The sequence below is a fragment of the Hymenobacter sp. YIM 151500-1 genome (genome assembly GCF_025979885.1).
Lineage (GTDB): Bacteria > Bacteroidota > Bacteroidia > Cytophagales > Hymenobacteraceae > Hymenobacter.
On sequence record NZ_CP110139.1, the window covers coordinates 2708312 to 2821708 of the forward strand.

A 113397-nucleotide genomic window follows, 5' to 3' on the forward strand; every position below is an offset into this window, starting at 1 on the left:
GTATCATCGGCCGCAAAAAAGACAAGAAGAAAGACCGGGCCCGCTACGACCAGTATACCCGCAAAGACTAAGGTTGTAGAAGTGAGATATGAGAAGGTCGAGGTAAGACCTTTCTTCTCTTGCTTACTTCACAGAAAAGCCCTGAACCATGCGGTTCAGGGCTTTTTCGTTTTAAAGCTGTCCGAAACCGTCGCCAGCCCGTCCTGCTTCATCTGGCGTCCGCGCAGCCGAAGCATCTCTCCCGCTTCGTTGTAATAGTAATCAATTAGCCAGCGGTAGAGATGCTTCGGCTGCGCGGACGCCAGATGAAGCAGGACAGGTAGCCTCAAACATCAGCACACAGGATGCTTCGCCAAGCGGACATCAGATGGAGCATAACAGTCTTCCGATTGCTTAGAACTAGAATCTGTGCAATCAGCTTAATCTGCACAATCTGTGATTATTGCTTTAAAATGCGGCGATACTGAGGCTGGCCAGCTACTTCAGCCCGCAGCCAGTACACGCCCGGCGCCCAGCCGGTGGTTTGCACCTCGACGGCGCCGCTACCTAGCTGGCGCACGGCGGCGCGCACGGAGCGGCCGGCGGCATCGGTAATGTGCACGGCGGCGGGAGCCACCTGGCCGCCCTGGGTGCCCAGCTGCACGGTGAGGCGGCCCGTGGTCGGGTTAGGATATACGAGCAGCGCGGTTTCCTTCGTCTCGGTTCCAGACGTGGTAACCACCGAGAGCCGGCTCAGGCGGTAGGGCCGCAGAAACCGCCAGATTTCGCGGCTGGCGTTGATGTCGCGGTTCGTGACGCCGATGGCAACCGGGGCATCCGGCCAAGTGTGCCCGCCCCCGATGATGCGGTAGTGCTCCACAACGCTGCCGTTGCGGCCCCCACCAAACACCTGCCGCTCGGCGGTGCTGCCGTCGGTGGTGTTGCTATTGGGGACTTGGGTGATGGTGGGCGTGAGGCTGGCGCCGTTGCGCCGGGCCCAGGCCACGAGCAGGTCGGGCACGGGCACAAATAGGGCATTGCCGGTGTAGGGCACAGTGGCATCGGCGGTGCCGTGGATGTGCAGCACGGGCACCGGCCGCGGGGGCGCGCAGGCCGCCAGGCGACTCTGCACCATGCTGCCCGTGACGGAGGCAATGGCTGCCACGCGGTTGCTGAGCTGGCAGGCCAGCTCGTAGCTCATAAAGCCGCCGTTGCTCATGCCAGTGCTGTACACCCGGTCCGGGTCAATCTGGTAGCGCAGGCGCAGCGAGTCAAGCAGGGCCGATAGGAAGCTGACGTCGTCGGGCCCGCCGGAGCCGGGCGCCAGAAACACGTTCCAGTGCCGGTTGCCGAGGGCGTCGCGAGTGCCATTGGGGTGCACTACCAGGAAGTTGGCCGTATCGGCAATGGGCCGGAAGTCGCCGTACAGCTCCTGCTCTTGGTTGCTGGAGCCGTAGCCGTGCAGGTTGAACAGCAGGGGCACGGCACGGCTGCCGGTGTAGGCGCGGGGCACGTAGAGGCGGTACTCGCGCGCCACCCCGCCGTGCCGGATGGTGCCTTGCACGGTGGTTTGCGCCCGGATCAGCACTGGCAGCAACACGAGCAGTACACAGAAAAGAAGTTGTTTCATAGCGTGAAAAAGGTCGGTGAAGTGAAGCTCAGTCTATGCAATAACTCATTCGCTGCTTTTGGGTTAATAAAGCCACCCAGAATACCTGCTACTCTCCCGTTGGTGGCAGCCGCCGCTTTTGCCGCAGCCATGTTTCCACGGCCGGGGTGCGGCGCAGGTGGTTGGCTTGCAGCAGGTCCCAGTACTCGGTAGCCAGCTGGCCGGTCGTAGTAGCGGGATGCTGGGTGCTGAGGTAGACGTAAGCTTGCTGAAACGCGGGTTCCAGCGTTTCGGTGTCGTAAGTAAATGCGGGGGTGTTGTCGATGCCGGCAAACAGCACTTCCCGGTAGAACTGCACGACATTGCCGACTTGCTCGCGGAAAGGCAGCGCGGGGTAGTTGCTCAGCAGCTTTTCCCACTGCACCGTGCGGCGGGCCAGCTCCTGGGGCGGAATCAGCAGCGCCGCATCCGAAAAGACCACCTGCCGCGCTTCCTCATCAACCAACTGCAAGTAGGTTCGCGCCCCGGCTGAGAGCAACTGCGTGAGCGGCCGGGCCACCACGGCAAAGTTGCCTTCAATGGTGGTCATGCCTTCGGGCTGGCGCACAAGCAAGCCGTACCGGCTCAGCTCCGCTTGCCGTGCCTGCAAGGCCGGGGAAATGTTTCTCACCTGGCCTTGCTCCGGCAGCTCCAGCAGCGCCTCATACTCCCGCTGGAGTTTCTCGTTCTTCTCCAACTGCTGATTGAGCTGCTCAACTACCCGCTCATGTAATGCCAGCAGCGGCACCAAGCCGGCATCGGCGGAGGCCGGGCTAGCTCCCCGAAAGTGAGTCAGAAACCGTCGCTGCGCCTGCCCCAACGAGGCCGTGGAGGCGACCGGCAGCGTGTTTACGTACTGCTGATACGCGGCCACCAGGTTGGCATCTGTGCCCGATGCAGCAGTTGGGGCCGGGGCAGTTGGGGCCGGCGAGTTTGCCGGGCGGGTTGCGGGCGTAGGTTTCTCAGCTGGTTGCTGCGGAGAGCAGGCCAGGACCAGGCCTAGCAGAGGCAGAAAGTGAATGCGCATAAAGTAGTCTTCGGAGAAAAAGCTCTTTACAGCCAAAAGTAGTGGGCGCGGTACGGTGTTATCCTCGTGCGGCTCTTCTATCCATTTGCTCGTCGGGCTGGGTCTGGTGCATGGTGGGCTACTGCTGGAGGGCCAGCTACCGGCGCCGCGCCAGCGCGTGGGGCGCTGCGGGCCGAGGGGGGCGGCGTGGATTGGACCAGGCCCCGCAACGGCAGCATAAATTTCCACGACCACCCGTTGCAACCAGCAGGCGCCGCTACCGCACTTCTCGTACAAACCCTGATTCAGCCCACCAACTCCTGCAAGCGGCGGGCGTTGCCGATGGCTGAGGCGTCGATGTCGTTGTTGAAGTACACGAAGGCCTGGGCGGCGCCGGCCGCGCGGGTTTCGGCAGTCAGCCGGGCCAGAAACTCCTCGTCGTAGGGCGACTGGTACAGGTTGGGCACGCCGTGCAGGCGGTAGTAGAGCAGGGGCGCCGTGGCTACCACGGCATCGGGCAAGGCGGGGTGGCTCTGCCCGCAGAAGCTTACGCCGCGCCCGGCCAGGGCCTCGTACACGGCTGGCTGCCACCAGCTCGGGTGCCGAAATTCCAGCACGTTCTGAAAGGCCGGGTTCAGGTACTCCAGGATGCGGGCCAGCCGCTCGGGGGTGTAGGCGGCGCGGGGCGGCAGCTGAAACAGCACCGGCCCCAGCTTTTCCTGCAAGCCCGCCTGTACAATGTCATAAAAATCGGTGAGCAGCCCGCCCACCTGGTTGAACTGATTGTAGTGGGTAATGAGGCGGGGCGCCTTCACGGCAAACACAAAGCCCGGCCGGCTGGCCTGGTACCAGTTGTCGAGCATGGCTTGCTGCGGAAACCGGTAAAAGGTCACGTTCAGCTCCAGGGTGTCGAAGTGCTGGCTGTAAAACTCGAACCAGCGCCGCACGGGTAGCTTTTCGGGGTAGAAGCGGCCCCGCCAGTGCCGGTAGTGGTAGCCCGAGCAGCCAATATGATACGCCGGAGTCTGCTGCATACGTGGTACGGCCCCGGCACCGGCCCGCCCCACGCGGACCCGCCCAAGCCAAGGCGCTATACCCCCAAGCGCAGCGCGAAGTTGCCCCCGCAACTCCCGCCTAGCTCTTCACCAACGCCCTATTTTTACCGATTTATCTTCTCACCTCTCACCTCTCACCTCTCACCTCTCACCTCTCACCTCTCACCTCTCACCTCTCACCTCTCACCTCTCACCTCTCACCTCTCACCTCTCACCTCTCACCTCTCACCTCTCACCTCTCACCTCTCACCTCTCACCTCTCACCTCTCACCCATGATAGACAAAATAGCCTGGCTACATCTGCACGAAGGCCGCGTGCTCAGCACCCGCAGCCGCGGCAAAGACCGGTATTACCTGCCCGGCGGCAAGCGCGAAGCCGGCGAAACCGACGCCCAAACCCTGGTGCGCGAAATCCGTGAGGAGCTGACCGTAACGCTCGACGCCGACAGCCTCGTGCACGTGGGCACCTTCACGGCCCCGGCCCACGGCCACCCGGCCGGAGTACTCGTGCAGATGACCTGCTACGCCGCCCGTTACACCGGCCACCTTCAGCCCGCCGCCGAAATCGAGGAAGTCGTGTGGCTCACCTACCAGCACCGCCCCCTGGTGTCGGCCGTCGACCAGCTCATTTTCGACTGGCTTCGGAAGCAAGGCCAGCTGGCTGAGTAGCACGGTATCGTGGCGGTGGACAGGCAGCTTTTCACTCAGCAGCCTATGGCATTGATTCGCAGGCTGCACAAGGCTCAGCAAGCGGGCTTTTCTGCTGACTGTTTACACGCCCTTGGCCCGCCAAAAAAATTTGGTGTACATGCAACGGCGCCGCGGCGCGCTGGCTCCTCCTAGCAGCGTATCGTCTTCTCATCTTTTCACCTATCTACTTATGCGTCATCTGTACTCCTGGCTGCTGGGCGGCGGCTTATTGCTGGGCCTGAGCGCCTGCCCCATGACTGGCCCCGAGCCCCTACTCCAGCCCCAGTATCGGCCTTTGCTCATGGCCCGTGCCCAGCTGGAGCAGGCCGTGGCCGCGCTGCCCCCGCAAGCCCTGCACAACACCGGCAAAATCTACCTGCGCGGGTCCTACGTGCTAGTGAATGAGCGGTACGAGGGAGTGCACATCATTGATAACCACGACCCTGCCCACCCCAAGCCGGTTGCCTTTGTGCGCATTCCCGGCAACGTGGACCTGGCCATGAAAGGCAACCTGCTTTACGCCGACAGCGGCCCCGACCTGCTCACGTTCGACGTAAGCGACCCGCGCCAGGCCCGCCTGCTGCACCGCGTCCGTGATGCCGTGCCCGAGCTGCCCATGCCCGAGTTTGGCCCCCTGGAAGCTGAGTATCAACCGCAAAACCGCCCCGCCGACGCTGTAGTGGTGGGCTGGCGCAAACTATAACCCCCGCCCATTCCCATGACTTATACTGCTACGCTTCTCTCCTGGGCCCGCGGGCTGATGCTGCTTGCCCTGCTGACTGCCCTGGCCTCCTGCTCTACTAACGATGCCAGTCCGGCCAGTGCTGAGGCCGCGGCCGATGGCAAAGGCGGCTCCCTAGCCCGCTTCACCGTGCTCGACAACACGCTTTACGTGGTAGACAACAGCAGCCTGCGGGTGTTCAGCCTAACCGACCCCACGGCCCCGGCACGCGGGGCCGTGGTGCCACTGACGTTTGGCGTGGAAACCATCTACCCACGCCCGCCCTACCTGTTTCTGGGTACGCAGCGGGGCATGTACATCTTCGATGCCAGCACGCCGGCCGCCCCCCAGCAACTGGCCTTCTACCAGCACGTGGTGAGCTGCGACCCGGTGGTGGTGGACGACCAGTATGCCTACGTAACCCTGCGCGCCGGCCGCACCTGCGGCGGGGGACCCAATCAGTTGCAAGTCATAGACCTCACCAATCTGCGCGCCCCGCGCCTGGCCCGCACCTACGCCATGGAGCGCCCGCTGGGCCTGGGCATCGACAGCAACCTGCTATTCGTGTGCGACAACAACCAGCTCAAAGTATTTGATGCCGGCGCCACACCCCAGCTCACGCTGCGCCAGACCTTCTCCGTCACGCTGGCCGACGTCATTCCGCACCGTGGCCTACTGCTCGGCACAGGGCCCGGCGGGCTCTACCAGTACCGCTACCAAGGCGGCCAGCTTACGCCCCTGAGCCGGCTACCCATTACGCCCACGCCCTGATGCGCCGCACCCTGCTTCTTGGCCTGGCGCCGGGCCTGGTTCTGTTGCTCGGCGGCCCGGTTGCCGCCCAGCAGACGCCTCCTGACGCCACGCCGGTGCCGGCCACCTGGGCCTTCAAGGCTAATTTTACGCCCCTGCTGGCCAAGGGCTACCACCTCACGGCCGAAAAAGCCCTGGGCAGTTCCCGCCACTCCCTCAACCTGACGCCGCAGTGGTACCGGGGCCGCCTCACAGAGTATACCTCCAAGCTCAGCCCCGCCCCGGACGGCGACCGGGTGCGCGGCTACGGCCTGGAGGTGCTTCACCGCATCTATCTGAATCCCCGTTCCGGGCCGCTCGAAGGCTCCTACCTGGCCTACGGTCCGCACTACCAGTACTTCGATGTCGGGTTTCAGGCCCGCAGCTGGCAGCAGTACACTGCCCCCAACGGCCTGCTCTACTACGAGTACCGCCTGGGCCCGCAAACGGAATCCATTCGGCGCTTTGGAGCCGTGGTCGTGTTTGGCCGCCAACTCCGGCTGCAACGCCTGCCGCTAGTGCTGGACCTGGGCGTGGGGCTGGGGTGGCGCGCCGTGCACAGCCGCACCACCGCTCCGCCCACCGGCCGTTACAACTCCAGCCTTAACGACTACGGGCATGAGGGCGTGTTCTTGCCTGTGAGCGTGCGGCTCGGCTGGATACCGCGCGGCTAGCCATAGTCCTTCCAGCTCTTCCCGCGCCCGACCACAGCCGCCTTTGCTGGTGCCTGTTTGCGCCGCCGGTTCCCCTGAACCCTTGGGTACAGGTGGGGCCGGCGGCTGGTATTTTAAACAGCTTGGCAAGAGCGTACACAAATTACTAGCAGTATTGTTTATAGGCTATTATCTTCCAGTAAGATCCGCTAGAACTGACTGCCGCTGGCACGCGTTAGTGCCTTCATTGTACTGCTCTCATTCCGCATTGCACTGCCCCACTCCCCCTTACGCACACACCTGATGGCCACTACCTCACTCCAAGAAGTTGAAATGCTTACGCGCAAAGAAATCGAAACCCGCGCCCAAGAAGCTCTGCAACTAGTTAATACGTCAAGCTTGCCCATTGACCCGGTGAGTTTGGCCAACGCCGCGGGAATTAAAGTGCACACGGCGGAGTTTTCTAATAACAATCTGTCGGGCATGATTTCGAAGCGCGGCCCCGAAACGGTTATTCTCGTCAAGCAAACCGACCCCGATAGCCGCAAGCGTTTCACCATTGCCCACGAACTCGGGCACCACTTTCTTCACCTCACCGACCAGGAGGACGGCGCGTTTGTCGACGATACCATCAATCTATTCCGCGAACAATTTCAAGATTCTGTTCCCCAGGCCCACCGCAAGCAGGAAACTGAAGCCAACCGCTTTGCCGCGGCCTTGCTGATGCCCGAGCCGCTTATTCGCCGGGAATTTGCGCAAAACCCTGATATCGACTACCTAGCCTGGCGGTTTGGTGTATCTGAACAAGCCATGGGCTACCGCATTGCAGAATTAGGCTTACGCTAAATGCAAGACCTGCTGAATGCCATTCCCCCGGAACTGCGCGACCAAGTAGAAGCCGTGGGCCCTCCCGTAGGGCCGGGAGAATTGGAATCCTTTGAGCGCGTGACCCGGGCCCGCGACCAAAGCTATAAACTTCAAACCCTTGTTACTGCCTGGAAACTTCAGAATGAAGCCGAGCGCCAACTGCGCCAAAAAGTGGCCTGGTACATCTTAGGTGCCCTCGCCTTTCAATTGTTGCTCGTCAACACCTGTTATTTCCTCATCGGCTTCGGCGTGCTCCGCGTCGATGCCGACTTGTCCAAAATCTTCGTGCTGGCCGTGTTTGCCGAAGTAGTGGCCATGGTTCTCATCGTACTGCGCTATCTGTTTCCGCAGATTGGCAACGAGTTTTTGCAGCTCATCAAGGAATTGTAGTTGTGTGCTTTGTGCACTTGAACCAGCAGCGCCAGGTGTTTACCTGGCGCTGCTGGTTTTTACCCAGAATACAAAAGTCCATTCGCTGACCGGCTACCTCTGCCGTCATAGGCTTTTCCTTCGAATGTATGATTATACATACCTGCTGACGTTCTCCAATAAGTGTAGCCGCTTGCACTAAAAATAGAACATAGGCTTACTGGTAGATGCAATGGGCAGGCGCTATGCCGATTTCCTTTATGGCCGGGCCTCGATGGCCGTGCCGGGAAAGTCCGTGAATACGCCGTCAATGCCCAGGTCGTAGAAGTTTTTGTACTCGGCTTTCGGGTCGCCCTGGTAAGCAGGCAGCAGCGTGCTGGGCTCGTTGCGGAAGGTGTAGGCGTGCACCACTAGGCCCTTTTTGTGGGCCCGTTCGATGAGGTCGGTGGCGGGCAGCTTGGTCGTGGGCGTATAGGGCTGAATGTAGGGTTTCCAGGGCCCGATGCCAACGGCGTACGTTTTTACGAAGTCCAAGCCGGCGTCGGTGGTGAGGTCGTAGAACGTGCGCGGGTCGCCGGCCACCACAAAGTCGTAAGGCTGGGCGTACGGGGCTTTCATCACCAGCTTGCCGGTGGCGTCCACGTCGTCGGCGTCGAGCAGCTGCACCAGCTTCACCGTGGACTTGCTGTGGATGTAGCGCAGGTTGGCTGTCTCGAATGACTGCACATACACTGGCGCGTCTTTGCTGTTCCAGCCGGCCTGATCGAGAGCAGCCAGAAGCCGGTCAGTCAGGGGCAGCTTCAGGTCCCGCTCATGAAACGTGGGGTGCTTGGTTTCGGGGTACACCCCAATGGTGCGTCCCCTGGCCGCGCTTTGCTGCTTCACCAGCGCCACCAGTTCCTGAAACGTCGGAATCAGAAACTGTCCGTTGTACTCCTGGGGGCGGCTGGCCCGCGGCTGCACGGCCCGCAGCGTCTTGATTTCAGCCAACGTGAAGTCACTGGCAAACCAGTCGGTGTAGGCCACGCCGTCTACCAGCTTGGTGGTTTTGCGGTCGGCAAACTGCGGCAGGCTGGCCACGTTGGTCGTGCCCGACAGCATGGGCTCGTGCCGGCACACCAGCACCCCGTCCTGGGTCAGCACCAAGTCGGGCTCCACAAAGTCGGCCCCTTGCTCGATGGCCAGCGTGTACGCCTCCAGCGTGTGCTCGGGCCGCAGCCCCGAAGCCCTGCGGTGCCCAATCACCAGCGGCGCCTGCCCGCTGAGCGTGCGGTATTTCGGCGAGGCATTGTTGTCGTCGGAATCGTTGCAGGCCCCCAGGCCCAGCAGTAAAGCGGCCGTAAAGAGTAGGTTTCGTTTCATAGCGCAGAAAGTGAATAGGAACGCGGCAAAAGTGGCCGGCCAATATCACTTCCAAATTGCCGTTGGGTTATGAAATTGCAACGCTTGCAAACTCCTACTTGCCCAGCTTATCACGCTCGCTCCGACCCCAGCCTCCGCAAATACGCCCGCTCCGCCCCCGACTTCCACCAGCGCCTCACCCAAGCCCGCCAGGTGATTGATAGGCCAAGGAGTAGGAAGGGTGGTGGAGAGAGAAACGCGTAGCAACAGAAGGCCTAGAGCATTGTCCCGAACTCCTCAGATTGTATCTTCGTTACCAACCTGTCACCTCACGCTGAAGTATATGGCACGTAAGAAACCAGTAGAACTTACTCCAACCGGCTTGAAGCGTGTGCTAAAGAATGCTTCGGGCCGGGTAGTTACTGAAAACCTACACCGCGGTGTACCCATCACCGTGCTCGAACAGGGCCAGATAATTCAGATCCGTCCTGATAATACTCGCCGCGTCGTGCGTAAGCAAGTGGCGAGTCAGCCTGTTCACATCACCGAAACAGAGCTGTATCTTGACTGATTACATTCCGCGTCTTCGCATGCTTGCCGGGCCCAATGGGTCCGGCAAGTCTTTTTTAGTGGACTCTCTCAAGCAGGAGGTTAATCTTGGCGTTATTGTGAATGCCGACGAGATTGAGGCGAAGCTCAAGGCCCAACATCGTCGGCGCACCCGAGTGCTGAATCTGCATGATTGGAGCCTGAGCTTAACTCAGCAAGACCTGGAAGCATTCGTGGTAGTAGAAAATGCTGCGTCTCAACTGCAACCGGCCTACCAGCAGCTTCAGAAACTCCGCATCGAGGAAAATGTGCTCCTGTTCACCGGCGTCAAAGTAGACTCCTACCTCGCTTCTCGCGTAGCAGAGTTCCTACGGTATGCCCTGCTAACGGCCCGGCAGTCATTCACCTTTGAAACGGTGATGTCCCATCCTTCCAAGCTCGCCTTCCTGCGCGACGCGCAAACGGCCGGATTCCGCACCTACCTTTATTTCGTTGCTACCGAGGATCCCGAAATTAACGTGGGTCGGGTGCGGGCCCGCGTTCAGAAGAAAGGCCACGACGTAGCCCGCGACAAAATTATCTCCCGCTACGCCCGCACCCTCGATTCCCTATTTGATGCCGTCCGCCTCGTGAACCGGGCCTTTATCTTCGACAACTCCTATGCGGCACCCCAGCTCATAGCTGAAATAGAGGAAGGCAAGCGCGTGGACTTCAAAACGACTTCCATCCCCGCCTGGGTGGACACGTACTTCCGTCAAAAGGCGTTGCGCAAAGCTTGATTATATTGTTCTGCAAACAACGCCAATAAAGACGCATTGACTACTTACCCCAACTTGCCGCAACAGGCCCAGCAGTTGTTTCAGATGCACTACCCTGCTTTCTCCAATGCCCTCAGCGACACGCTGCGGCCCGTGGTTCCGCAGATTCGAATTGGGTAAGTGTAGGTCATTCACTCTGCTTGTAGCAACTATTGCTACGCTTACTGTGGCCGCAACTGAGAAAATGGGCGTTTCTGCTTAGCTTGCATTAGGCATAATACCATGCTCTATAATATTTGTTAGAAATGGACAAAGGCGCACATTTTCATAACTGTGATTTTCAAGTACATACTCCTCGTGATATAAACTGGAATGGTGATAGGGCTATAACTGATGATCAGCGCAAAGCCTATTCTAATGAATTTATTCAGGCATGTAGAGATAAAAAACTAGATGCTGTTGCAATTACTGACCACCACGATTTCGCTTTCTTTAAGTATATCAAAGAAGCGTCTATTAATGAAGTCGATTCCGACGGAAACTTGATAGCTTCGGACGAAAGAATAACAGTATTCCCCGGAATTGAGCTAAGCTTATCCGTGCCTCCTTGTCAGGCATTACTTATACTTGATTCCGATTTCCCAGTAGATGCGCTTCATCGCATCTTGACTAAGCTTAGCTTGACGCCATCACCGGAGGAAGAACACAGAACAGCTAACACGGAGAGAATATCTGGTTCTATCGTAATGGGTTTGCAACATCTTTACGATATGCTTGATTCTATGGCAGAAGTAAAGGGAAGGTATATAGTTCTTCCTAATGTAAGTGAAGGAGGCAATCATACACTATTAAGAAGTGGACACGCCGATTACTACAAAAGTATGCCTTGTGTAGGTGGGTATTTAGATGGCTCAATTGAGCAATTAGGCATAGGAAGAAAAGATATTATAGATGGTAAGAATCGTGAATATGGCAATAAACCTGTTGGAATATTTCAAACGTCAGATAATAGAAGACGTGATTTCGCTAATTTAGGTTTACATACTACTTGGGCGAAATGGGCAGAACCTACTGCCGAAGCAATTAGACAAGCATGTTTAGCTAAAGAGTCAAGATTAGAGCAGCAAACTCCAGAACTACCGAGTATATTTATAGCTGAAATAATTATAACTAATTCCAAGTTTTTAGGTCCTGTTGGCATCCAATTTAATAAGCAATATAATGCTCTAATAGGAGGACGTGGCACAGGAAAATCCACCGTTTTGGAATATCTACGTTGGGGGTTATGTGATCAAGGAGTAGAATCTATGGATGAAGATGATATGGTTCCATTTCAGGTTAGAAGAAAAAGCTTAGTTGAAAAGACCCTTAAAAAATTCGATGGAGAGGTTATCATTACTCTAGAATTAAATGACATTCTGCACGTTATTAAACGTAGTTCTAAAGACCACTCTATACAGCTAAAAATAGGCAATGGCGTTTTTAATTTTGTGGATGAGTCTACCATTAGAACATTATTACCTATCCAAGCATATAGCCAAAAACAACTCAGTAGCGTTGGGGTTAGAGTAGAGGAGTTAAGAAGAATTATCGAATCACCAGTTCGAAAGGAATTACATGATATTAGCGTAAAAATTGAGGCTATTTCAGACCAGATTAAAAGCACGTATAACGAGCTTTCCAGTAAAAAGAGAGCAGAGTTAGAGAAGAGTAGATACGGATATGAAATAAGCTCCTTAACTAAGCAGATTGAAGAAATTCGCGGAGCAATATCATCTTCTGATGGTTCTGCTTACAGTAAGTTATCAGAGTTGAAATCAGGCATGGACGCTGATGCCCTCCTTATTTCCAAATGGGAAAGCCAGTTCTTAATAGTCCAGCGCTTGATGGATGATTTAAAATATCAATTATCAATATTCCCAATCGCCAAAACTGACAATCAGATGCATGGCAACGAGAAGATATTTGAAGCCTATAGTATACTTGGCAACTTAAGCCGTGTAGCCCAACATAAAATAGACGAAATGAGGTCATTATTTTCTATTGACAATATAGGCACCTATAACACTATTTTGGCCGAATGGAGAGCTACAAAACAGAAAATAGAAGGTGAGTATGAAGAGCTATCTTCTCAAGTTTCTGGAAATGTTGAGCGCATTGAGTCTTTAAAGAAAATAGAGAACCGCACTCTAGAAGTAAAGAAAATGATTGACGATACAGAAAAAGTGTTAACCAAGGTATCAAAAGCACACCAGCTGTATACTGAGTTAAAAGCTGAATGGATTAAGCTTCATCGAGATAAAATTAGCTTTTTAGCTGAGCAATGTAGTATATTTTCAGCCTTATCAAACGGAGTTATCAAAGCAGATATGGCCAAAAGTCTTGATTACCACTGCATAAAGGAAAGGCTTAAGAATTATTTTGCTGGAATGAATATTAGGGAAGCAAAGGTTAATGATATGGCTAAGGCCATATCTGATTCCACCGAGCCAATAGATTCTTGGCTAGAGTTTATGGCTGATCTTGAGAAGTTGGCAGATATATCTTCCGATGACATAAGCGATTCTCCATTACCTACAACTCCGCTTTTATCGGAAATATATGGATTTGGCGATAATGAAAGGACGCGAATCATAAAAAGTACCACAAGGCAGACATGGCTTGAATTGGCTTTAGCTGAACTAGAATTTGTTCCTATAATTAAGTATGTGACTAACGCTAGGTCTGACCAATCTATTGATTTTTCGGAAGCATCAGCAGGACAACAGGCCACAGCATTACTTAACGTACTTTTAAATCAGGATGGATACCCATTGATTATAGACCAGCCAGAAGATGACATTGATAATCGAGCAATTGATCAAATTATCAAAATGATATGGAAATCAAAAAAGAAAAGGCAATTGATATTCGCTAGCCATAATGCGAATCTCGTGGTTAATGGGGATGCTGAACTTGTTGTATGCTTCGATTACGTTAATGCGTCAGACCAATCTAGAGGTACAATCAAAGTCGAAGGAGCTATTGACAATCAGTTTATTAAGACAGAGGTTACTTCAGTTATGGAAGGAGGCGAGAAGGCATTTAAGCTTCGCAAAGAAAAATATGGCTTTTAGTTAACTGAAAAAAAGACATTTTTTAAACTTTTTGCTCACTGACATTCTGCCAAAACGTCAGCAAAACCATATCTGCACCCCGTTTGCTAAGCCTTTCGTAAAACTTCCTAACCCGAAGCACCTACTACCGACTTAGCAACCATGAACTTTAATAACTAGGCGGTGGTCTAAAGCGTGGTTTTGCTGGTCGTTTGCTTCAGGTGGCATTGCCGGTTGTGTTCGTCAATGACGAGTTGAATACGGATGCGGTGCATGGTCCGGCAGCGGCTAAAGGAACAGGATTTACGCACGAGCACGGCGCACTTTTGGCGTAGTGAACAATTGATAGCTTCCACGATACTGGTCTGGCCGCTGCCTTTGGGACTGGGCCGGTGGGCGCCGGCTGGCAATACGCCCTGGTAGGCTTCCCACTCGTCGGTGAAGTACCAGGTGCCCGTACGGTACTCGGCCGGCAAAGCGCGCCACAGGCGCCGAGCCGTCGCGCGGCCCCGGCCGCCCAACACCCAGGCCACGATGCGGCGGCTGGAGCGCTCCACGGCCAGCCAGAGCCATGTTTTGCGCTTTTTGTGGCCGACAAACGTCCACATTTCATCCAGTTCCAGCACCCGTGGCCGGCGCGGCTTGGGCCGTGGGCGCGTTGGCGCCCGCGCTTTTTTTTGCCAGTTTGGCCACCGTCATGCGCGCCACGCCCGTCAGGCGCACGATGGCCCGCTGCGAGACGCGCTCGACTAGCAGTTTTTCCACGTGGGCGTACTGCGCCGCTTTGCGCGGAGCGGCCGGGTGCAAGGCCGCTTGGTGGCGGCAGTTCAGGCACCGATACTTGGCCTTGCCGTGGCTATGGCCGTTCTTACGCAAGGCTGTGCTGCCACATTTGGCGCAGGTGAGCGTTGTTTGAAGCATCGCCTAAGGTAGCAAAACCACGCTTTAGACCACCGCCAATAACTATACCATCAAGGCGCAGGAGGCCGTGCAAAAGGCCACTGAAATCGCCGGGGGCAACCAGCAGCAGGCCATCGAAACCGGCCACCTGCTGAAGGGCCTCTTCCAGAGCGACGAGAACGTGCTGTCGTTTCTGGCCAAGAAGCTGGGCGTGAACCTGAACATCCTCACGCCCCGTCTCGATGCACTTGTGGCCGCCTACCCCAAGGTAAGCGGCGGCTCGCCCTACCTCTCCAACGATGCCGCGGCTGCCCTGCAACGCGCCACCGGCTTTCTGAAGGAGTTTGACGATGAGTACGTGTCGGTGGAGCACCTGCTGCTGGGGCTGCTGAGCGGCAAAGACGCCGTAGCCACCCTGATGAAGGATGCCGGCTTCAACGAAAAAGATCTGAAAGCCGCCATCAAAGAGCTGCGCGGGGGCCGCAAGGTCACCAGCCAGACCGCCGAAGACCAGTACCAGAGCCTCAACCGCTACGCCCGCAACCTCAACGAGCAGGTGCGCTCCGGCAAAATGGACCCAGTAATTGGCCGCGACGAGGAAATCCGCCGGGTGCTTCAGATTCTAAGCCGCCGCACCAAGAATAACCCCGTCCTGCTCGGGGAGCCGGGCGTCGGCAAAACCGCCATTGTGGAAGGCCTGGCCCAGCGCATCGTGGCCGGCGACGTGCCCGAAAACCTCAAGGACAAAACCATCATGTCCCTGGACATGGGCCTGCTCATTGCCGGCGCCAAGTACAAGGGCGAGTTTGAGGAGCGCCTCAAGTCCGTCATCAAGGAAGTAACCGACTCCGAAGGCCAGATCATCTTGTTCATCGACGAGATGCACACGCTGATCGGGGCCGGCGCGGGCGGCGAAGGCGCCATGGACGCCGCCAATCTGCTCAAGCCCGCCCTGGCCCGCGGGGAGCTGCACTCCATCGGGGCCACCACGCTCAAGGAATATCAGAAGTACATCGAGAAAGACAAGGCCCTGGAGCGCCGTTTCCAGGCCGTAATGGTGGACGAGCCCTCCGTGGAAGATGCCATCAGCATCATGCGCGGCATCAAGGAAAAGTACGAGCTGCATCACGGCGTGCGCATCACCGACGACGCCGTCATTGCCGCCGTGGAGCTGAGCAGCCGCTACATCACCGACCGTTTCCTGCCCGACAAAGCCATCGACCTCATGGACGAGGCGGCAGCAAAACTGCGTATTGAACTGAACTCCATGCCCGTGGAGCTGGACGAGGTGCAGCGCCGCATCATGCAGCTGGAAATTGAGCGCGAAGCCATCCGCCGCGAGGAAAACCACGACCGGGAGAACGTGCTCAATAAGGAAATTGCCGACCTCTCCAGCCAGCGCGACGCCCTCAAGGCCCAGTGGGAAAACGAGAAATCAGTGCTGACCAGCATTCAGGAGCAGAAAGAGGCCATTGAGCGCTTCAAGGTAGAGGCCGAACAAGCCGAACGCCAGGGCGACTACGGCCGCGTGGCGGAGTTGCGCTACGGCAAGATCCAAGAGGCCGAAGCCAAGCTCAAAGCCTTGCAGGAAGAAGCCAACGCCAACAAAGACGGCGGCTCCATGCTGCAAGAAGTGGTGACCCACGAAGACATTGCCGAAGTGGTGGCCAAGTGGACCGGCATCCCGGTAAGCAAAATGCTGCAGTCGGACCGCGAGAAGCTGTTGCACCTGGAAGAAGAGCTGGGCAAGCGCGTAGCCGGTCAGAGCGAAGCCATTGCCGCCATCAGCGACGCTGTGCGCCGCTCGCGGGCCGGCTTGCAGGACCCCAAGCGGCCGATTGGCTCGTTCATCTTCCTGGGTACTACCGGCGTGGGTAAAACCGAGCTGGCCAAGGCCCTGGCCGAGTACCTGTTCAACGACGAGAACAGCATGGTGCGCATCGACATGAGCGAGTACCAGGAGCGTCACGCCGTGTCGCGCCTCATCGGGGCGCCTCCCGGCTACGTGGGCTATGACGAAGGCGGGCAGCTTACCGAAGCCGTGCGCCGCAAGCCCTACTCGGTCATCCTGCTTGACGAAATCGAGAAGGCCCACCCCGACGTGTTCAACATCCTGCTCCAGGTACTCGACGATGGCCGCCTCACCGACAACAAAGGCCGGGTAGCGAACTTCAAGAATACCATCATCATCATGACCTCCAACACCGGCGCCGATATCATTCAGCACAATTTCAAAGAGCTGAACGAGTACAACCACGACGAAGTGGTGGACCGCACCCGCGAGGAAGTCATTGAGCGCCTCAAGCAGCACATGCGCCCCGAGTTCCTGAACCGCATCGACGAAATCGTGATGTTCCAGCCCCTGAAGCGCCGCGAAATCCGCCGCATCGTGGACATCCAGTTCCGCCAGATTCAGCAGCGCCTGGAAGAAGCCGGCATCCGCCTCGAAGCCACTGACGAGGTGCTCGACTTCCTCGGTGAGCAAGGCTTCGACCCGCAGTTTGGCGCCCGCCCGCTCAAGCGCGTGTTGCAACGCCTAGTGCTGAACGAGTTGTCGAAAGACATCCTCTCGGGCCGCGTGAGCAAGGATGCCGTGGTGGAAGCCGTGCTGGAAAATGGGCAGATTCAGTTTAATAACGTAGAAATTCCGGCTGTGGGGTAAGTTATCGATTATGAATGGGAAGGCCCCGCGGGCAGTGTGCCGGCGGGGCTTTTTTCGTAAACTTGGTCAATGAATGCACCTCCCGTTCAAACCAAAGCCGACGTCATTGGCCGACTTCAGCAGCAACAGCCGGCACTGCGGGCGCTGGGCGTGGCGCAGCTAGGCTTGTTCGGCTCGTTCGTGCGCGACGAGGCCGGACCCGACAGCGACGTGGACTTGCTGGTCGATTTTCAGGAAGGCCGCAAAACGTTTGATGGCTTCTTTGAGGTGCTTGATTTCTTGGAAAATCTGCTTGGGCGTGAAGTAGAACTGCTGACGCGGCAAGGACTTTCCAAATACATTGGCCCTCACATTATTAAGTCTACCGAATATGTCCTCTCCGCTGCCGCTTGAACGCCTGATGCACATCCGGGACGAAGTACGATTTCTACAAAACTGCCGCAACAACCTACCTGATATTGCAGCCCTCGTTACTGATGAAGTAATGAGCCGCGCCGTGGTGAAGAGTATAGAAATCATTGGCGAAGCAACTAAAAACTTGCCAGTAGAATGGCGCGAAGCGTATCCGCAAATTCAGTGGCGCAATATTGCCCGGATGCGTGACAAACTTACGCACCATTATTTTGACACGGATTTTGAGTTTGTGTGGATAGTGCTGCAAAAGCTCATTGACCCGCTAGGGGAAATCATAGCGCGGATGTTGCAAGAGTTGCCAAGTGCTTCCAAATAACCTCAGGATCAGCAGGTGCAACTGCGGGCGCTGGGGGTAGCTCGACTATGATAGCTGTAGTTAGGTAAATTGGATTATCCAATCCACCAAGTTATGTCCATTACCCTCGACCTGAACGACGAACTAGCCCAACAAGCCAAGCAGTACGCCCGGCAGCAGGGCCGCAGCCTGACAACGCTAGTGGAAGAATACTTGCGGCAGGTAACTGCTCGGCTAGCTTCTTCTAAGCCAGTGGCGCCGGCTGCTCAGGAGCTGTATGGAATTCTCTCCTTACCAGCTGATTTCGACTACAAACGCAGCGCGACGAACCGGCCTCCTAATGCGCCATTTCTTTCTGGACAATAACGTTGTGTTCGAACTACCTGGAAATGCGAGAACCGAATGGTGAAGCTGCATTAGCTTTGTTTCAGGCTGCTTACGAAGGACAGGTAACGTTGCACATATCCAGTCTGAGCTTTAGCTACGCCTTCTACACCTTGCGCAAGCAATTTGGCGCGCAGCCAGCGCGGGAGTTGTTGCGCAAGCTGGCCCAGCTGGTTGCGGTGACTACTGTAGATGCAGCGGTAGTGCAAGCCGCGCTTGCTTTGGAGTTTGCGGATATAGAGGATGCCATGCAGCACTTTGCCACCGCGGGGTTGCCGGAAGTGGAAACCCTTGTGACGGGTGACCTGAAAGGTTTTAAAGCGGGGCATTTGCGGGTACTAAGTCCACGGGAGGCGCAGCTTTTACTTAGCAAGTAGTTTCCCGCATCGTGGACATTCAGTTCCGCCAGATCCAGCAGCGCCTGGAGGCTACAACGGTGATTGTGGCTACTGTTGGTAACGTCCGCCAAATGCCTAATTGTGCGCGGCTGCCAGCAAAAGAGGCCGTGGACATAATGCCCACGGCCTCTTTTGCTGGTATTCTCAGAGTGAATTCCGTAAAATCGGCCTACAAGTAGCCACCAGATACGAGGTACTGCACGGCATCTTGCTGAGCGGCAGGCACCCCGCCCACGGCGCTGCGGGTGTGGTACTTGTTATCCTTCTTCACCAGCAGCTTGTAACTGATGTCGCGGGCGCCGGGCGAGTCGGCCATCCAGGCTTCGATGACCACCTCCGCAATGGTCATACCGTCGGGCAGAATTACGGCCCAGTTGGAGCGGCCTTTTTCGTCGCCCATCGGGTTGAGGTAGCCAATCAGTTGGCTGCCCTGCACGATTTCGGTGCGCTGGGTGCGCTTATTGTAGCTGATGGTGGCCGGGTTGCTACGCGGGCGGTCAACGGTAGCGTATTGCAGCGGCTTGGCGTTGCTCTGCTTTTCGGCTTCGGCGGCATATTTCGCCGAAAGCTTCTCAGGGTAAGCCGCCATAAAGCGCTGGATGCCTTCGGGGCTAGGCTGGCCGTCACGCATTACCTCGTTTTTCACCAGAGCCTCGGCGAGCTGCTGGGCGAAGTTCATCCCGGTTTTGCTCATTTCAACCGTTTCGCCGCCAGGCTGGAAGGTCAGGGTATAATAGAAAACCATTTCGTTGCTAGGCAGCGTGGTGGCCGTGCCTTTGGTTTTCATCACCTCTTTGTCGTCGAGCGTGAGCAAAGTAAACTCCCGCATCAGCATACTCCCCGACTTGACGAGTTTGGCGTACGGTTTTTTGTCGACGGTGATGACGTCGCCTTTGAAGCTCACGTTCTGCGCCTGGGCAGTTAGGGCCCACACGGCCATCAGCAGCGTGGTGATGCCGGCACGCAGGGCGTGGCGGGTACGGGTACTGGACTTCATGAAATGAGATGTGAAATATGGATATGAAACAAAATGTGAAACAGCAATAGCTCAGCGGGCGGCCCCTACCCAATTATCATTCCTACTCTTTTTGCCCGCCTGCACGAACGGCCCGTACGGGCCTTGAAAGCGACGCACAAACCTCGTCATTTTCATTCATCTTGTGCCTAGCCCGCCCAGATGCTGTTACCAGCTGACTATCCTGTATTTGCCCGGCCGGCGCTGTCGGGCTTTCCATAATAACCGAATACCTGAATACTAGTAGCTTTACCCGATGCTCTCCGTTTTTCAGACCTACCTTCAGCTCGGGTTTCATCACATATTTAACCTGCAGGCCTACGACCACCTCGTGTTCCTACTGGCCTTGTGTGCCCCGTACGTGTTGCAGGATTGGCGGCGGGTGGTGGCCCTGGTGACTAGCTTCACGGTGGGCCACTCCATCACGCTGGCCCTGGCTACGCTGGGCTTTGTGCGGTATAACGCCCAGCTGATTGAGCTGCTGATTCCGATTACTATTCTGCTGACTTGCCTGGTCAACCTGGCCCAGGCCGGCAAGGCCAGTGCGCGCCCCGTGAGCCGGCGCCAGCCCGATTTCGTCATTCTGAACCTGCCCAACCTGCTGGCGGCGGGCTTCGGTCTGGTTCACGGCCTGGGCTTTTCCAACTATCTGCGCGAGCTGCTGGGGCGCCAAAATCGCCTGGCCCTGGAGCTGCTCAGCTTCAACTTGGGTGTAGAGCTGGGCCAACTGCTCATCGTTTCGCTTATTCTGCTACTGGGCTTTGTGCTGCTTCGGGTGCTGCAAGTAGCCCGCCGCGACTGGCTGCTGGTTACCAGCGGGGCGGCGCTGGGCATTGCGGTGGTATTGCTCCTGGCTCAGCTGCGCTAGCAGCCGCACTCCGCGGAACGGAAGCCTTGAAGTTTGGCGTTTCGGGCGGGCTGCGGGTGCAGCTTTGGCTACAGCGGCTGCGTCTTTTCCGGCCTCGCATCCCACCGGATGCGTATCTTCGCTGCTTTCCTGTTCAGACCTCTTTTCTCCTTCTTCTTCACGGCATGATGAAGACCTTTTTGTGGGCAGCCAGCCTGGCTGCGCTGCTGGCCGGGCCGGCGCTGGCCCAAAACACCAATTCCGGCACCGACAAGTTTGCTCAGCTGGAAACCCTGCTGCCCACGCCCAACTCCTACCGCACCGCTTCGGGCGCGCCCGGCACCGACTACTGGCAGCAGCGCGCCGACTACAGCATCCGGGTACGGCTGGACGACGACAAGCAGGCCATCAGCGGCGACGAGGACATTACCTACACCAACCTCTCGCCCGACGTGCTGACCTACCTCTGGGTGCAGCTCGACCAGAATATCCTGGACAAAAACTCCATTACCACCGCCACCCAAACCGGGCAGATTCAGGACCGGATGCCGTTTCAGGCGCTGGATTATCTGGTGCGCAGCGACTTTGACGGGGGCTTTAAGATTGCCGAGGTGAAGCTGAAGGGCGGCAAGGCCCTGCCCTACGTCGTCAACCACACTATGATGCGCGTGGACCTGCCCACGCCCCTGCGGCCCAAGCAGGCCGTCACGTTCAGCATCCGGTGGAGCTACAACATCAACGACCAGCTCAAGTTCGTTCAGCGCAGCGGCTACGAATACTTCCCGGAGGACAAAAACTACCTCTACGAAATTGCCCAGTTCTACCCGCGCATGGCCGTGTACTCCGACAACCAAGGCTGGCAGCACAAGCAGTTTCTAGGCAATGGGGAGTTTGCTCTGCCCTTCGGGGACTACCGCGTGAGCATCACCGTGCCCGCCGACCACGTGGTGGGCGCCACGGGCGTGCTGCAAAACCCCACCGAAGTGCTCAGCGGCGCCCAGCGCCAGCGCTTGGAGCAAGCCAAAACCGCCAAGCGCCCCGTGCTGATTGTGGCCCCGGAGGAAGCCGAGCAGGCCGAGAAGGGCCGGGCCAAGGGCACCAAAACCTGGACCTACGCCGCCCGCAACGTGCGCGACTTTGCCTGGGCGTCTAGCCGCAAGTTTATCTGGGATGCCATGCAGATTCGGCAGGACGGCAAGCCGGTGCTGTGCATGAGCTACTACCCCAAGGAAGGCAACCCGCTCTGGGGCAAGTACTCCACCGAAGTGGTGGCCCACACCATCAAGACCTACTCCAAGTACACCATCCCCTACGAGTACCCGGTGGCTATTTCGGTGCACGGGCCGGTGGGCGGCATGGAGTACCCCATGATTTGCTTCAACGGCGGCCGCCCCGAGAAAGACGGCACCTACTCCGCCGACCGGAAATACGGGATGATTTCGGTGATTATTCACGAGGTGGGGCACAACTTCTTCCCCATGATTGTGAATTCCGACGAGCGGCAGTGGACCTGGATGGACGAGGGCCTGAATTCCTTCGTGCAGTTTCTGAGTGAGCAGGAATGGGAGCGAAACTACCCTTCGCGCCGCGGCGAGCCAGCCAAGATGGTGGACTACATGCGCACGGCCGCCAACCTGCAAAACCCGATTATGACCAACTCGGAGTCTGTTTTGCAGCTCGGCAACAACGCCTACGGCAAGCCCGCCACTGGCCTCAACATCCTGCGCGAGACCATCATGGGCCGGCAGCTGTTCGACTACGCCTTCAAGGAATATGCCCGCCGCTGGGCCTACAAGCACCCCACGCCCGCCGACTTCTTCCGGACCATGGAAGACGCCTCGGGTGTAGACCTAGACTGGTTCTGGCGCGGCTGGTTTTACACCACCGAGCACACCGACCTGGTCATCGACGGCGTGAAGTGGTACACGGTGGACTCCAAGAACCCCGAAATTGAAAACGCCCGCAAGCGGGAGCTGATCAACAAGGCCCCGCAGAGCATTTCGCAGCAGCGCAACCTCCAGGACATTCCGCGCACGCTGGTGGATGAGAAGCCGGAGCTGAAGGACTTCTACAACTCCTACGACCCGCTGGCCACCACCGACGCCGACCGGCAACGCTACCAGCAGTTTGTGCAGAAGCTGACGCCCGAGCAACAAAAGCGCCTGAGCGCCGGCCTGCATTTCTACGAGGTCAGCCTCAAAAACAAGGGCGGCCTCACCATGCCCGTCATCGTGCAGATGACTTATGAGGATGGCAAACAGGAAGTGGTAAACATTCCGGCCGAAATCTGGCGGCGCAACAACGCCGAAGTCACCAAGGTGTTTGTCACCGAAAAGCCCGTGGTGAGCTTCGTGCTGGACCCTTTCCAGCAAACCGCCGACACCGACCTGGGCAACAACGCCTGGCCCCAGCGGGCCGTGCCCTCGCGCTTCGAGCTGTTCGAGATGCAGCAGCGCCCCCAGCCCAACCCCATGCAGCAGCGCAATGCCGCCCAGCAGCCCGCCGGCACCGGCAGCAGCTCAGGCGGCGGGACCAACTAGCTCGTCATTCCGAGCAGAGCGACGAATCTGAGTTGACCACAACGAAAGCCCCGGACGCTTCGGCATCCGGGGCTTTTGCGTAATTTGAAAAGCAAACCTCACCGCTATGAGCATTAACTGGCGCGACCGTATCCACTCCGACCCGGCTATTCTGCTGGGCAAGCCGGTGATTAAGGGCACCCGCATTTCGGTGGAGCTGCTGCTGAACTGGCTTGCCAACGGCTGGACAGAGACCGAAATATTTGAGAGCTATCCACACATCACCCGCGAAGACCTGCAAGCCATGTTTGCCTTTTTAGCTGAGATGAATCAGCAGGCACTTGGAGTTCCGGCCGATTCCTCTGTACGACAGTCAGCTTAATAATGCAGTTGCTTACAGACGAGAACTTTCCACTGACTAGTGTGAGGTTGTTGCGGCAAGCGGGGTACGATGTACTGGCTATTCAAGAGAGTAATCCTGGAATAGCTAATATAACTGTGTTAGCTTAGGCTGTAGCCGAAAGCCGAATTCTTCTCACGTTTGACCGTGATTATGGTGAGTTGATATATCGTCACCGGGGGCCTGCTCCGCCAGCTATCCTGTATTTTCGGTGAGGTCCGTACACTGCAAACGAACTGGCACAGGCCGTCCTTTCTATATTAAAAGGCTCGCCAACCGATTTATTAGGCCATTTCGTTATTCTCACTCCTCAAAGCGTTCGGCGTAAACCTCTACCTTAACTTTCATTCTATGGGAATTCTCGACGGCCTCCTGGGCAATGCCTCCGAAAGCGACGCCCAAACCATTCAGCTCGAACTCAGCCAGCTGCTCGCGCCCGGCGAAACCGTGCGCGGCGCCTACGCCGTTATCCGCGACCTGCTGGTGTTTACCACCAAACGCCTGATTCTGGTGGACAAGCAGGGCGTAACGGGCAAGAAGCGGGAGTACGTGAGCATCCCGTACCGCAGCGTCGAGCGGTTCTCGATGGAGACGACCGGCCACTTTGACCTAGACGCGGAGCTGAAAATTTGGGTGCGGGGGCAAGCGGACCCCATCAGCAAGAGCTTCCGCAACGACAAAGCCATTCACGACGTGTACCGCGCGCTGAGCGAGTATGCGCTATAAAGCAACGACCCCGAAGTATAACTACGGGGTCGTTGCTTTCACGGGGTTTTCTGCTCTACCCGCCTACCACCGGCGCATCGGGTGCAGGTACCGAGGGATTGTACTGAGGAGTGGAGGTTTGCTGCTCGGCTTTGCGCTTACCAGGCGCATCTTTCACGTCATTGCGCTTGTAGGGGCGGATGATGAGGCGCAGGGCTTTGTCGGAGCTGAAGTAGCTGATGGCCCAGCCCACCAGCGTCACGGCCTTGTTGCGGAAGCCTACCAGCGTCATCAAGTGCACGAACAGCCAAGTCAGCCAGCCCAGAAAGCCACCGAAGTGCCGGTCGCCGGGCAGGTCGACCACCGCGCGGTTGCGGCCTACGATGGCCATGCTGCCCTTGTTGAAGTATTTGAACGGCTTCAGTGCCTCGCCGGCCAGCAGGCGTTTGAAGTTATCGGCCAGCTGCTCAGCTTGCTGAATAGCTACGGGTGCCAGCATGGGGTAGCCGCGGGGCATTTCGTCGGTTGCCATATTGGCCACGTCGCCAATGGCGTACACGTTGGAGAAGCCCACCACGCGGTTCACGGTGTCCACGTTGATGCGCTTGTTGCGAGCTACCACCTGTTCGGGCAAGCCCTGTACGGCGGCGCCGTTCACGCCGGCGGCCCAAATCAGGTTTTCAGTGCGAATAAACTCAGTGTCCGACACATAGGCCTTGCAGTCCTCGAACCGCTTCACCGACGTGTTCAGGCGCACATGAATGCCCATTTCTTCGAGGTATTCCTTGGCTTTTTCCTGAGCGTATTTCGACATGGGCCCCAGCACCTCGGCCCCGGCTTCGACCAGGTAGATTTCCATCTTCTTCAGGTCCAGCTCGGGGTAGTCTTTGGGCAGCACATCCTTGCGCATCTCGGCCAGGGAACCGCAGATTTCGACGCCCGTGGGGCCACCACCTACCACTACCACGTTCATCAGGGCCTGGCGGGCGCCGGGGTCGGAAGTGAGCAGGGCCTTCTCGAAGTTCTGGAACAGGTAGCTCCGCAGGTTCAGGGCATTAGGAATGCTCTTGATTTGCATGGCATTACGCTCAATGCTTTCCAGCCCGAAGAAGTTGGTGAGTGAGCCGGTAGCAATGACGAGATGGTCGTAGCGAATGTCGCCGATGTTGGTCACGACCGTGTTCCGGTCGGGGTCGACGCGCTGCACGTCGGCCATGCGGTAGAAGAAGTTCTGCTGGCCGGCGAAGATTTTGCGGATGGGGTAGGCAATACTGTCGGCTTCCAGGGCACCGGTGGCCACCTGGTACAGCAGGGGTTGGAAGTTGTGGTAGTTGTTACGGTCGATGACGACCACCTGCACGGGCGCGTCGGCCAGGTCTTTGGCCAGCCGGAGCCCGGCAAAACCGCACCCAATAATAACGATGCGGGGCTGGGAGGTAACCGGAAGATTGGTATCCATACAAGGAAAAGCGCGGGCCGCCCGCGGCGGCGTGCTACGGCAACAGTGCCAAAAATTCTGTACAGAAAAACCGCCGCACAGGTTTCCTTTTTTACTCGAGGTGAGTGGTGATGAAGTGATGAGGTGACAAATAGAACGGTCATGCTGAGCTTGTCGAAGCATCTCGCGTGCTGACGTTGTGGTGGTCTTGTCCTGCTGAGCTTACCGAAGCATCTCTACCGCTCCATCCTCACGATTGAGATTAGCCCGCGGTAGAGATGCTTCGACTTCGCCTCCGGCTGCGCGGACGCCAGATGAAGCATAACGGTCTTCCTGTCACTACTCACCACCTCACCATTCACCTCATCACCTCAACTAATAATCCTCCCCTTCTTTCTTCTTGAACTCGCCGTTTTTCACTTGCTTAATCAGCTGTAGCCAGCTGAAGGGGTTAAGCAAGGGGTTGTTGGTGTAGGGGTTGGGAGCCGTGCCCATGCGGCGCTGCTGGTCGAGCTGCTGGCTTTGCAAGGTTTGGCGGTAGTTGCCCATGCTCGTCACGGGCGCATTGTTGAAGATGCGGCGCATGATCTGCTCGTTCAGGTTGTCGGCGGCAGACGAGCCGCGCTCCTTGGGCAGCTTCAGGGCCAGAAAGGCCTGTTTGAACTCCTTTTCGGTGGCGTAGGGGAAGATGCGGATTTCGGGCAGCACGGTGGCATCTTCCTTGAGCTGCACAATGACCGAATAGCTCTGGCGCGGATAGTCAGGCGGAATAACGACGTACTGGTTGCGGTAGCCGAGGCTGCGAATCACGATACTGTCGCCGGCCAGCACGGGCAGGGAGAAGTAGCCGTAAGCATTGGTGGCGGTGCCGCGGCCGGCTTTGGGCACAAACACAGCTGCGCCCGGCACGCCCAGCAGCGAGTCGCCGGTGGCCACGATGCCGGTGAACTGCACCACCCGGCGCTGCCCCTGGGCCACGGCCCGGCCGGGCGCCAGCAGCCCCAGGGCTACGGCCAGCACAACCAGCAGCAGCCACCCCGAAAAATAAACGCGAATCTTAGCAGACATACAAGGCATTACGGACTACAAACATACGGCACTTTCGGGGCCGCTACCGGGTTTGACGTAAATTCGGGCCGGCCTACCCCAGGCCGGCATTGTTCCAGCCTTTCCGCCAAAGATGCGCCTGAAACACTTTACCGTTGCATTCGGCCAGCAACTCTTTAAAGCCCTGGGCGACGAAAGCCGGGTGCGCATCCTGCACCTGCTTTGGCGCAACCAGGAAATGTGCATCTCGGACCTGGAACAGGTGCTCGACTTCACCCAAACCAAAACCTCGCGCCAGCTGGGCTACCTGAAAAATGCCGGCTTGGTCAGCTTCCGGCGGCTCGACAACTGGGTGTTTTACTTCATAAAGGAAGAAGCCCAGGACTTCGTTCAGCAGCTGCTCGGCTACATGGAGCGTGACCCGCAGCTGGTGCACGACCAGAAGATCTACCAAACCCTCTGGTCGAACCGGGAGCTGGCCGCGTATAAGCTCCAGAGCCGCCGCTGGACCGGCGCCGCCGAGGTGCGCTGACGCTAGCCGTTTTTTCGTGTCTGATTCTGATTCTGTATTATTCTGTGAAACCTGTTGCTGCCATTACCCGCATTTTCGTCTGCAATGCCCAGAAAAGTGAAGTGGGCCGCGACGTTGCCAAGGCTTTAAAGCTCGAACTGAAGAAGCAAGGGCTGAAACAGGTGCTGCTGAGTGGCGAAAAGCACAAAACCCGCGTGCAAACCTGCAACTGCCTCGACCTCTGCAAGCACTGCAAGAAAGGCTCCGGCGCGGCCCTCATCATCTACCCCGGAGGCACCGTGTACGGCGACGTAAAACCCAAAGACGCCCCCGACATCGTGCGTGAGCACCTGGCCGAAGGCCGCCCCGTAGAACACCTGCGTCTGGAGTAGTAGGTATACTTGTGTACGTTGAGGTGTGTACTGACGCCAGAAGCCAACCGTCCTGCTGAGCCCCGTGAAGCATCTCTCCCGCTGGCTAACCTCAATCGTGCAGACGAAGCAGTTTCAGCAACGAAACGGTAGAGATGCTTCGACTCCGCTCAGCAGGACGGGCTACTTGTTACCTGTCACCTCCTCACTATTTACTTTATCACTTCTTCACCTCATCACTCCCCTTGAAATACCAGCATCTTTTCTTCGACCTCGACCATACGCTGTGGGACTTTGAAACCAACGCCGATGCGACCTTGCGGCAGTTGTTCGACCTGCACGAGTTGGGGCGCTACGGCACGTTCACGGTGGAGGAGTTTATTCAGGTGTACTCCGACATCAACCACGGGCTGTGGCGGCTGTACCAGAACAATAAAATCACCCAGCAGCAGCTGCGCGTTACTCGTTTTCCGCGCACCTTCCTGAAGCTGGGCCTGCGAGAGGAAGATTCGCCAGCAGATATTTCGGAGCAGTTCACCGATATTTTACCCAAGAAGTCGGCCGTGTTTCCCTATACCTACGAGGTGCTGGACTACCTGCGCGACAAAGGCTACGAGCTGCACCTGATTACGAATGGCTTCAAGGACGTTCAGTACATCAAGCTCAACGCCTCCCGCCTGACCGACTACTTCCAGGAAATCGTGACCTCGGAGTGCTGCGGCCACCTCAAGCCCGACTGCCGCATCTTTGAGCACGCGCTGGAGCGCAGCGGCGCGGCGGCCAGCCAGAGCCTAATGATTGGCGACAACCTGGAGTGCGACGTGCTGGGTGCCTACAACGCCGGCATCGACCAGGTGTACTTCAACCCCGAAAAGCGCCGCCACTTCAACACCATTACCTACGAAATCAGCTGCCTGAGCGAGCTAAAGGAGATTTTGTAGGGGCCCGTGCGACGCGCCCGGCCAGCGGCACGAGCCAGAAAATGCAACGCGAAGCCTTATTCGGCGAGGCACCTGCGCCGTCCAAGTGATGCTGTTCAAACGGCGACGTTCCGACACCTCACAAAGTGGAACTTCGCGTTATATCTTTTGCCTGTCCAACAAGCAACGAACCGGGCGCGTGCGACGCGCCCCTACATTTGCAGCTGATGACACGGTTGATTGGTTTCTCGGGGCGGCGGGGCAGCGGCAAAGACACCATTGCCCGCCTGATTCAGCAGGTACAGCCGGAGCGGCGGTGGCACATTCGCTCCGTGGGAGAACCCATCAAGGCTGTGTGCGCGGCCCTGGCCGGCGAGGGAGTGGCTCCGTACTTTTCGCAGCAGGGTAAAGCGGAGCGTTTGCCGGCGTTCGGGCGCACCCGCGGCGAAATGCTCCAGCAAGTGGGCCTGGCCCTGCGCCAGTGGGAGCCCGACATTTGGGTGCAGGCCTTTTTCTCGAAACTGCCTGCCGAGCAACACACGCTCATCCCCGACGTGCGCTTTCCCAACGAAGCCAACCTCATCAGCAGCCGCGGCGGCCTGATGATTCGGGTGGAAGGCGACCCGCTCGGCCAGCGCGGCGACGGCACCCGCGACGACCTCCACCCCAGCGAAACCGCCCTCGACGATTATCCTTATTTCGACCTCGTGCTGCATAACTCCGGCTCCCTGACTGAGCTGGAAGAGCAAGTGCGGCAGCTATTGGAACGGGTTTAAATAAGCCTCAACCTTGTGAAAAGAGCTGACTACTTTACTTTTTTATTTACTGCCTTCCTCTGGAGTGGATACACCCTTTTCGCTTTTAGCACTTGGCACGACGACCAGCAGTTGGAAACTGCTCCGGTTGCTTTGGCTTTTGTTCAAAAAGTGAGAAAAGAACATCACAAGAACAGCGTTAAGTACGAAGCCCTCGTGGTATTTAATGCGAAGAAAAGCCTTTCCCATCGCACCAATATAAGAATAGAACTAGACGAATATACCTACCAGCGTACAGCTATAAATGACACACTGCCTGTAAGGTACTTACCACATAAGCCACAAACGGCAGCTTACATCAGTTCTCCTGCCTCTGTAGCGCTGCCTTTAGTTACGCTTATTTGTACTGTTTTATTTATAGGGAATGCTCTGTGGTCAAGCAAAAGCAGGGATTTATTAAAAAGCAACCATGCATGGCACTGGGTTCTGCATGGTGGCACTGCTGTTTTCGGACTTGGAGCCATCTGCTATGGATTAACTTGTTGTGCTGACTGGTCAGCAAAGGATGGTCTACTTTCTCCTTATTTACGTGGTCACCATGTGGTGGGGCGCGTCATTGATGCTAGCCCTGCCGGTTCTGAAACACGCGTGTTGGTGGCTTTTCGACCTGTTAATGAGCCGCCGCCCTCTAGTCCACGTTACCGTTGGATGGCTGTACCTAAAACGTACTGGCATACTTTCCAACAAACTTTATTTCTTGGCTGGCGTCCTCCGGTAGATGTCTGGTATCCGCTCCAGGAACAAGAAAATGCTCAGTTACTGCTACAATTAAATCCTAATGGGGTGGGTCAGGATGGCACAACGTATGGCCTGATTGCCCTAGTTGGAATCGTTGTGCTTTTGTCACAAGTAAAGCAGCTAGAACGTTTGCGCCAAAAAGCGGAATAAGCTTCCGCACTACTGCGGTGCCGGCTGCTGCTGCCACGACGGCGTGCCGCCCGTAACCACCCGCGGCCAACCGTCCACGTACTCCAGCCGGTCCAGCAGCATCACCCGGCGCGAGTAGCCTTGCTCGTCGTCAATGGCGTCGAAGGTGGGCTGCTGGGGGTCGATGGCATGGTAGGCCAGCCAGTCTTGGCCGGCAGCGTCCGTGACGACGCAGTTGTGGCCGGGGGCGCGCCAGTGGGCGTTGCCTTCCAGCAGCGTGGCGTAGGGGTTGCCGGTGGCCTCGGCCAGGGTCTCGAAGGGGCCGGTGGCGGCACGGGAGCGGGCCACCAGCACGCCATAGTGGGCGTCGGGGCCGCAGCAGTTGTTGCCGGAATAGAACAGGTAGTACCAGCCGTGGCGCAGCACCACCCAGCTGCCTTCCAGGAGCTGGTCGTAGCGGCGCGGGTCGCCGGCGCCGGCGGGATGGAGCAGGGGCACTTCCGGGCTGCCAGGGGCGAAAGAAACCCGGTCGTCGGCCAGCTCCCGCACCCGCAGCGGCCCGAAGCCGGAGCCCCAATACAGCAGCCGCTTGCCCGTAGCGGGGTCGTCGAAAGCCATGGGGTCGATTTCCAGGAAGCCCGGCCCGCGCTGCAAAGGGGCGCCCACATCCACGAAGGGCCCGGCCGGCGAGGTAGCCGTTGCCACGGCTAGGCACAGGCCGGCTCCAGTGTCCGGCTTGGCAGAGTAGTAGAGGTAGTAGGTGCCTTCATGTTCACTCACGTGCGGTGCCCAGAACTTCTGCGTTTCTTGCGCCCACCGTGGCTTTTCGGGCAATCCTTCGCCCAGATATTCCCAGTGCACCAAGTCCAGGGAACGGGCCACTTGCAGATTGACGATGAGGCCGCCGGGGCGCTTGGTTTGGGTGCCGTAGGCGTAGTAGTAGCCGTCGGTGGCGCGGATAATAGTGGGGTCGGGAAAGTCGAAGTCCCAGATAGGGTTAGTGTAGGTAGTGGAGGTCGGCATCAGAAGCAAATTAACAGACGCGCATGGCGCTTTGCTCTCCAAACGGATTCGGCTGAGCGAAGATGCTGGTGTAGTCCATAGTCCGCAAGCCAAAGCCTATTGCCAGCCGCTGGCTACCTTTGCCCTCCTCTCCAGTTCGCACATCAACCACCCCAAATCAGCATCCCGATGGCCAACGGCTTTTTTAACGTCCCCACCCCTATCAACGAGCCCGTCAAAGCCTACGCCCCCGGCTCACCGGAGCGCACCGAGCTGCTCAAGACCCTAAAGGAGCTGAAGCAGCAGGAGCGCGACATTCCCATGCACATCGGCGGCCAGGAAGTGCGCACCGGCAACACCCAGCGCCTGAGCCCGCCCCACGACCACCAGCACACCCTAGGCTACTTCCACGAAGGCACTGCCGACCACGTGCGCCAGGCCATCGACGCGGCCCTAGCCGCCCGCCCGGCCTGGGCCGAGCTGCCCTGGGAGCAGCGGGCCGCCATCTTCCTGAAAGCCGCCGAGCTGCTGGCCGGTCCCTACCGCGCCCGCCTCAACGCGGCTACCATGCTGGGCCAGAGCAAAAACGCCTTCCAGGCCGAAATCGACGCCGCGTGTGAGCTGATTGACTTCTTCCGCTTCAATGTGCACTTCATGCAGGAGCTGTACCGGCAGCAGCCCCAGAGCCAGCCCGGCATGTGGAACCGCCTGGAGCATCGCCCGCTGGAAGGCTTCGTGTTTGCCCTCACGCCCTTCAACTTCACCTCCATTGCCGGCAACCTACCCACCTCGGCGGCCCTGATGGGCAACGTGGTGGTGTGGAAGCCCGCCAACACCCAGATTTACTCGGCCCAGGTGCTGATGGAGCTGTTCGAGGAAGCCGGCGTGCCGGCCGGCGTCATCAACCTCGTGTACGTGGACGGCCCCACGGCCGGGGAGGTTATCTTCCAGCACCCCGACTTCGCCGGCATCCACTTCACCGGCTCCACCGGCGTGTTCCAGAACATCTGGCAGACCATCGGCCAGAACATCAAGCGCTACCGGAGCTACCCGCGCATCGTGGGCGAAACCGGCGGCAAAGACTTTATCGTGGCGCATCCCTCGGCCCACGCCAAGGCCGTAGCCGTGGCTATTTCGCGCGGGGCCTTTGAATATCAGGGCCAGAAGTGCTCGGCCGCCTCGCGCATCTACCTGCCCGCCAACCTGGCCGATGAGGTGCTGGGCTACGTGAAGGAAGACCTCAAGTCGTTTAAGATGGGCGACGTCGAGGACTTCTCAAACTTCATCAACGCCGTTATCAGCGAGGCCTCCTTCGATAAGCTGGCCCGCTACATCGACGGCGCCAAGCAGGACCCCAACGCCGACATCGTGGCCGGCGGCAGCTACGATAAGTCGAAAGGCTACTTCATCCAGCCCACGGTCATCGTGACCAAGGACCCGCAGTACGTGACCATGTGCGAGGAGCTGTTCGGGCCCGTGGTAACGGTGTTTGTCTATGAGCCCGACCAGTTTGAGCAAACTCTGGAATTGGTGGACCGCACCTCGCCCTACGCCCTCACCGGCGCTATTTTCGCCCAGGACCGCTACGCCATCGACCTAGCCTCGAAGAAGCTGGTGCAAGCCGCCGGCAACTTCTACATCAACGACAAGCCTACCGGCGCCGTAGTGGGCCAGCAGCCCTTCGGCGGGGCCCGCGCCTCCGGTACCAACGACAAGGCCGGCTCCCTGCTCAACCTGCTGCGCTGGGTGTCGCCGCGCGCCATCAAGGAAACCTTCGTGCCGCCCGTCGACTACCGCTACCCGTTCCTGGGCGTCGAAACTGGCGAAAACCTGAACGTAACCGGCCAGGGTGGGTTCTAAGCCATTCAGTCCCACTAACTAAAACAGCCGCTTTAGGAAACTGAGGCGGCTGTTTCTTTTTTAGGCCGTGGGTATTTATAGTGGCGGTGGCACCTGCGGTGGAGGACCTAGCTTCACTCGGGCGTAGAGTTCCGCCAGTTGAATTCGCAATTGCAATGCGGACAAGTGCAGCTCGTCGCTCAAGGCGTCGTACACCTGTAGCGTCCATTGATTTTCTTCTCCTGGCTGGCGGGTAAGGCATTCAACTCAGCAATACTCCTGCTGCACCAGCACGTAATGCCGTACGCTGGGCAGGCGCTGATAAAACCGCAGTTTAGCGGTGCGGTCATACGCAGCGCTGGCGGGCGAAAGTACCTCGAAAATAACGCTGGGATGCTGTAAGATACGGTCGGCAGCTAGGTCGGCGGGGTGGCAGGACACTAGCAAGTCGGGGTAGATGAAGCACGAGTCATCTATCTTAAGCAAAGCTCCATCTAAAAACACTTCACACCGTGAGGCGTCTAGCCGGTCACCCAGCGCCCGGTAACTGTTGCCAATGATGTGGTTATGCGGAAGCGAGGCGCCAGCCATAGCAAAAACTTCGCCCTGGTAATATTTGTGGCGAACCTCCGAGGCATCTTCGAGCGCCAGATATTCTTCCACCGTGTAGTGGTTGGGTGCAGCAGCCTGTTCCATGTACGCGTCAACGGTTTATTGAAGGGTTCGGGGCTTGTCCAGCTCCGGCTGAATATCTAGCTCCGTGTAGATGTCGGCCAGCGGCAGCGTGATGCCTAGCTCCAGAATCGTCACGACATCCTCCTGGCTGGCTAGCGGTGTAAACGACCACACGCCCGACGGCTCCCGCCGGTACCACTCTACCAGCCAGCTGCTAGCCGACACCAGCAGATAGTGCTGTAAGGATGCCAATTGCGTGTAGCGGCTGAACTTCCACACCCGGTCGTGGCTCTCCGTACCTGGCGACAACACTTCAATCAACACCACTGGGTGGCGCATCATCACCTTGTTGGGTGAGTCGTCGGGGTGGCAGGTCACCATCACGTCCGGATACATGTATAGTTCGCCCTCCAGCACGGCCAGTCGCACGTTCTCATCATATACCCGGCAGCCTCTACCCCGCAACGCCAGCCGCAGGCTCACCACGCAGTTCTGCTTGACAATAGTGTGCATACCAACTGCCCCGGACATGGCGAAGGCTTCGCCCCGGTAAAACAGATGCCGCACTTCGGACACTTCTTCCAGCGCGAAGTATTCCTCCACAGCATAGTAGCGGGGCGAGGCCAGGGCCGGCTCCATAGGTAGCAGGATATATTTCTACCAAAAATACACCTTTTCCCAGCGGGCCGGTTTCACCTTTGTTCCCAACCGCTCAGGCCCTACCTTTGTCTTCCAACGCCATTTCGGATGGCATTCTTCTGTTGTTGCTTATGCTTCTCGCTGTTCCAACTCAATATCAACCCCAGGACTTTCTGCCTATTATCGTGCAGTTTGTGCTGGCGGTGGCTTTTGTGGCCTTTTCCATGGTAGCCTCGCACCTTATCGGGCCGCGCCGCAAGAGCCGCGTGAAAGACGAGGCCTTCGAGTGCGGTATCGAATCGGTGGGCAACGCCCGCACGCCCATTTCGGTGAAGTACTTTCTCACGGCCATCCTGTTTGTACTTTTCGACGTGGAGGTCATCTTCATGTATCCCTGGGCCGTGAACTTCCGCGAACTGGGCAAGACCGGCTTCTACGAGATGCTGGTGTTCCTGGCCTTGCTGTTGGCCGGCTTTGGCTATGTCATCAAAAAAGGCGTGCTGCGCTGGAATGAGGTGCGTTAACCCAAACTTTTGCTTGCCGCCTGGTGTTGGCAAACTGAAGTTTATCGGCTTCTAAACTGACTTTCTCGCATGGATACTAGAGTTCCGGAAATCAAAATGGTGGACGCGCCCGAGGGCGTGGAAGGCGCTGGCTTTTTTGCCACCTCGCTGGAGAAAGTAGTGGGCATTGCCCGCGCCAACTCGCTCTGGCCCCTGCCCTTTGCCACCTCCTGCTGCGGCATCGAGTTCATGGCTACCATGGGCTCCCACTACGACATCTCGCGTTTTGGCTCGGAGCGCCCCTCTTTCTCACCCCGCCAAGCTGACCTGCTGATGGTGATGGGCACCATTGCCAAAAAGATGGCGCCCATCGTGAAGCAGGTATACGAGCAGATGGCCGAGCCCCGCTGGGTGCTGGCCATGGGCGCCTGCGCTTCCTCGGGCGGTATCTTCGACTCCTACTCCGTGCTGCAAGGCATCGACCGGGTTATCCCGGTGGATGTGTACGTGCCCGGCTGCCCGCCCCGCCCCGAGCAAGTGCTCGACGGCCTGATGCGCATCCAGGACTTGGCCAAAAACGAATCCCTCCGCCGCCGCAACTCACCCGAATATCAGGCCCTGCTGGCGTCTTATAACATTAAATAGACCTGGGACAATGAGAAGTGAGAGGTGAGACTAGGTTTTGGGCGGAATACTGCCAGAACATCGTCTCACTTCTCACCTCGCACAATCTCACCTCTCTACCATGGCTGACCACACCGAATCTGCTGCTGCTCAGGAAACCGCCACGGCCCAAGACCCGGCCGCGCAGAAAAACGCGCAGCTGTTGGACTTGCTTTACCGCCTGTTTGGCCAGGATGCCTTTACCGATGTGGAGGAGCCCTACGGCCTGCTAACCGTCACGACCACGCGGGAGCGAATCCACGACATTGTGGCGGGCTTGCAGCAGGACCAGGAGTTGCAGCTCAACTTTCTGACCACCATGTGCGGCATGCACTGGCCGGAGCAGGAAGGCCGGGAGTTAGGCATGGTGTATCACCTGCACAGCCTGGTGCACAACGTGCGCCTGCGCCTGAAAATCTTCTTTCCGATTTCGGACCCCGTGGTGCCGACGCTGACGGACCTTTACGCCACCGCCAACTGGATGGAGCGTGAGACTTACGACTACTTCGGTATTATCTTCCCAGGCCACCCTAACCTCATCCGCATTCTGAATGTGGAAGACATGGACTACCACCCCATGCGCAAGGAATACGCTTTGGAAGACGGTACCCGCGAAGACAAAACCGACCTGTTCTTTGGAAGATGATGTGGTAAGAGGTATTGGGTAGTTGGTAACAAGAAGAATTACCACTTATCCACGAGTTTCCACTCGCTTACCTAATACCAACTACTCTATACCTACTACCAATCATGGCAGTAAACGACACGCTGGAAGGCACCCACAAGATTATCGAGGAGGCGCGCGAGCAGCAGCCCCGCATTAATCCGCTGGCGCCGACCGTCAACGACTTCAACCAGGAGCTGACCACGCTCAACCTGGGCCCCACGCACCCCGCCACCCACGGTATCTTTCAGAACATCTTGCAGATGGACGGGGAGCGGATCGTTTCGGGCGTGCCCACCATCGGCTACATCCACCGCGCCTTCGAGAAGATTGCCGAGCGCCGGCCCTTCTACCAGATTACGCCGCTCACCGACCGGATGAACTACTGTTCGTCGCCCATCAACAACATGGGCTGGCACATGACCGTGGAGAAGCTGCTAGGCGTGACGGTACCAAAGCGCGCCGAGTATATGCGCGTGATTGTCATGGAGTTGGCCCGCATCACCGACCACCTCATCTGCAACTCTATTCTGGGCGTAGATACCGGCGCTTTCACCGGCTTTCTGTATGTGTTTCAGGAGCGCGAGAAGGTGTACGAGATTTACGAGGAAATCTGCGGCGCCCGCCTCACCACCAATATGGGCCGCGTGGGCGGCATGGAGCGTGATTTCTCCGATACGGCCGTCCAGAAGCTGCGCAAGTGGCTTAAGGAGTTCCCGGCCGTGATGAAGGAGTTTGAGAGCATGTTCAACCGCAACCGCATCTTCATGGACCGCACCCAAAATGTGGGCGGTATCACGGCGGAGCGGGCTCTGAACTACGGCTTCACCGGCCCCAACCTGCGCGCCGCCGGCGTCGACTACGACGTGCGGGTGATGAACCCGTACTCCAGCTACCAGGATTTCGACTTTGAAATTCCGGTGGGTACCAACGGCGATACCTACGACCGGTTTTTGGTGCGCAACGAGGAAATCTGGCAGAGCCTGCGCATCATCAACCAGGCCCTCGAAAACCTGCCCGAAGGCCCCTACCACGCCGACGCCCCGCACTACTACCTGCCGCCCAAGCAGGCCGTGTACAAAAACATGGAGGCGCTTATCTACCACTTCAAAATCATCATGGGTGAGATTGAAGCGCCGGTGGGCGAAGTCTACCACTCCGTAGAAGGTGGCAACGGCGAACTAGGCTTCTACCTCGTTTCCGACGGGGGCCGCACGCCCTACCGCCTGCACTTCCGCCGGCCCTGCTTCATTTACTACCAGGCTTACCCCGAAATGGTAGTGGGCTCCACCCTCTCCGACGCCATTGTGACGCTCAGCTCCATGAACGTTATTGCCGGTGAGCTGGACGCGTAATTTACTAGTATCATGCGCCTTACCGAGCAAGAAATCATCCTTATTCAAGAGTACTTCCGGCAGCAGCCGGTGCTGCGGGTGTTCTTGTTTGGTTCTCATGCGCGGGGAGAAGCCAATGCTGAAAGTGACGTGGACTTGCTAGTAGAGCTAGATCCGACGCAGCCTGTTGGAATAAGGTTTTTTGGTTGGTCGGGGGAGTTAAGCGAATCCCTCGGCAAACAAGTAGATTTGGGTAGCGCCGACACCATTTTGCCTTTTTACCGACCCTTTACTGAAGCTGATAAGATCTTAATCTATGACCAAGCGGTTTGCCGACAAGCAGCGGCTTGAGCATATGCTGACAGCCATTGACGACGTGCTAAACTTCACGGCCACAGCTTCAGAAACTGAATTCATCCAAAACCGCATGATGCAATTTGCCTGCGTGCGGGGTTTGAAAATCATTGGCGAAGCTGCCAACCATTTGACAATAGCGCCGCGTGATGCGAATCCGCATATTCGGTGGCGCGACGTTGTTGGGATGCGCAACTTTGCTGCTCATCAATACTTCGACGTGCAGAACCAAGTAATTTGGGATGCTGTACGCCGAGACCTGCCCGCGCTGAAACTGCAACTTCAACAAGTGCTTTCGGCACTTTCTGCCTAATGGAAGTATCTACTATTGCGCCCAATAAGCCCCAATTCTCACCCGCTGCCCTGGCGGAAATTGCGCGTATTCGCAAACAGTACCCCGAAGACCGGCAGAAGTCGGCGCTACTGCCGGTGCTGCACATTGCGCAGGCCGAGTTTGGCGGCTGGGTGAGTCCGGAGGTGCAGGATCTGGTAGCCGAAACGCTGAACCTGCGCCCGATTGAGGTATACGAGGTAGCCACATTCTACACCATGTTCAACCTGAAGCCGGTGGGCAAGCACGTGCTGGAAATCTGCCGTACGGGCCCCTGCATGCTGCGCGGCTCCGACGAGCTGACGGCCCACTTGGAGCGCATCACCGGCGCCAAAGTCGGCGGCACGTCACCGGATGGGTTGTTCACCCTGAAAGAAGTGGAGTGCTTAGCCGCCTGCGGCTTCGCGCCCATTGTGCAAGTGCGCGAGAAATACTACGAGCAGCTTGACACCGAAGAAGCCGTAGACGCCATGCTCACGGAGCTGCGCAACCAGGTGCACCGCCCCGCCCTGCCATGGGAAGAAAATGGCTTGACTAATGCGCTGGCTAACAACTGACCTGCCGCAGCATGGACGAACGAAATAAAGACCTGCCGCTGATTGTCTCGGAGATTGTCATTGAGATGCACGAGATGAAGGAAGGCATTCAGGAGATGCGAGATGATATGCGTGGAATGAAGAGCGCTATTGAACAGATGGCTTCTCTCATGCTCAAGCAGCAACAGCATACCAATCACATGTTCCATTCCCTGATGGAAGAAAACCGCAAGAACACTGAGTTTATGGTAGCTGCCTTTCGTGAAGAGGCGCAAGCAACTCGTCAGCGGCTTGACGACCATGAAGGCCGCATTTCCACGCTGGAAACTAGATAGTGACTATGGGACGCAAACTGCTGACCGAACATATTAACGTTAAAGGCATTGACACCTTTGAGGTATACCGCAAGCAAGGCGGCTACCGCTCGGTGGAGAAGGCCCTGAAAACGATGACGCCCGACGAGGTGGTGGAAGAAGTGAAGAAGTCGGGTCTGCGGGGCCGCGGCGGCGCGGGCTTCCCCACGGGCATGAAGTGGAGCTTCCTGGCCAAGCCCGAAGGCGTGCCGCGCTACCTCGTCTGCAACGCCGACGAGTCGGAGCCGGGCACGTTCAAGGACCGGCAGCTGATGTCGAAGCTGCCCCACCTGCTCATCGAGGGCATGATTACCAGCTCCTACGCGCTAGGCGCCAACACTTCATACATCTACATCCGCGGGGAGCTGCTGTACGTGCTGCGCATCCTGGAAAAGGCCATTGCTGAAGCCTATGCCGCCGGTTTTTTGGGCAAGAACATCCTGGGCTCGGGCTACGACCTGGACCTGTACGTGCACCCCGGCGGTGGAGCCTACATCTGCGGTGAGGAAACGGCTCTGCTCGAAAGCCTGGAAGGCAAGCGGGGTAATCCGCGCAATAAGCCTCCGTTTCCGGCTGTGCAGGGCCTTTACGCCCGCCCCACGGTGGTAAACAACGTGGAATCCATTGCTACCGTGCCGGTGATTGTCAACGACGGTGGCGAGGAGTACGCCAAAATCGGTGTCGGCCGCAGTACGGGTACCAAGCTGATTTCGGCCTGCGGCCACCTCAACAAACCGGGCATCTACGAAATCGAGCTGGGCGTGCCGGTGGAGGAGTTTATCTACTCCGACGAGTACTGCGGCGGCATCTGGAAGGGCCGGGAGTTGAAAGCTGTGGTGGCCGGCGGGTCGTCGGTGCCCATTCTGCCCAAGGAATTGATTTTGAAAACAGCGGCCGGTGAGCCGCGCCTGATGACCTACGAGTCGTTGTCGGACGGCGGATTTGTGACGGGTACCATGCTCGGCTCGGGCGGCTTTATTGCCATGGACGAGACGACGTGCATCGTGCGCAACACTTGGAACTTCTCGCGCTTCTACCATCACGAAAGCTGCGGACAATGCTCGCCCTGCCGCGAGGGCACCGGCTGGATGGAAAAAGTGTTGCACCGCCTGGAGCATGGCCACGGCCACATGGAGGACATCGACCTGTTGGTGAGCGTCGCTAAGCAAATTGAGGGCAATACTATCTGCCCCTTGGGCGAAGCCGCCGCCTGGCCGGTAGCCGCTGCCGTGCGCCACTTCCGCCACGAGTTTGAGTGGCACGTGACCCACGCCAAAGAAGCCGCCCAACCCGGCGCAGTGTATCCTGGAGCAGCAGTGCTTGTATAGAACGTAGATTTGAGAACTTAGAGCTTAGATTTTTCAGAACGATAACAGCTGGTGGACTCAAAGTCTACGCTCTAAGTTCTCACGGTCTAAGCTCTTCACATAGAACCAATGGCTAAAATAACCTTCGACGGCATCGAGGTGGAAGTTCCGGACGGAACGACCATCCTCAACGCGGCCCGCCAGATTGGTGGCAGCATCGTGCCTCCGGCCATGTGCTACTACACGCCGCTGAAAGGCTCGGGTGGCAAGTGCCGCGCTTGCCTCGTGCGCGTGGCGGCCGGCTCGGCCAAAGACCCGCGGCCCATGCCCAAGCTCGTGGCTTCGTGCGTAACGCCGGTGCAAGACGGTATGGTGGTCGAAAACACCACCAGCCAGCAAGTGCTCGACGTGCGCAAAGGCATTGTGGAGATGCTGCTCATCAACCACCCGCTCGACTGCCCGGTGTGCGACCAGGCTGGCGAGTGCGACTTGCAGAACTTCGCCTTCGAGCACGGCGTAGCCACCACCCGCTACCAGGAAGAGCGCCGCACATTCGAGAAAATTGACATTGGCCCGCTGATTCAGTTGCACATGACGCGCTGCATCCTGTGCTACCGCTGCGTGTTTACTGCCGACCAAGTGGCCGGTGAGCGGGTGCACGGCGTGCTGGGCCGCGGCGACGCCGCCGAAATCGGCACCTACATCGAGAACATCATCGACCACGACTTCAGCGGCAACGTCATCGACGTGTGCCCGGTGGGAGCCCTGACCGACAAAACCTTCCGCTTCAAGCAGCGGGTGTGGTTCACGAAGCCCGTAAATGCCCACCGCGACTGTCCCAAGTGCACGGGCAAGGTGGTGCTGTGGTACAAAGGCAAGGACGTGCTGCGCGTAACGGCCCGCAAAGACCAGTACGGTGAGGTAAAGGAGTGGATTTGCAACGAGTGCCGCTTCGAGAAAAAGGAAACCGCCGACTGGACCCTCGAAGGCCCCGCCCACATCGACCGTTCTTCGGTGATTTCCGCAAACCACTACGAGCTGCCCGTGCTAAACCAGTCAGTAGTGGCCGATTTGCCAGAAAGCACCCAGCGCGAACTGGAAAAGAATCCGCCACTGAAGCTGGGTAATTAACTGGTCTACAGTTTTTGGTTGCTGGTTTTTGGCTTTTTGCAGTGAGTGAAGAACGCCAAAACCAGAGCCAAAAACCAACAACCAACAACCAGAAACAATCCATGATAGAGATACCGACCTTAGGCTGGCAAGCCATTGTCATCTTCGTTGTTTTCGCGGTTTCGCTGCTGATTGCCACGTATTCTACGTACGCGGAGCGCGTGGTGGCGGCCTTCTTGCAGGACCGTGTGGGCCCGGACCGCGCCGGACCTTATGGCTTGCTACAGCCGCTGGCCGACGCTGTGAAGATGTTCACCAAGGAGGAGTTTTTTCCTGGTGGCGCCAGCAAAGCCTTGTTCGTATTTGGCCCCTGCCTGGCCATGCTCACGGCCCTGATGTCGTCGGCGGTTATTCCGTTCGGCAACACCCTGACCTTCGGCAACAACTCCTTTTTCCTGCAAGGCATCGAGGTGAATATTGGGATGCTGTGGGTATTCGGGGTGGTGTCGCTGGGCGTGTACGGCATCATGATTGGTGGCTGGGCCTCGAACAACAAGTTTTCCCTGCTGGGCGCCATCCGGGCGGCCTCGCAGAACATCAGCTACGAGCTGGCCATGGGCATGTCGCTGATTGCGGTGCTGATGATGTCGGGCACACTGAGCCTGCGCGAAATCACCTTGCAGCAGTCGGTGCCGGGCGAGTGGGCCATGTGGAACATAGTGAAGCAGCCGCTGGGCTTCATCATCTTCCTGGTGTGCGCCTTTGCCGAAACCAACCGCACGCCTTTCGACCTGCCCGAGTGCGAAACCGAGCTGGTAGGCGGCTACCACACCGAGTACTCGTCGATGAAGCTGGGCCTGTACCTGTTTGCCGAGTACGTCAACATCTTCGTGGCCTCGGCCGTGATGAGCGTGCTGTACTTCGGCGGGTTTAACTTCCCGTTCCAATACGAGCTGCGCGACTGGCTGGTGAGCAGCCAGGACTGGGAGCTGGCTTCGGCCCAAAACCTGATTACGGTGCTGGGCACGCTGGGCCTATTCGCCAAGATTTTCGCCTTCATTTTCTTCTTCATGTGGGTGCGCTGGACTCTGCCCCGCTTCCGCTACGACCAATTGATGCGCCTGGGCTGGACCATCCTCATTCCGCTGGCCGTCTTCAACATCCTGCTCACCGGCGGCCTCATCCTGTTCGGGGTGATAAAGTAACTGGTTACGTACGCCCCCGAAACAGAGAGGCGACAAATCGAACTAGCTACAGCTATACCAGAGGAATTACGCTTGATAAGAGCGAATTTTAACCAGTATAACAGTAGCTCTGAAGAAGACAATCAAGCAGAACACACTAAAGAGGTCGAAAGACGCATGCACCTTAAACAGGCCATTCGCTCCACAGACTCCTTACCTGAAGGCTAAGCCCAATTATGCAACTCACCAACCGAGCCAAGAAACTGGAGAAGAAGCCGATGACGCTGGCCGAGCGGGCGTATCTGCCGGCCATTTTCCAGGGCCTGAGCATTACGATGCGGCACTTCTTCATGAAGAAGGCCACCATTCGCTACCCCGAAGAAACACGCCCCTTCTCTCCCATCTTCCGCGGCCTGCACGTGCTCAAGCGCGACGAGCAAGGCCGGGAGCGGTGTACCGCCTGCGGCCTCTGCGCCGTGGCCTGCCCCGCCGAAGCCATTACCATGGTGGCTGGGGAGCGGAAGAAGGGCGAGGAAAACCTCTACCGTGAGGAGAAGTATGCCGTCAGCTACGAAATCAACATGCTGCGGTGCATCTTCTGCGGGCTGTGCGAAGAAGCCTGTCCCAAAGCTGCCATCTACCTACAGCCCGACAAAATGGCCCCGCCGCGCTACGAGCGAGACGAATTCATCTACGGCAAGGACCGCCTCGTGGAGCCCGTTGACCCCGACAAACGCTCCGTGCGCGGCATTCAGCTCACGCCCGAGCAAGCCGACGCGCTGCGCGGCAAGCTGGCCGGTCAGCCGGCGTAATCCTACCTTGTCGTTCCGAGCAAAGCGAGGAATCTGAATCACAGATTAAACGGATTTTTCGGATTGCTCGGATTGACAAATCCTCTTTTCCTATGTCTCCTCTGTTTCTCTTCCTGGCTTTTGTGGCGCTGCTAAGCGCGCTGGGTGTAGTCTTTGCCAAAAACCCGGTGCACAGCGTGCTGTTCCTGATTCTGACGTTCTTCTCACTCTCGGGGCATTACCTACTGCTGAACGCGCAGTTCCTGGCGGCTGTGAACATCATTGTGTACGCCGGCGCCATCATGGTGCTGTTCCTGTTCGTGATTATGTTCCTGAACCTAAACGTAGATACGGAGCCGCACAAACCAACCCTGGCCAAAATTGCTGCTGCGGTGGCGGGCGGCTCCCTGCTGCTAATTTTGGTGGCGGCCATGAAAGATGTGCAGCCAGCTGGCATCAACGCTACCACCTTCGACTCGCAGATCGGCATGGTTGACCGGCTGGGGATGGTGCTGTATACTGAGTATCTGCTGCCCTTTGAGCTTGCTTCGGTGCTATTTCTGGTAGCTATGGTAGGCGCTGTGATGCTAGGCAAACGCGAGGTCGGCGAGCGGAATTTCTAACTTGTTTTAGTACCAAAACAAAAGAGGCGGCTGAGGTTTCAGCCGCCTCTTTTGTTTTAGCGGCCTATTTAGCCATCTAAGCATCAATTTACCGCAGGCATCGGGGTTTATACCCGTTTTGTATGTATCCATCACCCACGATAACTACTCTGTGAATCGTGGTTTTATCTCGATAAAGGATAGCTGGAATCTCAGGGCAACGTGATAAAATTGCTACATGGTCGGGGGACCGTGGCGGCTGGCACAGGCCGCAGTGAAGGCTTTTTTAACATGTTGTTTTTGTGAAAAAATTGCTGGCCCTCCTATTGGGCTTGCTCACCTCGCCGGCGTGGGCCCAGACGGGGGTTTCGGCGCCGGAGCTGGCGCCTTGTGATGCGGCCGTGCAGAAGTTTATGAAGCGCTGGGACATTCCGGGAGCTTCCGTAGCCATTGCCCGCCACGGCAAGCTGGTGTACGCCCGCGGCTTCGGCCACGCCAACCTGGCGCGCACCGAGCCCATGACGCCCGCTCACCTGTTGCGCGTAGCCAGCGTGTCGAAGCCGGTGACGGCGGTGGCCGTGATGAAGCTCGTGGAACAAGGCCGGCTGGACTTGCGCCATACGGTGTTCGGGCCCGGCGGCTACCTCAACCAGCCGTATTATAGCGACGTCATCACCGACCGCCGTATCTATGCTATTACGGTGCAGCAGCTGCTGGAGCACTCGGCCGGCTGGAACCGCAACGCGGGCGTCGACGGCTTTTCCAGCTCCGACCCCATTGATTTTCCGCTGCACGTGGCGCAAGCCATGCACGTGCCCAATCCCGTCGGCGACTCCACGCTGGTGCGCTACTTGCTCAGCAAAGGCCTCAACTTCACGCCCGGCACTCGTTTCGCGTACTCCAATATTGGCTACCTGGTGCTGGGTAAAATCATTGAGCAGGTAACCGGGCAGCGCTACGAAACCTGGGTGCGCCGCCACGTGCTGGAGCCCAGCGGCGTGCTGGAGGCCCACCTGGGGCGCAACCTGCGGGCTGATAAGGTGGAGCGCGAAGCCGAGTACTTCTGCGACGCTACCAACAAATCGTGCTACGGTACGGGCAAGCGGGTGCCGTTTGCCTACGGCGGTGCCAACCTGGAAGCCATGAACGCGCACGGCGGCTGGCTGTTCACGGCCCGCGACCTGGTGCGCTTGCTGCTGGCCGTGGACGGACTACCCACCCGGCCCGACATTCTGCAGCCCGCTACCCTCGACACCATGACTACGCCTTCTGAAGCCAGCCGGCGCTACGCTAAGGGCTGGATGGTGAACCGGCGCGGCATGTGGTGGCACACCGGCTGCCTCAACGGCTCGGCCAGCTGCGTGGTGCGCACCGCCGACGGCTACACCTGGGCCATCCTGCTAAACTCCTTTCCCATGAATGCCAACCGGTTTTGGGACGACCTGGAAGACCTGGGCTGGGCCTGCGTGGGCGGGGTGGATGCGTGGCCTACCCACGACCTGTTTGCCCCGGAGCACAACGCGGCTCAGCTGCAGGTGACGGCCAGTAGCGCGGCGGCAACCACCCTGGCCTGGGCCCGCGGCAGTGGTTCGCACAGCCTCTTGGTGGTGCGCGAAGACAAGCCCGTGGATGCTTTTGCCCAGGATGGGCAGGCCTACACCGCTAGCCGAACCTTCGGCTTGGGCGACGTGCTGGGCAAGGGCAACGTGGTAGTGGCGGCCGGCGCCGACAGCACCGTGCAGATTCGGGGGCTGCGGCCGGGCCACACCTACCACGCCCGCGTGATGGAGTACTCCGCCAACGAAGCCACCGGGCAGCAGCCTGTCTACACCCTGGAAGGCAACCCCGTGGTACGCTTCCGCGTGCCGGAGGCGGCGCCCGTGGCTAAGGCGAAAGCCAGACGACCCAGCAAAGCCGTAGCCGGCAAGCTCCGCGCAAAGAAACCCACTGCTCCGGCAGCGGCCCAACCGGCGGCGCCGTCTGGCCAGGCATCCCGGACGCCCCGCGCTACGCAAACGTCCTACTTACTGCGCCTGCGCTCCGTGCTAAGCGGACCAAAAGGCTGATATAGCAGCACGCCGTACGCTGGATAAGCAAAAGCGGCACCTGAATCTTCAGGTGCCGCTTTTGCCAAGGTGGTATGCCGGGCTGCCGCTTACGGCTACTGCCTTCCTGCTGATGCTGGCTGCGAGGTGTCGGCTGCCCGGCGCCGCATCCAGGCCGAGCCGGAGCAGGCGCCCTGCATTTTCTGCCGGAATTTTTCCTGCTCCTCGGGTGAGAGGCCGGCCAGGCGAGACTCCATGCGCTGGCGCCAAGCCGCCCGGCGGCGAGCCCAGCGGGCCCGGCCGCCCCGCCCCCAGCCCCCGAACAGGATGCGGGAGAGCAGCAGCAGCCCCAGCGTCTGCCAGAAAGTAATACCGGGGCCCCGGAACAGCGTCGGCACCAGCCAGTTCCACAGGTTCATGGTCAGGAGCCCGACAGCCGCCACAAAGAGCGTGGCGAATAAGAGAAACTTGAGGCCGCGTAGCAGCCAGAAAGAGCGTTTCATGGGATATATCGTTTGTCTTAAGAAAAGAGGGTCATGCAGGGAAGCAGCACGTCATGCTGAGCGGAGCCAGCGGCGTAGTCGAACTAAGGAAAGACGAAGCCCAGCATCTGTATTGCCTCGGTGTAGTTGTCAGAAGGCAGCCCGCGGTAGAGCTGCTTGCCTGCGGCGACCTTCGGTTCAACTGCGGCTCCGCCTTTGCTCGGCAGGACGGGCCGGCATTCAATTAGTCAGTGAATAACTCGGTGTAGAGCTTTTGCAGGCGTTTGCGCAGGTGCTGCACGGCGTAGTGCTTGCGCGAAATCAGGGTTTTGAGCGGGACGCCGGTTTCCTCCTCCATCTCGCGGAAGGATTTGTCTTCCAACTCATGCCAGATGAACACCTGGCGCTGGGCAGCGGGCAGCTCGGCCAGGGCCTCGCTGAGAGCTTCCATCAGGGTTTCGCGCAGCAGGCGGTTTTCGGGGGCGTCGTCGGGGGCGGGCAGGATGTCGGCCAGCAACAGGCCGCCGTCGTCGTCGCTGGCGTAGGCGGCCATTTCGTTTTCCAGCGACACCGGCTTTTTGCGGCGGTACAGGTCCGTGATTTTGTTGCGGGCCACCCGAAACAGCCAGGCCGCGGCCTGCTCCACGGGTTTCAGCAGCCGGTAGCTTTCCACCAGCTCCGCAAACACATCCTGGAGCACGTCTTCGGCCTGGTCGGGGTCGGGGATGCGGCGGCGGATGAACTGCAGCAGCCGGCCGCGCTGCTGGCGCACGGCTTCCTGTATCTGCTGGTCCTGGTAGCCGGCACTCATCGGCAGTGGTAAGGGGAGCGTTTCCATTCTGCTAACGCTGACGCATGAGCCAGGCAAATACTTTACGCGGTGCGTGCGAGTAGTGCCACGACTTTTTGCAGTCGTGCTACCACTATTGTTGCACGACTATCATTGCTGACCTCTGCACCACTGGTTCGTTTAACGATGGTGGCACCACGAACTCCTTCGGGAAATTTGTAGCACCACGCTGGTCTGCCGTTTAGCTAGTGAAATGGTACAGAAACGTCACCACACCGGTGTAAGCGGGCTTGGGACTGTTCTTAATTTCCAGGGCTACTTCAATTCGGGCTTTGGCAATGCCGCGCAGGTTTTTCACCGACAGCAGCGTGGCCCGCAGCCGGACTTCACTTTCCACAGTCACGGCTTGGTTGAAGCGCAGGCTTTCAATTTCGTAGTTCACCTGCATTTTCAGGTTGTGCATGGTCACAATCTGAGCCCACAGGTAGGGCAACAGCGACACGGTGAGGTAGCCGTGAGCAATAGGCGCCCCGAATGGTGACTCGGCTTGGGCCCGCCGCGCATCTACGTGAATCCACTGGTGGTCCAGCGTGGCCCGCGCGAACAGGTCAATTTGCTCCTGCGTGATGCGGTGGTAGGCGGAGCTGCCCAACTCCCGGCCTTCGTACTGCTCGAGTTCCTGGAAGCTGCTGATGATGATGGGGCTCATACAGGCGGTGATGGCGGTTGAGGCACGAATGTAAGCCACGGCCACCGAACCGCCCGGCCACTGCAAAAGGCACTGCCGACCTGCATGTTGCCTCCGCAGCCATCCGCTGCGGGCCTGCGGAGCGGTTCCGCCCAGCTTCCGGGCGGGTTGCATGGGTTGTTTACGTCTGATTTCGCGCAGAAGAGGGGCGATTTCGCGGTGGCGTTTTCCGATTTTCAGGATACCTTTGCCGGCTAACTAGCAACGGCTGGGCTTCGGCCGCCGCGTTGTTTCGCCGTCACTCGCACCGCATGGACCAGAACATACCGCAGGTTATCCAAACGGTTCCGCTTCAGTACTACGTCTTCTTCGCCACCGCCCTGTTTAGCATCGGCGTGCTGGGCGTGCTCACCCGACGTAATGCCATCATCATCTTTATGTGCGTAGAGCTGATGCTCAACGCCGTTAACGTGCTGCTGACGGCCTTCTCCGCCTACCGCTCCGACCCCAACGGGCAGGTGTTCGTGTTTTTCATCATGGCCGTAGCCGCCGCCGAAGTAGCTGTGGGCCTGGCCATCATCGTGATGATTTACCGGAACCTCCAGAACACCGACGTCAACCTGCTGAATCGATTGAAATTCTAACCCCACCCCAACCCCTCCCCAAAAGGGAGGGGCTTAGATTACTAATACAACGACTTTATGACGTTGCCAAAGTAAACTAAGCCCCTCCCTTTTGGGGAGGGGTTGGGGTGGGGTCCACGCTGACCCTTATGCAAGAAACTGTAATACCCGCTGCCGGCGCGCCGTACCCGACCTTGCTGTACGTGCTGATTCCGCTGCTGCCGTTTTTGGGCTTTCTGATCAACGGGTTGCTGAATAAGCGTATTTCGGGCACGGTGGCGGGGCTGATTGGCTCGGCCACGGTGCTGGGCTCGTTTGCCATTTCGGTGTTTCTGTTCCTGAACTTCCAGTACCAGTACACCGTCACGCTGTTCGATTGGATTTCGGTAGGCTCGATGCAGATACCCTTCTCCTACCAGATCGACCAGCTCAGCCTGCTAATGCTGCTGCTCGTCACGGGCGTGGGCTTTCTGATTCACGTGTACAGCATCGGCTACATGCACCACGACGAGAACGTGGGCAAGTTTTTTAGCTTCCTGAACCTGTTTGTGTTCAGTATGCTGGTGCTGGTGCTGGGCGCCAACTTCGTAATTCTGTTCATTGGCTGGGAAGGCGTGGGGCTGTGCTCCTACCTGCTCATCGGCTTCTGGAACAAGAACACCAATTACAACAACGCCGCCAAGAAAGCCTTTATCATCAACCGCGTCGGCGACCTGGGCTTCCTGCTAGGCATCTTCCTGATTTACCTCACCTTCGACTCGGTGCAGTACGCCGAGGTGTTCCAGAAGGCCTCGACCATGCAGATTGGCACCGGCGTCATCACCGCCATTACCCTGCTGCTGTTCGTGGGCGCCACCGGCAAATCGGCGCAGCTGCCGCTCTACACCTGGCTCCCCGACGCCATGGCCGGCCCCACGCCGGTGTCGGCCCTGATTCACGCCGCCACCATGGTGACGGCGGGCATCTACATGATTCTGCGCGCCAACGTACTGTTCACCCTGGCCCCCGATACGCTGGAGGTTATAGCCATCATCGGGGCGGCTACGGCCTTGTTTGCGGCCACCATCGGCCTGGCCCAGAACGATATTAAGAAGGTGCTGGCTTACTCCACCGTGTCGCAGCTGGGCTACATGTTCCTGGCGCTGGGCGTGATGGGGTACAGCACCTCCCTGTTTCACGTGCTGACCCACGCCTTTTTCAAGGCGCTGATGTTCCTGGGCGCGGGCTCCGTGATTCACGCCATGAGCAACGAGCAGGACCTGCGCCGCATGGGCGGCCTGCGTAAAGCCCTGCCCATCACGTTCATCACCTTCTTCATAGGCTGCCTGGCCATTGCCGGCATCCCGCCCTTCTCGGGCTTCTTCTCCAAGGACGAAATCCTGCTGCACGCCTACCAGCATAGCAAGGTGCTCTACGCCGTGGGCCTGTTCACGGCCTTCCTGACGGCTTTCTATATGTTCCGCCTGCTGTTCCTGGCGTTCTTCGGCGAGTTCCGCGGCACCGAGGAGCAGAAGCACCACTTGCATGAGTCGCCGGCTTCCATGACGCTGCCGCTCATCATTCTGGCCGTGCTGGCGGCCGTGGGTGGCTTCCTGAATGCCCCGCTGGTGCTGGGCCGCGGTTACCTTTCCGACTACCTCGCGCCCCTGTTCACCTACTCCCAGCGCCTGAACCCGGCCGCGTTTAACGTGGAGGTGGACCACGCCACCGAGTACCTGCTCATCGGCCTTTCGGTGGGCGCGGGCGTGCTGGGTATTGCCTTCGCCTACGTGCAGTACGTGAGCCGCGGCGTGCGCCCGGCCGAGGACGCCTCGCAGCGTGGTTTCCTGGAAAATCTGGTGTACCACAAATACTACATCGACGAGCTGTACAACACCCTGTTCGTGCGCCCGGTGATGGGACTCTCCCGCGGCCTGTTCCGCTACGTCGAAAACGGCATCATCGACCCCATCGTCACCAGCTTCGGCCGCCTGACCATGGGCGGCGGGCAGCTCCTGCGCTACGTGCAAACCGGCTCCGTGGAAACCTACCTGATTCTGATGGTAGTAGGAATCGTGCTGGTCATGGCGCTGAATTTTGTGAAGTTTTAGATGAACAATTAACAGTTGTTTAAAAGAATTATGACGAGGTGGTATTCTATCAACCATAATGGTGATTATAAAGAGTATGTATCTTTTGAACATGCTAAAGAATCATCAGTTATCACTGTAGTAACAGAGGTCAAAACATCATATAAAAGTCATGCTGGATATATTAACCTTGCATACGAATACAATTTTTATCAAAATCATGAAGAAAGTATGATAATCAAACTTGGAAAATATCAAATTAATGAAGTCAAGACTTTCTCTTCTGTCAACAACTACGATAAAGAAATAATATATGCTGTCTTTGCAGACAAAGACGGTATCAGAATAGAGCCTACTCAATCATTTGGCAGAAGAATTGAAGGAATATCAAATGCAATTAAGTTTTTGATTGAGCTTAATAAATTCGAAAATTACGAAAATTACTCCTTATCAAAACAAGTTCAAAATTTAGAAAAGCGCATTTCAGAATTAGAGAAATTATCATCAGGGTTTAAAACAATTATTGAACAGCTCAACAACATAGCACCCTCACAGTAAAGCATGCTAACTGTCCTTCTCCTACTCTGGCCCGTGGCGGCCGCCCTGCTGCTGCACTTCTTCAAAGGGCGGGCGTCCCGCGTAGCGGCATTTGGCGCGGCGCTGGTTGAACTTGTGCTGGCGGTTTTCGCGGCCGTTACTTTCAACGCCAACAACGCCGGCCAATTCTCCTACGACCTGCCTTGGATAGCCTCGGCGGGCATCCGCTTCTCGGTGGGCATGGACGGGCTGAGCTTGCTGCTGGTGCTACTCACGGCCCTGCTGGTGCCCTTGATTCTGCTGAGCGCCTTCCGCCGCAATTTCGAGAATGAGTCGGTGTTCTACGCGCTGGTGCTGTTCATGCAAACCGGCCTGATTGGCGTATTCACGGCCCAGGATGCCTTCCTGTTCTACTTCATGTGGGAGGTGGCCTTGATTCCGATTTACTTCCTGGCCGGCGTGTGGGGCGGGCAGGACCGAGCCCGCATCACGTTTAAGTTTTTCCTCTACACCATCGTCGGCTCCCTGTTCATGCTGGCCGGCTTCGTGTACCTCTACTTCCAGACCGGCCCGTCGGCTGACGGTCTGGCGGCTCACAACTCGGCCCTTACTTCGTTCTACAACCTGAGCCTGCCGGCCGAAACGCAGATGTGGCTGTTCTGGCTCATCTTCGCGGCCTTCGCCGTGAAGATGCCCATCTTCCCCTTCCACACCTGGCAGCCCGACACCTACACCGAGGCCCCGGCTCCGGCCACCATGCTGCTCTCGGGCATCATGCTGAAAATGGGCATCTACGGCTGCATGCGCTGGCTGCTGCCCGTGGTGCCCCTGGGCGTGGACTACTGGCAGAACCTGGTGCTCATCCTGTCCATCATCGGCATTATCTACGGCGGCATCATCGCCATTCGGCAGCAGGATGTGAAGCGGCTCATTGCTTACTCCTCCCTCTCGCACGTGGGGCTGATGATTGCCGGGGTGTTTTCGCTGACCCAGATTGGCTTGCAGGGCGCCAGCATTCAGATGCTGGCCCACGGCATCAACGTGGTGGGCATGTTCTTCGTGGCCGACGCCATTGAGCGCCGCACCGGCACCCGCCTCATTCCCGACCTGGGCGGCCTCACCCGCCGCACGCCGGTGCTGAGCGTGTGCTTCCTGGTGCTGCTGCTGGGCACAGTGGCCCTGCCCCTTACCAATGGCTTCGTGGGCGAGTTCCTGCTGCTGCAAGGCCTGTATCAGTTCAATCCTTGGATGGGCGCCGTGGCCGGCCTCACCATTATTCTGGGCGCCGTGTACCTGCTGCGCATGTTTCAGCGCGTCATGCTCGGCCCCGACTCGTCCTTCTCCGCCACCATTACCGACCTGACCGGCGCCGAGCTGGCCGTGCTGGTGCCGCTCATCGTGCTGGTGTTCTGGATTGGCTTGTTCCCGAACACCTTCCTGCACCTGTCGGAAGGCAGCGTGCTGGGGATTTTGAACGAGGTAGTGAAACGGTAGCCCTGCGTCCCAGGGCTGAAGCCCTGGGCTACGTAGTGGCTCCACTCTTCCACCTTCTGGCTATTCGGGCCAATTTTGCAAACGCTCCATAGCCCAGGGCTTCAGCCCTGGGAACTCCAGCCGACCATATGAATTCCATCATTCTGCTTTCCGTTCTGGGCCTGGGCAACCTGTTTCTGGGGTTCCGGCGCTCCAACCGGCTGCTCTTGCCGGCGGCCATGCTCATGCTGGGCCTGGTGCTGACCGTGAATTTTCTGGACTGGGGTTCGGGCCCGCAGTCGTTTTTCAGCGGTATGCTGGTCGTCAACGACTTCTCGGTGGCCTTCACGGGCATCGTGGTGCTGACGGCGCTGGTGCTGATTCCCTTCTCCCAGAAGTACGTGCACGACGGCGAGGCCAACCTGGCCGAATACTACTCGCTGCTGCTGTTTTCGCTGGTGGGCGCCATCATGCTGGTGAGCTACAACCACCTGCTGATGCTGTTTCTGGGCATTGAGATTCTGAGCGTGGCCATGTACGTGCTGGCCGGTTCCGACAAGCGCAACCTACGCTCCAACGAAGCTGCCCTGAAGTATTTCCTGATGGGCGCGTTTTTCACCGGCGTGCTGCTGTTCGGGATGGCGCTGGTGTACGGGGCCACGGGCACGTTCGTGCTGGAAGACATTCGCTTTGCGGTGCAGAACCCGGTGAACGACTCACTCACGCCCATGCTCTACATCGGCATGCTGCTTATGCTGGTTGGCATTGGCTTCAAGGTATCGGCCGCGCCCTTCCACTTCTGGACGCCCGACGTATACGAGGGCACGCCCACGTTCTTCGCGGCGTTTATGAGCACGGTGGTGAAGACGGCTGGTTTTGCGGCCTTCCTCAAGCTGCTAGTGCAGGCGTTTCCGGCCGCTTCGGCCCAGGGCCTATGGCTGCCCACGCTCACGGCCATGTGCGTGCTGACGTTGCTTATCGGCAACGTGGGCGCCGTGACGCAAACCAGCGCCAAGCGCATGCTGGCCTACTCCAGCGTGTCGCACGCCGGCTATTTGCTTGTTGCGCTGGTGGCGTTCAATGGGGAGCTGGAAGGCCCCTCGGCCAACGGCATCTTTTTCTATTCCCTGGCTTACTCGGTGGCTACGGTGGCTGCCTTTGCGGTGCTGAAGCTGGTAGCTGACCAGCGCCAGCGCGAGGACTACAACGGCCTGAACGGCCTGGCCCGCACCAACCCGCTGCTGGCTTTTGTGATGACCGTGGCCATGCTGTCGTTGGCTGGTATCCCGCTCACGGGTGGCTTTTTTGGTAAGTTCTTCGTGTTTTCGGCCGCTGTCGAAAACGGTTATATCGGGCTGGTGGTGTTTGCGGTGGTGATGTCGATGGTGAGCATCTACTACTACCTGCGCCCCATCATTGCCATGTACATGCGCCCTGCCGACGACACCACGGCGGCACCCATACCTGTTACAACTTTTCAGTCGGGGGCGCTGCTCCTGCTGGCTCTACTAACGGTGGTGCTGGGCGTGCTGCCGGGCCTGGTGAGCGGTATTTTGTAGTAGGAGAGGTGAGACATGAGAGGTGAGACATGAGATGCCAGAGCATTTCGTTCTGAATCACAAGCAAAAGAGCGGCCCCATGTGGGGCCGCTCTTTTTTCGTAGCTCTGTTTTCAGGAGCTACTTGCGCGTTACCCGCACATCGACGCGGCGGTTTTGGGCGCGGCCTTCGGGGGTGTCATTGCTGGCAACGGGGTGCTCCTGGCCATAGCCCTCGGCCTGCACCCGCAGCGGGTCGAGGCCGTTGTCCAGCAGGGCTTTGCGGGCGGCGTTGGCCCGGTCGGCGCTGAGGAGCAGGTTAGGCTCGGCCGGACCCACGTTATCGGTGTAGCCGCCGAGCTTGATGGTGGCGCTGGGAAAGGCCTGGAGAATCAGCATGATGTTGCGCAGCTGGGCCTGCGACTCCGGCGTGAGCGTGGCCTTGCCCGTGTCGAAATACACCCGGTCGAGGCTTAGCCAGCCCTGGGTGTTGTCGGCGCTGACGGTCTGGCTGGCGTCGCTGAGGAATTGATACAGGCGCACTTCCACGGAGTTGGCTCCCACGTTGAGCACGGTGCCATCGGGAAGGCGCAGCTCGGTGGGGGCGCCCACTTCGTAGATGTAGTTGCCGGTGGCTTCGTCCAGTTGGCCGGTGGGGGCAGGCGGCGCGGGAGCCGGGGCGGGCTCGGTCGTAGTGGTGTCCGGCACGGCCAGCGTAGTAGACTGGGGGTTCCGGTTGCAGCTGCGCGTAAAATACCACAGCGCCGCTAGGCCCAGCACCAACAGCAGCAGCCAGGGCCAGCGGGCCGGCGTACGGCGCGCTGGCTCAGAAGTGCCTACTGCCTGCCCGGGCGCCGCGGGGCTCGTGGGACTGATGGCAGTACCCGGCCCATCGGCAGCAGGGTGAGCCGTGGGGCTTACCCTATCGGTGAGGGTAGTGGTGCCCAGCCCCAGCCCCGGAAACAGATTGCCCAGGTTGCCCGGCAGGCTACTCAGGGCACTCAGCACGCCGCCGCGCTGGTCGTTGAGGTAGGTGCTGAAGCCCCGCTCGTCGAGGTTGCTCTGGGCAGCGTGGCGGCCCAGCAGTCCCAGCACCACGGGCACGGCCATGCTCAGCAGGCTGCTGGTGGTAGCCGGCCGCACCCCGGCCGCCTGGCTGACCTCCTCCACGGCCGGCGCATAATGCAGGCCCAGCCCGGAGCGCAGCAGCTCGGTGCCCCGGCTCAGCAAATCTTTATCGACGGCCTGGGCTGCGGTGCCTGCCGCGGCTGTGCCGCCCAGCAGGCTGCTTAGGTTGCCCAGCAGGTTGCTGCCGTGAGCCTGCCGGGCCAGGTGCAGCAGGTCGGCGGTGCCGCCGGGCTGCTGGGCTCTGGTAAACAGGGCCCCCAGCACCAGGGGCACCCCGCTGCGCAGAGCTGCCCCAATGCTGCTTTCATTTTCGCCTAAGGCAGTGCTCACCTGGCGCGTGGTGTCGCCCCCGAAATAGTTCTGCACGAGGTCAAGTAGGTTCTGGCTCATCGAGAGTGGGTTGGAGTAGAGAAAGGAAATGGTATCCATACGCACTCCTGCCCCCGAGGGCTGCCCAAGCGGCCCTCCTCCCGCGCGGGTTTAGCAAAGCCAGGTTGCGGATGACAGCAACACGTTTATACCCTTCCCGCCCATACTTTCGGGTGCGTATGCAGCTGTCCTGGCACCTGGCACACCCCGCCTCCTGGCTTAGGCCAAGGCCGGCCGGCTCAGCATCCACAGGCCCACTAGGGTAATTAGCAACTGGCGGCGTGGTTTGAACATGGCAGCAACGATTATTCTCCAACAACTTCCCGGAGCCCTTAGCCAGCTTCGGCAACCGGAAGGCAAGATGCAGTGCGAGGTACCGGCTGTCAATGACATGATGATGTGAGGTGGTGGCAGGTGGTGACAGGTGACAGGTAACAGGTGACAAGTAGAACGTCCTGCTGAGCACAGCGCAGCGGAGTCGAAGCATCTCTCCCGCTTCGTTGAACGATTGAGTTAGCCAGAGGGAGAGATGCTTTCCTGCGGCGACCTTCGGTTCGGCTGCGCGGACGCCAGATGAAGCAGGACAATACCACCACAACGAAGCGGGAGAGATGCTTCGACTCCGCTCAGCATGACAGACGTGTTACCTGTCACCTGTCACTTACCACCTGTCACCTGTCACTTGCCACCTGTCACTTATCACCTCAACTCACGCCAGCCCTTGGCGCAGGGCTTTGCTGACGGCTTCGGTCATGGAGCGGACGTGGAGCTTCTCGTAGATTTTTTTGATGTGGGAGCGGACGGTATCGAGAGAAATGCTCCGGTCGGCGGCAATCATCTTGTAGCTGTAGCCTTCCACCAGCAAGCCCAGAATTTCCTGCTCGCGGGCACTCAGGGCCGTCGACAGCTCATCGGCGGATGGGCGGGCGGCGGGGCGCGGAAACAGGCGCAGCACCTGGCGCGCAATGCCGGGCGTCATGGGGGCGCCACCGGCCCGCACCTCGGCCACGGCGTCCAGAATTTTGGCGGGCGGGGTTTTCTTGAGCAGGTAGCCATCAGCGCCGGCGCACACGGCCTGGAACACCCGGTCGTTTTCCTCGAACACCGTCAGCATCACCACCTGCACCTGCGGGGCCACGGCCTTGATGCGGCGCAGCCCCTCGATACCGTTGGCGCCGGGCATGTCGATGTCCATGAGCACCACGTCGGGGCGCAGGCGGATCAGGTCCTCCTCCACGCGGGTGCAGTTGCCCAGCGCCCCGGCCAGCGTCAGGCCCGGCGCTTGGCTCAGCAGCTGGCTTAGGCTGGTGCGCAGGTCGGCATTGTCTTCGTAGAGCAGCACGCGCGTAGCAGTTTCCATAAAGCAGGCAGGTACGAGAAATTCAGTTAAGATACGCGCCCCTAGCTGCGCTGGCTACTACATGATGATGTGAGGTGGTGACAGGTGACAAGTGACAGGAAGACCGTCATGCTGAGCGCAGGCGTAGCCGCAGTCGAAGCATCTCTACCGCGGGCTAACTCCAATCGTGCAGACGAAGCGGGAGAGATGCTTCGCGGGGCGGACGCCAGATGGAGCATGACGGCCTACCTGTTACCTGTCACCACCTCACCACCTGCCACCACCTCACATCATTACCATTTCACCGGAATGCGCAGGCTGAGGGTGGTGCCGTGGCCGGGGGCGGAGGTGATGTTGAGCTGGCCGTGAAGGGCGGCGGCGCGGGCGTGCATGTTGGCCAGGCCGTTGCCGCTGCCCTGGGCCGGCGCGGTGGGGTCGAAGCCCACGCCGTCGTCCTGGACGGTGAGGTGGAGCAGGCCGTGCTGGTGCTGCAAGCGGATGGTGGCGTGCTGGCAGTGGGCGTACTTCACCAGGTTGTTGAGGGCTTCTTTGAAGATGAGAAAAAATTCCCGGCGGGCGCGCATGTCCAGCTTCAGGCCCTGCAAGGAGGTATCGGCCCGGAAAGTAAACTCGATGCCAGCCGCTTCAAGCACCTCGGAGGCCAGGCGGCGCATGCGGGCCGTCACATCGTCTACAGAATCATGAGCGGGGTTGATGGCCCACACGATGTCGTCCATGGCGTCCAGCATTCGCCGGGAAGATTCGCCGATTTGGGCCAGCACGGCGGCGGCCTGCTCGGGGCGGTGCTGGCGCTGGTGGCCCTCGGCAATCTGGCTCAGAATAGAAATGGAGCTGAGCGTGGAGCCCATGTCGTCGTGCAGGTCGCGGGCAATGCCGTGGCGCACCCGCTCCAGGGTCAGCAGCTGGCGTATGCGCAGGCTGTAGAGCCAGAACAGCACACCGAAAACCACCCAGCTCAGCCCCACCCGAAACCACCACGTGCGGTACCAGGGCGGCTCCACGACAATGCGCAGGGCGGTGCCCACGGGGTTCCAGAGGCCGTCGTTATTGGCGGCCCGCACCCGAAACGTGTACGTGCCGGGGTCGAGGTTGGTGTAGGTGGCCTCGCGGCGCGTGCCGGCGGGCACCCAGTCGGGGTCAAAGCCTTCGAGCAGGTAGGCGTACCGGTTTTTGACGGGGTTGCGGAAGTTGAGGGCCGCAAATTCGAGGGTAAAGAAATAGTCGCGGGGCGAGAGGCGCAGCACCCGCCGCTCCGTGATACTGGTGTCGGGCAGGTCGACGGACTGGTTGAAGCGGCGCAGACCGGTGAGCACCACGGGCGGCGGCGCGGGGTTGGTGTGCACGGCTTCGGGCCGGAAGGCAACCAGGCCCTGCACCCCGCCGAAGTACAGGCGCCCAGTGCGCGAGCCGCGGCAGGCGGCGCCGGCGTTGTACTCGTCCTGTAACAGCCCGTCGCGCTGGTCGAAGGTATGCAGCTGGCCGGTAGCGGGCTGCAAGCGGGCCAGGCCCTGGTTGGTAGACAGCCACAGCTGGCCGGCGCGGTCCTCCACCAGGCCGTACACCACGTCGTTGGGCAGGCCCTGCGGCTCCCGAAACGTGGTGAAGCGGCCCGTGCCGGTGGTATCGTCGAGGCGGCAGAGGCCCCCGCCTTCGGTGCCCACCCACAGCCGCCCGGCCCGGTCCTGCCACAGAGCCCGCACAAAGTTGCTGCTGAGGCTGCGGGCCTGGCGCGGCTGGGCCCAGTAGGTGCGGCCGCGGCCGGTGGTGGGGTCGAGCCGGCACAGGCCGCCCCCGCCGGTGCCCACCCACAGCTGCCCGCTGCGCCGGTCCAGCAGCATGGCGCGCACAAAGTTGTTGCTGAGCGAGTGCGGGTCGCGCGGGTCGTGCCGAAACACGGTGCTACGCCCGGTAGCGGGGTCGAGCCGGCTCAGGCCGCCCTCGGTGCCTACCCACAGCCGCCCGCGGGGGTCGTAGTAGAGGGCCCGCACGAAATTGTCGCCCAGGGAGCCGGGCACGCCGGGCTGGTGGCGGAAGTGGCGGAAGCGGGTGGCGCCGGGCGCCAGGCAGCTCAGGCCCTGGCTCTGGGTGCCCACCCACAGCCGCCCGGCCCCGTCGAAGCAGAGGGCCCGCACAAAGTCCTGGGCCAGGCTGCCGGGGTCCTGGGGCTGGTGGCGCAGCTGCCAGCGGCGCCCGGTGGCGGGGTCGTGCCCGATGAGGCCCTGGGTTTCGGTGCCGGCCCACACGCGGCCGGCCGCGTCCTCGGTCACGGCCCACACGGCTTCGGGCACGGCGGCCAGCGGCACGGCCGTGAAGGGCGAAGGGCGCGGGTCGAGGCAGGCCGCGCCTTCTTCAGTACCCACCCACAGCAGCCCGCTCCGGTCCTGAAACAGGCTTTGCACCACATTGTGGGGCAGGATGCTCGCCTGGCCGGGCTGGTGGCGGTACACAATCCACTGCCTGCCCAGGCCGGGCGGCAGCCGGTACAGGCCGCCCCCGCCGGTGCCCACCCACACGTGCCCCGCCGCATCCAGCTGCACCGCCCGAATGGCGCGCGGCAGCGCCGCCACCACCGGTCCAGGCTTCTCCCCAGCTGCCGCCCAGCGCCGCAGGCCGTGGGCTTCGGTGCCCACCCACAGCGCGCCGGTGGCGGGGTCAGCGGCCAGGGCGGTTACGGCGCTGCCCAGCGGAGCCCCAGCAGCCCGCAGCTCCTGGCGGGCGGTGTCTAGCCAGGCCACTACGCCTTCCCCGGTGCCGGCCCACAGGCGGCCGTCGGCGGCCAGGGCCAGGGCCCGGATGGAGTTGCGGCGCAGGCCCGGCCCCGGCAGCGGCACGCGCCGGAAGCGGCGCTGACCCGGCGCGAGGCAGTGCAGGCCGTTTTCGGTACCGGCCCATACTTGCCCGCGACGATCCACGAGCACGGCCCGCACAAAGTTGTTGGTGAGGCCGGTAGTATCGGGGGTGGTGCGCTGAAAGGTGGTAAACTGCCCGGTGAGGGGCTGGTAGCAAGCCAGGCCGCCTCCGCCCGTGCCCACCCACACGGCCCCGGAGGCCGGGTCGGCGGCCAGGGCCAGGGCGTAGTTGCTGCTCAGGGAGCCGGCCCGCTGCGGGTCGGTGCGGAAGGTGCGGCAGGTGCTGCCGTCGTAGCGGCTCAGGCCGTCCTGGGTAGCCAGCCACAGAAAGCCCCGCCGGTCCTGCGCTATGGCATACACGCTGTTTTCGGCGAGGCCCTGGGCGGTGGTGAGCGGGCGGAATAGGGGTATGGGAATCCCCGGAGCGGGCTGGGCGGCGGTCCGCAGCGAGGCGCACAGGGCTAGAAACCAGAAAGCGGCACTTTTTTTCATGGCCAAGCAAGCTGGTGGCGACAATTCCCAGAGCAGTTTACAAAAGACTTGTAACATTGCGCGAAAACGTAGCACAGTTACTTTGCTGCGGCCGGCGGCCGGCCCTTCCTGCCAATTATACTCGCCGCGAAATGCGCTGCAAAAAACAGGGTAGAGACGCAATATCTTGCGTCTCGCCGTTGCACGACCCCAACTGAACGACCTTTATTCTTGTGGCGCGGACGACGAGACGCAAGATGTTGCGTCTCTACAGCTGCCCAATGACTTTTGCAACCCTCTCTTGCCACGGGCATAGCTTCAACCATCCAAACCCACGCTGATTTACTGTTTTCTATGGTCCTACCTACTACCCCGCGTCACTGCCTGTTCCTGCTGCCTCTGTTGTTGCTTTCCTTTCTCAGCCAAGGGCAGAAGCCTGCTGCCATCCCGGCCGCGCCCCGAGCCGTGGCCTTCACCGAGGTGCGGGTGCTGAGCATGGTGCCGGGCCAGCCGCTCAGCGCCCCGCAAACCGTGCTGGTTGAAAACGACCGGATTACGGCCATGGGCCCGCGCCTGAAGCTGCCCAAGGGCACCCGCATCATTCGGGGGCGCGGGGGCTACCTGCTGCCGGGCCTGGCCGACATGCACGTGCACCTGGCGCGGGGCCAGGCCGGAGAGCTGCCCGTGCACCAGCAGCTGCGCCTGACGCTGGCCGCCGGCGTCACTACCGTGCGCAGCATGCAGGGCCAGCCCACCGACCTGGCCCTGCGCGACAGCATCCGGCGGGGGCAGCTCCTGGGCCCCGACCTGTACCTGTCGCGCCCCTTGCCCAACGCCGACTCCACGTTTACGCCGGCCGCCACGCGGGAGCTGCTGCGCCAGTACAAGGCCGAAGGCTGGGACTTTATCAAGTACCTCTCCGGCCTGACGCCGGCGCAGTTTCAGCAGGTCGTCGAGCTGTGCCGAGAGGCCGGGCTGCCGTTTGCGGGGCACTACTACGCGGGCAGCGTGGAGCAGTCGGCGGGCCTTCGGTCGTTGGAGCACTTCGCGCCCCTGCTGTCGGCCTACCGCAAAGACAGCGCCGCCGTGGGCGGGCAGCTGGCCCTGGTCAAAAGCCGGGGGCAGTTTCTGTGCCCCACCCTCTCCTACCACTTCCTGACCTTGCCCGGCAACCGGCCCGCCGAGCTGGAGCGCCGCCACGGCGTGCCGCAGGTGCCGGCCTCCCTGCGCACGGCCTGGCAGCAGCAGGTGCAGCAGCTCGATGCCAGCTACCTCACCTACTTCCAGAACGACACGGCCAAGTTGGGCCAGGCGCGTCGGGCCGGCCCACGCACCCGGCAGGCGTATCTGCGCCTGCTGCGCCGCGCCTACCAGCAGGACATTCCCCTGCTCATCGGCCCCGACACCTACGCCTACAACGTGCCGGGCTTTGCCATGCTGGAAGAAATGCGCCTGTTTGCCCAAGCCGGCCTGCCGGCCGAGGCCATCCTGCGGGCCGCTACCACCAACGCGGCCCAGTACTTCGGCACCGACGACTGGGGCACCGTGCAGCCCGGCAAGCGGGCCAACCTGGTGCTGCTTCGGCAAAACCCGCTCCTCAGCCTCGACAATCTGCAAACCGTGGTAGGCACCATGTGCAGGGGCCGCTGGTATACACAGCAGGAGCTGCTGGGCGGCACCAAGCCGGGCAAGTAGCGGCAGCCAGCTAGCGCAGCTTGAGGCTGGCCAGCACGCCGTGCCGGTAGGTGCTGCCCACGGGCACTTCGCGGCTGCCCACGTGCAGGCAGTTGCCGCTCAGCCGGTCTACCCGCGTTATGTTGACCAGGTAGGACTTGTGCGTGCGCACGAAGTGCAAGGCCGGCAGCTCACTTTCCATCTGCTTCATGGTTTCAGCCGTGAGCAGCACGCGGCCCGAGGCCAGGTGGCACTTCACGAAGTTGCCGTAGCCTTCCACCACCAGCAGCTCCGCGAAGCGCACCCGCTCGGTGCCCGCGTCGGTTTTGATGAAGATGGAGTCGGCGGGTGCTGGTGGTGGCGGGTCGGGGGCTAGCGGGAGCGGAGCCGGCGGGGCGGCCCCGGCCTGTAAGCGGCCGATGGTTTTCACGAACCGCTCAAACCGGATGGGCTTGAGCAGGTAATCGACCACGCCCAGCTCGAAGGCATCGAGGGCGTGGGCGGCGTGAGCCGTACACAGCACCACAGCCGGCGGCTGGGGCAGGGCGCGCAGCAGCTCCAGGCCGGTCAGCTCGGGCATGTCCACGTCCAGAAACAGCACATCAACGGGCGTGGCGCGCAGAAACGTCAGGGCCTCCACGGCGCCGTAGCAGCTGCCCGCCCAGGCGGCCAGGCCCGGCAGCCGGTCGAGGTAGGCGCGCAGCACGGTGTGGGCCAGCGGCTCGTCGTCGACGAGCAGGCAGCGCAGCGGGGCGGGCGGGGCAGCGGGCAACAGGGATGACGACGACATCAGGGGCAGAGCGTGAGCGTGGCGGCGTAGTGGCTGGGCGTGGCTTCGATGGTGAGGCGGTGCTGCGGGCCGGGGTAAAACTGGGCCAGCCGGGCCCGCAGCGTGGGTAGCCCCAGTCCCGACGGCGCCGGCCGGAAGTGGAGCGGAATGCTGTTAGTGGTGCGCAGGGTCAGGCCGGCGTCGGTCTGGACCAGCTGGATGCGGATGGTGTTCTGGCCGCTGGGAGCCACGGCGTGCTTAAAGCAGTTTTCGACCAGCGGCAGCAGCAGCAACGGTGCCAGCGGCTGCTCGGGCCGCGGCACGTCGGCCGTGAATTCTACTTGCGTGTTGCTGCGCAGGCGCAGCTTTTCCAGCCCGATGTAGCTGGCCAGGTAGTCGGCCTCGCCGCCCACGGTGGTGTGGGCCTGCCGCGAGCCGTCGAGCTGGTAGCGCATCAGGTCGGCCAGCTTGAGCAGGGCTTCGGGCAGCTGGTCGGGAGCGGCCAGGCTCAGGCCGTAGAGGTTGTTGAGGGTGTTGAACAGAAAGTGCTGGTTGACCTGCGACTTGAGCAGGCGCAGCTCGGTGTCGAGCTGCTGGGCGCGCAGCTGCTGCATCTGGTAGTGCGCCACAATCCCCCGCCGCAGGTAGCGCACCACCGCCGACGCACCGAGTACTATCACCACGTTGGCCAGGCACTGCCCCAGCAATTCGGCCTGCGTACCGGGCAACATGCCTATTCCCACTTCTGACCGGCCGGCCGATGCCCCAACCTGCACCATAGTTAGCGTGCCCAGGTCGCGCGCAGCGTAGAGCAGAGCTGTGCCGCCAACCAAAGTGGCCAACAGCCCCAGCGCATACCAGCCGTAGCGACGCCGTTCGAGCGCGTGGGTGAGCAAGGCGAAGTGGGCGTACACGATGGCTGCCGGCACTAGTAGGAGTGCCGTCGAGTAGGGCACGCCCATCAGGCGCAATTGGCTTGGCGCTCCAGTTGTGTCTGCGTACTCTAAGAAGGCTATTACCAACAGCCAGCTGATGGCGTGGCGCGTGGCGCGGTGCCGCCAAATGACACCGAAACGAGATTTCCAACTCATACTGCGAAACTACTGGCAAGTTTCTGGGCCGGCAAACCTGAATGACAAACAGTGTACATCCACGGTAACGGCGCATTCGTCAGCTCCCCGAAAAGGTTGGTCATTTTAAGTAGGGAAGGCAGCATTACCCGGCCAGCTTTGAGGCATCAACGGGCGGCGGCGCTTCACGGAGCGGCTCACTAGGCGCCAAAATTCAGCAAGCCAACTAAAGCTCACTTCTACCCTTACCTCTTGTCCCATGAACATCCTGAAAACATCCCTATGGTTAGCTGCCTGGGCCGCCAGTAGCCACGCAGTAGCGCAAGCAAGCATAGTTCGGACTTCAGCACCCAAAAAAACAGTGAGTATTGGCAAGCTCACCGTACTCGACCATACCCGGAAGGTGCCGGTTGTATCAGCCGCCACAGTGGAGCGGGTTGTGCGTGCGCTGGCGGCCGACGACATGCTGGGCCGGGCAGCCGGGCAAGCAGAAGGACAAAAAGCTGCTCGATTCCTGGCTGGTGAGTTTAAGCGCATCGGCCTACAACCGTTACCGGGAGCCGCTGGCTTTGAGCAGCCGTTTGAGGTGTACAACGTCACGCCACAGCCAGCAGCCGTGGTGGTCAACGGCAATGATCTGGCCCTGAATCAAGTGATGATGACACCGGGCCCGCCAACGCTGCTCTGGACAAGCGAAGACGCTCAGCCTGCCCGCACGGTAACAGTGGGCCCCAACCCCGCCGAGCTGGAAAAGCTCAACGCCCTGTTGCAGCCTACCCAGAATACGTTGGTGTTCATTGACCCGGTCCACGCCGAAGCATTTGCTCAGGCGGCAGCCCAGCTAGCCCAAGCGCAGGTAAGCCCCGCTAAGCCTAGCTTCTACGCCACCGTGTTTGTGCTGGCTAAGGTCCCCACCGGGCCCATTACCTACCGGGTAAGCGGGGCTACCTCCGTCAAGCCGCTTACGCTACGCAACGTGGTGGGCGTGCTGCCCGGCCGCAACCCGGTCCGCACCCAGGAACAGATCATCTTTTCGGCGCACTACGACCACCTGGGCGTGTTGGCCGCCGTGCAGGGCGACTCTATTGCCAACGGCGCCGACGACGATGCCAGCGGCACGGCGGCCGTAGTGGCCCTGGCCGAATACTTTAAGAAACGCAACGACAACGCCCGTACGCTGGTGTTTGTGGCGTTCGATGGCGAAGAGGCCGGTCTGCTGGGTTCTCAGCATTTTGCCCAGCAGCTCGATGCCCGGTTTGTTACGGCCATGCTCAATATTGAAATGATTGGCAAGCCGGCCAAGTTCGGCCCAAATTCGGCCTTCATTACGGGCTTTGACAAGTCTAGTTTGGCTGCGCTGCTGCAAGCCGGGGCTCAGGGCACGGGCTTTCGCTTCGAGCCCGACCCGTACCCCGAGCAACAGGCGTTCTACCGTTCCGATAATGCTCCGCTGGCGCGCTTGGGCATTCCCGCCCACACTATTGTTACTGACCAGCTTCCGACCGACAAGCTCTACCATACCGTCGACGATGAAGTAGCAAGTCTGGACCTGGCAAATATGACCGCCGTGATACGCGCTATTGCCCGCAGCTCCGCTGGTCTTGTCAGCGGCCAGCAAACGCCCACCCGCCTTGCTGCTGCCCCCGCAAACGGTAACCACTAGCCCAGCTAACAACAGCACGCAAAGAAATGTATACCAGTAAGCTAGTACTTCTGGCCCTGTGCGGTATCAGCAACCTACTGTGGGCGCAGGTTTCCACGGTGCAAGGCCGCATTGTGAATGCTAGTACCGGAGCGTCCGTACCCTATGCCACCGTGGGCGTACCCGACCAAAGCGTGGGTACAGTAGCCGACGCAGCCGGACGCTTCACGCTGAAGCTAGCGTCGGCTACTGACCGGTTGATGGTTTCCTGCGTGGGGTTTGAGAAGCGGGAGGTACGCCTGGTGGGTGGCCAGCTCACGGGCGGGGCGCAGATTGTGCTTCAGCCGGTGGCCCAGGCGCTAGGCGAAGTAACAGTGCGGCGCGACAAGCTCCGGCCGGGCACCATCGGGCGCCGGGCCCGCCACGATGCCATCATCGGTAAAAACGATACTGATCTGATGGGACACTTTATCACCGGTGACGACCAAGGCTGGGAAGGCGGCGGCATCTACCAGTTCGGCCGCGCCAGCTACCTAGACACCTTTCACGTGTATGTGGGGCGCAACCCGTGTGGGATGATTCGCTTCCGGCTGAATTTCTACGCCGTGGAAAATGGGATACCCACCCGGTCACTGTTTACCAACGATGTGCAGTTTGTGCTACGCAGCCAGCAAACGGGCTGGGTTGCGGTGGACCTGCGCCCCTACAACCTGCGAGTAGAAAAGCAGCAAAAGCTGGCCGCAACCATGCAGTGGCTCGAAAGCGCCGAATGCACGGCCAAGTGGCCGCCCTTTGTAGTTCCGGCGTCTTTCCCGTCCTTTCACCAGTCCGTGATTCGCACTAAAAGCGAGGACCAGTGGCAGGTACACGGAGCATATCCGAGCATGTACTTCACTATCCAAAGCGAATAGCTGCCCGGCCAGTTCTTCGGCAACTCCTTCTCTCCCGTGAAACGCCGCGGGCTAGGCCATCCGCCCTGAAAGTTTGGGGTGTATCCAAAGATCTAGGCTGGAAAAATCCCACTTCCGATGCTCCTTGGCGTTGCCAACGCCAAGGAGCGGAAGGAAATGGTGGCCGCATTGCTGCACCAAAGCAGCGCACAGAGCCACAGTGCAGCCGCCCAAGCTGTACAACTCGCTAGGCTGGAGCTTGTTTCGGAGCCGCAACGAGCACCGCAAGCCAAACCGCGCCGTTGCGCAGCAGTAGAGAATATTGGGAATATCATGAAGTAGAGCTACCGGCTGTGACAAGTCAAGCCAAAATTCTATGACGAACCATGGTTGTCCGCGCCAGCTGGGTAGCTGTCACGAAACCCGCGTAGTTAGCCATCTTCCCGCCGGCGCGGCTAGAAGCCAACGCCCCTTTGCTAAGTTGGTCGATGCATCCGGCCTGGTTGTTTCCGGTAAAACCCCGGCTACTCCTTCGCCACTGTAGGCCACGCCGGCTGCCGGGCAACTGTCGCCACAGATTTTGCATCCAATCACCAATCCGCTGTACAACCTCGATGTGCTACGCAAGAAAAGGTTGTGCACCGGGTGCTACACTTCCGGTTAGATTTTCCTTCTATTCCCTCCCCCATGAAAACTAGTTGTCTTGCCGCCCTCTTCACGGGCCTCTCCTACCCCGTACTGGCGCAGTCGGGGCCCGGCTACCGGGTGCAACTGGACCTGACAGCCACGCCCAACGACCAAGTACGGGTAGTGGTGAATACGCCCAAAGTACGGGAGGCTCAGGCCACCTACGTGGTGCCGGCCACCGTGCCCGGCACCTACTCCCGCGACAATTACGGCCGTTTCGTGCGCGACTTCCGCGCCCTTGATAAGAAAGGCCGGGCCCTGCCCACGCAGCAGCTGGAGCCCGGCGTGTTTCGCATCGACCAGGCCAAAAAGCTGGCCCGGCTGGAGTACCTGGTGGATGATACCTGGGACGTACCCCAGGATAGCACATTCATCTTCCAGCCGGCCGGCACCAACTTCGACGCCGGGCGCAGCTTCGTGCTCAATCAGTTTGGCCTCTACGGCTACCTGGAAGGGCACAAGATGCAGCCCTACGAGGTAACCGTCACCAAACCCGCCGACCTGCACGGCGCCACGGCCCTGGCCGTCCGCCGGCCCAGCCCCACCCAGGACGTGTTTACGGCCCCCGACTACGTAGCCCTGGCCGACGGCCCCGTGCTCTACAGCCGCCCTGACACCACGAGTTTTCGCAGCGGCGGGGCCAACATCAGGTTTGCGGTGTTTTCGGAGTCGGGGCAGGTGAAGGCCCGGCAGCTGGCCCGCTATCTGCGGCCCACAGCCAGCGCCCTGGCCAGCTTTTTCGGGCAGATGCCGGTGCCCCAGTATCAGTTTCTCTTCTACTTCGTCGACCCCAAATCGTCGGCCGTAAAGCCCAAGGATGGTAAGTATGGCGCCCTGGAACACTCCTATTCCTCACTCTACTTTCTGCCCGAAATAGCCGACTCGGCCCGGCTCAAGAAGCTGGTGCTGGACGTGGCCTCCCACGAGTTTCTGCACGTGCTGACCCCGCTCAACGTGCACAGCCGCGAAATCGGGGAGTTCGACTTCCGCAACCCCAAGATGTCGCAGCACCTGTGGCTGTACGAAGGCACCACCGAGTACTTCGCCCACCTGGCCCAGGTGCGCGCCGGCCTGATTACGCCCGACGAGTTTCGCCAGACCATGCGCCAGAAGATAGTGGGTGCCCAGCGCTACCCCAGCGTTTCGTTTACCGAAATGAGCCGCAACATTCTCGTGCCGCCCTACAAAGACATGTACTCCAACGTGTACGAGAAGGGCGCCCTGCTGGCTTTCCTGCTCGATATTCGTATCCGGGAGCTGAGCCAGGGCCGCCAGAGCCTGCGCGACGTGGTGCTGAAGCTGCGCGAGAAGTACGGCCCCACCCGCTCCTTCGAGGATGACCAGCTGATACCGGAAATCGTAGCCCTCACCCATCCCGAGGTGCAGCAGTTCTTCGACCGGTACGTGGTGGGCAAGGAGCCGCTGCCCCTGGAAGAATATCTGGGCAAAATTGGCTGGCAGTACGTGGCCACCGGCACCCGCACGGAGCGCGGCTTCGGGCAGTTCGGCTTCCAGTACAACCCCGCTACCAAGCAGTTTGTGGTGGCCGGCACCTCCCCCGAGCGCAATGCCTTTGGCCTGCGGCCCGGCGACGCCGTGCTGGCCGTGAATGGCACCGTAGTGGAGCCGACCAATGCCCAGCAGCTGCTACGGCCCTTGCTGGATGCCGCCAGCACGCCCGTCACGCTGCGGGTACAGCCCGCGGGAGCCGCCACTCCCGAGGACCGCAAAGGCCAGCCCCGCGACTTTCAGCTGGAGCTGAAAAACGTGGTGCAACCCCTCGAAAATCCCACCCCCGTGCAGGCCCAGCTTCAGAAGCAGGTGCTCACGGCCGGCCAGTAAGCAGTGGCGGGTGCGCCGTGCCGGCTGAAGCTCACCAGAGTAAACACCAGACGAAAAGACCGTCGTGCTGAGGCTGAAACAGGGAGGCTGTTCTGTAGATGACCGTCCTGCTACCACAGATGCTTCCGCTTGGCTGGCGCGACCTATTCACTTTCCCATGATGCAACGTCCTTTTCGTAATCGGCTTTTCTTCCTGCTGCTCCTGCTGGCTGCATCGGCCAGCAGCACGCCCGACCTGGTGGTACGCGGCCGCGTAGCCGGCCAGCAAGCCGGCAACCAGCCCCAGCCGCTGGCCTTTGCCAACATTGGCATCCGGGGCCGCAACGTGGGCACCACCGCCGACGAGGCGGGCCGGTTTCAGCTTAGCATTCCGGCTGCGCTTAGCCGCGACTCGGTTACGTTTTCGGCCCTGGGCTACTACGCCCGCACGGTGGCGGTGGCCACGCTGGCTGCCCACCCCGACACGCTGCTGGTGCTACCCGCCCGGCCCCAGGCCCTGCCCGATGTGTCGGTGAAGGCCGCGGGCCAGCCCCGGACGCAGGTGCTGGGCAAAACGCGGGGCAGTTCCGTGAGTGGCTTCGTGGTGGGCAAAGGCGGCGGGGCGGAAATTGCCCGGCTGATGCAGCCCCGTCGCTTCCCGGTCTTTCTCGACCAGACGCAGGTGTACATCACCCGCAACCAGGCCCCGTCTTTCCGGCTGCGCCTGCGCCTCTACGCCCGCGACCCCGCCACCGGCCGGCCCGGCGCCGACCTGCTCCACGAGAGTATTCTCATTGATTCCAGCCTCCGGCAGGGCTGGCTCACCACCGACCTGCGCTCCTACAACCTCCAGCTCACCGAGCCCTTTTTCGTGGCCTACGAGTGGCTGGAGGCCGACGTCAACAACCCGCGCATTGCCATTCAGGGGACCAGGGGCGACGGGGCCGTGTTTGCGCGCGCCGTAAGCCAGGGCCAGTGGGGGCCGGCCCACGACTTCAACTGGGTAATCAACGCGCAGGTCACGTCCTACGGCCCGGCCCAGTAACGCAGGCCTCTGCCAAGGCGTGTTCCCCACGGGCTGATGCAGGCACCGGAGCAGCGCGCAGCAGTCTTTACCACCTCGGAGGGTACGGCCTGGCCTTCGTGTTGCGTGTTGCAGCAGGCGTGGCTGCTGCGGCCCCCGCCGCTAGTGCTGCTGCCGGCCAAGGGTTGCACAACCGCAGGCAACGGTTGCCGCCTCGCCATCATCTAGCCTCCCGAACCTGGCTGCTGCGGCAGCTGCTACCCTTCAACACGTATGAACTCCTTTTTTTCCGCGCGCCGTTTTAGGCGCTGCCTGGCTGCGCTGTGCCTATCCGGCGGCCTCGTTGTAAGTGCCCAGGCTCAATCGGAGCCGGGCACGGTGGCGGGCCAGGCCCTCGATCAGGCCACCGGCCAGCCTCTGCCCTACGCCAGCGTAGGCGTGCTGGGGCGCCCGGTGGGCACCGTTGCCGACGCCGAAGGCCGCTTCCGGCTTGCCATTCCGGCCCAGTACAATCAGGATTCGCTCCGGATTTCGCTGGTCGGCTACCGGGCTTTTACTATGCCGGTGCGGGAGTTCCGGCGCCGCGTGTGCCCGGCCGCCGAAGCCGGCTGCGCGGTGGCGCTGGTGCCCGCTCCGCAAACCGCCCTGGCCGAAGTAAAGGTGCGCCCCGGCGGCCGGGCCGTGCGCCGGGTACTGGGCAACTCCAACAACTCGCAGTTTGCCTCCCAGCTGTTTGCCAGCAACGTGCTGGGCACCCAAATCGGGCAGCGCATCCGCATCAAACACCCGTCGATGCTGGAACAGGTGTCGTTCCACATCAACGAGTGCACTTACGACAGCGTGTTTTACCGCGTGAATGTGTACCGGCTCGGGCCCGACGGCCACCCCGATGAGCAGCGCAACGTGCTGCCCGAAGCCGTGTACGTGCGGCTGGCCAAGGCTCAGACCGCCGACCGAATCCGGGTTGACCTGAGCCGCTACCAGCTTTGGCTGGAGCCGGGCCAGGAGGTGGCCGTGTGCCTGGAGCTGGTGCGCGACCTGGGGCCCGGCCGGCTGCTGCTCACGGCCACCGTGCTGGGCGGGCCGCTGTTCGAGAAGCACGGCATTGCCGAAAGCTGGGAGAAAATTGGTGCTTTCGGCATGGGCATCGACGCCACCGTGACGGAGATACGCTAGCCGGGTTCCGGCTCCCCATTGCTACTTATCTAAGCATTCTTGCCTGCCTACAGCTGATTATGAGCCCGAATCAGTGCCATAAACTACTCCCGATAAGCATTGCCCACGGGCAGCAGGCAGTTGGCCGCCTGTACCCGGCCGCGCTCCACGTGCCACCGGTATTCTTTCAACCACCGCCCTCATTTATCCTACCAACGGCCGCCTACCCCCCATTACCGGGCCGGAGCGTCTTGTTCGGGTGGCTCAGCACCAGAAAGTAGAGCCGGAGGGGCTGTTGCAGGACTATTCCCGAACAGTGGTTGAATTTTGAATAGCCCTCCGGAGCGGGCAGCTAGTTTTACAGCATCCAACACCTTTTTCCAGGAGCAACCCACCTGGCGCTCCAGCTGTCCGGACGGCGGCGCCCCAGACCTGCCTGGTTGGCTTCTGCTTTTCTTCTTCACAAAAATTACGGCTTCGGGCAACGAATCAGGTTGCACTGCCATCTACCCCTTCCGAAACCCTGCTGCTGGCTCAGCAGCTCCTTCCCCTCCTGTCGCGTATGAAAACCCTCTTTACCCGCTGCTACGAGCAGCGCCTGGCCGCGCTTTGCCTTTTTGCCGGCCTTTCCTGGAGCGCCCAAGCCGCTCCTACTGGTCCGGCCGGCAGCGTGCTTACCCTCACGGGCCAGGTTATCGACGCCTCCACCCACGAGCCGGTGCCTTATGCCAGCTTGAGCGTGGCCGGCACCCCGGCTGGCACCGTAGCCGACGCCCTGGGCCGCTTTCAGCTGAAAGTGCCGGCGCAGTATAGCCACGATTCGCTGCGCGTGGTGCTGGCGGGCTACCGCACGTATACGGCCTCGGTGCAGGATTTTCAGCAGCAGGCCTGCCCCACTGAAGCGCCGTGCGTAGTAGCGCTGGTGCCCCAGCCAGTGCAGCCTGCCGACGTAGCCCAGCCGGCCGGCCGCGTCGTGCGCCGCACGCTCGGCAACGCCGATTATCTGCAAACCGTGCCGCAGCTTTTTCCGGGCAATGCGCCGGGCATCCAGGTAGGCCAGCCCATCCGCGTGAAGCGCCGGGCCCAGCTTGAGGAAGTGTCGTTTCTGGTGGCGCGCTGCACCTACGAGTATGCCTTCTTCCGCCTGAATGTATACCCGCTGGCCGCCGATGGCCGCCCCAACGAGCAGCGCCACCTATTGCCCGCACCCGTGTACGTGCGCGTAGACCGCAGCGAGCAAGCCCAGCGCGTACGCCTGGACCTGCGCCAGTACGGCCTGACGCTGGAGCCGGGCCAGGAGGTAGCCGTGTGCCTGGAGCTGGTGAGCAAGCCAGGCTCTGGGGAGCTGGAGCTTACCAACACCGCTGCCAACGGGTTCCTGCTCGAGAAATACAGCGCCTCCGGCCCCTGGACGAAAGTAGATAACTACGGCGCCGGCATTGCCGCTACCGTGACTGAACTACGCTAGCCGCTGCCGGCTGCTCACTGCACTGCCAGCACCTTCCCAATGATACAGCTGGCGCAGCCCGGCCGCGTCCGTCGCCTCCGACAAATGGCAAAACCGGGGCTTTTCACGGCCGTTTCCGGGCCGTTGGTTGAATAGCCGCGCTGCTGTATTACGGCTTAACCATATTGCTGACGCTCGGCGGCTTACGGTTTATCGGTGCCACTGGAATCTTCCTCCATGTTTCCCCACGCGGCGGGCTACGCTGGCCCCGGCGCTTCTTCCTCCCTTACCCCCTTTGCTCATGGCCCTCGTCATCGAAAACCTCTCGAAAACCTACCCCAATGGCACGCAGGCACTGAAAAATGTGTCGCTCACCATTCCCACGGGCATGTTTGGCCTGCTGGGTCCCAACGGGGCCGGCAAAAGCTCCCTGATGCGCACCATTGCCACCCTGCAAGACGCCGACACCGGCTCCATCATGCTGGACGACATCGACGTGCTGCGCGAAAAAGAGGCCGTGCGGCGGGTGCTGGGCTACCTGCCCCAGGAGTTTGGGGTGTACCCCAGCGTGAGTGCCGAGGAGCTGCTCGACCATTTTGCCACCCTCAAAGGCATTGCCAGCGCCAAGGAGCGCCGGGAGATGGTGGCGGCCCTGCTGCACCAAACCAACCTCTACGACGTGCGCAAAAAACACGTGGGCGGCTACTCCGGCGGCATGAAGCAGCGCTTCGGCATTGCCCAGGCCCTGCTCGGCAACCCCCGCCTCATCATCGTGGACGAGCCCACGGCCGGCCTCGACCCGGCCGAGCGCAACCGCTTCCACAACCTGCTGTCGGAAATCGGGGAAAACCTGGTGGTGATTCTGAGCACCCACATCGTGAGCGACGTGTCGGATTTGTGCCGCCACATGGCCATCATCAACAAGGGCGAGGTGCTGCTCACCGGCGACCCGCTCACGGTGATGAACGACCTGAAGGGCCGGGTGTGGAAAAAGCTAATTGAGAAAGCCGAGCTGCCGGCCTTGCAGGCCCGCGAGCAGGTTATCAGCTCGCGCCTATTTGCGGGCAAAACCGTGGTGCACGTGCTGGCCGACACCGCCCCGGACAGCGGCTTCGAGGCCGTGGAGCCCGACCTGGAAGACGTGTATTTCGCGGAGATTAAGAATTATGAGTTAAAAAGTAAAAATGGCCTGCCTGTGCTGTAAGGCCTGTTTTTCGTTGGCTAGAACGGCCAATTGTTAATTTTTAATTCATAATTTTTAATTGCCCCCATGTTTCTTCCCATACTTCTTTTCGAGCTGAAGTACCGCCTGCGGCGCCCGGCCACGTGGATTTACTTTTTCATCCTCTTTTTGATGGGCTTTTTGCTCGTCACGGCGGCTGGTGGCGGGTTTGGCACGGGCGTCAACGTGAGCATCGGCGGCGACGGGCAGGCGGTGAAAATCAACGCGCCATATTCGGTGTCCATCACCGTGGCCGTGCTCAGCGTGTTCGGCATCATCATCGCCTCGTCGCTCATGGGCAACCCCGTGTACCGCGACTTTGAGCACCGCACCCACGCCCTCTTCTACACCACGCCCCTCAGCAAGCTGGGCTACCTGGGCGGGCGTTTTCTGGGCTCCTACCTCATTGCCGTGCTTGTGTTCAGCGGCATTGGCTTCGGGGCGGGCCTGGCCAGCATTATGCCCTGGCTGAAGGCCGACCGGTTTTTGGCTAGCACCCCCCTGGGCACCTACGTGTGGCCCTACCTGACGCTGGTGCTGCCCAACCTGCTGTTTACGGGCGCGATTTTCTTTACCATGGCCACGCTTACGCGCAACATCCTGAGCACCTACATCGGGGCCGTGCTCTTGCTGGTGGGCTATCTGATTTCGACGGCTTTTCTGGAAGACCTCAAAAACGAGCACCTGGTAGCGGCGCTGGACGCGTTTGGCTTGTCGGCCCTGAACTTCACGACCCGCTACTGGACTTCGGCCGAGAAAAACACCCTGCTGCTGCCGCTGTCCAGCTACGTGCTCCTGAACCGGGCCGTGTGGCTGGGCGTGGGGGCGGCCCTGCTGGCGTTCTGCTACGCCCGGTTCCGGTTTGCGGCCCTGGCCTCGGAAAAGGCGCCCAAAAAGTCGCGCCGGCGGGCCGACAGCCTGGCCAGCCGCCTGGGCGCTGGGCCGGGCGCCGAGCTGACCGAAGCCCTGCCCGGCGGGCTGCGCCTGCCGCGGGTAAGCCAGGTGTTTTCGGGCGGCATGAGCTTGCGCCAGTGGTGGAGCCTGACCAAGCTGGAGTTTCGCGGCATCGTGCGCAGCCGCTACTTCGCGGCCATTGCCGGCGCGGGCGTCATTTTCCTGCTGGCCAATTCCTCACAGGTCGGCAAAACCTTCGACACGCCCACGTTTCCGGTTACTACCGAGGTAATTGACCTTACGCTGGGCTCGTTTTTCCTGTTTCAGCTGGCCATCATCATCTTCTACAGCGGGGAGCTGGTGTGGCGGGAGCGGCAGGCCGGCGTGGCCCAGATTGCCGACGCCGTGCCGGTGCCCAGCTGGGTGCCGTTCTTGAGCAAGCTGATGGCCCTGTGGCTGGTGCAGGTGGTGCTGCTGGCCGTAGTCATGCTGTGCGGCATGGTGATTCAGACCTTCAAAGGCTACTTCAACTACGAAATCGGCCTCTACCTGCGGGCCCTGTTCCTGTACCAGCTGCCCTTCCTCATGCTGATGTGCGTGCTGGCTATGGTGACGCAAGTGGTGGTCAACAACAAGTACCTGGGCTTTGCGGTGATGGTGGTGTACTACGTGGCCAACATTTTCCGTGGGCAGCTGGGGCTGGGGCACCGGCTGCTGGGCTTCGGGGGCGGCGCCAGCCCCGGCCCCTACTCGGCCATGAACGGCTACGGCCACTTCCTGCCCGCCTTCTGGTGGACCAAGCTGCTGTGGGCGGGCGTGGCTTTGCTCCTGATTCTGGCTGCTACCCTGCTTTGGGTGCGCGGCACCGATGCCACCGGCCGCCTGCGCGAGGCCCGGCGGCGCTGGAGCCCGGCCAATACCGCCACGCTGGCGCTGGGCCTGCTCATCAGCCTGGGCACGGGCGCGTTTATCTTCTACAACACCAACGTGCTGAACGAGTACCGCACGCCCAAGGAAAACGAAAAGCGCCAGGTAGCCTACGAAAAGCAGTACCGCCGCTACAAAGACGTGCCCCAGCCGCGCATCACGGCCGTGGACCTGAACACCGACATCTACCCCAGCATCCGGGCCGTGCGGTTCCGGGGGCAGTTTACGCTGGTGAATAAGCGGCCCGAAGCCCTGGATTCGGTGATTGTGAACCTGCCCGTGGAGCTGAACCCCCGAGTGCGCAGCCTGGCCCTGGGCGCGCCCGGCCAAGCCACGCTGGCCCTCAACGACACCACCTTCGGCTTCCGCATCTACCGCCTGGCCCAGCCCCTGGCTCCCGGCGACTCCTTGCCGCTCACGCTGGACTTCTACTACCAGGAGCGCGGCTTCCCGAATGCCAATTCCAACACCGACCTGGTGTACAACGGCACCTTCCTCAACAGCGGCTACCTGCCCGGCCTGGGCTACCGCGAAGAAGCCGAATTGGGCGGCGACCAGGACCGCAAAAACTACGGCCTCCGGCCCAAGCCCCGCATGGCCAAGGTCAACGACTTGAAGGCCCGCCAAAACACCTACATCAGCTCCGACGCCGACTGGATTCGCTTCCGCGCCACCGTCAGCACCGAGACCGACCAAACGGCCATTGCGCCCGGCTACCTCAAGAAAGAGTGGACTCAGGATGGCCGCCGCTACTTCACCTACGTGATGGACCGGCCCATGCTCAACTTCTACACCTTTATGTCGGCCCGCTACAAAACGTACGCCGATAAGTGGGTGGATACGGCCGGGCGCCGCACCATTCCCATTACCATCTACTACCAGCCCGGCCACGAGTACAACCTCAAGCGCATGGCCGAGGGCGCCAAAGATGCCCTGACGTACTGCTCGCGCAACTTCTCACCCTACCAGCACCAGCAGCTGCGCATTCTGGAGTTTCCGCAGTACCAGCAGTTTGCGCAGGCCTTTGCCAACACGGTGCCGTTTTCGGAGGGCATTGGGTTCGTGGCCGACGTGGACGATGACGACCCCGAGGACCTGAACTACCCCTACTACGTGACGGCCCACGAGGTAGCGCACCAGTGGTGGGCCCACCAGGTAATCGGCGGCCGGGTGCAGGGCAGCACCCTGATGTCGGAAAGCATGGCCGAATACTCGGCCCTGATGGTGCTGGCCCACCACAACGGCCCCACCACCATGCAGCGCTTCCTGAAGTTCGACATGAACCGCTACCTGCAAGGCCGGGCCTTCGAGCAAAAGAAAGAAGTGCCGCTGGCTCTGGTCGAAAACCAGCAGTACATCCACTACCGCAAAGGCTCGGTGGTGATGTACGCCCTGCAGGACTACCTGGGCGAGGCGCTGGTGAACGGGGCCCTGAAAAAGTACGTGGCCGCCGTGGCCTTCCAGCAGCCGCCCTACACCAACTCGCCGGAGTTTATCAGCTACCTGCGCCAGGCCGCGCCCGACTCGCTCCAGCCCTACCTGACCGATGCCTTTGAGCGCATCACCCTCTACGACAACCGCGTGACGGACGCCTCGGTCAAAAAGCTGCCTAGCGGTAAGTATCAGGTAGATTTCACGGTGAAGTCGGCCAAGTTCTACGCCGACAGCCTCGGCAACCAGAAGCCCGCTGACCAAACCCGCGACGCGCTGCCGGTGGCCATCTTCCCGGAGCTGGGCAAAGACAAAAAGCCCGTGCCGCCCCTGCTGCTCGTGAAGCGCCGCCTGCGCCCCGGCGACAATAAGCTGAGCTTCGTGGTGGCCCAGAAGCCCGCCTCCGTAGCCGTCGACCCCTACAACATGATTATCGACCGCCAACTCGACGACAATGTGAAAGACGTGAAGCTGTAGCGCAGGCTTCCGCCTGCCGCTCATGTACTCTCCCGGCAGGCCAGCACGCTACCCAGACCTAAACGCAAGCAGCGGCAACTGAATCTTCAGTTGCCGCTGCTTGCGTTTTCGAGGTATAATTCAGCCGTTCGGCCCTGCGGCTATTCACGTAGCCCTGACTGCTCTACGCCGCTACCGGGCGGGCCCGCGCCGTGCCGCTGCTTTCCACGGGCGTGATGCGCAGCTCCAACTTCTGCTGGCCCCGCAGCACGGTCAGGAACTGAAACAGGCCGATTTTCTCCTGAGTGAGCAGCCGAAACAGGTCGTCGGAGTTTTGCACGGGCTGGTCGGCGAAGGCCACGATGAAGTCGCCTTCGCGCAGGCCGGCGGCCTGGGCGGGCGTGCCAGGCTCCACGCTCACCACAAACAAGCCCTTTCTGGTGGGCAGCTGATGAAAGTTGATGACGCGCGGGTTGAGGCTGACTTCCTGAGTCATCAGCCCCAGGTAGGCCCGGCGCACCCGGCCTTCGCGCAGCAAGGCCGGCAGAATAGCCGTGGCCGTGTTGATGCCGATGGCAAAGCACAGCCCCTGCGCCCCGCAGATGGTAGCCGTGTTCACGCCCACCACGCGGCCGTCGGCGTCGATGAGCGGGCCGCCGGAGTTGCCAGGGTTCAAGGCGGCGTCGGTTTGCAGGATGTTGTCGATGAGGCGGCCGGTTTCGGTGCGCAGCGTGCGGCCCAGGGCACTCACCACCCCGCTCGTGACGGTGTGCTGAAAACCGTAAGGGTTGCCGATGGCCACTACCAGCTGCCCGATTTGCACCTGGCCGGAGTCGCCGAGGCGGGCGGCGGGGTAACCGCTGGCCGGCGTGTGCAGCAGGGCCAGGTCCGAGTCGGGGTCTTCGCCCACGAGCGTGGCCGGGTGCTCGGCCCCATCGGCGAAGGTGATGCGGATTTCCTCGGCTCCGTGTACCACGTGGGAGTTGGTGAACAGGTAGCCATCCGAAGAAAACAAAAAGCCCGACCCGGAGCCCGCCGGGGCCAGCTTGCCTTGCTTGGTGCGCTTCCGCACGTCAATCTTCACGACGGAATGCTTGGCCGCTTCCACGGCCGAAATAATGAGTTGCGAATACGAGTCCATGAGTGTTGGCGCTGAGTAATACATGAGGCCGCAGCGCCAAACGAGGGTGAGGATAGAACTTCCAGCGTTTCTATAGACAAGCCGTTTGCCGATACCAGGGCAGCCTCGCCGCTGAGCCTACAAGAAGCTCGCCACTAGACACTTACCTGACAGGATGACGGAGCACCGGCCCCGCGGCTCTGCCGGCCCGCTCCGCGCCCAAGTCGTAACGAAAACCTTACCGGCCGTAGTCAAATTTATAGTTCAGATTGCATTGGTGGTAATATTCCCGTTACTTACCGTTGTGCGGTGTTTGCCTTGCTGAGTCTTCTGGTGTTGGTTGGCATTCAGCAGCTTATATATAGGCTCGCTCGGTTTTGCGCTGTTGCCCCGCACAGTGTCTGCTCCTTTGTCATCCTCAATTCCCACTTGTTGGTTATGGAAAAGAACACGTACGACGCCATTGTTATTGGCTCGGGTATTTCGGGCGGCTGGGCGGCCAAGGAATTGACGGAAAAAGGCCTGAAAACCATCATGTTGGAGCGGGGCCGCAACATCGAGCACGTCAAGGACTACGTGAACACCCCCAAAGCGCCCTGGGACTTTCCGCACCGCGGCGGCCGCACCCAGCAGATGATAGCCGACTATCCCGTGCTCAAGCGCGACTATCCGCTCAACGAAACCAACCTCGACTACTGGGTCCGGGACTGGGAAAGCCCCTACGTGGAGGTGAAGCCCTTCGACTGGTTCCGGGGCTACCACGTGGGCGGCCGCTCCCTGATGTGGGGGCGGCAGTCGTACCGCTTGAGCGAGTACGACTTTGAAGCCAACGCCAAGGACGGCATTGCCGTGGACTGGCCCATCCGCTACCGGGACCTGGCCCCGTGGTACAGCTACGTCGAGAAGTTTGCCGGCATCAGCGGCTCCCGCGAGGGCCTGCCCCAGCTGCCCGACGGCGAGTTTATGCCGCCCATGGAGATGAACGTGGTGGAAAAAGACGTGGCGGCCCGCCTCAAAAAGGCCTACCAGCACCGCCGCATGATTATCGGGCGCACGGCCAACATCACCCAGCCCCACCACGGCCGCACCAACTGCCAGTACCAGAACAAGTGTTGGCTGGGCTGCCAGTTTGGGGCCTACTTCAGTACCCAGTCGTCTACGCTGCCCGCGGCCGTGGCTACGGGCAACCTCACGCTGCGGCCGTTTTCCATCGTCACGCGCATCCTCTACGACAAAGACCGGAAGCGGGCCACGGGCGTGGAGGTGCTCGACGCGCAAACCAACCAGACCTACGAGTACTTCGCCAAGGTGATTTTCCTGAATGCCTCGGCTCTGAACTCGGCCTGGGTGCTGCTCAACTCGGCTACCGACGTGTGGCCCGGCGGCCTGGGCAGCAGCAGCGGTGAGCTGGGCCACAACCTCATGGACCACCACTTCCGGGTGGGGGCCTCGGGCGAGGCCGAGGGCTTCGACGACAAATACGTGTACGGCCGCCGGGCCAACGGCATCTATATCCCGCGCTACCGCAACCTGTTCGGCGACCGGCGCGACTACGTGCGCGGCTTCGGCTACCAGGGCGGCGCCGGCCGCGAAGGCTGGGCCCGCGAAATCCCGGAGTTGAGCATCGGGGCCGACTTCAAGGACACCCTCACCGAGCCCGGCCCCTGGACCATGGGCCTGACCGGCTTCGGCGAAACCCTGCCCTACCACGACAACCGCGTAACCCTGGACAAGACCAAGAAAGACAAGTGGGGCCTGCCGGTGCTAGCCATCGACGCTACCATTCGGGAAAACGAGCTGAAAATGCGCGTCGATATGATGAAGGACGCCCAGGAGATGCTGGAAAAGGCTGGTCTGAAGAATGTAAAGACTGAGAATGGCGGCTACGTGCTGGGCGGCGGCATCCACGAGATGGGCACCGCCCGCATGGGCCGCGACCCGAAAACGTCGGTGCTCAACAAGCACAACCAGGTATGGGACGCCCCCAACGTGTACGTCACCGACGGGGCCTGCATGACCTCCGCCGCCTGCCAGAACCCGTCGCTGACCTACATGGCCCTCACCGCCCGCGCCGCCGACCATGCGGTCAGTGAGCTGAAAAAGCAGAACGTCTAAGAAGGAGGTAACAAGTGACAAGTGACAGGTGACAACAAGAACGTCATACTGAGCTTGTCGAAGCATCTCTCCCGCTTCGTTGCAGTCATGTTGATTAGCCCGCGGTAGAGAGCTTGGCTTACGCCTTCCTTCGGTTCGACTGCGCCTCCGGCTACGCTCAGCATGACGGTCTACCTGTCACTTGTTACCTGTCACTTGTCACTTGTCACCATTTACCTCTTCACCTCATCACCCCACCACTATGAACCGAAGAGAAGCGCTGGCCCGCGTGGCCCTGATTATGGGCGGCACCGTCATTGGGGCCGATATGTTTCTGGCGGGCTGCTCCTCGCCTGCCAAAGAGGAAAAGACAGCTACGACTGAGGCCGCTAAGCCCCAGGAAAACTCTTTCCTAACTACCCGCCAGGTGGAGCTGCTCGACGAAGTGGGCGAAACCATTCTGCCCGCTACTAAGACGCCCGGCGCCAAGGCGGCCCAGGTGGGTAGCTTTATGGCCGTGATGGTGCGCGACTGTTACACGCCCGAAGACCAGAAAATCTTCCTGGCGGGTCTCACCCAGCTCGAGCAGCGCTGCCAGAAGCAGCACGGCAAGTCGTTCATGGCCTGCACCCCGGCCCAGCGCACCGCCCTGCTCACCCAGCTCGATAAGGAGCAAAAGGACTTCACCGACCACAAGCGCCCCGACGACCCCAGCCAGTACTTCCGCATGATGAAGCAGCTCACCCTGCTGGGCTTTTTCACCTCGGAAGTGGGCGCCACCAAAGCCCTGCGCTACCTGCCCGTGCCCGGCCGCTACGACGGCGACTTTCCCTACAAAAAAGGCGACCGGGCCTGGGCTACCAGTTAAGTCAGCGGAGGGGCGCGTCGCACGCGCCCGGCTGCTTGAACGCCCCCAGCTGGTTGTCATGCCGAGCAGCGCGAGGAATCTGAATCGCGGATTAAACGGATTAGTAGGATTACACGGATTTTGGTTACATCACTTTCAACTGGCTACCTTATCAGCAAAATCCGTGCAATCTGATAAATCCGCTTAATCCGCGATTCAGATTCCGCGCTGCCTTCGGAATGACGTTCATCTAAACAGCATCAGCAACGACCGGGCGCGTGCGACGCGCCCCTCCGCCGCTCTACCCCACCTCAATCTTCCTGCTTATGACTCCCGCGGTCCGCTTCAAATTGTCGGTGATGATGTTCCTGGAGTTCTTCATCTGGGGGGCGTGGTTTGTGACCTTGGGCACTTACCTGCTGAAGACGCTGCAAACTACCGGCACGCAGGTAGGGGCGGCGTTTCTTACCCAGTCTATCGGGGCCATTGTGGCGCCGTTCATCATCGGGCTGATTGCGGACCGTTTTTTCTCGGCCCAGAAGATTCTGGGGGTGTTGCACCTGGCCGGCGCGGCGCTGCTGTGGCTGGCCGCCTCCGCCGCCGACTTCAGCGCCTTTTACCCCTTGATTCTGGTGTACATGGTGGTGTACATGCCCACGCTGGCCCTGGTGAACTCTATTTCGTTTCGGCAGATGCGCGACCCGCAAAAGGAATTTGCCCCGATTCGGGTGCTGGGCACGCTGGGCTGGATTGTGGCGGGCCTGACTATCGGGTGGCTGAACTGGGAGCAGGCCAACCGCCTGGACCTCACCTTTAAGATGGCGGCCGGCGCCTCGGCCCTGCTGGGCGTGTTTAGCTTCACGCTGCCCGCCACGCCGCCCATCCGCCGGGCCGGCCCCGCCACCGTGGGCCAACTGCTGGGCCTGGAAGCCATTGGGCTGCTGCGCAACCGCTCCTACCTGATTTTCTTCCTGGCTTCGGTGGCCATCTGCGTGCCGCTTTCCTTCTACTACGGCTTTACCAACCCCTTTCTTAATGAAGCGGGCCTAAAGTCGGCGGCGGGTGTGCAGAGCCTGGGGCAGGTGTCGGAGGTGCTGTTCATGCTCCTGATTCCGTTCTTCTTCGTCCGGCTCGGCGTGAAGAAGATGCTGGCCATTGGGATGCTGGCCTGGGTGGTGCGTTACTTGTTCTTCGCCTACGGCAACGGCGGCTCGGCCTACTGGCTGCTGATTGCGGGCATTGTGCTGCACGGCATCTGCTACGATTTCTTTTTCGTCACGGGCCAGATTTACACCGACAAGCTGGCCGGCGAACAGTCGAAAAGCGCAGCTCAGGGCTTTATCACGCTGGCTACCTACGGGGTTGGGATGCTCATCGGTTCCCTGCTTTCGGGCCGGGTGGTGGATGCCTACCAGCTGGCGCCCAACCAGCACGACTGGCAAACCATCTGGCTGATTCCGGCGGCCATTGCCGCAGCGGTGCTGGCGGTGTTCCTGCTCCTGTTCCGGGACCAGCCCGCCCCCGCCCCGGCCGAGGAAATCAGCTTCGCGGAAGCCAACGCCCGGCTGGAAGTGTAGAGACGCAACAGTTGGAGTCTCCTCGTCCGCGCCATCAGGAATCGTTCTACCAACATCGTTCAATGAGAGACGCAAGATATTGCGTCTCTACACCTTCCAACCTTTCACCTCTGCACCCTAACTCTACCACCCCTGCATGAAACTACGACTCGGCATGATTGGCGGCGGGCCCGGCGCGTTTATCGGGGCGGTGCACCGCCACGCCGCCGCCCTTGATGGCATGTACGAGCTGACGGCCGGCGCCTTCAGCGCCGACGCCGAGAAGTCGCGGGCTATGGGCGGGCTGCTGGGTCTGGCGCCGGAGCGGGTGTACGGCTCGTATCAGGAGCTGATCGGCCAGGAAAGGCAGCGGCCCGAGGCCGAGCGGGTGCAGGTTATCAGCATCGTCACGCCCAACCACGTGCACTTCGACCCGGCCCGGCTGGCCCTGGAAAACGGCTTCCACGTCATCCTGGATAAGCCCATGACCTTCTCGCTGGCCGAGGCCCGGCAGCTGGCCGATGTGGCCGAGGCCAGCGGCTGCCTGCTCTGCCTCACGCACACCTACACCGGCTACCCCATGATCAAGGAAGCCCGGCAGCTGGTGGCCGCGGGCACGCTGGGCCCCATCCGCAAGGCCTACGTGGAGTACCCGCAGGGCTGGCTCAGCGGCCCCGAGGAAAGCACCGCTAACAAGCAGGCCGCCTGGCGCACCGACCCTGCCCGCAGTGGTGCGGCCGGCGCCATGGGCGACATCGGCACCCACGCCTTCAACCTGCTGGAGTACGTGACGGGTCTGCCCGTGGTGCGCCTCTGCGCCGACCTGAACACCGTGGTGCCCGGCCGCCGCCTCGACGACGACGGGGCCGTGCTGCTGCGGCTCAGCAACGGGGCCAGCGCCGTGCTCACGGCCACCCAGATTGCGGCCGGCGAGGAAAACAACCTGCGCGTGCGGGTGTACGGCGAGCTGGGCGGCCTGGAGTGGCAGCAGGCTGATGCCAACACCCTGCTGGTGAAGTGGCTCGACCGGCCAACTGAAATTCGCCGGGCTGGCACCGGTTACGTGGGTTCCTTGGCCCAACACAACACCCGTACCCCCGCCGGCCACCCGGAGGGCTACCTCGAAGCCTTTGCCAACCTCTACCGCAACTTCGCCCTGACCGTGCAGGCCCGGCTGGCGGGCCGCCCCGCCCCGCCCGAAGCCCTGGACTTTCCGGGCGTGGCGGAGGGCATCCGGGGCATGGCGTTTATTGAAAACGTGGTAGCTTCCAGCCAGTCACAGCAGAAATGGACCGAGTTTACCGTCTGACCCGCGCATGAAAACCATCCAGGGACCGGCCATCTTCCTGGCCCAGTTCATCGGCGACCAAGCCCCGTTCAATAGCCTGGCCGACATCTGCGCCTGGGCCGGTGGCCTAGGCTTCAAGGGCGTGCAGCTCCCGACCCTCGATCCGCGCTTCATCGACCTCCAGAAAGCCGCCGAAAGCCAGACCTACGCCGACGAGGTGCGCGGCACGGTGGAGGCGGCCGGGCTGGTCATCACCGAGCTTTCCACCCACTTGCAGGGGCAGCTGGTGGCGGTGCACCCGGCCTACGACCAGCTGTTCGACGGCTTTGCGCCGGCCGCCTACCGCCACAACCCCGCGGCCCGGCAGCAGTGGGCCGTGCAGCAGCTCCGGTACGCCGCCCAGGCCTCTCGCAACCTGGGGCTGCGGGCCCACGCCACGTTCAGCGGGGCGCTGGCCTGGCCTATGGTGTACCCCTGGCCCCAGCGGCCGGCGGGCCTGGTGGAGGAGGCGTTTGCCGAGCTGGGCCGACGCTGGCGCCCGATTCTGGATGAGTTTGACCGCTGCGGCGTGGACTTGTGCTACGAGGTGCACGCCGGCGAAGACCTGCACGACGGCGTGAGCTACGAGCGGTTTCTGGACCAGGTGCAGCAGCACCCGCGCGCCTGCCTGCTCTACGACCCCTCCCACTTCGTGCTGCAATGCCTCGACTACCTGGAGTACATCGACTTCTACCACGAGCGGATTCGGATGTTCCACGTCAAGGACGCCGAGTTCCGGCCCAACGGCCGGCAGGGCGTGTATGGCGGCTACCAGAGCTGGCTTGACCGGGCCGGCCGCTTCCGCTCCCTCGGCGACGGGCAGGTTGATTTCAAAGCCATTTTCAGCAAGCTCACCGCCTACGACTTCCCCGGCTGGGCCGTGCTGGAGTGGGAATGTGCCCTCAAACACCCCGAGGACGGGGCCCGGGAAGGCGCCCGGTTTATCCAGGACCACATCATCCGCGTCACCGACCATGCCTTTGATGACTTTGTTGCCACCCCGGCCGATTCGGCGTTCAACCGCACGCTACTAGGCTTATAATCATACATGCAGCTATGAAAAAACTCGTCCTTTTCCTTGGTCTGGCCGCCTCGCTCCTGGCCTGCGACACTGGTTCCCGACAGCAGCAGGCCGCTACCGAAGCTCCTACCGAGACGCCCAGCGTGGCCGAGGCGTCGTCGGAGGAGATGAACCGCGACAGTGCCTCGGGGCGCAACCTGGCCGCCGTGGCCCACCAGCCCCAAATTGATACGAGCGTGACCAAGCTCGGCACCGGCGCTACCGGCGGCACGGTGGCCAAGGGCGCGGCCCTGATAACCGCCTCAGACTGTACCACCTGCCACAAGGAGCGGGAACGGCTCATTGGCCCGGCCTACCTCGCCGTGGCCCAGCAGTACCCGAACTCGGAGGAGAACGTGAAGATGCTCGCCAGCAAGATTATCCAGGGCGGCAAAGGCAACTGGGGCGACATCCCCATGACGCCCCACCCCAACATTTCCGAGGCCGACGCCCGGGAAATGGCGCGGTATATTCTGGCGTTGAAGTAGGCCTTGGAGGTGTAGAGGCGCGTTGCACGCGCCCGGCCGTTGCTGCTGCCGACCGGGCAGCCTTTCGCTCCTCCAGCCAGTCGCTGTCCGGGCGACGCCGTGCATGACAGCGGCACCACATCTACATCCGGCTGAACAACCTCACCACATAACCGGGCGCGTGCGACGCGCCCCTACACCCTCCCGCCATGGCTCCTCCCCCAACCCGCCGGACGACCCTCAAATACCTGCTGGCCGGCACGGCTGCCGTGGGCGTGGCAGGCTCGCTCAGCACGTTGCTATCTTCCAAAAACGCATCCGCGCCGGCTATGCTCAAAAATAACCTCAAGCATTCGGTGTGCCGATGGTGCTTCCAGCACCTGTCGCTGGAGCAGCTCTGCGAAGCGGCCCGCGGCCTGGGCCTGACGGGCATCGACCTGGTAGGCCCCAAGGACTGGCCGACCTTGCAGAAATACGGCCTCGACTCGTCGATGTGCAACGGAGCGGAAATCAACCTCACCGACGGCTTCAACGACACCCGCTACCACACCACCCTGCTGAAAAACTACTCGGAGATGATTCCGCTGGTGGCCAAGGCCGGGTATAAGCAGCTGATTTGCTTTAGCGGCAACCGCCGCGGCATGAGCGACGAAACCGGCTGGGCCAACTGCGTGAAAGGCCTGACGCCCCTGCTGGCCCTGGCAGCCAAGCACAACGTGGTGCTGGTGATGGAGCTGCTCAACAGCAAAATCGACCACAAAGACTACCACTGCGACCGGACAGCCTGGGGCGTGGCTCTGGCTAAAAAGCTGGATTCGCCTCATTTCAAGCTGCTGTTCGACATCTACCACATGCAGATTGACGAGGGCGACGTGATTCGGAATATCACCGATAACCACGCCTACATTTCGCATTACCACACGGCCGGCGTGCCCGGTCGCCACGAAATCGACGAGACGCAGGAGTTGAACTACCCGGCCATCATGCGCGCCATCAAGGCCACCGGCTTCCGGGGCTACGTAGCGCAGGAGTTCGTCCCCACGCAAACCGACCAGCTGGCCGCCCTGCGCCAAGCCGTGCAGCTGTGCGACGTGTAGTTTTTTGAATATAAGTTGCTCAGAAAGTTGAAAGGGCGTCATGCTCTATCTGGCGTCCGCTTGCCGAAGCATCTCTCCCGCTTCGTCCTCACGAGTAGAATTAGCCAGCGGGAGAGATGCTTCGACTTCGCCTCCGGCTCCGCTCAGCATGACGTTCCGGTGTATTTGGGGCGACTTCCTATATAGCTTCTAGCCTACCCTTCATTGGTACTTCCACCACTAGTTCCTTTCCCATGATACAGCGCCGCACATTTCTCTATCAGGCTGGCTGGCTCACCGCCCTCTCGGTGCTGGCGCCGGGTCAGCTATTGGCCGCGCCGCCCGCGCGGAAAACCGGTTTGCAGCTATACACCTTGCGCGACTACATAAGCAAAGACGTGAAGGGCGTGCTGGCGAAAGTGGCTCAGGCCGGCTACCAGACGGTCGAAACCTACGGCTACAACCCGGAGGGCGGCGGGTTCTGGGGGCTGAGCGCGGCGCAGTTTGCGGCGGCCCTGAAAGCGCACGGCCTGACCACGTTCAGCGGCCACTACGACACGGGCCGCTACTTCCGCGAGGGTAATCTGGACCTGCTCAAGCCCTACCTGGAGGCCGCCAAGGCTTGCGGCCAGGCCTACGTGGTGGTACCTTACCTCGACGAGCAGGTACGGACCTCGCCCGACGCCTTCAAGGCCATTGCCGAGAAGCTGAACCGGGCGGGCGAGCTGTGCCGGGCCGCCGGCCTGCGCCTGGGCTACCACAACCACGACTTCGAGTTCAAGCCCGTTGGCGGCACCACGCTCTACGAGGTGCTGCTGCGCGAAACCCAGCCCACGCTGGTAGAGTTTGAGCTGGACCTGTACTGGGCCGTGCGCGCCGGGCAGAATCCGCTGCAGCTGCTTCAGAAGCATCAGGGCCGCTTCCCGCTCTGGCACGTCAAAGACATGGACAAAACCCAGCCAGAGCGCAACACCGAGGTCGGCACCGGTTCCATCAACTTCCCGGAGCTGTTCAAACAAGCCGGCGCCACCGGGCTTAAGCAGGCGTTTGTGGAGCAGGAAAACTTTGCCATGGATGCCTACAAAAGCATAACCCAGAGCGCGGCGTACGTGAAAAAAAGACTGCTGTAAGAAGCAGCATTGTCCGGCGCGTGCGGGGTAGAGACGCAATAGCTGGAGTCTCGTCCGCGCCGTCAGGAATCGTTCTGCCAACATCTTGCAACCATGAGACGCAACATATTGCGTCTCTACCTCAGAAAACGGCCTCGATGATGCCGAGTACCACGTGGCCCACCTGAATCGACTATGCTTCTTTAGCTGAACACCCAAAAACAAGCCTCACCGCTAACCCCATCCGCTGCATGACTTTTCGCCTTACTCTTCTCGCCTTGCTGGCCGGCAGCTGGAGCTGCACTCATGCCCAATCCACCGCCAAGCCCGAGGACACCGAAGTGTGGGCGCCCGAGCCCAAGGTAGTGGCGCCGGGTCCGCCCGGTGGCGGGGCTGCCCCTGCCGATGCGCTGCTCCTCTTCGACGGCAAAAACCTCAATGAGTGGGTATCGACCGACAACCGCAACGCCCCGGCCGCGTGGACGGTGGCCGGGGGCGTGTTTACCGTGAACAAGGCCAGTGGCAACATCGAAACCAAGCGCCGCTTCGGCAGCTACCAGCTGCATCTGGAGTGGCGCATTCCGGCCGGCATCAGCGGTACGGGGCAGGCGCGGGGCAACAGCGGCGTGTTTCTGGCCTCCACCGGCGCCGGCGACCTGGGCTACGAGCTACAGATTCTGGATTCGTACCAGAACAAAACCTACGTCAACGGCATGGCCGGCAGCATCTATAAGCAGTACGCGCCCCTGGCCAACCCCGCCCGCCCCCCCGGCGAGTGGCAGACCTACGACATAGCCTGGACGGCCCCGACCTTCACGGCCGCCGGCGCACTGGCCACGCCGGCCAGGGTTACAGTATTTTTCAACGGCGTACTGGTGCAGAACAACGTGGCCTTGCTGGGCCCCACGCTCTACATCGGGGCCCCCTCCTACCAAGCCCACGGCCCAACTTCCATCAAACTGCAAGCCCACGGCGACAAGAGTGAGCCCATCAGCTTCCGCAACATCTGGGTGCGGGAGCTGCCAGCGGCGGCCAAGTAGCGGTTTAGGAGGCGTAAGCTACTGCCTTACTGCTCAGCTTAGATAGTATTTTACATACGGCTTATCTTAGCCTTATGAACCGTGCCTACGAAGAAATAATTGACTGGCTGGCGGGTGGCTTCACCCCCGCCGCGCTAGTAGCCTACCGCCCTTCGGAGGCGGTACGAGAGCGAGTGGCTGAGTTGGTCAGCAAAGAGAAAACCGAAGGCCTCACAGCCAACGAAGCCGAGGAGCTGACGCATTATTTACAACTCGAGCACCTACTACGGTTAGCCAAAGCCCGAGCCCGCACGAAGCTGGCCGCATGAGTCGTACCTACATCAGTGCAGAGTTACGACGTCATGTGGCCCTACGCGCTGAATTGCGCTGCGAATATTGCCGAATAGCGGAAGATGATACGGTATTCGGCTGCCAGGTTGACCATATTATTAGCGAGAAGCACGGTGGCCTTACTACTGCTGATAACTTGGCGTATGCCTGCACTTTCTGCAATCAGCATAAAGGCAGTGACATAGCTTCGCTCACTACTGATGGCAGCTTAGTTCGTCTATTCAATCCACGCATCGATAGCTGGCAAGAGCATTTTGCAATAGTCGGATTGTATATGCAAGCACGCACACCCGTAGCTGAAGCTACCATCCGATTACTTGGCTTCAACACGCCGGAGCGCGTACTAGAGCGCGAAGCCTTATCCAAATTAGGCCGATTTCCTTTCTGACCGCACTTTGATCAGCTACCATTCAGAACTATGTTTTCTAGCCACGAAGGTCGTGCGGTCTAACCGAGGCGGGTTATTCAGGTCATATCCAAACGCTATGCTGTTCAGATAGGCCGCCGCCCGCAGCCGCTCGACTGGTGTAGCGGGCTGCTGCTGGGCGTGGTACTGCGCGTTTTGTTCGTGCGTGCCGGCGTGAAAAGCGGTGCGGTCGAGGCGGAAAGTCATACTGACTAAAGTAAATAACCTTGTACACTTAACGCACAAGCAGCGGCTGAGTACTCAGCCGCTGCTTGTTTTACTAGGCTATTTGAATGTTACTTCCCCGCCACCGCCGTCCGGATGCTCAGCTCCTTGAGCTGCGCCTCCGAAATCTCCGAGGGCGAGTCAATCATCACGTCGCGGCCGGAGTTGTTCTTGGGGAAGGCAATAAAGTCCCGGATGGAATCGGCGCCGCCGAACAACGAGCAGAGCCGGTCGAAGCCGAAGGCAATGCCGCCGTGGGGCGGGGCGCCGTACTCGAAGGCGTCGAGCAGGAAGCCGAACTGGGCCTGAGCTTCTTCATCTGAGAAGCCAAGCAGGCTGAACATGCGGGCCTGTACGGCGCGGTCGTAGATGCGGATGGAGCCGCCTCCTACTTCCACGCCGTTGATTACCATGTCGTAGGCGTTGGCGCGCACCTGGCCGATGGTGGCGGGCGAGTCGAGCAGGGGCAGGTCTTCGGGCTTGGGCGAGGTGAAAGGGTGGTGCATGGCGAAGTAGCGGCCTTCCTCCTCGTTGAACTCCAGCAGCGGAAAGTCTACCACCCAGAGAGCCGAGAAGGTGTCTCGGTCGCGCAGGCCCAGGCGCTGGCCCATTTCCAGGCGCAGCTCGCTTAAGGCTTTGCGGGTTTTGTTTTCCTCCCCGGCCAGCACCAGCAGCAAGTCGCCGGGCTGGGCGTTGAAGGCGGCTTTCCAGCGCTGAAGCTGCTCCTGCGGATAGAACTTATCCACCGACGATTTCACGGAGCCATCGACTTCCACGCGGGCGTACACGAGGCCAGTGGCGCCGATTTGCGGGCGTTTCACCCACTCGGTTAGCTCGTCGAGCTGCTTGCGGGTGTAGGTGGCCGCACCGGTGGCGCAGATGCCCACCACGAGGCCGGCATTGTCGAATACGGGAAAGCCCTGACCTTTCACGAGGTCGTTCAGTTCCACGAACTTCATCTCAAAGCGCGTGTCGGGCTTGTCGTTGCCGTAGTAGCGCATGGCGTCCTGGTAGGTCATGCGCGGCAGCTGGCCGATTTCCAGGCCTTTCACCTCCCGAAACAGGTATTGCACCAGGCCCTCGAAGGTGTTGAGGATGTCTTCCTGCTCCACAAACGACATTTCGCAGTCAATCTGGGTGAACTCGGGCTGGCGGTCGGCGCGCAGGTCTTCGTCGCGGAAGCACTTGACAATTTGAAAGTACCTATCGAAGCCCGACACCATGAGCAGCTGCTTGAAGGTCTGGGGGCTCTGGGGCAGGGCGTAGAACTCGCCGGGGTTCATACGGGAGGGCACCACAAAGTCGCGGGCCCCTTCAGGAGTGCTTTTGATGAGCACGGGCGTTTCGACTTCGATAAACTCCTGGCCGTCCAGGTACCGGCGGGTGGCCTGGGCCACGCGGTGGCGCAGCATCAGGTTCTGGCGCACGGGCGCGCGGCGCAGGTCGAGGTAGCGGTACTTCATGCGCAGATCGTCGCCGCCGTCGGTTTCGTCTTCGATGAGGAAGGGTGGCAGCTTGGCCGGGTTGAGCACCGTCAGGCTCTCCACGCGGATTTCGATGTGGCCGGTGGGCATCTTGTCGTTTTTGGAGTGGCGCTCCGACACCCGGCCCGTTACCTGCACCACAAACTCGCGGCCCAGCTGCCGGGCCTGCTCGCGCACCTGCTCGGTTTCCACGCCTTCTTCCAGGGCCAGCTGGGTGATGCCGTACCGGTCGCGCAGGTCTACCCACAGAATGCCGCCTTTGTCGCGGGTGCGCTGCACCCAGCCGCAGAGCGTGACAGGTTGGCCAATATGTTCGGGGCGAAGTTCGCCGCAGGTATGCGTCCGGAGCATGTTCTTTCGGAAGAAGTGAGAGGTGAGAAGTGCGCGGTGAGACTCGGGTGGCAGCGGTGGTAGCAACAGCGGCCGAGGATGACGGCTCGTTTCAACAAGATGCCAAGGTTGCGGAAACCGCTTCTACAAATGTAGAACTCACTTCTTCAAAAACGCCGCGAAGGTGGATACGAGCTAGCGCATTCTGGGAAAATGTTCCGGCGGCGCGGTACAGCGCACGTCCGGCCTCGCCTTGCGAAAACCGGGCATGTTGGCCCTAAAAGCTGGCCTTTCCGTATGGTTCTCACAAAATTGGTACGGAGTATGCAAACTGCCCGGCCGTAACCGTTCTGTACGCGCATTTCCCTTTCCTCGTCTTTATGAAACGCTCTGCTCTGCTTCTCCTGACTGCCGCTTTGCTCACTTTCTCCGCGGCCCAGGCCCAGACGTCGCCCACCAAGGTCAAGACCAAAACCAAGTCCGAAACCGGCGCCTCCATCAAAACCAAAACTGAGACGGACGCCGAGCCGGTTACCCTGAACGGCCCCATCAAGCGCGTAGAAACCCTGTCGGGCATCGACGTATTCCCGACCTCCGATGGCCAGCGCATCCTGCTCAGCTTCACCCAGCAGTTCACCCAGCCCGGCACGCTAGTGATGACCAACTATAAAAAGCAGGCCATCTATTCCACCGACCTCGACCCGCAGAACAACACCGGGGAGCCCGTGGACCTGGGCCGCATTCCGGCCGGCACTTACCTGGTTGAAGCCAAAACCGGGAACTACGTGTACTGGAAGAAGGTGATGATTAAGTATCCTTCGGCGCCGGTAGCCAAGAAAAAACGCCGCTAACTGTCATTCCGACAAAGGAGGAATCTGAATCGCGGATTGAAGGAATTTCTCGGATTACGCGGATTTCGGTTACGTCACGCGTGAGCTACGTTACGCTGAGCCGTTTGCCTCGCCACCAAAATCCGCGTAATCTGAGCAATCCGCTCAATCCGCGATTCAGACTCCTCGCTCCGCTCGGAATGACACCTCCATTTGGCTCCGAAGTCGTTTGGCTTCGGAGCTTTGTTTTACCGGTAGGCTGTAGCTTAGCTTCGCTTTCCTACGGTTGCGCTGATTTTTGGGGCCAGATATGGCGCCGGGCGCCAGCTGGAGCTTACGCCACATTTTTCTACTCTGATGAAAACGACTTTTCGCCTCCTGTCCCTGCTGCTGGCCGTGCTGCTGCTGGCGGCATTTGCCGGGCCTAAGCTGCGCAAGATGCCGGTGGGCAAAAATATTACCGTGGGCGTGCCCGACGGCTTTCAGCCCTTGCCCGACGACGGCATTGCGGCTAAGTACCCCGCGCCGCGCAAGCCCCTGGCCGTGTTCAGCAACCCCAGCGGCCGCGTCGACCTGAGCGTGACGCAGAAGCCCACCACCTTCAGCAGCCGCGACTACGGCCTGCTGCTGAAGATTTACAAGGCCAGCATCCAGAATATGTACTCCAAGGTGCAGTTTCTGCGCGAAGACATCCGCACGGTGAACAAGCGCGACTACGTGGCCCTGGAGTTTGTCTCGACCGTGACGGACAACCGCCGCGGCGGCAACCTAGCCCCCATTCGCAAGTACCAGTTTGTGCAGTACGCCATCGAGGGCGACCAGCTCTACGTGTTCACCTTCGTAGCTCCCGCCGAGGAGCAACCCCAGTGGCAGCCCATCGCCCAGGCCGTGATGGCGAGTATTGTGATGAAATAGGTTGTTAGGGGCTTGGGGGCTTAGGGGCTTAGTTGATGTCTGGGCGAGCTTTGTCATCCTAAGTCGGTAGCCGAAGGACCTTATAACAACAGACCAACTGATAATAGAACAGCTCCGCGCCCTCTGCGCGCCCTTCTGCGTCCTCTGCGGGCTACAATCGTTTAAACGTGAGTATGCCCTCTGGCTCCCGCCGGACACCTAATAAAGAACGCCAGAACTAAGCCCCTAAGCCCCCAAGTCCCTAAGTCCCTAAAATGCACTCCGACGAGCAGTACATGCGCGAGGCGCTGAAGCAGGCGCGGCGGGCGTTGGAGGAAGATGAAATTCCGATTGGAGCGGTGGTGGTGCTGGACCGGACGATTATTGCGCGGGGCTACAACCAGACCGAGCGGCTGCAAGACGTCACGGCCCATGCCGAAATGCTGGCCCTGACGGCCGCTGCCAACCATCTTGGCAATAAGTATCTGCACGACTGCACCCTGTACGTGACCGTGGAGCCCTGCGTGATGTGCGCCGGGGCCACGGCCTGGGCCCAGGTGCGGCGGGTGGTGTACGGCACCCCGGAGCCCAAATTTGGCTTCCGGCGCCACGGCCACCTGCTGCACCCGCGGGCCGAGCTGGTAAGCGGCGTGCTGGCCGACGAGTGCGCCGCCTTGATGCAGGACTTCTTCGTCCGCAAGCGGAAATAGGCTACTTTTGGCCGCCTTCGTAACCCTGCACCGGGTGCGGCGGTAGTAACAGCATGGCCTGCTACAGCTACTGTCATTCCGAGTGTAACGAGGAATCTGGGTATTACTCCAGCCCGTCCTGCCGCGCTTGCCGATGCAACTGGCGTAGTAACGGCTGATTACTAGTTCAACCTCAGCACGCCAGATGCTTCGACATGCGCCGCAGGACGGATATTCCTGAGCGTTGGCGGGTTAATTCGCAACTGCACTTTCCTTCTCTACCACCTCTCAACCCCTTTTTACTCATGGCTTTCGAACTGCCCCAACTGCCTTACCCGAGCAATGCCCTGGAGCCGCATATTGATGCGCAAACCATGGAAATCCACCACGGCAAGCACCACCAGGCCTACGTAACCAACCTGAACAACGCCATTGCGGGCACCGACCTGGAGGGCCAGAGCCTGGAGGAGCTGATGCACAACGTGGCGGCCGCGCCGGCGGCCGTGCGCAACAACGGCGGGGGGCACTGGAACCACTCCCTGTTCTGGCAGATTCTGGGCCCGAATGGCGGCGGGGAGCCCACCGGCCCCATTGCCGACGCCATTACCAGCTCGTTTGGCTCGTACGAGAAGTTCAAGGAAGAATTCACGAAAGCCGCTACCACGCGCTTCGGCTCGGGCTGGGCGTGGCTGTGCAAGCAGGCCGACGGCTCCCTGCAAATCTGCTCCACTCCTAACCAGGACAACCCACTCATGCCCGATGCCGGCTGCAAAGGCACCCCGGTGCTGGGCCTCGACGTGTGGGAGCACGCCTACTACCTCAAGTACCAGAACAAGCGCCCCGACTACATTGCGGCCTTTTACAACCTCATCAACTGGGACGAGGTAAACCGCCGCTTCCAGTAGGCCAGCTAAGCTCGGCCATTTCTAGCAGCATTCCGAACTTCGGTCGGCTCCGGCGGGTTACTGCGGGAGCCGACCGTTTTTCATTTCTTTGCTTTTCTTCCGAAGGTTTTCTCATGGACACTCACCTCGTAGCTAAATCCGCTGGCGCCCTGGCCGACAAGTACCGCCTGGGCATTGTGCTGGCCCTGAGCCAGCAGCCGCAGCTGGCCTTTGCCGAGGTGCAGGAGCTGACCGGCCTTTCTCAGCCCTGCGTGTCGCACCACCTCAAAGTGCTGGCCGACAGCGGCCTGGTAACCACCCAGAAGTGCGGCCGCTGCGTCAACGTAACCCTGAACCGGGGCGCTTTGCAGGAGTTAGCCACATTTCTGGGGGAGCTGGGATGATGACGTAAAATTTTTCCCTGAATCCATCCAAACATTTAAATAAGTTTTGGCTTTATACGCTCATCAACCTTACCTACAAAACGTTCTTCTCATGGCAAGTCTGCTTTTTTCGCCCGCGCAGCTAGGGCCGCTTACGCTGCAAAACCACATTGTCATGGCCCCAATGACGCGCAGCCGCGCGCCGGGCAATGTGCCTAATGCCCTGATGGCCGAGTACTACGCCCAGCGGGCTTCGGCGGGCCTCATCATTACGGAAGGCGCTTCGCCCTCGCCCAACGGCCAGGGCTACGCGCGTACTCCGGGCCTGTACACCCAGCAGCAGGTAGCCGGCTGGCAGCTGACAACGGACGCCGTGCACGCCAGGGGTGGCCGCATCTTCGTGCAGCTCATGCACTCGGGCCGCATTGCCCACGCCCTCAACCTGCCGGAGGGCGCCGAAGCCGTGTCGGCCTCGGCCGTGACGGCGGCGGGCGAAATGTGGACCGACCAGCAGCAGATGCAGCCTCACCCCCAGCCCCGCGCCCTGCGCACCGACGAGCTGCCCCAGGTGGTAGCGGAATTTGTAAAAAGTGCCCGACTGGCCATTGAAGCCGGCTTTGACGGCGTGGAGCTGCACGGGGCCAACGGCTACCTGCTGGAGCAGTTTCTGCACCCCATCTCCAACCAGCGCACCGACCAGTACGGGGGCTCCGTGGAAAACCGGGCCCGCTTTGTGCTGGAGGTAGCCGCCGCGGTAGCCCAGGTTATTGGAGCCGAGCGTACCGGCATCCGCCTCTCGCCCTGGGGGGTGTTTTCGGACATGCCGCACTATCCCGAAATTGATGCTACGTACGCCTACCTGACCGCCGAGCTGCAAAGGCTGAACCTGGTGTACCTGCACCTGGTGGACCACGCCAGCATGGGCGCCCCGGCCGTGCCCCCCGCCACGGTGGCGGCCATTCGGGAGCGGTTCACCAATACCCTCATCCTGAGCGGGGGCTACGATGCCCAGCAGGCTGAAGAAGCCCTGCAAAGCGGCCGCGCCGACCTGGTAGCCTTTGGCCGCCCGTTCATCTCCAACCCCGACCTGGTGGAGCGCCTGCGCACCGGCGCCCCGCTGGCCCCCTACGACCCCGCCACCTTCTACGCTCCCGGCCCCGCCGGCTTCCAGCAAGGCTACACCGATTACCCCGCCCTAGCCGAAACCGAAGCCGCCAGCCGGTAACTGCGCATAGAGACGCACCCCCTTGCGTCTCCGGTTGAACGGCGACGTTGGAATACCACCCAACAATATTGTTTGACGCTAGAGACACCTGGATTTGCGCCTCAACAAGTTCTCGAAGCTGCCCTTCGTGACCCATCAGAACACTGCCGTCCGGCAGTGTGCGTGGGGCGTGAAGGGCAGCTTGGCGTAGACGCCTCCCGGTCGTTTGCGTTGGCGCTTACTGCCACGTCTTCACGAGGCCGAAGTAGAGCAGGCGACGCTGAAAGTACACGGGCGTGGCCTGGGTGTAGTCGGGTGAGTAGGTGTAGCGGCTCACGTTGCGGGTGTTCAGCACGTTGCTGAGCACGGCGTAGAGCACCAGGGTGTTGCCATTGAGGCGGCGCATATATTTGCTGGCCGAGAGGTCGGCGCGAAAGTAGTGGGGCAGCGTGGCCGAGTTGGGCTCGGAATCATAGCGCGGCATGAGGCGGCCGGTAGCCAAGTCAGGAGTAGCACCCAGCACGGGCGTGAACGGGGCTCCGGCCCGGTACTGCGCAGCGGCCCCCAACTCACCCCACTTACCCGCCAGGCGGAGGTTGCTTTTGAAAATAAAGGGCAGATGGTAGCGCCGCTGCATCCGGGCCAGCTCCCGCGCGGCGGCATCGGCAGCCCGGAACCGCGGCCGGCTGGCCCACACGCTGGCCGCCGAGAAGTCGGCGCGCACGTGCGGGCTGAAGGTGCGCTCCACGTACGCTTCCATCCCCACCACCCGTCCCGACACCAGGGCCCGCTCGTGCTTGGTGTACACGGCAGCGGCCACCACCAGGGCCGGGTGGGTGTGGCTGTAGTCGAGGGCCAGCTGCCGCGTGCGGGTGTGCCGAAACGGAAACTGCGGCGCTTCGGGAGCCGTCGTGGCCGTGTACTGCCCACCCGACAGGTTCAGGAACTGGTGGGCGCTCAGGTCGCGGCGCAGGTTGAGCTGGGCGCTGAGGTAGCCCGGCTGGGCTGGGCGCGGCCGGGCGTTGAGGCGCAGGCCCAGGCCGCTGGTCCAGGGGCCGCGCCGCAGCTTGGTGTACTGATAGGCTTCCCAAAGCGTGCGGCCCCGCCCAAACGTGGCCGCGTACGTCGGCAGCTCCGGGTCGAGCACGTTGGGCACCACCGGAAACTGCCCGGCCACGCGCTGGCGCCGCTTGTCGTAGCTCAGGCCCAGGCGGGTCGAGAAGGCGTCGGTCCAATAGCGGCGGTAGTGCAGGGCGGCGTAGGCATCGTGGCCGCGGCGAGCAGTGCGGTAGCTGCCCACGGCGTCGTGGGTGCGGCGCAGGCTCAAGCCGTGGGCCAGGGAGAGGTCGGCGCGGGGCCAGGCCTGCTCGTAGCTTAGGGTGTAGAAGCCACGCCGGTTGCGGTACCGGTACAGGTCGTCGAGCGAAGCATCCCGCAGGTGGTAGGCGTACCGCTCGGCAATACCGTAGGCAAAGGCCTTGACGGTGCCGTACTGGCCAACCTTCGTGGCCAGGTGCAGGCCCCCATCCACGGAGCCCAGGCGCGGGAGCTGCCGAAACGAAGCCGGATTCACGGCCCGCAGCAGCTGGCCATTCTGCCCGTTGGCGTAGCCTTTCACCATACCCCGCCGCCCCAGCGGCACGCCACCCAGCAGGCCCGAGTTGGCCAGCCCCGCGGAAACCTGTACAAACCGGGGCCGAGGCTGCTCGTCGGTGGTGAGGCTGATGAGGCCGGCGCCGGCATTGCCAAACTCCAGGGGCGGGTTGCTGGGAAACACCAGCACCGACTTCACCAACTCCACACTGAAGATGCCAAACGTGCCTAGGCCGCTGAGCTGGGCAAACTTTACGGCGTCGTACACGGGCACGTTGTTGAGGTAGATGCCGGTCTGGGCCGGGTCGGAGCCGCGCAGGCTGATGCTGGCCGACTCGTCGGTGTTGGTGGCGGCGGGCAACGTGCGCACGGCCAGCAGCGGGTCGGCCGCCGCCGAAGGATTGGTCACGATGTGCAGGAAATTCAGCTCCCGCACAATAAAGTCCTCGGCAATGGGGCGCTTGGCCGTCACCTCTACCTGAGCCAGGGTTTGCACGTTGGCCGCGGCCAAGCGCACCAGCAGCGGCCCGGCCGGCGGCGCCGTGAGCGGCAGCCGCCACGGCCGGTAGCCCACGTAGCTCACCACCAGGGTATCGGGCAGGCTACCGGGCGGGCAGGCCAGCGCAAAAGCACCATCGAGGTCGGTAGCTGTGGCGGAGGTGGGCTGGCCGGCCAGGCGCACGGTGGCGCCCAGCAGCTTTTCGCCCGTCACGTTATCGGCCACGGTGCCGCGCACTTGCCGGGGCGTCTGGCCCAGGGCCGGCCCGCCGAGCAGGCACAGCAGGGCCAGGCCGCGCAGCCAGGGCCGCCCGCACCAGGAAAAGACAGGATGCATGGCTGAAGAAATGTGGCACACGCTTCCGCTTGTGCCGTTCCGAAATGGCTGGTTTCTGCATCAGCTCTGTCTACCAAAGCCGCCGGCCGGCAGACAGCACAAGCGGAAGCGTGGGCTACAGCTTTGCTACAAATCCTCTTAGCTGGACGTGGTTCGGGTACCTGGCCAGGCCTTCGGTGGCGTACTTGCGGGCCAGGTCCAGGTTGCCCTCGGCCTTGTAGGCCTGGGCCAGGTACCAGTAGGCCTCGGCTTTGCCCCAGCTGGGGGCATAGGGGTTGGGGTCGGGCTTGTCGGGCAGGCTGATGGCCTTGAGGAAGTGGGCCACCGCTACTTTGCCGCCCCCGTACTGCTTGGGCGTGTAAAAGTCGTTGATGCCGCGGGCGTAGTGGGCGCGCAGATTGTCGGGCGCCAGGGCCAGGGCTTTTTCGGCGTTTTCCTTTACCGTGCCGGCCTTGAAGGCTATAGTCAGGAAAGAGGCAAACTCCAGGTTCAGCCCTTGCAGCAACGACAGCAGGGCGTAGTGCTCGGCCGTCTTGCCGGGCAGGCCGTCGAGCAGCTCGATGCCTTTTTCCAGCGCCGCTTCGGCCCGCTGCTTATCCTGGCCGGCGCGGAAGTACAGGTGGTAGTACGCCAAGGCCTCCCAGTAGCTCAGGGTAGGGTTGGGAGTGCGGGCCCGCAGCCCGGCCAGGCTGCGCACCAGCAGCTGCAGGGAGTCGGCGGGGGTGCGCCAGGTAAGTTTTTGTTGGATGCCCGTCAGCACGGCGGCCCCACCGGCCTGGCCCATCATTCGGCCGGGCACTAGCACACCCAGCAACAGCAGCAGAAGCAGGTATTTTTTCATGGCGAATCAGCAAAAGAATGAGGTGAGAAAAAGGCAAGGCGGAGCCCGACCGGCCGTTTTCGTCGGCCAGCAGAGCTGTTAATCAGGCAGAGAAATGAGTGCCCTATTCGGGCTTGAGGTAGCGTTGCAGGGCCGCCACGTAGGCCTCAAAAGCGGCCACGCCCGCGGGCGTAATGGCGCAGCGCGTGAGTGGGTAGGAGCCGCTGAACTCCTTGGTCAGGGTGAGGTAGCCGGCATCTTTCAGCTTAGTAAGCTGGGCGCTCAGGTTGCCGGCGGTGGCGCCAGTCTTCTCTTTCAGAAAGTTGAATTCGGCTTCCCGCACGCTAATCAGCAGGCTCATTACCGCCAACCGCAGCTGGGAGTGCAGCAGCGGGTCGAGGTCCTCAAATGGCACGGCCACGGCGGTATTGGTTTTTGAGCAAATGCCCTGGTACAATGTAGCTCACCAGCACGGCCGCCGCCACCAGCAGCAGCTGCACGTCGAAGCTGACGAGAAAGGCCGCCGTGGCCAGCACCCAGCAGGCCGCCCCGCCCCACACCAGCGGCCGAAACCGCAGGGCCGTGCCCGTGGCAAACGTGCCCAGACCGTACAGGGCAATGATAAGCGGGTAGGCCAGGGCCCAGCTTTGCACGATGCCCACGCCAATCAGCATCAGCATCAGCACCCCAAACCCCGCCCACAGGCCCACCATAAAGTCGCCCAGGGCGGTGCGCCGGCCTTGCTCCCGCTTGCTGCGCCGGGCTCCGTGCACGAAGGCCAGCACCGTACCCAGCCCCATAAGCACCGGCCAGGCCAGCCAGGGCATGGCATAATTGGTCTGAAGCAGGCCGTAGTGCACCAGGGCCGCCACCAGCACCAGCCAGCCCCATAGCAACAGGTCGTAGGAATTGTCGCTCAGGTCCTGCTTGGCCTCCTGTATCATCTGCTGAATCAGGGCCAGGCTTTCCGGGGCCGACAAAGGTTTTTCGGGGGTTTCCATGAAATGAGGTGGTGAGGAAATGAGGTGATGGGGTGAAAAGAAGAGGCGGTAGCCGAGCCTCGGCTGCAGCAGCACCCGCCTACTGCTTGCCTGCGACTTGCGTATCGAGGAAGTTTCGGCGGCGCTTGCCGGCCGCTGCCCACAGCCGATAGCCGGGCACTACGTAGCTGGCCAGCATGGCCGCGGCAATGAACAGCAGCTGCGTATCGGCAGGTACCGCGGCAGCGGCAGCCCCCAGCAGCCCGCACACCACGCCGCCCACTTGCAGCGGCCCAAAATGCAGCACCCGGCCCGCAGCCACGGTGGTGAGGCCGTACAGCCCCAGCATGAGCGGGTGCGCGTTTTGCCAGCCAATAAAAGGAGCGCACCCCAGGGCCAGGAGCATAATGAGCAGAAAGCTCTTTTGCAGCAGGCGCAGCGTAGCGTCGGCGGACGTAGCGCCTGCCACACCCTGCTGCCGCAGCTGCCGGTCCCGGATGCTGAGCACCACGGCCATGGCGGGCATTAGCACCACCCACGTCAGCCAGGGCGCTGCAAAGCCGCGGTGCTCCAGCGTGTACTGGCCCAGGGCGGCCACTACGGTCACGCCGCCCCGCACTAGGTAGCGGAAGGCATAGGCCCGCAGGCTGGCGGCTGTAGGTAGCTCGGGCTGGCAGGTTGCAGCGGCAACGGAGGCCGGACGCAGAGCGAGACTGGGTAGCGTTTTCATGGTGGCAGTCGATGATGACATGAAGCAGTGGAGTGATACAAACATAAACTAGTTTATAATACAAACCAAATTACGCTGCAAACTATTTTTACTGCCACCAGGCCACCGACTTGGAAAAGGTTTCAGCAGGGCATTTCTCCTCACGCAGGGCAGTGGTCTGAGCCGGCGGCCTTGCGCCCGGCGCGGCTGCAAAAGCCCTTTGGCTCACGCTGCCCGGCTGGATTTCTTGTATCTTTAAAGCAAAAAGCCGGTTTCCCTCCCACTTCAACTTGCACCTGCATGAGCACTACGCTGCGCCTTATTGTGATGAGTTTCCTTCAGTTTTTCATCTGGGGGTCCTGGCTTATCACCATTGGCGCTTACTGGTTTCAAACCAAGGAATGGTCAGGGGCCCAGTTTGGCGCCATCTTCTCGACCATGGGCATTGCGGCCATCTTTATGCCTTCCCTCATGGGCATCCTGGCCGATAAGTACATCAACGCCGAAAAGCTCTACGGCCTGCTGCATATCCTGGGCGGCATCGTGCTGTGCATCGTCCCCACCGTCGACAATCCGGCCATGATGTTCTGGGTGATGCTGCTGAACATGATTTTCTACATGCCCACGCTGGCTTTGTCCATTGCCGTGTCGTACTCGGTGCTGAAAAGTGAAGGCCTCGATGTGGTGAAAGATTACCCGCCCATCCGCGTGTGGGGCACCATCGGCTTTATCGTGGCCATGTGGACGGTCAGCTTGCTGGGGCTCGAAAAATCGGCCAGCCAGTTCTACGTAGCGGCCGGCGCGGCCCTGGTGCTCGGCCTGTACTCCTTTACGATGCCCGCCTGCCCGCCGCCCTCGAAAAACGCGCCCAGCCGCTCGTTGGTCGATGCCCTGGGGCTGAAGTCGTTTGCCCTGCTGCGCGACTCGAAAATGGCCATTTTCTTCGTGTTTGCTCTACTGCTGGGGGCCGCCTTGCAGCTCACCAATGCCTACGGCGACACCTTCCTGCACGACTTTGCCAACGTGCCGCAGTACAAAGACACGCTGGCCGTGCAGTACCCAGCCATCATCATGTCCATCTCCCAGATATCGGAGACGCTGTTTATTCTGGCCATTCCGTTCTTTCTGAAGCGGTTCGGCATCAAGCAGGTCATGTTTTTCAGCATGATTGCCTGGGTGCTGCGGTTTGGCTTGTTTGCCTACGGCAACCCCGGCGACGGCCTCTGGATGATTGTTCTGTCGTGCATTGTGTACGGCATGGCGTTCGACTTCTTCAATATCTCCGGCTCGCTGTTCGTCGAAACCCAGACCGACCCCTCCATCCGCGCCAGCGCCCAGGGTTTGTTTATGATGATGACCAACGGCTTCGGGGCCGTGCTGGGCTCCTCCGTGAGCGGCATCGTTATCGAGAAATACTTCACCTACGCCGACCAAAGCAAGAACTGGCCCGGCATCTGGACGGCATTTGCCTTGTATGCGCTGATTATAGCCGTACTGTTTATTGTGCTTTTCAAGCACAAGCACAATCCGCAGCCCAGCCAGAGCGTACACCCGGAGCCGCTGCTTTCCACCGAAAAGGCCTGAGTAGCCCTGCGCAATTCTAGTAATGCGCCCCTGCTGTCCTCTTCCTGGATGGTAGGGGCGCACTGTTTATGCACGAATACTCCGCCCTTGGTACAAGCCAAACGTGCCCTGCTTGAGCCATTGTGAAGCTGCTCCGGGCATTGTATACCCTCCGTTTTGCTTTATGCAGGGGTGAAACGACGAATACCAAGCGACTCACCGTTTTTCTCTATCTATGCAGAAAGCTTTACCATGTTGAAAAATTATTCTTCTATCGTTTCTTCACCTGCTGCTGTTCCGGGCCTGGCGCCCATGTTTGATACGGCGTTTTATTTCCAGCCAGTCAGCTATTTCTACCAGTGCTACGGCAAGCTGCCGCGCCGCCTCAACTTCCAGCTGGCCGGCAAGGAGGCTCGCCAGACCCTGCTGGAGCAGCTGGCCCCGCACTACGACCTCGACGCGGCCACCGTGGTGCACACGCAGTCCTATGAAAAGGCCGGCGAGGGCCCCGAAACCCTGACTACGGCCCTGCTGCTGGCCCCGGAACTGCTGCTGCTCTTCGGCGACCGGAGCGGCTACGGCGACCGAGGCGCCTTTGTGTTCTACTCCCCCGAAACCGACCCGGACGAGCTAGCCCGCGTGACGGGCATCTTGCAGGGCTTGCTGGATGTGGGTGAGCAGGAGCGCCACCGCATCCATGTGCTGCGCCTGGCCTTCAACGACCTGGAGTTTACGCCCCTGAGCATCAAGATTCCGGAGCTGGACCTGAGCAGCCACTACAACGACGACCTGCTGCCCGTGCACGATACCATTGTGCATCGTCTGCGCCAGCCCCAGGACAAGGGCATTGTGATTTTGCACGGGCAGCCAGGCACGGGCAAAACCAGCTACATCCGCCACCTCTGCGGCCTCACCGACAAGCCCAAGCTGTTCATTCCGCCCAACCTGGCCGCGCGCATCGCCGACCCGGAGTTTATCAACCTGCTGCACGATAACACCAACTCGGTGCTGCTCATTGAAGACGCCGAGGAGTTGCTGCTCAAGCGCGACGGCGGCCGGGGCGGCAGTGCCGTCAGCAACCTGCTTAACCTCTCCGACGGCCTACTGGCCGACTGCTTCCACATCCAGATTGTGTGCACCTTCAACACCGATCTGGCCCGCATCGACAGCGCCCTGCTGCGCAAAGGCCGCCTTATTGCAGCCTACCATTTTCAGCCCTTGGCCCAGGACAAAGCCCAGGCCCTGGCCACCTCCCTCGGCCAAACCGAGCCCGTTACCAGCCCCCTGGCCCTGGCCGACATCTACAACCGCGACGCCCCGCGCTTCGACTCTTCTGCCGTTAGCACTCGCATCGGTTTCAGCCGCTAAAGTTTAAGTTTAGTATAAAACTGGTCTAAAATCAGTCTATACAAAGCATACAAAAAACCCGCCGTACACTGCGTACGGCGGGTTTTGTTGTAATTAGACATGAGATGGTGAGAGGTGAGAAGTGAGATTTTGTTCTAGTAGCTCAGTTTTGTCAGACTAGAACAACGTCTCACCTCTCACTTCTTCACCTAAAACTGCTCATCGGCGGTGAAGAAGAAGCTGCCTTCGATTTGGGCATTTTCGTCGGAGTCGGAGCCGTGCACAGCGTTGGCCTCGATGCTTTTGGCATACTTCTTTCGGATAGTGCCTTCGGCAGCTTGGGCCGGGTTGGTGGCGCCAATCAAGGTGCGGAAGTCGGCCACGGCGTTGTCTTTCTCCAGAATAGCGGCCACAATGGGGCCCGACGACATATACTGTACCAGGTCGCCGAAGAAGGGACGCTCCTTGTGTACGGCGTAAAACTGGCCGGCCCGCTCTTCGGTCAGGCGCGTTTTCTTGAGGGCTACGATGCGGAAGCCACCTTCCTCAATCATGTGCAGGATGCCACCAATGTGGTTTTCCTGAGTGGCATCGGGCTTGATCATTGTGAACGTGCGGTTCGTGGCCATGCGGAGTCGTCTATGGGTTAAGTTGAGTTGAAAGCAGCTGTTTGCGGCCGCAAAAGTAGAGGTAGAATGCGAGAAACGCGGTTAGAATGTGATTAGAATGCGCGGAATGTGGTTGGAATGTGCGGAATGTGAAAATGAGGCTGTTTAGGAAGTCACCAGCCCGTCCTGCTTCATCTGGCGTCCGCCTCCTGTCGAAGCATCTCTACCTCTGGCTAATCTCAATCGTGCAGACGAAGCGGGAGAGATGCTTCGGCTCCGCTCAGCAGGACGGGCTGGTGACTTCTGAATAGCTTCAAGCCCCTTCACTGCCCGGATGCTAGGTCAGGATGCCGCATTTCCACCTGCACCACATTTTCCACATTCCGCACATTCTAATCACATTTCTCACATTCCAACTACATTCCAAACCCATTGCCTTCCGCGCACCTTTCTAACGGTTGTGTTGTTGGATGACAGAATATTTCCGACTTTTGCCGCCTTTGTACGCGGCCTAAACGACCGAATTTCAGTCACCTACCCCGTAGGCAATGTCCACACTATCTGAGCTGAAGGAGCTGCTGGCGCAACCCCGACAGGTATTCATCACCACGCATCACAAGCCCGACGCCGATGCCTTGGGCTCTTCGCTCGGCCTGGCCGGCTACCTGCGCAAGAAAGGCCACTCGGTTACGGTCGTTACGCCATCCGACTACCCGAGTTTTCTGGCCTGGATGCCCGGCAACGACGAGGTGATTGTCTACGACCCGCAGCAGAACGACGCCCAGGTCCGGGAAATCATCGGGACGGCGGAGGTGCTGTTTTGCCTCGATTTTTCCTGCCTGGGCCGCATCAACGAGCTGGGCACCTACGTGCGCCAGGCCCCCGGCACCAAGGTGCTCATCGACCACCACGAGGAGCCCGAGCAGTTTGCCGACCTCGACTTCTCCAACTCCCGCGCTGCCGCTACGGCCGAGCTGGTATTTGAAGTCATCCGCGACCTGGGCGACCAAAGTCTGATTGACACCGGCATCGGCGAGTGTTTGTACGCCGGCATTATGACCGATACAGGCTCGTTTCGCCACCCCAGCACCTCGCGCAACGTGCACCTAATTATTGCCGAGCTGCTCAATGCCGGCATCGACCTCAGCTCGGTGCACCGCCGCATCTACGACTCCCACTCCGAGGAGCGCCTGCGCTTTCTAGGCTTCGTGCTGAAAGACAAGCTTACCGTGCTGCGCGAGTACAACACGGCCTACATTGCCATTACGGCCGACGAGCTGCGCCAGTACCACTCCAAAACCGGCGACACCGAGGGCCTCGTCAACTTCGCCCTCAGCATTGAGGGCATCGTGTTTGCGGCGGTGCTCATCGACCGGACCCAGGCCATCAAGATTTCCTTCCGCTCGGTGGGCGACTTCTCGGTGAGCGAGTTTGCCCGGCGCCACTTTGAGGGCGGCGGCCACCACAACGCCTCCGGCGGCATCAGCTACGACCCGCTCAACGTCACCGTGGAACGCTTCCTGAGCCTGCTGCCGCAGTACCAGACCCAGCTGGTTACGGCTCCGCTGGCCGTTGCGCCACCGTCGGTATAATTCGGTGTAACTTGGCGCCCATTCTGTCTTAACCCAACTCCCTTTCATGCTCCTTCAACGCAACTTTTTGCGCCTGGCCTTGGCTGCCGGCGTGCTGGGCCTGGCCTCCTGTAACAAAGGCGCGGGCGACTTCGCCAAGACCAAGTCGGGTATCGAATACAAACTATTTAAGGGTACCGGCAAGGGCAAGTACGACGCCCGCACCATAAGCGCCGAGGGCGACCCGGCCTACAAAGACCGGATTGGTAAGATTATGGCCCTGCACGTGGAGTACCGCACGGGCAAAGATTCAATTCTCTTTAACTCCCGCAAGCAGCAGTTGGGCTTCCCGGTACGCATTCCGCTGGATACCGTGCGCAAACCCCAGCGCGGGGGCCTCGAAGAAGCCATCAGCCTGCTCCAGCCCGGCGACTCGGCCGTGTTCCGCTTCAACGTGGACTCGGTGTTTGCCAAGTCGTTCCGCCAGCCCGTGCCGCCGTTTATGAAGAAAGCCGGCAAAACCATGACCATGTTCGTGAAAGTGGATAAGATCCAAACCCGCGACGAGGCCATGGCGGACGTGCAGAAGATGCAGGTAGAGCAGCAGCAGAAAATGGCGGCCCACGCCAAACAGCAGCTCCGGAAAGACGACGTGCTGTTGCAGGACTACATCAAGAAAAACAACCTGACGGTTCAGAAAGACACTTCCGGCATCTACTACGCCGTAACCAAGCCGGGCACCGGCGCCAAGCCCAAACCGGGCCAGATTGTATCGGTGCTCTACAAAGGCATGCTGCTCGACGGCAAGGTGTTCGACTCGTCGGAGAAGATGGGCAACAAGCCGTTTGAGTTTCCAATTGGCCAGGGCCAGGTGATTCCGGGCTGGGACAAGGGCATTGCCCAGTTCACGAAAGGCTCCAAGGGCATTCTGCTGGTGCCTTCGTCGCTGGCCTACGGCATGCGCGGCGCCGGCGCCGACATCCCCGCCGACGCCATCCTGCGCTTCGACGTGGAGCTGGTAGACGTGAAAAACCAGCCCGCCCAGCCCCAGCCCAGCCAGGCCGACATTCAGCGCCAGCTGGAGCAGCTCCAGCAAATGCAGCAACAGCAGCAAGGCAAATAAGCCGGCTGCCCTATTACCGTCAAACTCCCGGCCCGGTGCAACCGGGCCGGGAGTTTGCGTATCTTCGGGGTATGATTCACCGACGTATGAAACCTATTTACTTCCGCCATTTCGCTCTGGTTTTGCTGTTTTTGGCAACGGCCATTTTTTCCTCCTGCAAAAAGGAAGAGGAAGAAGTTGACTACGCCAGCCGTGATGAAAGCATCATTCAGGCCTATATCAAGGACAACAACCTGACCGGGGCCGAGCGTCAGGCGTCTGGGCTGTACCTGGTCCGCACCCAACCCGGCACCGGCACCACACGGCCCACGGAAGGCCAGACGGTGTCGGCTCGTTATAAGGGCATGACGCTTGACGGCAACGTGTTTGACCAGAACACCGCTATTCCGGCTCCTTATTCCTTCGCGCTGGGCAAAGGCGGGGTAATCAAAGGCTGGGACGAAGGCTTTGCGCTGCTGACCAAAGGCGAAAAAGCCATTCTCCTGATTCCGTCTGGCTTGGCGTATGGCTCTACGGGCGCGAGCCGCATTCCTCCTAACGCCGTGTTGCGCTTCGATGTGGAACTGGTAGACTTCAAATAATCATTCTACTGCTTGGCAGCTGATTCCAGCCTGCCGTAGCTTTCTGAGCATATGAAAAACCTGCCTTCTTTTTTTCGCCCAACTTTACTTGCCTTGGCCCTGGCCACTGGTTTCGGACTTTCGGCCTGTAATAAAGAGTCTGACTACACCAAAGAGCTACGCAAGCAGGAAGAGGCTGCTAAACAAGCCGACGACACCGCTATCCAGGCCTACCTAAAACGGCGCAACATCACCAATTATACTCGCACCGAGTCGGGGCTGTATCTGGTGCCGCTGGCAGAGAATACCAGCGTAACGGAGAAAATAAAGAAAGGCCAACTTGTAACTGTCAATTATGTTGGCCGCTTGATTGGTGAGTCAAACGAAAACACTGTTTTCGAATCTTCCAGTAATAGCCGCCAAGCTTGCGGATGCTACACGTTCACTGCTGGCAATCAATCAGACCCAGTAGCTCGTGCAGGCTGGCAGGAGGCTATTCTACTGATGAAAAGAGGTGACCGGAAAATTCTACTGATTCCGTCGCACTTGGCGTATGGTGCCCAGCCTTATGGCATTGTCCCGGTTTTTACGCCTCTGTTATACGATATAGAAGTTATTAATGTACAATAGGCTGCTGCCTCGGCTGCTTTTCTTTAGCGGTGTGGCCGTGTGGCTGAGCGCTTGGCCTGCCGGAGCAGCCCAAGCCCAAACCCAGCTGCCGGCTGCCACTCCTCCCCTGCCCACCGATACGTTGCTGGCGCGGGCCACGGCTACGGCTTCGGGCCTGCGCTACCTGGTGCGGCAGCCAGGCAGCGGCCAGCCGGCCCGTGCCGGCGACCGGGTGCGGGTTCATTACACCGGCTTTCTGCCCGATGGCCGCCTGTTCGACGCTTCGGTGAAGCAGGGCGGCCCGCTGAAAGTGCGCGCCGGCCGGGGCGAGGTCATCAAGGGCTGGGACGAGGTGTTGCTGCTCCTGCCACCGGGCAGCCGCGCCCGGGTCTGGATTCCGGCCCACCTGGCTTACGGGCCTACTGGTGTGCGTGACCCCGACGACGACAGCCGCTACCTTGTGCCGCCCAACACTGACTTACTGTTTGAATTAGAGGTGGTGGAAGTCCGCTGATGATACTGCCTTACCGGCCGCTACCTGAGTAGCGGCCGGTTTTTTATTGGTGTTGGTAGCTGCCCCATGCAGAATACTCTCTACATTTATATTAAAACATAATTTTATTCTACTTAGATGAAACTAGCTCGGGGCTTGTGGACAGTAGGAATAAGTGTGGGGCTGACTGCCTTTCAGAGTAGCACAGGATTCGACCGGCTGGCTTCGGGGCTGGAGTACCGCGTGTTTCGGATGGAAAACGGCCGCTACGTGCGACGCCCCGAGGTAAGTGCCGCGGGCAACCCGGCCTACCAAAGCCAGGTGGGCAAGTTTATGGTCTTGCACCTGGAATACCGCACCGCCAAGGACTCGGTGCTGCTGCGCACGCGTCAGCAGAAGCAGCCGGTGCGCCTGGCACTAGCGCCCCTCCGCAGCAAGGGCGGCCTGGAAGAAGCGGTGTCCCTGCTCCAGCCCGGCGACTCGGCCGTGTTTCGCCTCAACGCTGATACGCTATTCACTAAGTCCTTTCGCCAGCGGGTGCCGGCCTACGTGCGCCGGGCCGGGCCCACCGTAACGGTACTGGCCAAAGCCGTGAAGCTGCAAACTCGGGAGCAGGCTCAGCAGGAAGTGCAGCAGCAACAAAAGGCCCGCCAGGAGCAGCAGCGCCAGCAAGCCGCCCAGCAGCGGGTTCAGGACGATAAGGCGCTGCAAGACTACTTGCTGAAAAACAAGCTCAACGCCCAGAAAACGCCCGGCGGCGTCTACTACGTGGTAACCAAGGCCGGCACCGGCCCTCAGCCCCAGCCGGGCCAAACCGTGTCGGTGCTTTACAAGGGGCTGTTGCTCAATGGGAAGCTCATCGACTCCTCGGAGCAGCACGGCAACCAGCCGGTGTCGTTTCCGGTGGGCCGGGGGCAGGTTATTCGGGGCTGGGATGAGGGCGTGGCTTCCCTCAAACAAGGCAGCAAAGCCATTCTGCTGATTCCATCGGGCCTAGCCTACGGCCCCCGCGGCGCCGGCCCCCAGGTTCCGCCCCACTCCATCCTGCGCTTCGATGTGGAGCTGGTAGCTGTGAAGTAGAAGTGAGAGGTAAGACGTTGTTCTCGCGGGCACGGATTCGATTCGTAGACAACAGACCTGGCGGGGCAGCATATCAGTAGAAACCAGTCAGGAGAGTACGGATTGGCTACGTCTTCCTGCGGGCACTTTACTGGCTTGATGCGCCACATGCTTGCAATGCAGCGCGCGGAGGCTTACAGCTCGGCCAGCACTTCGGACAGGACGGCCAGGGAACGGACGTCGCCGAGGCGCTCTACGTGGAGCTGGTAGTAGCGGATGAGCACGCCCAGCAGCTCGCGGCGGACGCGGCCGTTGGGGATGGTGGCCGTGGCGGGAGTGCGCAGCAGGGCATCAAAGTGCTGCTCAAACTCCTGAAACCGCAGGGCCGTGGGGCCGCTACCCGCCGTGGCGCCGGGCACGTCGGTGGCAAACGCCACCTGCGAGGTTATCTGCTCTCCGGTTTCGGGCCCGAAGCCGAGGTAGTGGCTGAGCTGCAGCAAGAAGGTGAGGGCGAAGTTCTCGAAGCCGTCCTGCTGCCGGTCGAAGGCCAGCATGGAGTCGTGCAGGAAGGTGAACAGCGGGGCATTTTCCTCTTCTTCGAGCAGCACCCGGCTCACGATTTCGGACAGGAACAGGGCCACGCTGCTCTTGCGCACGTCGTAGGGTAAGGACCGAAACGGCTCGGAGCAGCGGTACTCCGAGAGGCGCGTGATGCCGCCCTGGCGCGAGGTATAGGCCACCAGATCGAGCAGCGTAAACGGCTGAAACAAGGCAATGCGTCCGGGAGGCTTGGCTTTGCGCACTCCATTCACGATGTAGCTCTGCAAGCCAAGCCGCTCGGTGTACACGCGCGCAATAATGCTGGTTTCGCGGTAGCGGATAAAGTTCAGAACAATACCGCGGGTCTTGATGAGCATAGACGCAGAAAGGAAATGAAGACGGAGACTCGTGTAACACAACCGTGATGCTACCCATTCCCGCTGTACCGCGAAGCTTCGCGTTACTTTTCGACCACGGCCACCTTACTGATGCACGGGTTTTTGCCGTCCTGGTCCGAGGACAGCACCAGGTACACGCCCGACTGCACCCGGCGGCCGTTGTAGTCGGCCAGGTTCCAGGTGACGGTGCCACCGTTGGCGCGGGTTTCGTACACGAGCTTGCCCGTCACGTCGGTGATTTTGACGATGCCGTTATTGGCCAGGCCCGAAATGCCCACTTGACCAGTGAAATTAGTGCGCACCGGGTTGGGCGCCACCTTGGCGCAGCTGGGCTTGCCTTCGGTCACGGTGGCGTCGCCGCGGTAGCTGACCACGCCGGCATCCGTCACCACGAACACCTCGCCGGTGCGGTCGTTCACGGCCACATCCACGATACGGTCGGAGGGTAGCGGGCTGTTGGCGGCGGTGAAGTGGCGCAGGGCTTCGTCGCCATCCTCGTTGAACAGCCACAGGCCCCGGTCGGTCCCAAACCATTTGCGGTTGCCGCCATCCACGGCCAGCGTCCGCACGGCCTCGCCCACCAGGGCCGGGAAGCCGGTGCCGTCGCCGCGCCGCACGATGGGCGCCCGGAAGCCCAGGCCGAGGCCGGGGTCGAAGGCACTAAGCGGGTCGTTGAACACGGCCGGACCTTTGAGCGTGGCTACCCAGATGTCGCCGCGCCGGTCTTTCACCACTTTGTACACCTCGCCGGAGGGCAGCCCGTCGGCTTCCGAAAAAGAGCGCACCGTGTTGTCCTCGGTGCGCAAAGCCACCATGCCCAGCTGGGTGCCGCCAGGCGCCCGCGCCCGCGAAACCCAGGCGTTGCCGGCTTCGTCGAGGGCAATCCGGTCGAGGTTTTCGCTGCCGCCGAAGTAGGGCACCGTGCGCCACGTGCCCGCCACCGGACTAAACACGAACAGCCCCGACTGCCCGGCTACCTGATGGCGGTTCACCACCCACACGTCGCCGTCGGGGGTGGCGGCCAGGTCGGTTACGCGGGTAAAATTGGGGTCGGCAATGGCGCTGCGCAAGGGGTTGGGCTGGCCGGTGGTGGGGTTGAACAGCCGGAACGCGCCGGGCCCTTTCCACTCCAGCAGGCCGTTGCCGTAGCTGGCCACGTAGAGCGTGCCGTCCGGGGTGCGCACCCCGCGCGACACGTCCAGCAGGTTGGGGTACTGCCCGGCGGGCAGCGTGGCATTCACGGTGGTCCACTGCCCGTTCTGAAACGTCGAAAACCCTTCCCGCAGTCCGCGCTGCAAGTACCGGTCGGAGTAGCCACCCGAAAACACCGTGACGGAGTTGGTGCGAGCATCGGCCAGCACGCTGAAGTTCTGGGCCCGCGCCGGAGCGTTGGTCGTAAACTGCTCGGCCTGTTGATTCTGGATTTTCAGTAGCCCATTACGGAAATCGGCTACATAAAATGCTCCTTCACGGCCCCGCAGGGCGGCGCGTGGGTCTTGGAGCAGGGCCGGCCGCAACGTGGCTACCACGGCACCTGAAGCCGGATTCAGCACCGTCAGCTGGGGCTGGTTGGTGGTGAGAAGCAGGCCGGCGCGCGAGGCCGTGAGCTGCCGGTACTCGGCGCCCGTGGGCGCCCCGCTCACCGCCTGCCAGCCCAGGGCCGGCGCGGCGGGGTCGAAGCGGTAGAGCTTGTCGCCGCTGACGCCGGCAAACACGCGGCCGTCCTGCACGGCCAGGGTGCGGTAGGGGTCGTTGGGGCGGGCGGGCAGGTCGGTGGTCCAGGAGCGGA

109 protein-coding genes and 1 pseudogene (2 of these 110 only partly in view) are annotated in these 113397 nt (G+C 60.6%); 78 read left to right on the forward strand and 32 right to left on the reverse strand.

The annotated features are described in order from the left end of the window. On the forward strand, positions 1-71 hold the 3' portion of the coding sequence (locus OIS53_RS11270; RefSeq protein ID WP_264678673.1) for a YMGG-like glycine zipper-containing protein. It extends 217 nt beyond the left edge of the window; the window shows 71 of its 288 coding nt (coding positions 218-288); its start codon lies beyond the left edge, outside the window; the stop codon is at positions 69-71. Between the two features lie 84 nt (positions 72-155). Here OIS53_RS11270 and OIS53_RS11275 read toward each other — a convergent pair whose 3' ends face one another. The 4 genes from OIS53_RS11275 to OIS53_RS11290 form a co-directional block, all read right to left on the reverse strand. After that, positions 156-329 (reverse strand): hypothetical protein, encoded by a 174-nt coding sequence (locus tag OIS53_RS11275; protein ID WP_264678674.1) that lies wholly within the window; start codon positions 327-329, stop codon positions 156-158. A 110-nt stretch (positions 330-439) separates the two neighbouring features. After that, positions 440-1609: an extracellular catalytic domain type 1 short-chain-length polyhydroxyalkanoate depolymerase gene (locus OIS53_RS11280; RefSeq protein WP_264678675.1), complete on the reverse strand. Its 1170-nt coding sequence runs from the start codon at positions 1607-1609 to the stop codon at positions 440-442. Between the two features lie 88 nt (positions 1610-1697). Beyond that, on the reverse strand, positions 1698-2654 hold the full coding sequence (locus OIS53_RS11285) for a hypothetical protein (RefSeq protein ID WP_264678676.1): 957 nt from the start codon (positions 2652-2654) through the stop codon (positions 1698-1700). A gap of 284 nt (positions 2655-2938) precedes the next feature. Further along, positions 2939-3667, reverse strand: coding sequence for a DUF72 domain-containing protein (locus OIS53_RS11290; RefSeq protein ID WP_264678677.1), 729 nt, complete (start codon positions 3665-3667; stop codon positions 2939-2941). 294 nt (positions 3668-3961) lie between these two features. Between OIS53_RS11290 and OIS53_RS11295 the strand changes: the two genes are divergently transcribed. The 6 genes from OIS53_RS11295 to OIS53_RS11320 all read left to right on the forward strand — a co-directional run bounded on the left by OIS53_RS11295 (position 3962) and on the right by OIS53_RS11320 (position 7798). After that, a complete protein-coding gene (locus OIS53_RS11295; protein ID WP_264678678.1) occupies positions 3962-4357 on the forward strand; it encodes an NUDIX hydrolase in 396 nt (131 codons plus the stop codon). Positions 4358-4568: 211 nt separating this feature from the next. Then, positions 4569-5081 (forward strand): LVIVD repeat-containing protein, encoded by a 513-nt coding sequence (locus OIS53_RS11300; protein WP_264678679.1) that lies wholly within the window; start codon positions 4569-4571, stop codon positions 5079-5081. A gap of 15 nt (positions 5082-5096) precedes the next feature. Then, positions 5097-5870: an LVIVD repeat-containing protein gene (locus tag OIS53_RS11305; RefSeq protein WP_264678680.1), complete on the forward strand. Its 774-nt coding sequence runs from the start codon at positions 5097-5099 to the stop codon at positions 5868-5870. Next, positions 5870-6562, forward strand: a complete 693-nt coding sequence (locus OIS53_RS11310; protein ID WP_264678681.1) for a hypothetical protein — start codon at positions 5870-5872, stop codon at positions 6560-6562. The genes OIS53_RS11305 and OIS53_RS11310 overlap by 1 nt, the downstream gene beginning before the upstream one ends. Positions 6563-6844: 282 nt before the next feature. Next, positions 6845-7387 (forward strand): ImmA/IrrE family metallo-endopeptidase, encoded by a 543-nt coding sequence (locus tag OIS53_RS11315; RefSeq protein WP_264678682.1) that lies wholly within the window; start codon positions 6845-6847, stop codon positions 7385-7387. Further along, on the forward strand, positions 7388-7798 hold the full coding sequence (locus OIS53_RS11320; RefSeq protein ID WP_264678683.1) for a hypothetical protein: 411 nt from the start codon (positions 7388-7390) through the stop codon (positions 7796-7798). A 237-nt stretch (positions 7799-8035) separates the two neighbouring features. Here OIS53_RS11320 and OIS53_RS11325 read toward each other — a convergent pair whose 3' ends face one another. Next, a complete protein-coding gene (locus OIS53_RS11325) occupies positions 8036-9139 on the reverse strand; it encodes a glycerophosphodiester phosphodiesterase (protein WP_264678684.1) in 1104 nt (367 codons plus the stop codon). A gap of 608 nt (positions 9140-9747) precedes the next feature. Between OIS53_RS11325 and OIS53_RS11330 the strand changes: the two genes are divergently transcribed. Together OIS53_RS11330 and OIS53_RS11335 are read left to right on the forward strand one after the other, a co-directional pair. Continuing rightward, a complete protein-coding gene (locus OIS53_RS11330) occupies positions 9748-10446 on the forward strand; it encodes a zeta toxin family protein (protein ID WP_264678685.1) in 699 nt (232 codons plus the stop codon). 284 nt (positions 10447-10730) lie between these two features. Beyond that, positions 10731-13541, forward strand: a complete 2811-nt coding sequence (locus OIS53_RS11335; RefSeq protein ID WP_264678686.1) for a TrlF family AAA-like ATPase — start codon at positions 10731-10733, stop codon at positions 13539-13541. Positions 13542-13708: 167 nt separating this feature from the next. Here OIS53_RS11335 and OIS53_RS11340 read toward each other — a convergent pair whose 3' ends face one another. Continuing rightward, positions 13709-14146 (reverse strand): IS1 family transposase, encoded by a 438-nt coding sequence (locus OIS53_RS11340; RefSeq protein WP_264678687.1) that lies wholly within the window; start codon positions 14144-14146, stop codon positions 13709-13711. Beyond that, positions 14130-14441 carry an IS1/IS1595 family N-terminal zinc-binding domain-containing protein gene (locus tag OIS53_RS11345; protein ID WP_264678688.1) on the reverse strand — a complete coding sequence of 104 codons (312 nt, stop codon included), beginning with the start codon at positions 14439-14441 and terminating at the stop codon, positions 14130-14132. Before OIS53_RS11345 ends, OIS53_RS11340 begins: the two co-directional genes overlap by 17 nt. A gap of 49 nt (positions 14442-14490) precedes the next feature. Here OIS53_RS11345 and clpB point away from each other — a divergent pair, with 49 nt between their 5' ends. The 5 genes from clpB to OIS53_RS11370 all read left to right on the forward strand — a co-directional run bounded on the left by clpB (position 14491) and on the right by OIS53_RS11370 (position 18552). Beyond that, positions 14491-17082 (forward strand): ATP-dependent chaperone ClpB, encoded by a 2592-nt coding sequence (gene clpB / locus OIS53_RS11350; RefSeq protein ID WP_264682346.1) that lies wholly within the window; start codon positions 14491-14493, stop codon positions 17080-17082. A gap of 69 nt (positions 17083-17151) precedes the next feature. Next, positions 17152-17475 (forward strand): nucleotidyltransferase family protein, encoded by a 324-nt coding sequence (locus OIS53_RS11355; protein ID WP_264678689.1) that lies wholly within the window; start codon positions 17152-17154, stop codon positions 17473-17475. Next, positions 17453-17812 (forward strand): HepT-like ribonuclease domain-containing protein, encoded by a 360-nt coding sequence (locus OIS53_RS11360; protein ID WP_264678690.1) that lies wholly within the window; start codon positions 17453-17455, stop codon positions 17810-17812. Before OIS53_RS11355 ends, OIS53_RS11360 begins: the two co-directional genes overlap by 23 nt. Before the next feature lie 93 nt (positions 17813-17905). After that, positions 17906-18157 carry a DUF6364 family protein gene (locus OIS53_RS11365; RefSeq protein WP_264678691.1) on the forward strand — a complete coding sequence of 84 codons (252 nt, stop codon included), beginning with the start codon at positions 17906-17908 and terminating at the stop codon, positions 18155-18157. A gap of 23 nt (positions 18158-18180) precedes the next feature. Beyond that, positions 18181-18552 carry a PIN domain-containing protein gene (locus tag OIS53_RS11370; protein WP_264678692.1) on the forward strand — a complete coding sequence of 124 codons (372 nt, stop codon included), beginning with the start codon at positions 18181-18183 and terminating at the stop codon, positions 18550-18552. Between the two features lie 190 nt (positions 18553-18742). Here the strand turns inward: OIS53_RS11370 and OIS53_RS11375 are convergent, their stop codons facing one another. Beyond that, the gene (locus OIS53_RS11375; RefSeq protein ID WP_264678693.1) at positions 18743-19570 is read right to left on the reverse strand and encodes a hypothetical protein; all 828 of its coding nucleotides are present in this window, start codon (positions 19568-19570) and stop codon (positions 18743-18745) included. 274 nt (positions 19571-19844) lie between these two features. Between OIS53_RS11375 and OIS53_RS11380 the strand changes: the two genes are divergently transcribed. The 5 genes and pseudogenes from OIS53_RS11380 to OIS53_RS11395 all read left to right on the forward strand — a co-directional run bounded on the left by OIS53_RS11380 (position 19845) and on the right by OIS53_RS11395 (position 24080). Further along, positions 19845-20456 carry a HupE/UreJ family protein gene (locus OIS53_RS11380; protein ID WP_264678694.1) on the forward strand — a complete coding sequence of 204 codons (612 nt, stop codon included), beginning with the start codon at positions 19845-19847 and terminating at the stop codon, positions 20454-20456. A gap of 164 nt (positions 20457-20620) precedes the next feature. After that, positions 20621-22975 carry a M1 family metallopeptidase gene (locus OIS53_RS11385; RefSeq protein ID WP_413775159.1) on the forward strand — a complete coding sequence of 785 codons (2355 nt, stop codon included), beginning with the start codon at positions 20621-20623 and terminating at the stop codon, positions 22973-22975. Between the two features lie 106 nt (positions 22976-23081). Then, positions 23082-23336 carry a DUF433 domain-containing protein gene (locus OIS53_RS11390; protein ID WP_319805455.1) on the forward strand — a complete coding sequence of 85 codons (255 nt, stop codon included), beginning with the start codon at positions 23082-23084 and terminating at the stop codon, positions 23334-23336. A 2-nt stretch (positions 23337-23338) separates the two neighbouring features. Beyond that, a pseudogene (locus OIS53_RS20500) lies at positions 23339-23569 on the forward strand (DUF5615 family PIN-like protein). Between the two features lie 136 nt (positions 23570-23705). Next, positions 23706-24080, forward strand: a complete 375-nt coding sequence (locus OIS53_RS11395) for a PH domain-containing protein (protein ID WP_264678695.1) — start codon at positions 23706-23708, stop codon at positions 24078-24080. A 55-nt stretch (positions 24081-24135) separates the two neighbouring features. On the opposite strand, the gene OIS53_RS11400 is transcribed toward OIS53_RS11395, so the two are convergent. Continuing rightward, a complete protein-coding gene (locus OIS53_RS11400) occupies positions 24136-25518 on the reverse strand; it encodes an NAD(P)/FAD-dependent oxidoreductase (RefSeq protein WP_264678696.1) in 1383 nt (460 codons plus the stop codon). Positions 25519-25872: 354 nt separating this feature from the next. Then, positions 25873-26565: a carboxypeptidase-like regulatory domain-containing protein gene (locus OIS53_RS11405; RefSeq protein WP_264678697.1), complete on the reverse strand. Its 693-nt coding sequence runs from the start codon at positions 26563-26565 to the stop codon at positions 25873-25875. 112 nt (positions 26566-26677) lie between these two features. Between OIS53_RS11405 and OIS53_RS11410 the strand changes: the two genes are divergently transcribed. The 5 genes from OIS53_RS11410 to OIS53_RS11430 all read left to right on the forward strand — a co-directional run bounded on the left by OIS53_RS11410 (position 26678) and on the right by OIS53_RS11430 (position 30049). After that, entirely contained in the window at positions 26678-27076 is a 399-nt protein-coding gene (locus OIS53_RS11410) for an ArsR/SmtB family transcription factor (RefSeq protein ID WP_264678698.1), read from the forward strand. A gap of 44 nt (positions 27077-27120) precedes the next feature. After that, the gene (locus OIS53_RS11415; protein ID WP_264678699.1) at positions 27121-27447 is read left to right on the forward strand and encodes a (2Fe-2S) ferredoxin domain-containing protein; all 327 of its coding nucleotides are present in this window, start codon (positions 27121-27123) and stop codon (positions 27445-27447) included. 224 nt (positions 27448-27671) lie between these two features. Then, on the forward strand, positions 27672-28367 hold the full coding sequence (locus OIS53_RS11420; protein ID WP_264678700.1) for a YjjG family noncanonical pyrimidine nucleotidase: 696 nt from the start codon (positions 27672-27674) through the stop codon (positions 28365-28367). A 206-nt stretch (positions 28368-28573) separates the two neighbouring features. Then, positions 28574-29122, forward strand: a complete 549-nt coding sequence (locus OIS53_RS11425; RefSeq protein ID WP_264678701.1) for a hypothetical protein — start codon at positions 28574-28576, stop codon at positions 29120-29122. A 15-nt stretch (positions 29123-29137) separates the two neighbouring features. Then, complete coding sequence (locus OIS53_RS11430; RefSeq protein ID WP_264678702.1) at positions 29138-30049, forward strand: hypothetical protein; 912 nt, start codon at positions 29138-29140, stop codon at positions 30047-30049. Between the two features lie 9 nt (positions 30050-30058). Here OIS53_RS11430 and OIS53_RS11435 read toward each other — a convergent pair whose 3' ends face one another. Beyond that, the gene (locus OIS53_RS11435) at positions 30059-31051 is read right to left on the reverse strand and encodes a glycoside hydrolase family 43 protein (RefSeq protein WP_264678703.1); all 993 of its coding nucleotides are present in this window, start codon (positions 31049-31051) and stop codon (positions 30059-30061) included. A 168-nt stretch (positions 31052-31219) separates the two neighbouring features. Here OIS53_RS11435 and pruA point away from each other — a divergent pair, with 168 nt between their 5' ends. Continuing rightward, positions 31220-32890, forward strand: coding sequence for an L-glutamate gamma-semialdehyde dehydrogenase (pruA, locus tag OIS53_RS11440; RefSeq protein WP_264678704.1), 1671 nt, complete (start codon positions 31220-31222; stop codon positions 32888-32890). A 246-nt stretch (positions 32891-33136) separates the two neighbouring features. On the opposite strand, the gene OIS53_RS11445 is transcribed toward pruA, so the two are convergent. Beyond that, a complete protein-coding gene (locus tag OIS53_RS11445; protein WP_264678705.1) occupies positions 33137-33565 on the reverse strand; it encodes a Uma2 family endonuclease in 429 nt (142 codons plus the stop codon). A 15-nt stretch (positions 33566-33580) separates the two neighbouring features. After that, on the reverse strand, positions 33581-34183 hold the full coding sequence (locus OIS53_RS11450) for a Uma2 family endonuclease (RefSeq protein WP_264678706.1): 603 nt from the start codon (positions 34181-34183) through the stop codon (positions 33581-33583). A gap of 131 nt (positions 34184-34314) precedes the next feature. On the opposite strand from OIS53_RS11450, the gene OIS53_RS11455 reads away from it, so the two are divergent. The 14 genes from OIS53_RS11455 (at position 34315) to OIS53_RS11520 (ending at position 45981) form a co-directional block, all read left to right on the forward strand. Continuing rightward, a complete protein-coding gene (locus OIS53_RS11455) occupies positions 34315-34707 on the forward strand; it encodes an NADH-quinone oxidoreductase subunit A (protein WP_264678707.1) in 393 nt (130 codons plus the stop codon). A gap of 69 nt (positions 34708-34776) precedes the next feature. Beyond that, a complete protein-coding gene (locus OIS53_RS11460) occupies positions 34777-35331 on the forward strand; it encodes an NADH-quinone oxidoreductase subunit B (RefSeq protein WP_319805456.1) in 555 nt (184 codons plus the stop codon). 100 nt (positions 35332-35431) lie between these two features. Further along, positions 35432-35995: an NADH-quinone oxidoreductase subunit C gene (locus OIS53_RS11465; RefSeq protein ID WP_264678708.1), complete on the forward strand. Its 564-nt coding sequence runs from the start codon at positions 35432-35434 to the stop codon at positions 35993-35995. Positions 35996-36099: 104 nt separating this feature from the next. Then, positions 36100-37368 (forward strand): NADH dehydrogenase (quinone) subunit D, encoded by a 1269-nt coding sequence (nuoD, locus tag OIS53_RS11470; protein WP_264678709.1) that lies wholly within the window; start codon positions 36100-36102, stop codon positions 37366-37368. Between the two features lie 12 nt (positions 37369-37380). Next, positions 37381-37698 (forward strand): nucleotidyltransferase family protein, encoded by a 318-nt coding sequence (locus tag OIS53_RS11475; protein ID WP_264678710.1) that lies wholly within the window; start codon positions 37381-37383, stop codon positions 37696-37698. Continuing rightward, positions 37664-38014, forward strand: a complete 351-nt coding sequence (locus OIS53_RS11480; protein WP_264678711.1) for a HepT-like ribonuclease domain-containing protein — start codon at positions 37664-37666, stop codon at positions 38012-38014. Before OIS53_RS11475 ends, OIS53_RS11480 begins: the two co-directional genes overlap by 35 nt. Then, a complete protein-coding gene (locus tag OIS53_RS11485; protein WP_264678712.1) occupies positions 38014-38589 on the forward strand; it encodes an NADH-quinone oxidoreductase subunit NuoE family protein in 576 nt (191 codons plus the stop codon). The genes OIS53_RS11480 and OIS53_RS11485 overlap by 1 nt, the downstream gene beginning before the upstream one ends. Before the next feature lie 11 nt (positions 38590-38600). Continuing rightward, on the forward strand, positions 38601-38903 hold the full coding sequence (locus OIS53_RS11490; protein WP_264678713.1) for a hypothetical protein: 303 nt from the start codon (positions 38601-38603) through the stop codon (positions 38901-38903). A 5-nt stretch (positions 38904-38908) separates the two neighbouring features. Next, complete coding sequence (gene nuoF / locus OIS53_RS11495; RefSeq protein ID WP_264678714.1) at positions 38909-40249, forward strand: NADH-quinone oxidoreductase subunit NuoF; 1341 nt, start codon at positions 38909-38911, stop codon at positions 40247-40249. A 108-nt stretch (positions 40250-40357) separates the two neighbouring features. Further along, entirely contained in the window at positions 40358-41359 is a 1002-nt protein-coding gene (locus OIS53_RS11500) for an NADH-quinone oxidoreductase subunit G (RefSeq protein WP_264678715.1), read from the forward strand. 101 nt (positions 41360-41460) lie between these two features. Continuing rightward, positions 41461-42543, forward strand: a complete 1083-nt coding sequence (nuoH, locus tag OIS53_RS11505) for an NADH-quinone oxidoreductase subunit NuoH (protein WP_413775160.1) — start codon at positions 41461-41463, stop codon at positions 42541-42543. 215 nt (positions 42544-42758) lie between these two features. Further along, complete coding sequence (locus OIS53_RS11510) at positions 42759-43334, forward strand: NuoI/complex I 23 kDa subunit family protein (RefSeq protein WP_264678716.1); 576 nt, start codon at positions 42759-42761, stop codon at positions 43332-43334. A gap of 92 nt (positions 43335-43426) precedes the next feature. Beyond that, positions 43427-43936 (forward strand): NADH-quinone oxidoreductase subunit J family protein, encoded by a 510-nt coding sequence (locus OIS53_RS11515; protein ID WP_264678717.1) that lies wholly within the window; start codon positions 43427-43429, stop codon positions 43934-43936. 281 nt (positions 43937-44217) lie between these two features. After that, the gene (locus OIS53_RS11520) at positions 44218-45981 is read left to right on the forward strand and encodes a serine hydrolase domain-containing protein (RefSeq protein WP_264678718.1); all 1764 of its coding nucleotides are present in this window, start codon (positions 44218-44220) and stop codon (positions 45979-45981) included. A 95-nt stretch (positions 45982-46076) separates the two neighbouring features. On the opposite strand, the gene OIS53_RS11525 is transcribed toward OIS53_RS11520, so the two are convergent. The 3 genes from OIS53_RS11525 to OIS53_RS11535 form a co-directional block, all read right to left on the reverse strand. Beyond that, positions 46077-46463, reverse strand: coding sequence for a hypothetical protein (locus OIS53_RS11525; RefSeq protein ID WP_264678719.1), 387 nt, complete (start codon positions 46461-46463; stop codon positions 46077-46079). Between the two features lie 223 nt (positions 46464-46686). Then, positions 46687-47280, reverse strand: coding sequence for an RNA polymerase sigma factor (locus tag OIS53_RS11530; protein WP_264678720.1), 594 nt, complete (start codon positions 47278-47280; stop codon positions 46687-46689). 193 nt (positions 47281-47473) lie between these two features. Further along, positions 47474-47941: a MaoC family dehydratase gene (locus tag OIS53_RS11535; protein WP_264678721.1), complete on the reverse strand. Its 468-nt coding sequence runs from the start codon at positions 47939-47941 to the stop codon at positions 47474-47476. Between the two features lie 290 nt (positions 47942-48231). On the opposite strand from OIS53_RS11535, the gene nuoK reads away from it, so the two are divergent. From nuoK to OIS53_RS11560, 5 genes are all read left to right on the forward strand, one after another. Next, entirely contained in the window at positions 48232-48564 is a 333-nt protein-coding gene (gene nuoK, locus OIS53_RS11540; RefSeq protein WP_264678722.1) for an NADH-quinone oxidoreductase subunit NuoK, read from the forward strand. Positions 48565-48692: 128 nt separating this feature from the next. Beyond that, positions 48693-50633: an NADH-quinone oxidoreductase subunit L gene (gene nuoL / locus OIS53_RS11545; RefSeq protein WP_264678723.1), complete on the forward strand. Its 1941-nt coding sequence runs from the start codon at positions 48693-48695 to the stop codon at positions 50631-50633. A 30-nt stretch (positions 50634-50663) separates the two neighbouring features. Further along, positions 50664-51170 (forward strand): hypothetical protein, encoded by a 507-nt coding sequence (locus tag OIS53_RS11550; protein ID WP_264678724.1) that lies wholly within the window; start codon positions 50664-50666, stop codon positions 51168-51170. A gap of 3 nt (positions 51171-51173) precedes the next feature. Then, entirely contained in the window at positions 51174-52643 is a 1470-nt protein-coding gene (locus tag OIS53_RS11555; protein ID WP_264678725.1) for a complex I subunit 4 family protein, read from the forward strand. Positions 52644-52771: 128 nt separating this feature from the next. Then, a complete protein-coding gene (locus OIS53_RS11560) occupies positions 52772-54181 on the forward strand; it encodes an NADH-quinone oxidoreductase subunit N (RefSeq protein WP_264678726.1) in 1410 nt (469 codons plus the stop codon). A gap of 119 nt (positions 54182-54300) precedes the next feature. Here OIS53_RS11560 and OIS53_RS11565 read toward each other — a convergent pair whose 3' ends face one another. From OIS53_RS11565 to OIS53_RS11575, 3 genes are all read right to left on the reverse strand, one after another. Beyond that, positions 54301-55716 (reverse strand): OmpA family protein, encoded by a 1416-nt coding sequence (locus tag OIS53_RS11565; protein ID WP_264678727.1) that lies wholly within the window; start codon positions 55714-55716, stop codon positions 54301-54303. 649 nt (positions 55717-56365) lie between these two features. Further along, positions 56366-57016: a response regulator gene (locus tag OIS53_RS11570; RefSeq protein WP_264678728.1), complete on the reverse strand. Its 651-nt coding sequence runs from the start codon at positions 57014-57016 to the stop codon at positions 56366-56368. 272 nt (positions 57017-57288) lie between these two features. Then, the gene (locus tag OIS53_RS11575) at positions 57289-60357 is read right to left on the reverse strand and encodes a sensor histidine kinase (protein ID WP_264678729.1); all 3069 of its coding nucleotides are present in this window, start codon (positions 60355-60357) and stop codon (positions 57289-57291) included. Positions 60358-60690: 333 nt separating this feature from the next. Here OIS53_RS11575 and OIS53_RS11580 point away from each other — a divergent pair, with 333 nt between their 5' ends. After that, positions 60691-62031, forward strand: a complete 1341-nt coding sequence (locus tag OIS53_RS11580) for an amidohydrolase family protein (protein WP_264678730.1) — start codon at positions 60691-60693, stop codon at positions 62029-62031. Between the two features lie 10 nt (positions 62032-62041). On the opposite strand, the gene OIS53_RS11585 is transcribed toward OIS53_RS11580, so the two are convergent. Together OIS53_RS11585 and OIS53_RS11590 are read right to left on the reverse strand one after the other, a co-directional pair. Further along, positions 62042-62800, reverse strand: coding sequence for a LytR/AlgR family response regulator transcription factor (locus OIS53_RS11585; protein WP_264678731.1), 759 nt, complete (start codon positions 62798-62800; stop codon positions 62042-62044). After that, positions 62800-63870 (reverse strand): sensor histidine kinase, encoded by a 1071-nt coding sequence (locus OIS53_RS11590; protein WP_264678732.1) that lies wholly within the window; start codon positions 63868-63870, stop codon positions 62800-62802. The genes OIS53_RS11585 and OIS53_RS11590 overlap by 1 nt, the downstream gene beginning before the upstream one ends. A 340-nt stretch (positions 63871-64210) precedes the next feature. Between OIS53_RS11590 and OIS53_RS11595 the strand changes: the two genes are divergently transcribed. The 8 genes from OIS53_RS11595 (at position 64211) to OIS53_RS11630 (ending at position 77466) form a co-directional block, all read left to right on the forward strand. Next, positions 64211-65512 (forward strand): M20/M25/M40 family metallo-hydrolase, encoded by a 1302-nt coding sequence (locus tag OIS53_RS11595; RefSeq protein ID WP_264678733.1) that lies wholly within the window; start codon positions 64211-64213, stop codon positions 65510-65512. Between the two features lie 26 nt (positions 65513-65538). After that, positions 65539-66402, forward strand: a complete 864-nt coding sequence (locus OIS53_RS11600) for a carboxypeptidase-like regulatory domain-containing protein (RefSeq protein WP_264678734.1) — start codon at positions 65539-65541, stop codon at positions 66400-66402. 666 nt (positions 66403-67068) lie between these two features. Further along, complete coding sequence (locus OIS53_RS11605) at positions 67069-68910, forward strand: M61 family metallopeptidase (RefSeq protein WP_264678735.1); 1842 nt, start codon at positions 67069-67071, stop codon at positions 68908-68910. A gap of 160 nt (positions 68911-69070) precedes the next feature. Beyond that, positions 69071-69934: a carboxypeptidase-like regulatory domain-containing protein gene (locus OIS53_RS11610; protein ID WP_264678736.1), complete on the forward strand. Its 864-nt coding sequence runs from the start codon at positions 69071-69073 to the stop codon at positions 69932-69934. A 252-nt stretch (positions 69935-70186) separates the two neighbouring features. Further along, the gene (locus OIS53_RS11615) at positions 70187-71089 is read left to right on the forward strand and encodes a carboxypeptidase-like regulatory domain-containing protein (protein WP_264678737.1); all 903 of its coding nucleotides are present in this window, start codon (positions 70187-70189) and stop codon (positions 71087-71089) included. A gap of 541 nt (positions 71090-71630) precedes the next feature. Then, entirely contained in the window at positions 71631-72536 is a 906-nt protein-coding gene (locus tag OIS53_RS11620; RefSeq protein ID WP_264678738.1) for a carboxypeptidase-like regulatory domain-containing protein, read from the forward strand. Positions 72537-72816: 280 nt separating this feature from the next. Next, on the forward strand, positions 72817-73719 hold the full coding sequence (locus OIS53_RS11625) for an ABC transporter ATP-binding protein (RefSeq protein WP_264678739.1): 903 nt from the start codon (positions 72817-72819) through the stop codon (positions 73717-73719). Between the two features lie 66 nt (positions 73720-73785). Further along, a complete protein-coding gene (locus OIS53_RS11630) occupies positions 73786-77466 on the forward strand; it encodes an ABC transporter permease/M1 family aminopeptidase (RefSeq protein ID WP_264678740.1) in 3681 nt (1226 codons plus the stop codon). Between the two features lie 163 nt (positions 77467-77629). Here OIS53_RS11630 and OIS53_RS11635 read toward each other — a convergent pair whose 3' ends face one another. Continuing rightward, the gene (locus OIS53_RS11635; protein ID WP_264678741.1) at positions 77630-78586 is read right to left on the reverse strand and encodes a S1C family serine protease; all 957 of its coding nucleotides are present in this window, start codon (positions 78584-78586) and stop codon (positions 77630-77632) included. A gap of 417 nt (positions 78587-79003) precedes the next feature. Between OIS53_RS11635 and OIS53_RS11640 the strand changes: the two genes are divergently transcribed. The 11 genes from OIS53_RS11640 (at position 79004) to OIS53_RS11690 (ending at position 89859) form a co-directional block, all read left to right on the forward strand. Beyond that, a complete protein-coding gene (locus OIS53_RS11640) occupies positions 79004-80680 on the forward strand; it encodes a GMC oxidoreductase (RefSeq protein WP_264678742.1) in 1677 nt (558 codons plus the stop codon). A gap of 241 nt (positions 80681-80921) precedes the next feature. Further along, positions 80922-81527 carry a gluconate 2-dehydrogenase subunit 3 family protein gene (locus tag OIS53_RS11645; protein ID WP_264678743.1) on the forward strand — a complete coding sequence of 202 codons (606 nt, stop codon included), beginning with the start codon at positions 80922-80924 and terminating at the stop codon, positions 81525-81527. Positions 81528-81832: 305 nt separating this feature from the next. After that, positions 81833-83083 (forward strand): nucleoside permease, encoded by a 1251-nt coding sequence (locus tag OIS53_RS11650; protein WP_264678744.1) that lies wholly within the window; start codon positions 81833-81835, stop codon positions 83081-83083. A gap of 136 nt (positions 83084-83219) precedes the next feature. Next, positions 83220-84371 (forward strand): Gfo/Idh/MocA family protein, encoded by a 1152-nt coding sequence (locus tag OIS53_RS11655; RefSeq protein ID WP_264678745.1) that lies wholly within the window; start codon positions 83220-83222, stop codon positions 84369-84371. Between the two features lie 7 nt (positions 84372-84378). Continuing rightward, entirely contained in the window at positions 84379-85431 is a 1053-nt protein-coding gene (locus OIS53_RS11660; protein WP_264678746.1) for a sugar phosphate isomerase/epimerase family protein, read from the forward strand. A 14-nt stretch (positions 85432-85445) separates the two neighbouring features. Then, the gene (locus OIS53_RS11665; RefSeq protein WP_264678747.1) at positions 85446-85937 is read left to right on the forward strand and encodes a c-type cytochrome; all 492 of its coding nucleotides are present in this window, start codon (positions 85446-85448) and stop codon (positions 85935-85937) included. 188 nt (positions 85938-86125) lie between these two features. Then, positions 86126-87013, forward strand: a complete 888-nt coding sequence (locus tag OIS53_RS11670; protein WP_264678748.1) for a hydroxypyruvate isomerase family protein — start codon at positions 86126-86128, stop codon at positions 87011-87013. Positions 87014-87246: 233 nt separating this feature from the next. After that, complete coding sequence (locus OIS53_RS11675) at positions 87247-88122, forward strand: sugar phosphate isomerase/epimerase family protein (RefSeq protein WP_264678749.1); 876 nt, start codon at positions 87247-87249, stop codon at positions 88120-88122. A 230-nt stretch (positions 88123-88352) separates the two neighbouring features. Next, entirely contained in the window at positions 88353-89141 is a 789-nt protein-coding gene (locus tag OIS53_RS11680) for a 3-keto-disaccharide hydrolase (protein WP_264678750.1), read from the forward strand. Positions 89142-89215: 74 nt separating this feature from the next. Continuing rightward, on the forward strand, positions 89216-89449 hold the full coding sequence (locus OIS53_RS11685; protein WP_264678751.1) for a hypothetical protein: 234 nt from the start codon (positions 89216-89218) through the stop codon (positions 89447-89449). Then, the gene (locus OIS53_RS11690; RefSeq protein WP_264678752.1) at positions 89446-89859 is read left to right on the forward strand and encodes an HNH endonuclease; all 414 of its coding nucleotides are present in this window, start codon (positions 89446-89448) and stop codon (positions 89857-89859) included. Before OIS53_RS11685 ends, OIS53_RS11690 begins: the two co-directional genes overlap by 4 nt. A 15-nt stretch (positions 89860-89874) precedes the next feature. Here OIS53_RS11690 and OIS53_RS11695 read toward each other — a convergent pair whose 3' ends face one another. Continuing rightward, positions 89875-90084, reverse strand: a complete 210-nt coding sequence (locus OIS53_RS11695) for a hypothetical protein (protein WP_264678753.1) — start codon at positions 90082-90084, stop codon at positions 89875-89877. Between the two features lie 89 nt (positions 90085-90173). Then, positions 90174-91937 (reverse strand): aspartate--tRNA ligase, encoded by a 1764-nt coding sequence (gene aspS, locus OIS53_RS11700; protein ID WP_264678754.1) that lies wholly within the window; start codon positions 91935-91937, stop codon positions 90174-90176. A 359-nt stretch (positions 91938-92296) separates the two neighbouring features. Between aspS and OIS53_RS11705 the strand changes: the two genes are divergently transcribed. The 6 genes from OIS53_RS11705 to OIS53_RS11730 all read left to right on the forward strand — a co-directional run bounded on the left by OIS53_RS11705 (position 92297) and on the right by OIS53_RS11730 (position 96821). Next, entirely contained in the window at positions 92297-92767 is a 471-nt protein-coding gene (locus OIS53_RS11705) for a hypothetical protein (protein ID WP_264678755.1), read from the forward strand. Positions 92768-93103: 336 nt separating this feature from the next. Beyond that, positions 93104-93661, forward strand: a complete 558-nt coding sequence (locus OIS53_RS11710) for a hypothetical protein (RefSeq protein WP_264678756.1) — start codon at positions 93104-93106, stop codon at positions 93659-93661. Between the two features lie 254 nt (positions 93662-93915). Continuing rightward, a complete protein-coding gene (locus OIS53_RS11715; RefSeq protein WP_264678757.1) occupies positions 93916-94350 on the forward strand; it encodes a nucleoside deaminase in 435 nt (144 codons plus the stop codon). Positions 94351-94634: 284 nt separating this feature from the next. Further along, positions 94635-95234, forward strand: a complete 600-nt coding sequence (locus OIS53_RS11720) for a superoxide dismutase (RefSeq protein WP_264678758.1) — start codon at positions 94635-94637, stop codon at positions 95232-95234. 113 nt (positions 95235-95347) lie between these two features. Continuing rightward, entirely contained in the window at positions 95348-95617 is a 270-nt protein-coding gene (locus tag OIS53_RS11725; RefSeq protein ID WP_264678759.1) for an ArsR/SmtB family transcription factor, read from the forward strand. 91 nt (positions 95618-95708) lie between these two features. Then, positions 95709-96821, forward strand: coding sequence for an alkene reductase (locus OIS53_RS11730; protein ID WP_264678760.1), 1113 nt, complete (start codon positions 95709-95711; stop codon positions 96819-96821). 217 nt (positions 96822-97038) lie between these two features. Here OIS53_RS11730 and OIS53_RS11735 read toward each other — a convergent pair whose 3' ends face one another. The 5 genes from OIS53_RS11735 to OIS53_RS11755 all read right to left on the reverse strand — a co-directional run bounded on the left by OIS53_RS11735 (position 97039) and on the right by OIS53_RS11755 (position 101758). Then, positions 97039-99228 (reverse strand): TonB-dependent receptor, encoded by a 2190-nt coding sequence (locus OIS53_RS11735; protein ID WP_264678761.1) that lies wholly within the window; start codon positions 99226-99228, stop codon positions 97039-97041. A 115-nt stretch (positions 99229-99343) separates the two neighbouring features. Next, positions 99344-100069 carry a tetratricopeptide repeat protein gene (locus OIS53_RS11740; RefSeq protein ID WP_264678762.1) on the reverse strand — a complete coding sequence of 242 codons (726 nt, stop codon included), beginning with the start codon at positions 100067-100069 and terminating at the stop codon, positions 99344-99346. A gap of 103 nt (positions 100070-100172) precedes the next feature. Beyond that, positions 100173-100469 (reverse strand): winged helix-turn-helix domain-containing protein, encoded by a 297-nt coding sequence (locus OIS53_RS11745; RefSeq protein ID WP_264678763.1) that lies wholly within the window; start codon positions 100467-100469, stop codon positions 100173-100175. Then, positions 100453-101049 carry a hypothetical protein gene (locus OIS53_RS11750; RefSeq protein WP_264678764.1) on the reverse strand — a complete coding sequence of 199 codons (597 nt, stop codon included), beginning with the start codon at positions 101047-101049 and terminating at the stop codon, positions 100453-100455. Before OIS53_RS11750 ends, OIS53_RS11745 begins: the two co-directional genes overlap by 17 nt. A 79-nt stretch (positions 101050-101128) precedes the next feature. Continuing rightward, positions 101129-101758, reverse strand: a complete 630-nt coding sequence (locus OIS53_RS11755) for a hypothetical protein (protein WP_264678765.1) — start codon at positions 101756-101758, stop codon at positions 101129-101131. Positions 101759-102037: 279 nt separating this feature from the next. Here OIS53_RS11755 and OIS53_RS11760 point away from each other — a divergent pair, with 279 nt between their 5' ends. Both OIS53_RS11760 and OIS53_RS11765 read left to right on the forward strand, forming a co-directional pair. Further along, on the forward strand, positions 102038-103321 hold the full coding sequence (locus OIS53_RS11760) for a nucleoside permease (protein ID WP_264678766.1): 1284 nt from the start codon (positions 102038-102040) through the stop codon (positions 103319-103321). A gap of 231 nt (positions 103322-103552) precedes the next feature. Continuing rightward, positions 103553-104668, forward strand: coding sequence for an ATP-binding protein (locus tag OIS53_RS11765; protein WP_264678767.1), 1116 nt, complete (start codon positions 103553-103555; stop codon positions 104666-104668). Positions 104669-104856: 188 nt separating this feature from the next. Here OIS53_RS11765 and OIS53_RS11770 read toward each other — a convergent pair whose 3' ends face one another. Then, entirely contained in the window at positions 104857-105276 is a 420-nt protein-coding gene (locus OIS53_RS11770; RefSeq protein WP_264678768.1) for a nucleoside-diphosphate kinase, read from the reverse strand. A gap of 527 nt (positions 105277-105803) precedes the next feature. On the opposite strand from OIS53_RS11770, the gene OIS53_RS11775 reads away from it, so the two are divergent. The 6 genes from OIS53_RS11775 (at position 105804) to OIS53_RS11800 (ending at position 110691) form a co-directional block, all read left to right on the forward strand. Further along, a complete protein-coding gene (locus OIS53_RS11775) occupies positions 105804-106847 on the forward strand; it encodes a DHH family phosphoesterase (protein WP_264678769.1) in 1044 nt (347 codons plus the stop codon). 46 nt (positions 106848-106893) lie between these two features. After that, positions 106894-107949 carry an FKBP-type peptidyl-prolyl cis-trans isomerase gene (locus tag OIS53_RS11780; RefSeq protein WP_264678770.1) on the forward strand — a complete coding sequence of 352 codons (1056 nt, stop codon included), beginning with the start codon at positions 106894-106896 and terminating at the stop codon, positions 107947-107949. A gap of 71 nt (positions 107950-108020) precedes the next feature. Next, positions 108021-108530, forward strand: a complete 510-nt coding sequence (locus OIS53_RS11785) for an FKBP-type peptidyl-prolyl cis-trans isomerase (protein ID WP_264678771.1) — start codon at positions 108021-108023, stop codon at positions 108528-108530. Between the two features lie 51 nt (positions 108531-108581). Further along, positions 108582-109139 (forward strand): FKBP-type peptidyl-prolyl cis-trans isomerase, encoded by a 558-nt coding sequence (locus OIS53_RS11790; protein WP_264678772.1) that lies wholly within the window; start codon positions 108582-108584, stop codon positions 109137-109139. Between the two features lie 31 nt (positions 109140-109170). Continuing rightward, positions 109171-109632, forward strand: coding sequence for an FKBP-type peptidyl-prolyl cis-trans isomerase (locus OIS53_RS11795; RefSeq protein WP_264678773.1), 462 nt, complete (start codon positions 109171-109173; stop codon positions 109630-109632). Positions 109633-109749: 117 nt separating this feature from the next. After that, positions 109750-110691, forward strand: coding sequence for an FKBP-type peptidyl-prolyl cis-trans isomerase (locus OIS53_RS11800; RefSeq protein ID WP_264678774.1), 942 nt, complete (start codon positions 109750-109752; stop codon positions 110689-110691). A gap of 173 nt (positions 110692-110864) precedes the next feature. On the opposite strand, the gene recO is transcribed toward OIS53_RS11800, so the two are convergent. Further along, the gene (recO, locus tag OIS53_RS11805) at positions 110865-111587 is read right to left on the reverse strand and encodes a DNA repair protein RecO (RefSeq protein WP_264678775.1); all 723 of its coding nucleotides are present in this window, start codon (positions 111585-111587) and stop codon (positions 110865-110867) included. 83 nt (positions 111588-111670) lie between these two features. Next, positions 111671-113397, reverse strand: the 3' portion of a protein-coding gene (gene porZ / locus OIS53_RS11810; RefSeq protein ID WP_264678776.1) for a type IX secretion system anionic LPS delivery protein PorZ. 652 nt of this gene lie beyond the right edge of the window; the window shows 1727 of its 2379 coding nt (coding positions 653-2379); its start codon lies beyond the right edge, outside the window; it ends in the stop codon at positions 111671-111673.

Excerpts from the sequence above, each read along its gene's own strand:
- OIS53_RS11280 (WP_264678675.1), bottom strand. The coding sequence starts at position 1,609 with ATGAAACAACTTCTTTTCTGTGTACTGCTCGTGTTGCTGCCAGTGCTG.
- OIS53_RS11285 (WP_264678676.1), bottom strand. The coding sequence starts at position 2,654 with ATGCGCATTCACTTTCTGCCTCTGCTAGGCCTGGTCCTGGCCTGCTCT.
- OIS53_RS11290 (WP_264678677.1), bottom strand. The coding sequence starts at position 3,667 with ATGCAGCAGACTCCGGCGTATCATATTGGCTGCTCGGGCTACCACTAC.
- OIS53_RS11295 (WP_264678678.1), top strand. The coding sequence starts at position 3,962 with ATGATAGACAAAATAGCCTGGCTACATCTGCACGAAGGCCGCGTGCTC.
- OIS53_RS11300 (WP_264678679.1), top strand. The coding sequence starts at position 4,569 with ATGCGTCATCTGTACTCCTGGCTGCTGGGCGGCGGCTTATTGCTGGGC.
- OIS53_RS11305 (WP_264678680.1), top strand. The coding sequence starts at position 5,097 with ATGACTTATACTGCTACGCTTCTCTCCTGGGCCCGCGGGCTGATGCTG.
- OIS53_RS11310 (WP_264678681.1), top strand. The coding sequence starts at position 5,870 with ATGCGCCGCACCCTGCTTCTTGGCCTGGCGCCGGGCCTGGTTCTGTTG.
- OIS53_RS11315 (WP_264678682.1), top strand. The coding sequence starts at position 6,845 with ATGGCCACTACCTCACTCCAAGAAGTTGAAATGCTTACGCGCAAAGAA.
- OIS53_RS11320 (WP_264678683.1), top strand. The coding sequence starts at position 7,388 with ATGCAAGACCTGCTGAATGCCATTCCCCCGGAACTGCGCGACCAAGTA.
- OIS53_RS11325 (WP_264678684.1), bottom strand. The coding sequence starts at position 9,139 with ATGAAACGAAACCTACTCTTTACGGCCGCTTTACTGCTGGGCCTGGGG.
- OIS53_RS11335 (WP_264678686.1), top strand. The coding sequence starts at position 10,731 with ATGGACAAAGGCGCACATTTTCATAACTGTGATTTTCAAGTACATACT.
- OIS53_RS11345 (WP_264678688.1), bottom strand. The coding sequence starts at position 14,441 with ATGCTTCAAACAACGCTCACCTGCGCCAAATGTGGCAGCACAGCCTTG.
- OIS53_RS11355 (WP_264678689.1), top strand. The coding sequence starts at position 17,152 with ATGAATGCACCTCCCGTTCAAACCAAAGCCGACGTCATTGGCCGACTT.
- OIS53_RS11360 (WP_264678690.1), top strand. The coding sequence starts at position 17,453 with ATGTCCTCTCCGCTGCCGCTTGAACGCCTGATGCACATCCGGGACGAA.
- OIS53_RS11365 (WP_264678691.1), top strand. The coding sequence starts at position 17,906 with ATGTCCATTACCCTCGACCTGAACGACGAACTAGCCCAACAAGCCAAG.
- OIS53_RS11370 (WP_264678692.1), top strand. The coding sequence starts at position 18,181 with ATGCGAGAACCGAATGGTGAAGCTGCATTAGCTTTGTTTCAGGCTGCT.
- OIS53_RS11375 (WP_264678693.1), bottom strand. The coding sequence starts at position 19,570 with ATGAAGTCCAGTACCCGTACCCGCCACGCCCTGCGTGCCGGCATCACC.
- OIS53_RS11380 (WP_264678694.1), top strand. The coding sequence starts at position 19,845 with ATGCTCTCCGTTTTTCAGACCTACCTTCAGCTCGGGTTTCATCACATA.
- OIS53_RS11385 (WP_413775159.1), top strand. The coding sequence starts at position 20,621 with ATGATGAAGACCTTTTTGTGGGCAGCCAGCCTGGCTGCGCTGCTGGCC.
- OIS53_RS11390 (WP_319805455.1), top strand. The coding sequence starts at position 23,082 with ATGAGCATTAACTGGCGCGACCGTATCCACTCCGACCCGGCTATTCTG.
- OIS53_RS11395 (WP_264678695.1), top strand. The coding sequence starts at position 23,706 with ATGGGAATTCTCGACGGCCTCCTGGGCAATGCCTCCGAAAGCGACGCC.
- OIS53_RS11400 (WP_264678696.1), bottom strand. The coding sequence starts at position 25,518 with ATGGATACCAATCTTCCGGTTACCTCCCAGCCCCGCATCGTTATTATT.
- OIS53_RS11405 (WP_264678697.1), bottom strand. The coding sequence starts at position 26,565 with ATGTCTGCTAAGATTCGCGTTTATTTTTCGGGGTGGCTGCTGCTGGTT.
- OIS53_RS11410 (WP_264678698.1), top strand. The coding sequence starts at position 26,678 with ATGCGCCTGAAACACTTTACCGTTGCATTCGGCCAGCAACTCTTTAAA.
- OIS53_RS11425 (WP_264678701.1), top strand. The coding sequence starts at position 28,574 with ATGACACGGTTGATTGGTTTCTCGGGGCGGCGGGGCAGCGGCAAAGAC.
- OIS53_RS11435 (WP_264678703.1), bottom strand. The coding sequence starts at position 31,051 with ATGCCGACCTCCACTACCTACACTAACCCTATCTGGGACTTCGACTTT.
- pruA (WP_264678704.1), top strand. The coding sequence starts at position 31,220 with ATGGCCAACGGCTTTTTTAACGTCCCCACCCCTATCAACGAGCCCGTC.
- OIS53_RS11445 (WP_264678705.1), bottom strand. The coding sequence starts at position 33,565 with ATGGAACAGGCTGCTGCACCCAACCACTACACGGTGGAAGAATATCTG.
- OIS53_RS11450 (WP_264678706.1), bottom strand. The coding sequence starts at position 34,183 with ATGGAGCCGGCCCTGGCCTCGCCCCGCTACTATGCTGTGGAGGAATAC.
- OIS53_RS11455 (WP_264678707.1), top strand. The coding sequence starts at position 34,315 with ATGCTTCTCGCTGTTCCAACTCAATATCAACCCCAGGACTTTCTGCCT.
- OIS53_RS11460 (WP_319805456.1), top strand. The coding sequence starts at position 34,777 with ATGGATACTAGAGTTCCGGAAATCAAAATGGTGGACGCGCCCGAGGGC.
- OIS53_RS11465 (WP_264678708.1), top strand. The coding sequence starts at position 35,432 with ATGGCTGACCACACCGAATCTGCTGCTGCTCAGGAAACCGCCACGGCC.
- nuoD (WP_264678709.1), top strand. The coding sequence starts at position 36,100 with ATGGCAGTAAACGACACGCTGGAAGGCACCCACAAGATTATCGAGGAG.
- OIS53_RS11475 (WP_264678710.1), top strand. The coding sequence starts at position 37,381 with ATGCGCCTTACCGAGCAAGAAATCATCCTTATTCAAGAGTACTTCCGG.
- OIS53_RS11480 (WP_264678711.1), top strand. The coding sequence starts at position 37,664 with ATGACCAAGCGGTTTGCCGACAAGCAGCGGCTTGAGCATATGCTGACA.
- OIS53_RS11485 (WP_264678712.1), top strand. The coding sequence starts at position 38,014 with ATGGAAGTATCTACTATTGCGCCCAATAAGCCCCAATTCTCACCCGCT.
- OIS53_RS11490 (WP_264678713.1), top strand. The coding sequence starts at position 38,601 with ATGGACGAACGAAATAAAGACCTGCCGCTGATTGTCTCGGAGATTGTC.
- nuoF (WP_264678714.1), top strand. The coding sequence starts at position 38,909 with ATGGGACGCAAACTGCTGACCGAACATATTAACGTTAAAGGCATTGAC.
- OIS53_RS11500 (WP_264678715.1), top strand. The coding sequence starts at position 40,358 with ATGGCTAAAATAACCTTCGACGGCATCGAGGTGGAAGTTCCGGACGGA.
- nuoH (WP_413775160.1), top strand. The coding sequence starts at position 41,461 with ATGATAGAGATACCGACCTTAGGCTGGCAAGCCATTGTCATCTTCGTT.
- OIS53_RS11510 (WP_264678716.1), top strand. The coding sequence starts at position 42,759 with ATGCAACTCACCAACCGAGCCAAGAAACTGGAGAAGAAGCCGATGACG.
- OIS53_RS11515 (WP_264678717.1), top strand. The coding sequence starts at position 43,427 with ATGTCTCCTCTGTTTCTCTTCCTGGCTTTTGTGGCGCTGCTAAGCGCG.
- OIS53_RS11525 (WP_264678719.1), bottom strand. The coding sequence starts at position 46,463 with ATGAAACGCTCTTTCTGGCTGCTACGCGGCCTCAAGTTTCTCTTATTC.
- OIS53_RS11530 (WP_264678720.1), bottom strand. The coding sequence starts at position 47,280 with ATGGAAACGCTCCCCTTACCACTGCCGATGAGTGCCGGCTACCAGGAC.
- OIS53_RS11535 (WP_264678721.1), bottom strand. The coding sequence starts at position 47,941 with ATGAGCCCCATCATCATCAGCAGCTTCCAGGAACTCGAGCAGTACGAA.
- nuoK (WP_264678722.1), top strand. The coding sequence starts at position 48,232 with ATGGACCAGAACATACCGCAGGTTATCCAAACGGTTCCGCTTCAGTAC.
- nuoL (WP_264678723.1), top strand. The coding sequence starts at position 48,693 with ATGCAAGAAACTGTAATACCCGCTGCCGGCGCGCCGTACCCGACCTTG.
- OIS53_RS11550 (WP_264678724.1), top strand. The coding sequence starts at position 50,664 with ATGACGAGGTGGTATTCTATCAACCATAATGGTGATTATAAAGAGTAT.
- OIS53_RS11555 (WP_264678725.1), top strand. The coding sequence starts at position 51,174 with ATGCTAACTGTCCTTCTCCTACTCTGGCCCGTGGCGGCCGCCCTGCTG.
- OIS53_RS11560 (WP_264678726.1), top strand. The coding sequence starts at position 52,772 with ATGAATTCCATCATTCTGCTTTCCGTTCTGGGCCTGGGCAACCTGTTT.
- OIS53_RS11565 (WP_264678727.1), bottom strand. The coding sequence starts at position 55,716 with ATGGATACCATTTCCTTTCTCTACTCCAACCCACTCTCGATGAGCCAG.
- OIS53_RS11570 (WP_264678728.1), bottom strand. The coding sequence starts at position 57,016 with ATGGAAACTGCTACGCGCGTGCTGCTCTACGAAGACAATGCCGACCTG.
- OIS53_RS11575 (WP_264678729.1), bottom strand. The coding sequence starts at position 60,357 with ATGAAAAAAAGTGCCGCTTTCTGGTTTCTAGCCCTGTGCGCCTCGCTG.
- OIS53_RS11580 (WP_264678730.1), top strand. The coding sequence starts at position 60,691 with ATGGTCCTACCTACTACCCCGCGTCACTGCCTGTTCCTGCTGCCTCTG.
- OIS53_RS11585 (WP_264678731.1), bottom strand. The coding sequence starts at position 62,800 with ATGTCGTCGTCATCCCTGTTGCCCGCTGCCCCGCCCGCCCCGCTGCGC.
- OIS53_RS11590 (WP_264678732.1), bottom strand. The coding sequence starts at position 63,870 with ATGAGTTGGAAATCTCGTTTCGGTGTCATTTGGCGGCACCGCGCCACG.
- OIS53_RS11600 (WP_264678734.1), top strand. The coding sequence starts at position 65,539 with ATGTATACCAGTAAGCTAGTACTTCTGGCCCTGTGCGGTATCAGCAAC.
- OIS53_RS11605 (WP_264678735.1), top strand. The coding sequence starts at position 67,069 with ATGAAAACTAGTTGTCTTGCCGCCCTCTTCACGGGCCTCTCCTACCCC.
- OIS53_RS11610 (WP_264678736.1), top strand. The coding sequence starts at position 69,071 with ATGCAACGTCCTTTTCGTAATCGGCTTTTCTTCCTGCTGCTCCTGCTG.
- OIS53_RS11615 (WP_264678737.1), top strand. The coding sequence starts at position 70,187 with ATGAACTCCTTTTTTTCCGCGCGCCGTTTTAGGCGCTGCCTGGCTGCG.
- OIS53_RS11620 (WP_264678738.1), top strand. The coding sequence starts at position 71,631 with ATGAAAACCCTCTTTACCCGCTGCTACGAGCAGCGCCTGGCCGCGCTT.
- OIS53_RS11625 (WP_264678739.1), top strand. The coding sequence starts at position 72,817 with ATGGCCCTCGTCATCGAAAACCTCTCGAAAACCTACCCCAATGGCACG.
- OIS53_RS11630 (WP_264678740.1), top strand. The coding sequence starts at position 73,786 with ATGTTTCTTCCCATACTTCTTTTCGAGCTGAAGTACCGCCTGCGGCGC.
- OIS53_RS11635 (WP_264678741.1), bottom strand. The coding sequence starts at position 78,586 with ATGGACTCGTATTCGCAACTCATTATTTCGGCCGTGGAAGCGGCCAAG.
- OIS53_RS11640 (WP_264678742.1), top strand. The coding sequence starts at position 79,004 with ATGGAAAAGAACACGTACGACGCCATTGTTATTGGCTCGGGTATTTCG.
- OIS53_RS11645 (WP_264678743.1), top strand. The coding sequence starts at position 80,922 with ATGAACCGAAGAGAAGCGCTGGCCCGCGTGGCCCTGATTATGGGCGGC.
- OIS53_RS11650 (WP_264678744.1), top strand. The coding sequence starts at position 81,833 with ATGACTCCCGCGGTCCGCTTCAAATTGTCGGTGATGATGTTCCTGGAG.
- OIS53_RS11655 (WP_264678745.1), top strand. The coding sequence starts at position 83,220 with ATGAAACTACGACTCGGCATGATTGGCGGCGGGCCCGGCGCGTTTATC.
- OIS53_RS11660 (WP_264678746.1), top strand. The coding sequence starts at position 84,379 with ATGAAAACCATCCAGGGACCGGCCATCTTCCTGGCCCAGTTCATCGGC.
- OIS53_RS11665 (WP_264678747.1), top strand. The coding sequence starts at position 85,446 with ATGAAAAAACTCGTCCTTTTCCTTGGTCTGGCCGCCTCGCTCCTGGCC.
- OIS53_RS11670 (WP_264678748.1), top strand. The coding sequence starts at position 86,126 with ATGGCTCCTCCCCCAACCCGCCGGACGACCCTCAAATACCTGCTGGCC.
- OIS53_RS11675 (WP_264678749.1), top strand. The coding sequence starts at position 87,247 with ATGATACAGCGCCGCACATTTCTCTATCAGGCTGGCTGGCTCACCGCC.
- OIS53_RS11680 (WP_264678750.1), top strand. The coding sequence starts at position 88,353 with ATGACTTTTCGCCTTACTCTTCTCGCCTTGCTGGCCGGCAGCTGGAGC.
- OIS53_RS11685 (WP_264678751.1), top strand. The coding sequence starts at position 89,216 with ATGAACCGTGCCTACGAAGAAATAATTGACTGGCTGGCGGGTGGCTTC.
- OIS53_RS11690 (WP_264678752.1), top strand. The coding sequence starts at position 89,446 with ATGAGTCGTACCTACATCAGTGCAGAGTTACGACGTCATGTGGCCCTA.
- OIS53_RS11695 (WP_264678753.1), bottom strand. The coding sequence starts at position 90,084 with ATGACTTTCCGCCTCGACCGCACCGCTTTTCACGCCGGCACGCACGAA.
- aspS (WP_264678754.1), bottom strand. The coding sequence starts at position 91,937 with ATGCTCCGGACGCATACCTGCGGCGAACTTCGCCCCGAACATATTGGC.
- OIS53_RS11705 (WP_264678755.1), top strand. The coding sequence starts at position 92,297 with ATGAAACGCTCTGCTCTGCTTCTCCTGACTGCCGCTTTGCTCACTTTC.
- OIS53_RS11710 (WP_264678756.1), top strand. The coding sequence starts at position 93,104 with ATGAAAACGACTTTTCGCCTCCTGTCCCTGCTGCTGGCCGTGCTGCTG.
- OIS53_RS11715 (WP_264678757.1), top strand. The coding sequence starts at position 93,916 with ATGCACTCCGACGAGCAGTACATGCGCGAGGCGCTGAAGCAGGCGCGG.
- OIS53_RS11720 (WP_264678758.1), top strand. The coding sequence starts at position 94,635 with ATGGCTTTCGAACTGCCCCAACTGCCTTACCCGAGCAATGCCCTGGAG.
- OIS53_RS11725 (WP_264678759.1), top strand. The coding sequence starts at position 95,348 with ATGGACACTCACCTCGTAGCTAAATCCGCTGGCGCCCTGGCCGACAAG.
- OIS53_RS11730 (WP_264678760.1), top strand. The coding sequence starts at position 95,709 with ATGGCAAGTCTGCTTTTTTCGCCCGCGCAGCTAGGGCCGCTTACGCTG.
- OIS53_RS11735 (WP_264678761.1), bottom strand. The coding sequence starts at position 99,228 with ATGCATCCTGTCTTTTCCTGGTGCGGGCGGCCCTGGCTGCGCGGCCTG.
- OIS53_RS11740 (WP_264678762.1), bottom strand. The coding sequence starts at position 100,069 with ATGAAAAAATACCTGCTTCTGCTGCTGTTGCTGGGTGTGCTAGTGCCC.
- OIS53_RS11750 (WP_264678764.1), bottom strand. The coding sequence starts at position 101,049 with ATGGAAACCCCCGAAAAACCTTTGTCGGCCCCGGAAAGCCTGGCCCTG.
- OIS53_RS11755 (WP_264678765.1), bottom strand. The coding sequence starts at position 101,758 with ATGAAAACGCTACCCAGTCTCGCTCTGCGTCCGGCCTCCGTTGCCGCT.
- OIS53_RS11760 (WP_264678766.1), top strand. The coding sequence starts at position 102,038 with ATGAGCACTACGCTGCGCCTTATTGTGATGAGTTTCCTTCAGTTTTTC.
- OIS53_RS11765 (WP_264678767.1), top strand. The coding sequence starts at position 103,553 with ATGTTGAAAAATTATTCTTCTATCGTTTCTTCACCTGCTGCTGTTCCG.
- OIS53_RS11770 (WP_264678768.1), bottom strand. The coding sequence starts at position 105,276 with ATGGCCACGAACCGCACGTTCACAATGATCAAGCCCGATGCCACTCAG.
- OIS53_RS11775 (WP_264678769.1), top strand. The coding sequence starts at position 105,804 with ATGTCCACACTATCTGAGCTGAAGGAGCTGCTGGCGCAACCCCGACAG.
- OIS53_RS11780 (WP_264678770.1), top strand. The coding sequence starts at position 106,894 with ATGCTCCTTCAACGCAACTTTTTGCGCCTGGCCTTGGCTGCCGGCGTG.
- OIS53_RS11785 (WP_264678771.1), top strand. The coding sequence starts at position 108,021 with ATGATTCACCGACGTATGAAACCTATTTACTTCCGCCATTTCGCTCTG.
- OIS53_RS11790 (WP_264678772.1), top strand. The coding sequence starts at position 108,582 with ATGAAAAACCTGCCTTCTTTTTTTCGCCCAACTTTACTTGCCTTGGCC.
- OIS53_RS11800 (WP_264678774.1), top strand. The coding sequence starts at position 109,750 with ATGAAACTAGCTCGGGGCTTGTGGACAGTAGGAATAAGTGTGGGGCTG.
- recO (WP_264678775.1), bottom strand. The coding sequence starts at position 111,587 with ATGCTCATCAAGACCCGCGGTATTGTTCTGAACTTTATCCGCTACCGC.